At 62.0% G+C, this 91,778-nt stretch carries 78 protein-coding genes; 25 read left to right on the forward strand and 53 right to left on the reverse strand.

Annotated features, from left to right (window positions below; translation table 11 throughout):
• Nucleotides 1-88 precede the first annotated feature (88 nt).
• The 15 genes from ASN89_RS01280 to leuS all read right to left on the reverse strand — a co-directional run bounded on the left by ASN89_RS01280 (nt 89) and on the right by leuS (nt 23,470).
• Nucleotides 89-1,246: a GumC family protein gene (locus tag ASN89_RS01280; RefSeq protein ID WP_046684460.1), complete on the reverse strand. Its 1,158-nt coding sequence runs from the start codon at nt 1,244-1,246 to the stop codon at nt 89-91.
• Nucleotides 1,247-1,411: 165 nt separating this feature from the next.
• Complete coding sequence (locus ASN89_RS01285; RefSeq protein ID WP_152988403.1) at nt 1,412-3,334, reverse strand: SLBB domain-containing protein; 1,923 nt, start codon at nt 3,332-3,334, stop codon at nt 1,412-1,414.
• A 56-nt stretch (nt 3,335-3,390) separates the two neighbouring features.
• Nucleotides 3,391-6,408: a YjbH domain-containing protein gene (locus ASN89_RS01290; protein WP_235501821.1), complete on the reverse strand. Its 3,018-nt coding sequence runs from the start codon at nt 6,406-6,408 to the stop codon at nt 3,391-3,393.
• 313 nt (nt 6,409-6,721) lie between these two features.
• Complete coding sequence (locus tag ASN89_RS01295; protein ID WP_058048015.1) at nt 6,722-7,423, reverse strand: DUF4197 domain-containing protein; 702 nt, start codon at nt 7,421-7,423, stop codon at nt 6,722-6,724.
• 217 nt (nt 7,424-7,640) lie between these two features.
• Nucleotides 7,641-9,230 (reverse strand): SEL1-like repeat protein, encoded by a 1,590-nt coding sequence (locus tag ASN89_RS01300; protein WP_058048047.1) that lies wholly within the window; start codon nt 9,228-9,230, stop codon nt 7,641-7,643.
• Nucleotides 9,231-9,232: 2 nt separating this feature from the next.
• A complete protein-coding gene (locus ASN89_RS01305) occupies nt 9,233-11,437 on the reverse strand; it encodes an EAL domain-containing protein (RefSeq protein WP_046684464.1) in 2,205 nt (734 codons plus the stop codon).
• A gap of 5 nt (nt 11,438-11,442) precedes the next feature.
• Entirely contained in the window at nt 11,443-13,605 is a 2,163-nt protein-coding gene (locus ASN89_RS01310; RefSeq protein WP_058048016.1) for an HDOD domain-containing protein, read from the reverse strand.
• A 203-nt stretch (nt 13,606-13,808) separates the two neighbouring features.
• The gene (locus tag ASN89_RS01315; RefSeq protein ID WP_200968936.1) at nt 13,809-15,089 is read right to left on the reverse strand and encodes a multidrug effflux MFS transporter; all 1,281 of its coding nucleotides are present in this window, start codon (nt 15,087-15,089) and stop codon (nt 13,809-13,811) included.
• A gap of 76 nt (nt 15,090-15,165) precedes the next feature.
• A complete protein-coding gene (locus ASN89_RS01320) occupies nt 15,166-16,371 on the reverse strand; it encodes a THUMP domain-containing class I SAM-dependent RNA methyltransferase (RefSeq protein ID WP_374106838.1) in 1,206 nt (401 codons plus the stop codon).
• Nucleotides 16,372-16,778: 407 nt separating this feature from the next.
• Nucleotides 16,779-17,396, reverse strand: coding sequence for a 2-hydroxychromene-2-carboxylate isomerase (locus ASN89_RS01325; RefSeq protein ID WP_046684467.1), 618 nt, complete (start codon nt 17,394-17,396; stop codon nt 16,779-16,781).
• Nucleotides 17,397-17,406: 10 nt separating this feature from the next.
• Entirely contained in the window at nt 17,407-17,844 is a 438-nt protein-coding gene (locus ASN89_RS01330; RefSeq protein ID WP_034745744.1) for a CopD family protein, read from the reverse strand.
• Nucleotides 17,845-17,912: 68 nt separating this feature from the next.
• Nucleotides 17,913-19,184 (reverse strand): glutamate-5-semialdehyde dehydrogenase, encoded by a 1,272-nt coding sequence (locus tag ASN89_RS01335; protein WP_046684468.1) that lies wholly within the window; start codon nt 19,182-19,184, stop codon nt 17,913-17,915.
• Nucleotides 19,185-19,201: 17 nt separating this feature from the next.
• Nucleotides 19,202-20,218: a DNA polymerase III subunit delta gene (gene holA, locus ASN89_RS01340; RefSeq protein WP_058048018.1), complete on the reverse strand. Its 1,017-nt coding sequence runs from the start codon at nt 20,216-20,218 to the stop codon at nt 19,202-19,204.
• Nucleotides 20,219-20,228: 10 nt separating this feature from the next.
• On the reverse strand, nt 20,229-20,828 hold the full coding sequence (gene lptE / locus ASN89_RS01345) for an LPS assembly lipoprotein LptE (protein WP_046684470.1): 600 nt from the start codon (nt 20,826-20,828) through the stop codon (nt 20,229-20,231).
• Nucleotides 20,829-20,830: 2 nt separating this feature from the next.
• Nucleotides 20,831-23,470, reverse strand: coding sequence for a leucine--tRNA ligase (gene leuS, locus ASN89_RS01350; RefSeq protein WP_058048048.1), 2,640 nt, complete (start codon nt 23,468-23,470; stop codon nt 20,831-20,833).
• A 149-nt stretch (nt 23,471-23,619) separates the two neighbouring features.
• On the opposite strand from leuS, the gene ASN89_RS01355 reads away from it, so the two are divergent.
• Complete coding sequence (locus ASN89_RS01355) at nt 23,620-24,408, forward strand: helix-turn-helix domain-containing protein (RefSeq protein WP_235432930.1); 789 nt, start codon at nt 23,620-23,622, stop codon at nt 24,406-24,408.
• A gap of 76 nt (nt 24,409-24,484) precedes the next feature.
• Nucleotides 24,485-24,850: a VOC family protein gene (locus ASN89_RS01360; RefSeq protein WP_046684471.1), complete on the forward strand. Its 366-nt coding sequence runs from the start codon at nt 24,485-24,487 to the stop codon at nt 24,848-24,850.
• Here ASN89_RS01360 and ASN89_RS01365 read toward each other — a convergent pair.
• The gene (locus ASN89_RS01365; RefSeq protein WP_046684472.1) at nt 24,847-25,743 is read right to left on the reverse strand and encodes a LysR substrate-binding domain-containing protein; all 897 of its coding nucleotides are present in this window, start codon (nt 25,741-25,743) and stop codon (nt 24,847-24,849) included. The two genes, ASN89_RS01360 and ASN89_RS01365, sit on opposite strands and share 4 nt — an antisense overlap.
• 160 nt (nt 25,744-25,903) lie before the next feature.
• Between ASN89_RS01365 and ASN89_RS01370 the strand changes: the two genes are divergently transcribed.
• Both ASN89_RS01370 and ASN89_RS01375 read left to right on the forward strand, forming a co-directional pair.
• Nucleotides 25,904-27,082 (forward strand): acyl-CoA dehydrogenase, encoded by a 1,179-nt coding sequence (locus ASN89_RS01370; protein WP_034745726.1) that lies wholly within the window; start codon nt 25,904-25,906, stop codon nt 27,080-27,082.
• Entirely contained in the window at nt 27,082-28,329 is a 1,248-nt protein-coding gene (locus ASN89_RS01375; protein ID WP_058048019.1) for a CaiB/BaiF CoA transferase family protein, read from the forward strand. Before ASN89_RS01370 ends, ASN89_RS01375 begins: the two co-directional genes overlap by 1 nt.
• A gap of 113 nt (nt 28,330-28,442) precedes the next feature.
• On the opposite strand, the gene ASN89_RS01380 is transcribed toward ASN89_RS01375, so the two are convergent.
• Genes ASN89_RS01380 through ASN89_RS01390 form a run of 3 tightly spaced genes read right to left on the reverse strand, consistent with a single transcriptional unit; the run spans nt 28,443 to nt 30,242 of the window.
• Nucleotides 28,443-28,769, reverse strand: a complete 327-nt coding sequence (locus ASN89_RS01380) for a barstar family protein (RefSeq protein ID WP_046684474.1) — start codon at nt 28,767-28,769, stop codon at nt 28,443-28,445.
• Between the two features lie 8 nt (nt 28,770-28,777).
• Nucleotides 28,778-29,587: a 4-hydroxy-tetrahydrodipicolinate reductase gene (gene dapB / locus ASN89_RS01385; protein ID WP_046684475.1), complete on the reverse strand. Its 810-nt coding sequence runs from the start codon at nt 29,585-29,587 to the stop codon at nt 28,778-28,780.
• Between the two features lie 19 nt (nt 29,588-29,606).
• Entirely contained in the window at nt 29,607-30,242 is a 636-nt protein-coding gene (locus tag ASN89_RS01390; RefSeq protein ID WP_235432943.1) for an outer membrane protein assembly factor BamE, read from the reverse strand.
• 196 nt (nt 30,243-30,438) lie between these two features.
• Between ASN89_RS01390 and fur the strand changes: the two genes are divergently transcribed.
• On the forward strand, nt 30,439-30,870 hold the full coding sequence (gene fur, locus ASN89_RS01395; RefSeq protein ID WP_034745717.1) for a ferric iron uptake transcriptional regulator: 432 nt from the start codon (nt 30,439-30,441) through the stop codon (nt 30,868-30,870).
• Between the two features lie 51 nt (nt 30,871-30,921).
• Here fur and hrcA read toward each other — a convergent pair whose 3' ends face one another.
• Both hrcA and ASN89_RS01405 read right to left on the reverse strand, forming a co-directional pair.
• Entirely contained in the window at nt 30,922-31,938 is a 1,017-nt protein-coding gene (hrcA, locus tag ASN89_RS01400) for a heat-inducible transcriptional repressor HrcA (RefSeq protein WP_034745713.1), read from the reverse strand.
• A gap of 101 nt (nt 31,939-32,039) precedes the next feature.
• Entirely contained in the window at nt 32,040-32,765 is a 726-nt protein-coding gene (locus tag ASN89_RS01405; protein WP_058048049.1) for an HAD family hydrolase, read from the reverse strand.
• Between the two features lie 244 nt (nt 32,766-33,009).
• On the opposite strand from ASN89_RS01405, the gene ASN89_RS01410 reads away from it, so the two are divergent.
• Nucleotides 33,010-33,609: a hypothetical protein gene (locus tag ASN89_RS01410; RefSeq protein ID WP_046684477.1), complete on the forward strand. Its 600-nt coding sequence runs from the start codon at nt 33,010-33,012 to the stop codon at nt 33,607-33,609.
• Nucleotides 33,610-33,650: 41 nt separating this feature from the next.
• Complete coding sequence (locus ASN89_RS01415; protein WP_046684478.1) at nt 33,651-34,232, forward strand: hypothetical protein; 582 nt, start codon at nt 33,651-33,653, stop codon at nt 34,230-34,232.
• A gap of 185 nt (nt 34,233-34,417) precedes the next feature.
• On the opposite strand, the gene mmsB is transcribed toward ASN89_RS01415, so the two are convergent.
• The 5 genes from mmsB to ASN89_RS01440 are packed head-to-tail and all read right to left on the reverse strand — an operon-like array spanning nt 34,418 to nt 39,939.
• Nucleotides 34,418-35,320 (reverse strand): 3-hydroxyisobutyrate dehydrogenase, encoded by a 903-nt coding sequence (mmsB, locus tag ASN89_RS01420; RefSeq protein ID WP_034778800.1) that lies wholly within the window; start codon nt 35,318-35,320, stop codon nt 34,418-34,420.
• Between the two features lie 23 nt (nt 35,321-35,343).
• Nucleotides 35,344-36,486 carry an enoyl-CoA hydratase/isomerase family protein gene (locus ASN89_RS01425; RefSeq protein WP_082654349.1) on the reverse strand — a complete coding sequence of 381 codons (1,143 nt, stop codon included), beginning with the start codon at nt 36,484-36,486 and terminating at the stop codon, nt 35,344-35,346.
• Nucleotides 36,479-37,264 (reverse strand): enoyl-CoA hydratase, encoded by a 786-nt coding sequence (locus tag ASN89_RS01430; RefSeq protein WP_058048020.1) that lies wholly within the window; start codon nt 37,262-37,264, stop codon nt 36,479-36,481. Before ASN89_RS01430 ends, ASN89_RS01425 begins: the two co-directional genes overlap by 8 nt.
• The gene (locus ASN89_RS01435) at nt 37,261-38,421 is read right to left on the reverse strand and encodes an acyl-CoA dehydrogenase family protein (RefSeq protein WP_046684481.1); all 1,161 of its coding nucleotides are present in this window, start codon (nt 38,419-38,421) and stop codon (nt 37,261-37,263) included. The genes ASN89_RS01430 and ASN89_RS01435 overlap by 4 nt, the downstream gene beginning before the upstream one ends.
• 9 nt (nt 38,422-38,430) lie before the next feature.
• Nucleotides 38,431-39,939 carry a CoA-acylating methylmalonate-semialdehyde dehydrogenase gene (locus ASN89_RS01440; RefSeq protein ID WP_058048021.1) on the reverse strand — a complete coding sequence of 503 codons (1,509 nt, stop codon included), beginning with the start codon at nt 39,937-39,939 and terminating at the stop codon, nt 38,431-38,433.
• 157 nt (nt 39,940-40,096) lie between these two features.
• Here ASN89_RS01440 and ASN89_RS01445 point away from each other — a divergent pair, with 157 nt between their 5' ends.
• Nucleotides 40,097-41,479, forward strand: coding sequence for a short-chain fatty acyl-CoA regulator family protein (locus ASN89_RS01445; RefSeq protein ID WP_046684483.1), 1,383 nt, complete (start codon nt 40,097-40,099; stop codon nt 41,477-41,479).
• 1 nt (nt 41,480) lies between these two features.
• Here ASN89_RS01445 and ASN89_RS01450 read toward each other — a convergent pair whose 3' ends face one another.
• The 7 genes from ASN89_RS01450 to ASN89_RS01480 are packed head-to-tail and all read right to left on the reverse strand — an operon-like array spanning nt 41,481 to nt 48,399.
• Nucleotides 41,481-42,536: an adenosine deaminase family protein gene (locus ASN89_RS01450; protein ID WP_058048022.1), complete on the reverse strand. Its 1,056-nt coding sequence runs from the start codon at nt 42,534-42,536 to the stop codon at nt 41,481-41,483.
• Between the two features lie 25 nt (nt 42,537-42,561).
• On the reverse strand, nt 42,562-43,506 hold the full coding sequence (locus ASN89_RS01455; RefSeq protein ID WP_235501822.1) for a nucleoside hydrolase: 945 nt from the start codon (nt 43,504-43,506) through the stop codon (nt 42,562-42,564).
• A 17-nt stretch (nt 43,507-43,523) separates the two neighbouring features.
• Nucleotides 43,524-44,555: an ABC transporter ATP-binding protein gene (locus tag ASN89_RS01460; protein WP_058048023.1), complete on the reverse strand. Its 1,032-nt coding sequence runs from the start codon at nt 44,553-44,555 to the stop codon at nt 43,524-43,526.
• A gap of 13 nt (nt 44,556-44,568) precedes the next feature.
• Nucleotides 44,569-45,348 (reverse strand): ABC transporter permease, encoded by a 780-nt coding sequence (locus ASN89_RS01465; protein ID WP_058048024.1) that lies wholly within the window; start codon nt 45,346-45,348, stop codon nt 44,569-44,571.
• Complete coding sequence (locus ASN89_RS01470; RefSeq protein WP_046684486.1) at nt 45,345-46,184, reverse strand: ABC transporter permease; 840 nt, start codon at nt 46,182-46,184, stop codon at nt 45,345-45,347. Before ASN89_RS01470 ends, ASN89_RS01465 begins: the two co-directional genes overlap by 4 nt.
• 21 nt (nt 46,185-46,205) lie before the next feature.
• Nucleotides 46,206-47,228, reverse strand: coding sequence for an ABC transporter substrate-binding protein (locus ASN89_RS01475; RefSeq protein WP_235501823.1), 1,023 nt, complete (start codon nt 47,226-47,228; stop codon nt 46,206-46,208).
• A gap of 55 nt (nt 47,229-47,283) precedes the next feature.
• Entirely contained in the window at nt 47,284-48,399 is a 1,116-nt protein-coding gene (locus ASN89_RS01480) for a porin (protein ID WP_235432932.1), read from the reverse strand.
• A gap of 226 nt (nt 48,400-48,625) precedes the next feature.
• Here ASN89_RS01480 and ASN89_RS01485 point away from each other — a divergent pair, with 226 nt between their 5' ends.
• The gene (locus ASN89_RS01485) at nt 48,626-49,543 is read left to right on the forward strand and encodes a LysR family transcriptional regulator (RefSeq protein WP_034745670.1); all 918 of its coding nucleotides are present in this window, start codon (nt 48,626-48,628) and stop codon (nt 49,541-49,543) included.
• Nucleotides 49,544-49,629: 86 nt separating this feature from the next.
• Here the strand turns inward: ASN89_RS01485 and rsmA are convergent, their stop codons facing one another.
• From rsmA to ASN89_RS01505, 4 genes are all read right to left on the reverse strand, one after another.
• Nucleotides 49,630-50,409, reverse strand: a complete 780-nt coding sequence (gene rsmA, locus ASN89_RS01490; protein WP_046684488.1) for a 16S rRNA (adenine(1518)-N(6)/adenine(1519)-N(6))-dimethyltransferase RsmA — start codon at nt 50,407-50,409, stop codon at nt 49,630-49,632.
• A 100-nt stretch (nt 50,410-50,509) separates the two neighbouring features.
• The gene (pdxA, locus tag ASN89_RS01495; protein ID WP_058048026.1) at nt 50,510-51,565 is read right to left on the reverse strand and encodes a 4-hydroxythreonine-4-phosphate dehydrogenase PdxA; all 1,056 of its coding nucleotides are present in this window, start codon (nt 51,563-51,565) and stop codon (nt 50,510-50,512) included.
• Nucleotides 51,566-51,584: 19 nt separating this feature from the next.
• Nucleotides 51,585-52,979 (reverse strand): peptidylprolyl isomerase, encoded by a 1,395-nt coding sequence (locus ASN89_RS01500; RefSeq protein ID WP_235501824.1) that lies wholly within the window; start codon nt 52,977-52,979, stop codon nt 51,585-51,587.
• 103 nt (nt 52,980-53,082) lie between these two features.
• Complete coding sequence (locus tag ASN89_RS01505; protein WP_058048028.1) at nt 53,083-55,320, reverse strand: LPS-assembly protein LptD; 2,238 nt, start codon at nt 55,318-55,320, stop codon at nt 53,083-53,085.
• Between the two features lie 1,144 nt (nt 55,321-56,464).
• Here ASN89_RS01505 and ltrA point away from each other — a divergent pair.
• From ltrA to ASN89_RS01535, 6 genes are all read left to right on the forward strand, one after another.
• Nucleotides 56,465-58,168: a group II intron reverse transcriptase/maturase gene (gene ltrA, locus ASN89_RS01510; RefSeq protein WP_058048052.1), complete on the forward strand. Its 1,704-nt coding sequence runs from the start codon at nt 56,465-56,467 to the stop codon at nt 58,166-58,168.
• A 124-nt stretch (nt 58,169-58,292) separates the two neighbouring features.
• Entirely contained in the window at nt 58,293-59,360 is a 1,068-nt protein-coding gene (locus tag ASN89_RS01515; RefSeq protein ID WP_058048029.1) for an aminoglycoside phosphotransferase family protein, read from the forward strand.
• A 62-nt stretch (nt 59,361-59,422) separates the two neighbouring features.
• Nucleotides 59,423-60,142, forward strand: a complete 720-nt coding sequence (gene murU / locus ASN89_RS01520; RefSeq protein WP_058048030.1) for an N-acetylmuramate alpha-1-phosphate uridylyltransferase MurU — start codon at nt 59,423-59,425, stop codon at nt 60,140-60,142.
• Nucleotides 60,142-61,464 carry an aminopeptidase P N-terminal domain-containing protein gene (locus ASN89_RS01525; protein WP_058048053.1) on the forward strand — a complete coding sequence of 441 codons (1,323 nt, stop codon included), beginning with the start codon at nt 60,142-60,144 and terminating at the stop codon, nt 61,462-61,464. The genes murU and ASN89_RS01525 overlap by 1 nt, the downstream gene beginning before the upstream one ends.
• Before the next feature lie 9 nt (nt 61,465-61,473).
• A complete protein-coding gene (locus tag ASN89_RS01530) occupies nt 61,474-62,616 on the forward strand; it encodes a UbiH/UbiF/VisC/COQ6 family ubiquinone biosynthesis hydroxylase (RefSeq protein ID WP_058048031.1) in 1,143 nt (380 codons plus the stop codon).
• A gap of 115 nt (nt 62,617-62,731) precedes the next feature.
• On the forward strand, nt 62,732-63,685 hold the full coding sequence (locus ASN89_RS01535; protein WP_082654352.1) for a GGDEF domain-containing protein: 954 nt from the start codon (nt 62,732-62,734) through the stop codon (nt 63,683-63,685).
• Nucleotides 63,686-63,730: 45 nt separating this feature from the next.
• On the opposite strand, the gene ASN89_RS01540 is transcribed toward ASN89_RS01535, so the two are convergent.
• From ASN89_RS01540 to ASN89_RS01550, 3 genes are read right to left on the reverse strand one after another with little or no spacing between them, the layout of a single operon-like run.
• The gene (locus ASN89_RS01540; RefSeq protein ID WP_058048033.1) at nt 63,731-65,185 is read right to left on the reverse strand and encodes an NAD(P)(+) transhydrogenase (Re/Si-specific) subunit beta; all 1,455 of its coding nucleotides are present in this window, start codon (nt 65,183-65,185) and stop codon (nt 63,731-63,733) included.
• 8 nt (nt 65,186-65,193) lie between these two features.
• Nucleotides 65,194-65,508 (reverse strand): NAD(P) transhydrogenase subunit alpha, encoded by a 315-nt coding sequence (locus ASN89_RS01545; RefSeq protein ID WP_034745644.1) that lies wholly within the window; start codon nt 65,506-65,508, stop codon nt 65,194-65,196.
• 24 nt (nt 65,509-65,532) lie between these two features.
• Nucleotides 65,533-66,645, reverse strand: coding sequence for a Re/Si-specific NAD(P)(+) transhydrogenase subunit alpha (locus ASN89_RS01550; RefSeq protein ID WP_058048034.1), 1,113 nt, complete (start codon nt 66,643-66,645; stop codon nt 65,533-65,535).
• A 412-nt stretch (nt 66,646-67,057) separates the two neighbouring features.
• On the opposite strand from ASN89_RS01550, the gene ASN89_RS01555 reads away from it, so the two are divergent.
• Together ASN89_RS01555 and mnmA are read left to right on the forward strand one after the other, a co-directional pair.
• Entirely contained in the window at nt 67,058-67,537 is a 480-nt protein-coding gene (locus ASN89_RS01555; protein ID WP_034745637.1) for an NUDIX hydrolase, read from the forward strand.
• A 42-nt stretch (nt 67,538-67,579) separates the two neighbouring features.
• Entirely contained in the window at nt 67,580-68,695 is a 1,116-nt protein-coding gene (gene mnmA / locus ASN89_RS01560) for a tRNA 2-thiouridine(34) synthase MnmA (protein ID WP_058048035.1), read from the forward strand.
• A gap of 155 nt (nt 68,696-68,850) precedes the next feature.
• On the opposite strand, the gene ASN89_RS01565 is transcribed toward mnmA, so the two are convergent.
• The 3 genes from ASN89_RS01565 to ASN89_RS01575 form a co-directional block, all read right to left on the reverse strand.
• Nucleotides 68,851-69,258 (reverse strand): response regulator, encoded by a 408-nt coding sequence (locus tag ASN89_RS01565; protein WP_046684671.1) that lies wholly within the window; start codon nt 69,256-69,258, stop codon nt 68,851-68,853.
• A gap of 41 nt (nt 69,259-69,299) precedes the next feature.
• Nucleotides 69,300-70,073: a 5'-3' exonuclease gene (locus ASN89_RS01570; protein WP_034778849.1), complete on the reverse strand. Its 774-nt coding sequence runs from the start codon at nt 70,071-70,073 to the stop codon at nt 69,300-69,302.
• 216 nt (nt 70,074-70,289) lie between these two features.
• On the reverse strand, nt 70,290-70,961 hold the full coding sequence (locus ASN89_RS01575; protein WP_058048036.1) for a glutathione S-transferase: 672 nt from the start codon (nt 70,959-70,961) through the stop codon (nt 70,290-70,292).
• A 165-nt stretch (nt 70,962-71,126) separates the two neighbouring features.
• Between ASN89_RS01575 and ASN89_RS01580 the strand changes: the two genes are divergently transcribed.
• From ASN89_RS01580 to nagZ, 4 genes are all read left to right on the forward strand, one after another.
• Nucleotides 71,127-72,179 (forward strand): YjgN family protein, encoded by a 1,053-nt coding sequence (locus ASN89_RS01580; protein WP_046684499.1) that lies wholly within the window; start codon nt 71,127-71,129, stop codon nt 72,177-72,179.
• 1 nt (nt 72,180) lies between these two features.
• Nucleotides 72,181-73,194 (forward strand): M48 family metallopeptidase, encoded by a 1,014-nt coding sequence (locus tag ASN89_RS01585; RefSeq protein WP_058048037.1) that lies wholly within the window; start codon nt 72,181-72,183, stop codon nt 73,192-73,194.
• Between the two features lie 102 nt (nt 73,195-73,296).
• Nucleotides 73,297-74,907, forward strand: a complete 1,611-nt coding sequence (locus tag ASN89_RS01590) for an FMN-binding glutamate synthase family protein (protein ID WP_046684501.1) — start codon at nt 73,297-73,299, stop codon at nt 74,905-74,907.
• A 182-nt stretch (nt 74,908-75,089) separates the two neighbouring features.
• Nucleotides 75,090-76,631: a beta-N-acetylhexosaminidase gene (nagZ, locus tag ASN89_RS01595; protein WP_058048038.1), complete on the forward strand. Its 1,542-nt coding sequence runs from the start codon at nt 75,090-75,092 to the stop codon at nt 76,629-76,631.
• A gap of 49 nt (nt 76,632-76,680) precedes the next feature.
• Here nagZ and ASN89_RS28890 read toward each other — a convergent pair whose 3' ends face one another.
• From ASN89_RS28890 to ASN89_RS01610, 4 genes are all read right to left on the reverse strand, one after another.
• Entirely contained in the window at nt 76,681-76,842 is a 162-nt protein-coding gene (locus tag ASN89_RS28890) for a hypothetical protein (RefSeq protein WP_157814699.1), read from the reverse strand.
• 64 nt (nt 76,843-76,906) lie between these two features.
• Nucleotides 76,907-77,182, reverse strand: coding sequence for a hypothetical protein (locus ASN89_RS01600; RefSeq protein ID WP_046684503.1), 276 nt, complete (start codon nt 77,180-77,182; stop codon nt 76,907-76,909).
• Between the two features lie 9 nt (nt 77,183-77,191).
• The gene (feoB, locus tag ASN89_RS01605; RefSeq protein ID WP_058048039.1) at nt 77,192-79,093 is read right to left on the reverse strand and encodes a ferrous iron transporter B; all 1,902 of its coding nucleotides are present in this window, start codon (nt 79,091-79,093) and stop codon (nt 77,192-77,194) included.
• A 2-nt stretch (nt 79,094-79,095) separates the two neighbouring features.
• Nucleotides 79,096-79,380 (reverse strand): FeoA family protein, encoded by a 285-nt coding sequence (locus ASN89_RS01610; RefSeq protein ID WP_046684504.1) that lies wholly within the window; start codon nt 79,378-79,380, stop codon nt 79,096-79,098.
• Nucleotides 79,381-79,793: 413 nt separating this feature from the next.
• On the opposite strand from ASN89_RS01610, the gene ASN89_RS01615 reads away from it, so the two are divergent.
• Together ASN89_RS01615 and ASN89_RS01620 are read left to right on the forward strand one after the other, a co-directional pair.
• Nucleotides 79,794-80,009 carry a bacterioferritin-associated ferredoxin gene (locus ASN89_RS01615; protein ID WP_034745611.1) on the forward strand — a complete coding sequence of 72 codons (216 nt, stop codon included), beginning with the start codon at nt 79,794-79,796 and terminating at the stop codon, nt 80,007-80,009.
• Between the two features lie 17 nt (nt 80,010-80,026).
• Nucleotides 80,027-80,728 (forward strand): energy transducer TonB, encoded by a 702-nt coding sequence (locus tag ASN89_RS01620; RefSeq protein WP_058048054.1) that lies wholly within the window; start codon nt 80,027-80,029, stop codon nt 80,726-80,728.
• A 219-nt stretch (nt 80,729-80,947) separates the two neighbouring features.
• On the opposite strand, the gene ASN89_RS01625 is transcribed toward ASN89_RS01620, so the two are convergent.
• The gene (locus ASN89_RS01625; RefSeq protein WP_058048040.1) at nt 80,948-81,628 is read right to left on the reverse strand and encodes a Fe2+-dependent dioxygenase; all 681 of its coding nucleotides are present in this window, start codon (nt 81,626-81,628) and stop codon (nt 80,948-80,950) included.
• A gap of 422 nt (nt 81,629-82,050) precedes the next feature.
• On the opposite strand from ASN89_RS01625, the gene bfr reads away from it, so the two are divergent.
• Nucleotides 82,051-82,527 carry a bacterioferritin gene (bfr, locus tag ASN89_RS01630; protein ID WP_010401839.1) on the forward strand — a complete coding sequence of 159 codons (477 nt, stop codon included), beginning with the start codon at nt 82,051-82,053 and terminating at the stop codon, nt 82,525-82,527.
• A 54-nt stretch (nt 82,528-82,581) separates the two neighbouring features.
• On the opposite strand, the gene ASN89_RS01635 is transcribed toward bfr, so the two are convergent.
• The 5 genes from ASN89_RS01635 to ASN89_RS01655 form a co-directional block, all read right to left on the reverse strand.
• On the reverse strand, nt 82,582-83,910 hold the full coding sequence (locus ASN89_RS01635; protein WP_058048041.1) for an MFS transporter: 1,329 nt from the start codon (nt 83,908-83,910) through the stop codon (nt 82,582-82,584).
• Nucleotides 83,907-85,787 (reverse strand): alpha-amylase family glycosyl hydrolase, encoded by a 1,881-nt coding sequence (locus ASN89_RS01640; protein WP_058048042.1) that lies wholly within the window; start codon nt 85,785-85,787, stop codon nt 83,907-83,909. The genes ASN89_RS01635 and ASN89_RS01640 overlap by 4 nt, the downstream gene beginning before the upstream one ends.
• 15 nt (nt 85,788-85,802) lie before the next feature.
• A complete protein-coding gene (locus tag ASN89_RS01645; protein ID WP_058048043.1) occupies nt 85,803-88,097 on the reverse strand; it encodes a TonB-dependent receptor in 2,295 nt (764 codons plus the stop codon).
• 310 nt (nt 88,098-88,407) lie between these two features.
• The gene (locus ASN89_RS01650; RefSeq protein WP_058048044.1) at nt 88,408-89,436 is read right to left on the reverse strand and encodes a LacI family DNA-binding transcriptional regulator; all 1,029 of its coding nucleotides are present in this window, start codon (nt 89,434-89,436) and stop codon (nt 88,408-88,410) included.
• 7 nt (nt 89,437-89,443) lie between these two features.
• On the reverse strand, nt 89,444-90,058 hold the full coding sequence (locus ASN89_RS01655; protein ID WP_058048045.1) for a glutathione S-transferase N-terminal domain-containing protein: 615 nt from the start codon (nt 90,056-90,058) through the stop codon (nt 89,444-89,446).
• Nucleotides 90,059-90,335: 277 nt separating this feature from the next.
• Here ASN89_RS01655 and purB point away from each other — a divergent pair, with 277 nt between their 5' ends.
• A complete protein-coding gene (purB, locus tag ASN89_RS01660; protein ID WP_058048046.1) occupies nt 90,336-91,715 on the forward strand; it encodes an adenylosuccinate lyase in 1,380 nt (459 codons plus the stop codon).
• The last annotated feature ends 63 nt before the right edge of the window (nt 91,716-91,778 follow it).

Consider the following 91,778-nt stretch of genomic DNA (forward strand, 5'->3'; position numbering starts at 1 on the left):
CTCGAACAGGTTTTAGCGGTACAGAAGGGGGAATATCAATTGAAAAAAGTAGATATGTCATATATCTACTTTTAGTCGTTGAACTTGTTTACTTGCTTACAACAGAAACATTTCTGCGTGGGAGATACTTTTCATAGAAAATCGCCATCATGATTCCCAATAACAGTCCTCCAGCAAGCCCTGCCAAAGCAATCATCAAACGTTTTGGTCCAGAATTCTTATCCGCTGGAATGGCTTTATCCAGTTGCTGAATGGTCGAGGTATCCTTGGCTTCGTCAATTTTGGCCATTTCAAATTGTTTCGCCAGCAATTCGAATACTGTTTCGTAATACTTAACGTCTCTTAATTTACGTACATATTCCAAGCCCACTTCCGGAATGTTGCCCGTCGAAGTAAGCAAGCCACCGTCCTTCCCATCCTGCTTAGCCTGTAATTTCTCAAGCTGGCCTCTCAGGGATCTCAACTCCTCGTTGACACGCACCAGCGCCGGATTCTGGCCTGTAGCAAAAGTCCGCATGGAGGCCGCCTCAACTTCTTTCGAGGCAATGACGCCTTTCAGTTGGGCCATGCTGGCGATAATACCCTGCACCTGTCCACTTAATTGCAGCATGCCGGTATTTTCCTGCGTCTTGCGCAAGGCCAACTCCGCATTGGCCAATTCCTCTTTTGCCAATTTAAGCTGCTTCTCGAAAAACAATCTCCGTTGAGATGCTTCGGTAATGGCAAACGTCTTGGTCAACACCATTAACTCATCAACATGTGCGTTAGCAATGTCAGCGGCAACCTTGGGATCCTTGTCATCCACTTCAATCGAAATCATGCCATCTTTACCACTGGTGATCCGGCGTTTCTTCTCAAACGCTTTTCTTGTGTCCTGCATTGAATCTTGTTTGTAACGCTCTTCCAGCTTATACCGCGCGATGATGTTATCTGCGACGGTACGGCTTTGCAGCATCCCGACATACAGGTCGTTGGGATTTTTCAGGCCAGCCAGACTGCCGGCAGCCCCGGCCAAGCCACCGAGTTGCCCCATCAGTGCAGACACACTCGAACTTTGCTGCTGTGGTGGAAGTAATGTGGCTTTCGAAGAATAAGTCGGGGGTAACAACAGACTGGTTGCCAGCGCAGCGATCGCAACGACGCTGAACACACCCAATATCATTTTCTTTCGACGCATTACTATAGAGATATATTCTTGAATATTCACACCGTCGTCGATATCTTTTGTGGCAGTAGGGATGGACATTGTTTTCTTTTTTCTATTGAAAGAAATTCTTAAAAATAAGCTGAATATTTTTCTCGCCATGCATTGACTCTCGCGATGCATGGCTGTGCGCGACGGGCATCTCCGCAACGTGTTCGACCGCCCACAACGGGCGATGATCGGAGCGGGATGGCCGTGAATAAACCATTAATCCTTCAGCACCTTCAGTCCTGCAGCACCCAGGCCGAATTGATAGAAGATCGCCGTCCATTCTTTCAGATTCTGTACAAAGGAATTACGGTCAATTTTTTCCGGTATCACAATCGCATCGCCAGGGTTGATTGCGGTACTGCCGACACTGGCGAACAATCCGCTATTACGTCCACTGCGTGCCGTTCCGTCCGCACGGATCACGTACATTTCCGATTTATCCGCATTGGCAGTCAAACCACCGGCCTGCTCCAGATAGTCTGCGGCCGTACGCTGAGGACGATAAACAAAGGCGTTTTGTTGAAATACAGAACCCAGTACATCGACCGTACCTGGGCGGCGCGGAATATAGATGCTATCGCCATTCTGCAGGGGAACGTCGGGCAGATTTTTCACTTCCGTCTCCAGACCGGGCAGATCGAGAACAATACGTCCTTCCGCCTTGACCGAACGCATCCGCTGCACGATACGACGCTGCTGTTCCACTTCGGCGGCCGTTTTCGCCGCATTTTCCTTATCTGTCGTCGCCGCCATTTTCTGGGTCGCGTTCGACTCCATATCACGCTCGAAGCGGTCTGCCACTTCATTGAGTTTCGCTTGCTGATTGCGGCGTACCGATTCGCGGTTTAATTGCAGTGCATACAGATAGCCATTCTCATTGGCGCCGCCCACGCGCACGATGAATTCGCGCAGAGTTTCACCTTTTTTCAGCAGGAAAATACCGCTTTTTCTGGCCTCACCAGCGATCCGCACGTATTCACTCTGAACCTGTGCCTCAACGGGTACCGCGCCTGGAGAGAATACACGCAAGATATCGGTGGGATTGACGACAACATTGGCCAGTTGCGCATTGTTCAGCGTTTTATCCGCGATCAAATCCGCCACTGCGGTGTACTGATTATCGACATTCTTCTCAACGACGACTTGCTTGGTTTCCGCGGCTGAATCAAAGCCACCGGCCCATGAAAGGACCTCGGACAGGTTGGACTTGCCCTTCAATTCAAAGATACCCGCTTGCTTCACATTACCAGTAAGCGCGACCAATGGTCCTACTTCCGGAATATAGATGACATCGCCATCTTGCAAGGTTACGTCACGAGTCTTATCCCCCTTGGCCACGATATCGTATAAGTCAAAGGTGCTGACCGTTTGCGAACCGCGCTTCAGTTGGATATTACGCATGCTACCGGTGCTGTCCGGACCACCCGAGGTAAACAAGGCATTCAGCAGGGTACTCATCGCGCTCAAGGTATAGGTACCTGGACGAACCGCATGACCCACCACATACACTTGCACTGCGCGCGTCTGAGCGATACTGGCCGTCAGGTCGAAATTTGTGAAAAGCTTGCCGACAGCCTTTTTCAGATAGCCTTGCAAATCCTTGTATTTGACGCCGGAAACCTTGACTGACCCCACTCGCGGGATATAGACAGCACCACCGCGGTCCACCGTTGCATTGACATCGATGTCGACCATCCCCCAGCCGCGGATCTGCAATTCGTCGCCTGTGCCGATCACATATTCCTGATTGACCTGTACGCTATCGAATGGCGCAAACGTCGATGGCACGTCACTAAACAGATCCTTGCCAAACACAGACAACTTTTGTCCCGTTACCCCTTCCGCATAGGACTCGAACGCGCCAACTTCCGCAGCGACCCGCTTGGCCGGACGGCTGGTGGGTGGCGTCGGTGCCTGACGTTGCTCGCCATTGCGACTATTGCGGATGGATGGCAAGCCGAGTCTTGTCTCGGAAGCTGGCTGTCGCATCGCATCGCCCGCGGCCAAGGCTTGATTGCCATCGCTGCCTGGCGTTGCAACCTCCTGTGCTCCAGCAAAGGAGGTACTCATTCCCAGCAGGCAAGCCGAAACAATCAGTTGCTTCACATAAGACTGAGGGGTAAGAAATTGCTTTTTCATGTGTATCTTTATCTGAATAAATGATGTTTGAGAAATAAACGGCGCTGCATGGGTGCTTAGTATTTGGTCTGCCAAGTCACGCTAATTTCCTTCGGCCCCGGAGTGATCGACAGGCCCGATTTACTCTGATCACGCTGAGCGTGCCAGAGCCAGCTCCCCATCGCATAACCGAGAATACCGCCAGCAACCGTATCGGAAACCCAGTGCTTACGGCCAAACACTCTGCCTGCCGAGCCAACTGCCGCAACGCTGTATAACCATGGCGCGTCGTATTCTTTGGCAAATGGAGTTACCGCAGCGAAAACAATCGCCGAATGGCCAGAAGGGAAAGATGCGTCCGATCGAGATTTGCCGTCTCCAACACTGGACCATGGACCGCGATCTTCCTCAGGACGAGCACGCCCGAATGCATATTTCCCTGCCACAGCCAAGCCAGTTGCCGCCGCGACCGATTGCAAGGAAATCAGGCCCGTATTCTGCATGCGGTCATCCCCCAGTGCAAAAGCGGCACCGGCGGCCCCCACCAGAGCGAAAGGCATGGCCTTGCCCAATTTGTCCCAATTCCGGAACGAGGCGGAATCCTGATGTTTCTTGACGAAGCGATCAACCGGCTTGTCGCTCAGTGCCGAAGCCACCACGACACCACCGATAAGAGCGGTAGCCTTGACCCATTCGGCCGGCTCTGGCAAGGCAGACGAGGATTGCTCCAGCCGCGCCCGCATTGCCGGCCATGGACTGACAAACGGCCGGTCCGGTGGATTCACGGCGGGTAAGTTCCGCTCGTCAGGACGCTCGGCAAAATTGCCCAGGCCATCATAGCTGTGCATGTCGGCACGGGGACGTTCCAACATATCGTACAGGTCGCCAGGCGAACCCACCATTTGGCCCACATCGCGCGTCCATGGCGAAATCGCGAATCCGGCTGTCGATTGCGTGTCCATCGGCAACATACTGTTGAGCGGGACGGACAAAAAGACACCACGGTCCTGATACGGTTTGGCAGGCGTACCCGGGGTGGTGATATCGTTGCCATTCGTATGGGTATACCAGGCGCCCACTTCGATGCCGGATTGAAAGCGGCGCTTGAATTCCATGCGAACTCCCGTGTCCTTTGCCAGGAAGCGGCCAGCGCGGGCTGTCACCGTAATATCATGCGGCAAGCGATAATGCAGGGAACCAATCGCAGTGACCGTTTTATAGTCGCGTGAATCCAGCAGTCCTTTGAAACCGCGCTGTTGCAAGGCATCAACGGCCAAATCGGCCGCCCAGCGGCTGTCCTTCGGCAAGTAGAGCACCTGACCGCCCACACCCCGGAACATATCCTCGTACAGCCCGGCCGACATGCGCGTATATACGCGCTCGGCCGGATTATCATACTTATTCAGCAGGATGCGGCTGAGAGAGAAACGGCCGCCGCGCAGGTATTCGGCCACATCGCTGCGCACATGCGGCAAGCTGCTGTTGGACGGTTGCTTTACACCCGAGACTGTTTCCAGCAATTGCAGGCTGGCAGCACCATTCAGGTACAGCCCGTCACCGAGTCGGCGATCATAATTGGCGACGGCGGAAATCGAATAGCGGAAGGCACCGCTAGGATCATTGAAGAAGAAACCGACTTTCGGAGCAACCTTGAAACGGTTGGCTTCACGATCCACCGATTTCACCTGGATCACATCGCCATCGACACCCACGCCTACCGCCAGCTTACCGTCGCTCTTGACGGCATTGGCAGCTTTCACCACGGCAGGAACAGGTTCCGCAACCACGGTGTCGGCAGGCACCGCTGTCATGGCTGCATTGGCGGGCATTACCGTAGCGACAACAGGCTGGGCTGGCACAGGGACGGCACCGGCTTTGGCTGACGCTGGCTGATCCAGGAACTCCTGCAACCAGCCTTGCTGCTCATCACGAATGACGTCGCGCTTTTCCGGATAACGCAGCAAGACCCCCTCAAGGAATGCCTTACGATCAATCTTGCCAGTCAAATAGTCGTTCAGCTTGGGCAGATCAAAAAACTCATACGTGGCGATCGGCTGATCCAGCTTGGTATAGGTAATGCGAATGGTCGTTACATCTTTCGGCATGAAAGCCAGCGCCGTGCGCGTCGCCCGGCCAACAGCCCGTCCCATATTTGAGATTCGGCTATTCGTCAAACTCAGACTGAGGGTATTTCCTTCCTGCCCTACGCGAACATTCTTATAGTCCTGTTTCACGAGTGCTTTCACCAGATCGGCACCATAGCCAGCATCGCGATGCCACTCTTCCTTGGTTGGCAAGGGTGGAGGATTCTTGTCGTCCACAAAATACGCGGGTTCGTAGACTTTAGGTATGAACTCGCGTTCGCCAAACGGGATGCTGATAAAGGCATTGACACTGAACTGCTCACGATTGCGGGCCGCCTGCAGGGCAAGCCAGCCCCAGCGATATTCCAGACCGACAGACGCGCCCTTGCGGCGCTTTCCTGCCTGAGTACGATCTGCGGCAAAATCACGCTGATAGTTGGTGGTATCGTACTCGGCCACCACAGACCAGCGTGGCAAACTGGCCGGCGTCCAGCGCGCGCCAGCAAATACGCCGTCCGGACGCCGATGGGCGTAACCCAGGCTCGCTTCAATATTTTTATTGGCGCCGAAGGTCTTGGTCGCCACGAGATACTGTCCTTTGAACAGTTCGGTACCAAAAAGATCGGTCATACCTACAGCCACCGAAGGAATCCAGGCCGTTTCCGACCAAAGACGCAATTTGCTGTCGACCACTTTATCTTTGTATCGACCATATTCGCTGCCATACTCTCCCGGCACGCCACTAAATCCGGGTATGCCGGTAATCGACACGTAGCGCCCCGTCATTTGCAGGAAAGGCAGAATATTCGCCGTGGCCCATAACTGGCCATACGGGCTGTCGTAGCTATAGCCGACGCTGAAGGTGCCGTCCGTTTCCACCACTGCGCTGGGCATATTGATATAGCCGGATTGACCACCATGATTCGGCGTGGCGGCAATCGCCGAAGGCGCGCCAAGCACCAGACAGCCACACCAGGTATATTTAATTGATTTTCTGAGTACGCTTAACAAATCCGGCTACCTAAAATATCCTGCACCTGGAATTCCTGACAATGTGTTCAGAAAATCAATGAGCTTGGGGAAACGTGAATAAAACGAAAAAAGGCCAACCGACGGGCATCTTGCAATGCCGCGCATCAGTTCGCCACTAAAACTGGGCACTCCCGGGCAATTGATCGTTGCTTAATCATGCCTCAGGAATGTATGTCGCAGAATTTTAACACTGTTTTCTTGTAGCAAATGCTTAACTTGTTTCCCTAACACCACAGTAGCCTATCCAGCATAGGCGCTAGATGGGAAAACCATGTCTTTTCCATATTTCAACTTACTTCAAACTGCCAAATACCTTGCCGATAATCTTGCTCCCATACCCAAGCGGATTGCTGCGGATGGCTTTTTCTTCCTCGCCGATCATCAGGTACAGGCCGTCAAGCGCACGGTCCGTGACGTAGCCTTCCACCGTCGATTGCTGCTGCGGCACGAGTCCCGTCTTGCCGATCTGGCTCATGGTGCTGTTGTATTTGCTGGCCAGGCCGGAACGGTCGGTGACGGATTTCACGATGGGCAGGAATTTGACGGCCAGGGGAGCAGAAGTCTTCTGGCGGAAGAAGTCCGTCACCGACGTGTCGCCACCGGACAGGATATTTTTCGCATCGCTCACGCTCATCGACTTGACCGCGTCGAGCAGCAAGGGCTTGGCCATGGGTACGGCCGACTCGGCGGCACGGTTCATCGACACCACCAGATCGTCCAACTGCTGGCCGCGGCCCGTCATTTTCAGCAAGGGCTTGGCTTGCTCCAGGATGCCGGGCAGCTTGATCTTGACCTTGTCGTTGTTCAGGAAACCATTCTCGATACCGAGTTTCGATACGGCGGCGGCGGAACCGGCTTCCAGCGCCGCTTTCAAGCCATTGCTGGCATCCTGGTTGCTGAGAGCATCCAGGGGACCGGCGGCGGCGCCAAACGACAGCAGCGCGAGCGCACACAAGATGGCGGCCGGACGGCCAGGGAAAGGGTTCAGGCGCATGGTTTTCCTTTTCTAAAGAATAGACAGACCACCTTCTGCTGGAACCTTAGCACATCAAAACTGCCAATACCGCAGCATTTTTTTGCGCCTGGGAAAAACAAGGGGGCCACAGATGGCGGAGGAAGGGGACTATACAGCACCTGCTGTTGTATTCGCGCACGCTAATGCGGGCAGTGCAGCTTAGAGCCTACGCCAGTAGATGAATACCGGGATAGGCTCAGCCTGCTATCGCCGCCAGCTGTTCACGCACCCGCGCCAGATCCGTCTCGCGCATGCGCGCCGCCGTCTGGCGCAAGGATTTCTCCGCGCCGGCCACGCCTGCCGCCACGGCCATCGACAGCCAGATATACGCCTGCTGCAAATCGAGCGGGCTGCCCTGGCCGCTGGCCGCCATCAAGCCCAGATTCATCTGCGCCCGCGCATGGCCCTGGCGCGCGGCCAGCGCGTACCAGTCCCAGGCGGCGGCATAGTCCTGCGGCACGTCCTGGCCATTGTCATGCCGCAGGCCCAGGGCAAACTGGGCCAGGCTGTGCCCCTGCGCGGCGGCGCGGCAGTAACAGGCGCAGGCCTGCTGGCTGTCGGGTGCCGGGCCATCGTCGCGGTCGTGCAAGACACCCTGCATGTATTGCGCCGGCGCGTAATCCTGATCCGCGGCGCGGCGGTACCATTCCAGCGCCAGCGACAGATCCTGCGGCACGCCCTGGCCATGTTCGTAACGCAGGCCCAGGTCGAACTGCGCCCGCACGTGCCCCTGGTCGGCCGCCTTGCGGTACCAGAAGATGGCTTCCTGTGCATCGGCGGGCATGCCCTGTCCGTGCTCATGCAACAGTCCCAGCTGATACTGCGCGGCGGGAAAGCCCTGCCCGGCCGCCTGGCGGTAGAACGCCTGCGCCTGCGTGTAATCGTGCGCGGCGTGTTCATGGTGCAGACCCAGGTTGTGCTGGGCCGCCGCGTGCCCCTGGCCGGCCGCCTTCACGTACCACTCAAGGGCCGCCTGTTTATCGCAGGGCACGCCCTGGCCATTGTCGTAGATCAGGCCCAGGTTGAACTGCGAGCTAGCGTGCCCCTGCTCGGCCGCGCGCCGGTACCAGGCGATTGCCTGCCGGCTGTCCTGCGGCAGCACGTCGCCATTTTCATAGCGCAGCGCCAGGTTGAACTGGGCCGGCGCATAGCCTTGCTCGGCCGCCTTGCGCATCCAGGCCGTCGCCTGCTGGCGGTCCTGGCGCACGCCCTGGCCATTGTCGTAGCGCAGGCCCAGGTTGAACTGCGCGCGCGCATAGCCCTGTTCGGCGGCCTTGCGGTACCAGGCGATGGCTTGCACGAAATCCTGCGGCACGCCCTTGCCATTGTCATACATCATGCCCAGATTATTCTGCGCGCCCGCGTCGCCCTGTTCGGCCGCGCGGCTGAACCACAGCATGGCTTGCCCGCTATCTTGCGCGAGTCCCTGGCCCTTGGCATACAGCCAGCCCAGGTTGTACTGCGCCGCCGCGTAGCCTTGCTCGGCCGCCTGCTGGTACCAATGCGCCGCTTGCGCAAAATCCTGTGGCACGCCCTGGCCCTTCTGGCACATCACGCCCAGGTTGTATTGCGCGTGCTCGAGCCCCTGCGCGGCAGCCAGGCCGTGCCAGTGCAGCGCCAGCGCATAGCTTTGTTCGATGCCCTGGCCATTGAAATACATGAAGCCCAGGCTGTGCTGGGCGTTCGCATTGCCCTTCTCGGCCAGTCCTTTCAGGCGCAGGTAATCAGCTGTGTAATGAGCAGCCGTGGAATGAGCAGCCGTGGAGCGGGGATCGGCAAGCGACACGGTCAAGCCTCGATGGCCAGCGTCTGGGACGGCGCGGGGGCGGCATTGGCGATCAGACGGTTCTGCTCCTGCAGCACGCCAATAAAGCTGCCCAGCGAAATGGGCCGATGGTACAGATAGCCTTGCATCGTGGTGCAACCCTTGTCCTGCAGATAGCGCGCTTGCCCTTCCGTCTCCACGCCTTCGGCGATCAGGTGCAGGCCCAGGCCGCGCGCGATCGAGATGATGGCCAGGATGACGGGATAGTGCCCGTGCTCGTCGTGGATTTCCTTCACAAACGACTGGTCGATCTTGATGGTGTGGATGGGGAAGCGGTGCAGGTACGAGAGCGAGGAATAGCCTGTGCCGAAATCGTCGATGGCGACCGACACGCCCAGCTGGCACAGCTTGTTCAACTGCTCGATCGCATACTGCGGATTGCGGATGCAGATGTTTTCCGTGATCTCCACTTCGATCTTTTCCGGCGCGATGCCGTAGCGCGTCAGCGCGCCGCGCATCTTCTCGAAAAAGTCGCCACGGTCCAGGTATTGCGGCGACAAATTGAGCGACAGGCGCACGGCTTCGCCGCCGGCCGCGTTCCACTGCACCAGGTCGCGGCACAGGGCGCCCAGCATCCAGTCCGAGATCGGCAGCATCAAGCCGTTTTCCTCGGCAAACGGCAGGAATTCACCGGCCGTCAGCAAGCCCCGCTGCGGGTGGTTCCAGCGCATCAGGCCTTCGGCGCCGACGATGCGGCCCGTCATCACGTCCACCTGCGGCTGGTAATACATCTCCAGCTGGTTCAGTTCCAGCGCCTTGCGCAAGCTTTGCTCGAGCGCGATCTTCTGGTGCGACACGTCGAGCATGGACTCGTGATAAAAACTGTGGCCATTCTTGCCCAGCGCCTTGACCTGGTACATGGCGATGTCGGCGTGGCGCAGCAGCTCGTCGATGGTCTCGCCGTCGCCCGGATAGATGGCGATGCCGATCGAGGCCGAGATATGCACCTGGTTGCCATCGAGGTCGAAGGGCTGGTGCAGGCATTCGAGGAACTTGTCGGCGATCAGGCGCGCATCCTGGCGGTCGCGCAATTCCGGCAGCACGATGGTGAATTCGTCGCCGCCCTGGCGCGCCAACGTATCGCCGCGGCGCAAACAATCCTTCAGGCGCAGCGCCACCTGCTGCAGCAACTCGTCGCCCTTCACGTGGCCCAGGGTATCGTTGACCAGCTTGAAGCGATCGAGGTCGATGAACATCACGGCCAGTTCCGTCAGCTTGCGCCGCGCCTGGATCACGGCCAGTCCCAGGCGGTCCTTGAACAGCATGCGGTTCGGCAGGTCCGTCAGGATGTCGTGGTAAGCCTGGTAAGAGATGACTTCCTCGGCGCGCTTGCGGTCGGTGATGTCGCGCGCCACGCCGTAGGTGCCGAAGTACTCCTGCTTTTTCGCTTCGTGATCGTGGCTGTGCATGCCGATCGAATTGAGCGGGATCGTCATCAAGGTGTTGTTGAAGGTGCGGTCGCTGCCAGTGCCGCTATGGCACTTCAGGCGCAATTCCACATTGCGCGAGGCGCGCTCGTCGAGGCGGCGCTCATTGAAGGCATAGCGCGCCCGCTCCTGGTCTTCATCGTGCACGAGGATGGAATAATGGCTGCCAATCAGCTCTTCGCGGCTAAAGCCCAGCAACTGGTGCACCCTGTCGTTGATGAAGGTGATGCGGCCTTCGTGGTTCAGCGTATAGATGATGTCGGGCGAGCTGTCGACCAGGTAGCGGTACATCTTTTCCGAGTTTTCCAGCTGCAGCGCGATGCGCTCGTTCTCCAGCGCCAGCTTGCGCTTTTGCAGCGCGTTCTCCACCGTCTTGAGCAGTTCTTCCCGGCTGTAGGGCTTGCGCAGATAATCGTAGGCGCCACGCTTCAGGGCGCCGATGGCCGCCTCGATGCCGACGTCGCCACTCATGACGATCACGTCGCCCTCGATGCCGCGCCGGTTGATGTGGTCCATGATTTCATGGCCGCTCATGTCGGGCAGGCGCAAGTCGAGCAGGATCAGGTCGAAGCGCAGCTTCGACAACTGCGCCAGCGCCTCGCTGCCGCAAGTGGCCGTGTGCAGCTGGTAGCCGCGGTCCTTCAGCAGTTCGTGGAGGGAGGCGAGCAGACGAGGCTCGTCGTCGACCAGCAGGATGCGCGGGCTGTTTTCCAGGTCAAACGGAATGGCGGAGGAGTTCATGGACGTTACGAGGACAAGGCGGTATTGCCGGGTGCGGGCAGCACGGCTGCAGCGCTCGTCGGCAAGGGAATGGGCAGTAAAATTTCAAACGAGGTGCCGGACTTGCTGCTGCGGCAGCCGATCACGCCATGCAGGCGCGTGACCAGGTCATGCACGATGGACAGGCCCAGGCCGTGATGCGCGCCTTCCTTGCTACTGCGCACAGGGGAAAACAGATTGGCCAGCACTTCCGGCGCCAGGCCCGCGCCATTGTCGCTGACGCACAGTTCAAGGTACAGGCGGCGGTCGCGGTTGACGTGGCCACGGTTCGCCACTTCGATGCGCCCGCCATCGGGCAAGGCTTCGACGGCGTTCTTCAGCAGGTTGAGCAGGATTTGCTTGAGCATGTCGGCATCGGCCTCCACCTCGCATGGCGCATCCTGCATGCGCGTGACGACCTCGATCTTCGGCGGCAGGAAGTCGGTGGCGCGGAACAGGCGCAGCACATCGTCGACGACGCGCGCGCAATCGGTCACGCCATTGGCCGCTGCCGGCTGCAGATCGGCCAGGCCGCCGATCAACTGGCCGACCCTGTCGATTTCCTCATTGAGAATCGCCATTTCGCCGGACACCGGTTCCTGCTTCTCCAGCTTGTGATCGAGCACGCTCAGGTAGTTCTTGATGATGGACAGTGGATTATTCACTTCATGCACGACGCGGCGCGACGCGGCGCGGTATTCCTCGGTCACGTGATCGAGCTGGCGCCGCGCCAGGCCGCGCGCGCTGATGGCCGTTTCCAGCGCCGTGGCGGCCTGGTTGGCATACGCGCGCAGGAAACCTTCGCGCTTCTGGCAAGCGGGAATCTGCCACGCCGCCACGCCGCCAATGAGCACACCGAGGCTGCGCTGGCCCGACGCCAAAGGCACGCAGACCAGGCTGTCCGTGCCAAGAATGCGGAACAGCTGCTCCTCGACGATGCCCAGCGCCGGCATGTCGCGTTTCAGGAACGCCAGCTGGGACTCGAGCGCGGAGGCGGCCAAGGGGCCGCCCTTGGCCAGCGGGATCGAGAAGCCGGCCAGGCGCTGCTGATGTTCGCCCGCCGCCACGCCGACGAGCGCATGGCCGGTGGCGTTTTGCAGCAGGATGACGGCGGTGTCGAAATCGAACAGGATGCGCGCCGAGCGCGTGATGGCTTCGAGCAGGCTGCTCTCGCCCTGCTGGCGGGCGAAGGTCTGACCCACTTCGGACACCAGCACCATGTTGCGCACTTCGTCGGACAGGCGCTGCTGCACCGGATCGGGGGCGGGCGGCGCATACGCGGGCGGCGTGGCGATATCGTCCGCGCCGGCCAGGTCGATGCCCAGGTGCTGCGCTGCCTGCTCCACCTGGCGCGCGACGCTACCGGCCAGGTCTTCCAGTGTCTTGACGTCCAGCGCGCACAGGCTTGCCGCCTGCGCGACGGACTCGGCTTCGTCCGCATCGTCGGCATGGCAGCACAGCAGGTGCGCCAGGCGCACGATGCGGATCAGGGGATGGCTCGCTTCCAGGCGCGCCAGCGGTTCATGGTGATACAGCACGCTGTCGGCCAGGAAGGAATCGAGGTGCCAGCGCTCGATCAGCCAGGCGCCCGCTTCGGCATGCGTGATCTGCAAGGTGCGCTGCTCCACCGCGCACAGGGCGGCATCGTCGCGCGCCGTGAAATTGAAGGCGTATTCCTTCGGCGCCGTGGCCAGCAAGGCCAGGCGGCCCACGTTGTGCAGCAAGCCTGCCAGATACGCTTCCTCGGCGTGCGGATAGCCCATGGCCTTGGCCAGCGCGCGCGCCATGACGGCGGCCGACAGCGAACTTTTCCAGAAGGCGCGCAAATCCGTGCTGCCGGAATGGGGGAAGCTGTTGAAGGTCTGGAACACGGATTCGCTGATAACCAGGGTCTTGATCATGTCCGTGCCCAGCGAGACGAGCGATTGCTCCAGGCTGACCACCTTGCTCTGGCGATGGTAAGCCGAGCTGTTGGCCACGCCGAGTATCTTGCTGGTCATGCCCGCATCCTTGGCGATCAGGGCGGCCAGCTCCGGCATGCCGGCGTCGTCCGCCTGCAGGTGGGCGATCAGCTTGAGGAGGATCTGCGGCATGGCCGGCAGGCGGGCAATCAGCAGGCGATTGCGAATATCTTGATCAGATTGATGCATCGTATCAGGCATTGCCGGTTCGAAAAGGATGAGCGCTCAGCAGCGAAGCGCGGCCACGTTCAGAGGAATCCTCCACTCCTTTGAGCAAAAAATGTGTTGCCTGAGAGGATGCCGGGAAAGCAGTCATCTTATCATAAGCGCCGGATATTACTTGCAATATAGAAAATTAAGTTGAAATAAATCCAGCGTTCTACAGTGGAAACTTATGCCTTGAAGGAACCCAGCAAACGGTGGCGGAAGCGCCGCGATATCAGCCACAGCGCCAGCGCCAGGCCCGTAAACGCCAGCTGGCCCGAGGCCAGCCACAGCACGGAACCGGACAGCAGCGGCGAGATCACGCCGGCCACCACGGCGCCCAGCAAGGTGCTGGCAAACGACTGGCACGAGGCCACCGTGCCGCGGATATGCGGGAACAGGTCGAGCGCCAGCAGGGTCGCGCCCGGCCCCACCAGCGACATGCCGAAGGTGTAGAAGAACAGGGGCAGCACCGACCAGGGCAACGATGGCGGCAGGAACTGGTGATACACGACATTGACGCTGGCGGCGCACAGCAGGAAGGCGAAGCCGATGCCGATCTGGCGCGCGAACGTGACCTTGCCCGCGATGCGGTTGGCCGCCGCGGCGCCCATGAAGATGCCGCTCACGCAGGGAATGAACAGCCAGGCGAATTGCGATGGCCCCAGGCCCAGCTGCTTGGGCAGCATTTCCGGCGCGGCCGTGATGAACAGGAACAGGCCCGCAAAATTGAGGGCGACGATGCCCGCCTTGATGTGGAACAGGGGCGAACGCAGGATCTGGCCATAGCTCGACGCGAGGAAACGGGGATTGAACGGCTGGCGCTTGGCCAAAGGCAGGGTTTCGGGCAGGCGCCAGTAGCAGAACGCCAGCAACACCACCGTGTAAAAGGCAAGGAACAGGAAGATCGAGCGCCAGTCGAACCAGATGACGATCCAGCCGCCGAGAATCGGCGCCACGGCCGGAGCGATGGAAAAGATCATCGTCACCAGCGACAGCAGCCGCGCCGCCGCCGCATCGGCATACAGGTCGCGGATGATGGCGCGGCTGATCACCACGCCGGCGCCGGCCGAGACGCCCTGCATGATGCGGAAGAACCACAGATAGTGCACCGTGTGCGCCGAAGCGCAACCGAGCGAGCCGATGGCAAACATCAGCAGGGACACGAGGATGACATTGCGCCGGCCGAAAGTATCCGAAATCGCGCCATGCCACAGCACCATGCCGGCAAAGGCCAGCATGTAGAACGTCAGCGACTGCTGCACTTCCAGCGGCGAGGCCTGCAGCGAACCCTGGATCGCGCCAAACGCGGGCAGATACGTGTCGATCGACAAAGGGCCCAGCATCGACAGCCCGGCCAGCATCATCGCCAGCGCACCGCGGCTCAGCGGCGCCATGTGGCTCGGCGTGGGAGGCGGAACGGGAGTAACCGGGTCGGGCGGCACGTCGGCCGGAGGAGTGGGAAACATGGCGGATCCAAAGTGGCGCGCGGACCTGCATTGGTCCGCGCGGGGTTACTGCGGGTGTATTACTTACGGTGAACGCTTACTGCTGTGGCTTGGGCTTGGCTTCTTCGCGGCGGTTATAGCCTGCGACCATATCGAAGCGGAACAGACGGCATTCCAGCGCGCCGTTGAAGAATGGCGTCTTGCGCGCTTCTTTCAGGCGCAGCAGCTTGGGCAAGCCCAGGTCGGCCGTGAACAGGAACACTGTCCAGCCGGCGAAACGCTGCTTCAGGGTCGTGCCCATGGCCGAGTAGAAGGACGTCGACAGCTCGTCTTCCGGGATGGTGCTGTCGCCGCGCACGCCGATACGTTCGCCGTACGGCGGATTGGTCAGCATGATGCCCGGCACGTCGCTTGGCGGCTTGACTTCCTGCGCCTCGATCTGTTTCAGCGGCACGTCGAAGCGCACGCCGGCGCAACGCAGGTTATGGCGCGTCATGGCCACCATGTCGCCCGAGATGTCGCTGCCGAAAATCGTCGGTTCGGCCGGCAGCGGATTGACCTTGATGGCATTTTTCATGGCATTCCACGGCGCCGGATCGAAATCGTGGAAGTTTTCAAACGCAAACTGGCGCGACGCGCCCGGTGGAATCCCCTGCAGCATCTGCGCCGCTTCGGCCAGGATGGTGCCGGAACCGCACATCGGGTCGAACAGCACCATGCCGGGCTTCCAGCCCGACACGCGCAGCAGGCCGGCGGCCAGGTTTTCGCGCAGCGGCGCGTCGCCCGTCTCTTCGCGCCAGCCGCGCTTGAACAGGGCTTCGCCCGAGGTGTCGAGGTAGACGGTGAACGTGTGCGCGTCGAGGAAGCCGACGATGCGCATGTCCGGCGTCTTGGTGTTGACCGATGGACGCTCGTTGAACTGGTCGCGGAAGCGGTCGCAGATCGCATCCTTGATTTTCAATGTCGTGAATTCCAGGCTGCGCAACGGCGACTTGACTGCCGTGACGTCGACGCGGATCGTGTGGTGTACGCCGAACCAGTCTTCCCAGGATTGCGCCAGGGTCAGGTCATAAATATCGTTTTCCGTCTTGTAGCCGGAATGGGCCATGCGCATCAGCACGCGCGAAGCGATGCGCGAATGCAGGTTGATGCGGTAGGAATCGAGCAGGTCGCCCGAGCAGTGTACGCCGCCCGGCACCTGGTTGTGGACCTTCATGGTCGCACTATCCTGGGCGATCTCGCCCAGTTCCTCGGCCAGCGCCGCTTCCATGCCGCGCGGGCATGGGCAAAAATATGAAGCCATAATGAGGATACCTTTTATCCGTTGTAGTGAACACCCGCAGGCACCTGCTGCGCGGTACGGCGCTCGCCCGGCGATGCTCGCCGTACCTTCGTACGGCTGCGCTTCTCGGACAAGCGGCGATCCGCTCGCGACGGTGCCTGCGGGTATCGTTACTGTTACTGCATTAAAAAAACCACTTTGTTAACACTGCTTTTAATTTGCCACCTCGCCAGCCGACATGTGCTGCTGGCTGAGCTTGTCGGATTACGCGCGGCCTTGCCCCGCTAATCCGACCTACATCCTCATACCATGAGGCAAAACCGCGCCTGTCCCGTAGGTCGGCTTAGCCCGCCAGGGTGTAAGCCGACGTACGCTGCCGACCGAGCTTGTCGGATCACGCGCGGGGCGCTAATCCGACCTACATCTAATTACTTTACTAACAGCGCCCGCTCGACGAAATCGAGGCGGTCCTGGCCCCAGTACCCTTCGCCATCGACGATGTACCACGGCGAGCCAAAGATATTGGCGGCGGTGGCTGCCTCCGTATTGGCGTCGTATTCCGCCTGCACGCTGGCCGTTTCCGACGTTTTCAGCAACTGGCGGCCATCGAAACCCGCGTCAACGGCGATCTGCACCAGCGTCTCTTCGTCTCCGATGTTGCGCTCTTCGGCCCACAGGCCGCGCATGATGGCGTGCGCAAGGTTCAACGAGGCTTCCACGCCGTGCGCCAAGCGCGTGGCGATGATCAGCTTGGCCGACGCTTCCGGCGACACGGGGAAAAACTTCGGCTGCAAGGTCAATGGCACTTGCAGAAAGGCCGACCAGCGCGCCAGTTCGGCCAGGCGGTACGCCTGGCGCTGCGGTGCGCGCTTGGCCAGCGGCAAGCCGCCCGAGACGCTGAAGACCTTGCCCAGGTCGAAGGGACGCACGTCGATCTGTGCGCCCGTCTTTGCGGCGATGGCCATCAGGCGCGCGTGACCGAGGTAGGTCCATGGCGAGTGAGGCGCGAAGAAATACTGCACGACTTTGCTCTGGCTTGCACTCATCTCGACTCCCTTAGAAAGGCTTGACCACGACCAGCACGACGACGGCCAGCAGCATCACCACCGGCACCTCGTTAAACCAGCGGAACCAGGTGTGGCTGCGCTTGTTGAGACCTTTTTCAAACTTGCGCAGGATGGAGCCGCAGGCGTGGTGATAGCCGAGCAGCAGCACCACGAACGTCAACTTGGCATGCATCCAGCCAGGCATCTTCATGCGGCCTTCGCCCCCGCCGTACAGCATCCACATCAGCGCCAGCCCCAGCACCATGGCCGGCAGCGCCAGCAGCGACATGAAGCGGTACAGCTTGCGCGCCATCAGCAGCAGGCGCTCGGTGGCCACCGTTTCCGTCTCCATCGCCAGGTTCACGAAGATGCGCGGCAAATAAAACAGGCCGGCGAACCACGACATGACGAAGATGATGTGGAAGGCTTTGGTCCAGAGAAAGAGCATGGGGTTCCCAGTGTCGGAGGTGGAGAAAAACAAAGCGCGGGCCGCCTTGTGGGCCGCCCGCGAAGAGACTACTTGCGGACTTCGCCGTGGCCAAAGACCACGTACTTGAGCGAGGTCAGGCCTTCCAGGCCCACCGGACCGCGCGCGTGCAGCTTGTCGTTCGAGATGCCGATCTCGGCGCCCAGGCCATATTCAAAGCCGTCGGCGAAACGCGTCGACGCGTTCACCATCACCGAGGCGGAATCGACTTCGCGCAGGAAGCGCAGCGCATCGCTGTAGTCTTCCGTGATGATCGATTCCGTGTGCTTCGATGAATACTGGTTGATGTGATCCATCGCTTCGTCGATGCCGTCGACCACTTTCACCGACAGAATGGCCGCCAGGTATTCGGTGGACCAGTCTTCTTCGGTGGCGGGCACCAGGTGGGGATACGCGGCGGCGGCCAGGATCGCATGGCTTTCCGGATCGGCGCGCAGTTCCACCTGCTTGGTCAGGTACAGTTCGGCCAGCTGCGGCAGCACGGTGGCGGCGATGGCGCGCGACACCAGCAGGGTTTCCATGGTGTTGCAGGTGCCGTAGCGGTGGCACTTCGCGTTGAAGCCGATATCGATCGCCTTCCTGATATCGGCCTTGGCGTCGATATAGACGTGGCAGATGCCGTCGAGGTGCTTGATCATCGGCACGGTGGCCTCTTCCATCAGGCGCGCGATCAGGCCCTTGCCGCCACGCGGCACGATGACGTCCACGTACTGCGGCATGGTGATCAGGGCGCCGACGGCGGCGCGGTCGGTGGTGTCGATCACTTGCACGGCATCGGCCGGCAGGCCTGCTCCCTGCAAGCCCTCGGCCACCAGCTTGGCCAGCGCGCGGTTGCAGTGTATCGCTTCCGAGCCGCCGCGCAGAATCGTCGCGTTGCCGCTCTTGATGCACAGGCCGGCCGCGTCCACCGTCACGTTCGGACGCGCTTCATAGATGATGCCGATGACGCCCAGCGGCACGCGCATCTGGCCCACCTGGATGCCTGTCGGGCGGAACTTCATGTTCGAGATTTCACCGATCGGATCGGCCAGCGAAACGATCTGCGTCAAGCCTTCGACCATGGTGGCAATCGCCGCATCGGACAGGGTGAGGCGGTCGAGCATGGCCGGCGCCAGGCCGGCGGCGGCAGCCGCATCGAGGTCGCGCTGGTTGGCGGCCCGCAGCAGATCGGCATCGCGCACGATGGCGGCGGCGATCAGGCTCAAGGCGCGGTTGCGCGTGGCGCTGTCGGCACGCGCCATGGCGCGCGAAGCGGCGCGCGCGCGCGTGCCCACGTCCTGCATATATTCTGTGATGTCCATGCTCGTATCCATAAAAGTTAACCTCGGGCGATCTTCAGGCCCAGCTGCAGCATGGCGTCCCAGGCGTCGCCCGCGTAGCCCTTGGCGCGCAAGCCCTTGATCATCTTGTCCACCTGCGCCGCCTGCTGCAGCGCCGCTTCCAGCACGGGCAGCGAAATGCGCCGCAGGGCCGGTTCCATCATCCGCTCGCGCGGACCCCAGATGCGGTACTCCTTCAGCAGCGCGCCCAATGGACGCCCTTGCGCCATGCCGGCCTTCAATTTTAACAGCGTGCGGATTTCCTCGGAGACGGCCCACAAGACCAGCGGCAGCGCCTCGCCCTCGCCTTTCAAGCCTTCGAGCATGCGCACCAGGCGCGCCGGATCGCCGGCCAGCATGGCTTCGGACAGCTTGAAGACATCGTAGCGGGCCACGTTCAGCACCGCGTCCTGCACTTGTTCATACGTCAGCTTGCCCGCAGCATGCAACAAGCCCAGTTTCTGGATTTCCTGGTGCGCCGCCAGCAAGTTGCCTTCCACCCGCTCGGCGATGAAGTCGATGCTGGCCCGTTCGGCGCTTTGCCCCTGCGCGGCCAGGCGCTGCGATATCCAGGCCGGCAACTGCGCCCGTTCCACATTCGGAATGTCGATATATACGGCCGCCTGCTGCAAGCTGGCGACCCAGGCCGCCTTTTGCGTGGCCCAGTCCAGCTTGGGCAAGGTAATCAGGGTCAGGTTATCGGGACTGAGGTTTTTGGCGTAGCTTTGCAGCGCCGCACCGCCATCCTTGCCCGGCTTGCCAGTGGGGATGCGCAGTTCGATCAGTTTTTTATCGCCGAACAGCGACAGCTCCTGGTTCGCCGCCAGCAGCTCGCCCCACTTGAAACTGCGTTCCACCGTCAGCACGTCGCGCTCGGAGTAGCCCTGCGCGCGCGCCGCGCGGCGGATCTTGTCGGCCGCTTCCAGCGCCAGCAGGTGTTCGTCGCTGGTGATCACATACAGCTGCGCCAGCGGCTTGGCCACATGCCCATCGAGCGCGTCTATCCGCAATTGCATGGCGTCCCCGTTACTGCTGCGGGGCTGCCGGCGCGACCGGCGTCACGGGCGCCACTGGCGCCACCGACATGGCCGGCAGCACCGGCTTGATGGCGGCCAGGCGGCGCATGATCTGCTGCACCAGGTCATTGCGCATGTCGCGGTACAGCGCCGCTTCCTCGGTTTCCTTGGCCAGTACCTGCCTGTCGTCGAAGGTGATAGGACGCACCAGGCTGATGGTCGTCGGCGCCAGCAACTGGTTACCGGCCTTGTCCAATACGCGGAAATTGATCGCATAGCCAAGTTGGTACTCTTGTACGCGGCCGCTGGTATTCAGGGACAAAATGGTCTTGGTACGATTCCTCTCCGGATCGGTGAGCACCTCGAGGACGGCGTCGGCACCATCCTTGGTATTGACCACCTCCGTGCTGCCAATGGCGCGGATATAGCGTTTCAGGCCGATCGCCAGCGGCGACGAATCGGGCAAGCCGATGTACATCGTCGCGAACGGCAGCATGAAACTGCCGTTCGAGCCGCGCAAATGAAAGCCGCAGGCCGACAGCAGGACGGTCAGGCCCAACGCCAGCACGGCGCGGCGGCCCAACAGCGATACTTGAGAGGAAGTCGTCATGATTACACCACGATGCTGATTAACTTGCCTGGCACGACGATGATCTTCTTCGGCGTGGTCTCGACGTACTTCTGCACACTTTCGCACGCCAGCGCGGCCGCTTCGATGCTGGCCTTGTCCGCATCCTTGGCCACCGTGATCGAGCCGCGCAGCTTGCCGTTCACCTGGATCATCATCTCGATCTCGGACTGTTCCAATGCGGCCGGATCGACTTGCGGCCATGCCACGTTGAGCAGGTCGCCGTGCACGCCAGCGTAACCGAGTTCCTGCCACAGCACGTGGGTGATGTGCGGCGCGACAGGATTCAGCAGGCGCAGGAAGATGGAGAAGCCTTCGGCGATCAGTGCCTTCGACTGCGCGCTAACGTCCAGCTTGGCCGATTCCAGGGTGTTGAGCATCTTCATGCAGGCCGACACGACGGTGTTGTACTGGATGCGCTTCAAGTCGTAATCGGCTTGCTGCAGCAGCTTGTGCAATTCGCGGCGCAGGTTTTTCTGCGCGTCGCCCGTGGCGGGAGCCGCGCCGCCAGCCAGCGCGGCCTGGATCGTCGCCGACTGCGCATAGCCGAAGTTCCACACGCGGCGCAGGAAACGGTTCGCGCCTTCGACGCCGCTGCCCGACCATTCCAGGGTCTGTTCCGGCGGCGAGGCGAACATGGTGAACAGGCGGGCCGTGTCGGCGCCGTACTGCTCGATCTGCGCTTGCGGGTCGATGCCGTTGTTCTTCGACTTCGACATTTTTTCCGTGCCGCCGATTTCCACCGGCTGGCCGTCGGCCACCAGGACGGCGCTTTGCGGACGGCCCTTGTCATCGAGCGACAGGCGCACGTCGTCCGGGTTGAACCAGGTGGTCTTGCCCACCGCGTCCTTGCGGAAGTAGGTTTCGTTGAGCACCATGCCTTGCGTCAGCAGGTTGACGAATGGCTCGTCGAACTTGACCAGGCCGAAGTCGCGCATGATCTTGGTCCAGAAGCGCGCGTACAGCAAGTGCATGACGGCGTGTTCGATGCCGCCGATGTACTGGTCCATCGGCATCCAGTAATCGTTGCGCGCGTCGACCATGGCGTCGTTCGAGCCTGGCGAGGTATAGCGCATGTAGTACCACGACGAATCGACGAAAGTATCCATGGTGTCCGTCTCGCGACGCGCCGGCTTGCCGCACTGCGGGCAGTCGCACTGCAAAAAGGCTTCGTATTTGTTCAGCGGATTGCCCGTGCCGTCCGGCACGCAATCTTCCGGCAGCACCACCGGCAGATCTTTTTCCGGCACTGGCACCACGCCGCAATCGGCGCAGTGAATCATCGGGATCGGCGTGCCCCAGTAGCGCTGGCGCGAAATGCCCCAGTCGCGCAGGCGGAACGTGGTTTTCTTTTCGCCCAGGCCCAGTTCCGCCAGGTCGGCCGCCACCGCATCGACGGCGGACGCGAAATGCAGGCCGTCGTATTTGCCGGAGGCGACGCAGACGCCATCCTTGCTGCCATACGATTCCTGCCAGGCGTCCGTCGAAAATTCCTGGCCCTTGACTTCGATCACTTGCTTGATCGGCAGATCGTATTTCTTGGCAAAGCCGAAATCGCGCTCGTCGTGCGCCGGCACGCCCATCACGGCGCCATCGCCGTAGGTGATCAGCACGTAGTTGCCGACCCAGACTTCCACTTGCGCGCCCGTCAACGGATGGGTGACGAACAGGCCGGTCGGCATGCCCTTCTTCTCCATCGTTGCCATGTCCGCTTCGATCACGGAACCGAGCTTGCATTCGGCGTTGAACGCCGCCAGCGCAGGATTGCTTTGCGCGGCATGGATGGCCAGCGGATGCTCGGCGGCCACGGCGCAGAAAGTCACGCCCATGACGGTGTCAGGACGCGTGGTAAACACATACAGCTTGCCGTCGCCGATCAGGGCGCCTTCGGCATCCGCGATTGTGTGCGGGAAGGCGAAACGCACGCCCGTCGACTTGCCGATCCAGTTGGTCTGCATGATGCGCACGCGCTCGGGCCAGCCCGGCAGCTTGTCATCCACATAGGCCAGCAATTCTTCCGCGTAATCGGTGATGCGCGCGTAATACATGGGGATTTCGCGCTTTTCGATCAGCGCGCCCGAACGCCAGCCCTTGCCATCGACGACTTGTTCGTTGGCCAACACGGTCTGGTCGATCGGATCCCAGTTCACGGTACCGGTCTTTTTGTAGATGATGCCTTTTTCCAGCATCTTGAGGAACATCCACTGGTTCCATTTGTAGTATTCGGGCTTGCAGGCGGTCATTTCGCGCGACCAGTCGATGGCCAGGCCCATCGATTCCATCTGCTGCTTCATGTGGGCGATGTTCGAATACGTCCACTGTGCAGGCGGCACGTTGTTGGCCATGGCCGCGTTTTCCGCCGGCATGCCGAACGCATCCCAGCCCATCGGCATGAGCACGTTGTAGCCGTTCATGCGCAGGTAGCGGTACATCACGTCATTGATCGTATAGTTGCGCACGTGACCCATGTGCAGCTTGCCCGAAGGGTAAGGCAGCATCGAGCAGGCAAAATACTTGCCTTTTGGGAAACGCGGGTCGTGTTCGACGGCTTTATAGGCGTCGATCGCCTTCCAGTGCGATTGGGCGGCTTGTTCGACGTCGGCGGGACTATATTTATCTTGCATGATGATGTGCGACCAGCGTGGCCCGGCCAATAGTGGATATGAACCGAGCATTATACTGGTTGTCGCCGCCCGATAGCGCGGCGCGCTGGCGGCCCGGACTCGCATATTTTGGCCGGCGCACAATTATGCTGTGTAATATATGCACAATCTTGTTCTTTGCATCAAAGCCGGCCATGATCGTCTACCAGGAATATCCGCCCCTCCCCGCCCTGCGGCCCTGGCTGGACTGCGTCTGGACGTGCCGCGTGCAGACGGGCGCCACGCCCTTCACGCACCAGGTCTTGCCCGACAATTGCATCGACATCCTGTGCCAGGACCAGCAGGACGCCAGCTTTGCCGTCGGCATGATGACAGCGCCCATTGCCGTCGTCAGCCAGGGCCTCGTGCAGACGGTGGCGGCCCGCTTCAAGCCGGGCGCAGCCGCCCGCTTCTTCCAGTTGCCCTTGTGCGAACTCAACGATGGCCGCACGGGATTGCAACAGCTGTGGGGCCGCGAGCTGGCGGCGCGCCTCGGTGATGCGCTATGGAGCGAGCCCTTGAGCAATACGCAACGAGTTTCTATTTTGCAAGAATATCTGCTGCTGCGCCTGCGCGCCGCGCCGCCACGGCGCCAGGCCGGCGCGGCCGAACATGCCATCGCGGCCATCGAGGCGGCATCGGGCCAGGTGCGCGTGGATGGCCTGGCGCGGCAGCTGGGCGTGTCGCGCCAGCACTTGGCGCTGCAATTTCGCCAGCAAGTGGGCATCAGCCCGAAGCTGTTTGCCCGCATCTGCCGCTTTCGCGCGGCCAGCCAGGGGCTGACAAGCCTGGCGGGACAACAGGATTGGGCGCAAGTGGCCTTGCAATATGGCTATTTCGACCAGTCGCACTTGATCCACGACTTCCAGGATTTCGCCCGCAGTTCGCCCGAAGCGTGGCTGGCGGGCCGGCGCACTTGAATACCTTCCATTTTTCCAATCACGCGCCGCGCGCCGGTGGCATGATGACCTTCTCTTCATTCATCAGGAGTAGCACATGATCAAGGGTTTGCGCACCGTCACCTATCCCGTCCCCGACCTGGACAAGGCCAAGGCCTGGTACAGCCAGGTATTCGGCACGGCGCCGTATTTCGACCAGCCCTTCTACGTCGGCTTTGCCATCGGCGGCTTCGAGCTGGGCTTGCTGCCGGACGGCCAGCCTGGCACGCAGGGCAGCGTGACGTACTGGGGCGTGGACGGCATCGAGCAGGAAGTCGAGCGCATCGTTGCGCTGGGCGGCAGCCTGCACCATCCGATCACGGACGTGGGCGACGGCATCCGCACGGTGGAGTTGCTCGACCCGTTCGGCAACCAGATCGGCCTCATCGACAATCCCCACTTCGATACCAGCAAAGTCGTCTAAGCGGCTTCACCCTGCAGCCAGACGCGGAACTGCTGCAAGGCCAGTTTTTCATGCGCCGCTTCGGGCGTGATCAGGTAATACGCGCGCTGGCCACGCAGTGGGCGCTCGCACACGATGCGCAACTCGCCCCGCGCCAGTTCCGCCTCGACCAGCATACGGGGCAGCAAGACCACGCCCTGCCCCTGCACGGCCGCCATGGCCAGCATGGAAAACAGTTCATAGCGGGCGCCGTAGCGCGCCAGCTCCCCATCGACCTGCATGGCGTCGAACCACTGGCGCCAGGCGCCCGGGCGCGTACTTTGCTGCAACAAAGTCAGTTCCAATAAATCCTGCGGCTGCCAGGCGCTGCGCGCGGCCAGCAGGCGCGGACTGGCGACGGGCACGATTTCTTCATGCATGAGCAAGGTGGCGCGCGTGCCGGGCCAGCGCGCCAGCTGCTCGGGCGTGCCCGCGTACAGGGCGCCGTCGTATTCCGTATCGGCAAACATGAACGGCTTTGTATACGCATCGATATGCACGACGATGTCGGGATGCAAGCCCGCCAGCGACGACAGCCGCGGCATCAGCCAGCGCGTGGCAAACGTGGGGACCGAAGCCAGCTGCAAGGCCCCGCCACCACCCTGGCGAGCCATGGTGTCGAGCGTGTCGCGTTCCAGGCCGTCGAGGCGGGCCGCGATCTGCCGCGCATACGCGGCGCCGGCGCTGGTCAGCAGCACACCATGGCGCGTGCGCTGGAACAGTTGCACGCCGAGAAAGCTTTCCAGCGAGGATATCTGGCGCGACACGGCGCTTTGCGTCAGCGACAGCTCGCGCGCCGCATGCGTGTAGCTCTGGTGCCGCGCTGCCGCTTCGAAGCAGTTCAAGGCTTGCAGCATGGGGATTTTGCGTGACATGGGGGTATCCGGCCGGTGAAAGGCTCCTAGTATGCCGCAAGATATGCGCAGTACGCATGTCTGGGTGCGAAAAAATCGTTTGCGCAAGGCTAGGCAAAAACCTACCATGAGCCATATTCAATCTTGCGCCGATCACCGGCGCTCACCTGCGAGGCCTGTGATGAGCAAAACCGTATTCGACTGGAATTCCCCCCTGCTGCTGGAAGAACAACTGACGGGCGACGAACGCGCCGTGCTGGAAGCGGCCCGCGACTATTGCCAGGGCAGCCTGGTGCCACGCGTACTCGAATCGTTCCGCCATGGCCGCACGGATGCGGCCATCTTCCGCGAAATGGGCGAGCTGGGCTTGCTGGGCACCACCATTCCCGAAGAATACGGCGGCGCCGGCCTGAACTATGTCTGCTACGGCCTGGCCGCGCGCGAAGTCGAGCGCGTCGATTCGGGCTACCGTTCGATGATGAGCGTGCAATCATCGTTGGTGATGGTGCCGATCAACGCCTTCGGCAATGAAGAAACGAAACAGAAATACCTGCCGAAACTGGCGACGGGCGAATACATCGGCTGCTTCGGCCTGACGGAACCGAACCACGGTTCCGACCCTGGCAGCATGGTCACGCGCGCCCGTAAAGTGCCGGGCGGCTATAGCTTGTCGGGCGCGAAGATGTGGATCACCAACAGCCCGATTGCCGACGTGTTCGTCGTCTGGGCCAAGGACGATGAAGGCGCGATCCGCGGCTTCGTGCTGGAAAAAGGCTGGAAAGGCCTGTCGGCGCCGGAAATCCACGGCAAGGTCGGCTTGCGCACCAGCATCACCGGTGAAATCGTCATGGATGAAGTATTTTGCCCGGAAGAAAACGCCTTCCCCGACGTGCGCGGCTTGAAGGGCCCGTTCACTTGCCTGAACAGCGCCCGCTACGGCATCGCCTGGGGCGCGCTGGGCGCGGCCGAAGACTGCTACCTGAAAGCACGCCAGTACACGATGGACCGCCAGCAATTCGGCCGCCCATTGGCAGCCAACCAGCTGGTGCAAAAGAAACTGGCCGACATGTTGACGGAAATCACCATGGGCTTGCAAGGCTGCTTGCGCCTGGGCCGCATGAAGGATGAAGGTTCGCCGGCCGTGGAAATCACCTCCATCATGAAACGCAACAGCTGCGGCAAGGCGCTCGATATTGCCCGCGTGGCGCGCGACATGATGGGTGGCAACGGCATTTCCGACGAGTTCGGCGTTATCCGCCACCTGGTCAACCTGGAAGTGGTCAACACCTACGAAGGCACGCACGACGTGCACGCGCTGATCATCGGCCGCGCCATCACCGGCATCGCCGCCTTCAACTAATGGACGCCTTGGCTTCCACCCTGCGGCCCGCGCCGCTGACCGGCTTGCGCGTGCTGGACCTGTCGCGCGTGCTGGCCGGCCCGTGGGCCGGGCAAATGCTGGCCGACTTGGGCGCCGACGTCGTCAAGGTTGAACAGCCTGGCCGCGGCGACGACACGCGCTCCTGGGGCCCGCCGTATCTGAAGGATGAAGACGGCCGCGACACGGCCGAGGCCGCCTATTTCCAGTGCGCCAACCGCAACAAGCGCTCCTTGTGCATCGACCTGGCCGCGCCGGAAGGGCAAGCGCTGGTGCGCAAGCTGGCTGCCGAATCGGACGTGTTGCTGGAAAATTTCAAGCTGGACGGTTTGAAGCAATATGGCCTCGATGCGGCCAGCTTGCTGTCGCTCAATCCTCGCCTCGTCTACTGCTCCATCACGGGCTTCGGCCAGGATGGGCCGTATGCGGCGCGCGCCGGCTATGACTTCCTGATCCAGGGCATGGGCGGCTTGATGAGCATCACGGGCGTGCCCGATGGCCAGCCGGGCGCCGGACCGCAAAAAGTAGGCGTGGCGCAGACGGACATCCTGACGGGCCTGTACGCCACCATCGCCGTGCAGGCGGCGCTGGCCGAACGGGAACGCTCGGGCCTGGGCCAGCATATCGACTTGGCCTTGCTCGACGTGCAAGTGGCGGCGCTGGGCAACCAGGCCGCCAACTACCTATGCGGCGGCAAGGTGCCCCAGCGCATGGGCAATGCGCATCCGAACATTGTTCCATATCAAGACTTTCCCACGGCCGATGGCGACATGATTCTGGCCATCGGCAACGATGGCCAGTTTTCGCGCTTCTGCGCCGTCGCCGGCCACCCGGAATGGGCGCAGGATGAACGCTTCGCCACCAATCCGCAGCGCGTGACGCACCGGGCGATCCTGATTCCCTTGATGCGCCAGACCACGGTCATGCGCACGACGGCCGAGTGGATCAGCGCGTTCGAGGCGCAAGCCGTGCCCTGCGGTCCCGTCAACCGCATCGACCAGGTCTTTGCCGACCCGCAAGTGGTGGCGCGTGGCTTGAAAGTGGAGATGCCGCATCCGACGGCGGGCACGGTGGCGCTGGTGGCCAATCCCGTGCGCCTCTCAAGCTCGCCAGTGCAGTACCGCTTGCCGCCGCCATTGCTGGGGCAGCATACGCAGGAAGTGCTGCAGCAGTGGCTGGGATTGGACAGTGCGGAAATTGACGGCTTGCGCGAGCGCAAGGTGGTGTAAATGTTGGTCGTCCGGACGTAGGTCGGATTAGCGCTTGCGCGTAATCCGACTTGCACAGCCAACAATGTTGTCGGATTACGGCCCGCAGGGCCTAATCCGACCTACGATGCTATTCACTTGAGTACCAGCTTCAACGCCGGCTTTTCGCCATAATCGTCATAGCGCTCATTGATGCCGGCGATACAGAAGGTGATTTCTTCCAGTAAATCAGGCACTTGCGCCTTCATGCTTTCCGCGTCCTGCACGACGATTTCCAGCACTTCGTTCGGTTTCAAACGGAACTGCGTCATGTTTTCGTCGTCGCGCAAATAGCTGAGGCAATCGACCCAGGCATCCATGCTGTTGCCGTAGAACTCGGGGAAACCGAAGGCTTGCACGCATTGCGCGTGAAAGCTCGCTTCGTCGGTGATGTCTTTTCCATTCAGGATGGCAGTGGCCATGGTCTTCCTCAGTTCTTCAGCGACAGCACATCCTGCATGTCGAACAGGCCGGTCGGCTTGTCGGCCAGGAAACGCGCGGCGCGCAGGGCGCCGTGGGCGTAGGTGACGCGGCTGCTCGACTTGTGGCTGATCTCGATGCGCTCGCCGATGCCGGCAAACAGCACCGTATGGTCGCCGACGATATCGCCGCCGCGGATGGTGGCAAAGCCGATGGTCGACGGGTCGCGTTCGCCCGTCACGCCTTCGCGGCCGTACACGGCGCATTCCTTCAAGTCGCGGCCCAGGGCACCGGCCACCACTTCACCCATTTGCAGGGCCGTGCCCGATGGCGCATCGACCTTGAAGCGGTGATGGGCTTCGATGATCTCGATATCGTAGCCTTCGGACAGGCTTTTCGCGGCCAGTTCCAGCAGCTTCATGGTGACATTCACACCCACGCTCATGTTCGGCGCGAACATGATGGCCGTCTTTTCGGCAGCGGCGGCAATGGCTGCCTTGCCCGCGTCATCGAAACCGGTGGTGCCGATGATCATCTTGACGCCGTGCTCGGCGCAATACGCCAGGTGCTGCAAAGTGCCTTCCGGGCGCGTGAAGTCGATCAGGTAATCGGCGCCGGCCAGGCCGGCGGCCAGGTCGGACTCGATCAGCACGCCGGCAGGCTTGCCGAGGAAAGCGGCGGCATCCTGGCCGACAGACGGCGAGCCTGCGCGGTCGAGCGCGCCAGCGAGCACGGCGTCGGGAGCGTTGCTGACGGCTTCGATCAGGATATGGCCCATGCGGCCGCTGGCGCCAGCGATGGCAATTTTCAGTTCAGTCATTTTATTCTCTTACAACAGCTTATTTGGTGGGTTCGGCAGCAGGTGCAGGCTCGGCGGCAGGCGCCGTTGCGGGTGCAGGTGCAACGTCAGGCTTGCTCACAGGAATGGCAGGGGCGGCATCGGCCGGCACCGGCACGGCGCTTGGCGCCACGGGCGATGGGACGACGGCGGCAGGCACGTCGGCCTTGGCGACCTTGGCGAACGGCGACGGACCAGCGATGCGGTCAATGTATTCTTTCTCCGTCGGCAAGTTGCCGCCTTCGAAACGTTCAACCTTGCCATCCTTGCCGAAGTACACGACCACGCGGCTGCTGGTGGTTTCGCCACTGCCCCGGGCCAGGCGGAATGGATAATCCCAGCGGTCGGCATGGAAGATATCGGTCAGCAGCGAGGTCCCAAGGACGAAACGCACCTGGTCGCGCGTCATGCCCACTTTCAACTGGGCCAGCATCTCTTCCGAGACAAAGTTGCCTTGTTGAATGTCAGGACGGTAGGGCGAGAAAAACCACATGAATTTTTGCAGCGGCGTAATGGTCGTCGTTTGTGCGCCCTGTTCCGGGACTACTTCCTTGCCTTCTTTTTGAGCAGCTGCCGGCTTTTCGCCCAGGATGCCACGGCTGGCGCAGCCGGACATGGCCAGCGCGACACAGACCATGCCTGCCACGACTGGTGCTCGAAATGAAATACGGTGCCAGAGAGATGGCAATACAGCCGGTGTTACGCGCATAAATGACCTCAATTGGATGAACAAAACGCCAGGAGTGACCGGCCCGCCAAAAAAAAGCATATTTTGGCACTCCCCGACAAAACGCTATATGATAAAGCACCTGACCCACATACGAGCAACAAACATGAGTAACAATCCTAGTGATCTCAAGGCAAGCGGCCTGAAAGCCACCCTGCCACGGCTGAAGATACTCGATATCTTCCAGAGTAGCCCGGTACGCCACCTGACCGCGGAAGACGTGTATAAAATTCTGCTGGCCGATAATATGGATGTCGGCTTGGCAACTGTCTACCGCGTCCTGACCCAATTCGAACAGGCAGGCTTGCTCAACCGCAACCATTTTGAAACCGGCAAGGCGATTTTCGAACTCAACGAAGGCTCCCACCACGATCATCTGGTGTGCCTCGACTGTGGCCGGGTCGAAGAATTCTTCGACGAAGAAATCGAAATCCGCCAGCAAAAAGTGGCCGAAGAGCGCGGCTTCAAGATCGCCGAACACGCCCTGGCCATCTACGGCAACTGCACCAAGACAGCTTGCCCGCACAAAACAGCCTGACCCACGCCGGCCATTCCCGCAAGGGGCCGGCCGGCGCAGCATTGAACCGCATCAATGATGGCTGAGTGCGCTTGACAGCAACTTGGCCGTGATATCGACAATCGGGATGACGCGCTCGTAAGCCATGCGCGTCGGTCCGATCACTCCCAACGTTCCCACGATCTTGCCGTTGACTTCATACGGCGCCGTCACCACGCTCATTTCATCCATCGGCACCAGGTTCGATTCGCCGCCGATGAAAATCTGCACGCCCGTCGCCTTGCTCGACACGTCGAGCAGCTGCATCAAGCCCGTCTTTTGCTCGAACATATCGAACATCTGGCGCAGCGAATGCATGTTCGATGACAGATCGCTCACGCTGAGCAAGTTGCGCTCGCCGGAAATCACCATGTCGTCGCTATGGTCGGCCATCGCCTCGCTGCCCGCCTCCACGGCCGCCTGCATCAGGCTGCCCATGTCGTCGCGCAACTGGCGCAATTCGCCTTGCAGGCGCACACGCACGGCGTCGAAGGACAAGCCGCCATAATTCTGATTGATGTAATTGGCCGATTGCACCAGTTGCGCCGGCGTATAGTCGGCCTCCGTCAACAGCAGGCGGTTCTGCACGTCGCCGCCGGGCGCGACGATGACGAGCAGGATGCGTTTTTCGGACAGGCGCAGGAATTCGATTTGCTGGAACACGGATTCGCGGCGCGGGCTGAGCACGACGCCGGCAAACTGCGACAGCGACGACAACATCTGCGCCGCGTTGGCGATGGTTTTTTGCGGCTGCGGCGTCTGCAGGCGCATGCGCGACTCCACCAGATGCTCGTCCAGATGCCGGACGGTCAGCAAGGTGTCGACAAAGATGCGGTAGCCGCGCGGCGTGGGGATGCGTCCGGCCGAGGTATGCGGACTGGACACATAACCGAGCTCTTCCAGATCGGCCATGATGTTGCGGATCGTGGCCGGCGACAGGTCGAGGCCGGAAATTTTCGACAAGGCGCGCGAACCGACCGGCAGGCCGTCGGCGATATATCGCTCGACCAGGGCTTTCAGCAGTGTTTGGGCACGTGTATCGAGTTGCATGGTGTTCTATTTAGAAAGTATTTTGTTAAGCAAGCGGCAACGAAAGCGGCCGAACGTGCAGCAACAGCGCCTATTATGCACGTTCGCCCGTCCCGCGGCGATCAATCTTCCAGTTGCCCCTGCAGCCACAGCAGCAATTCATCAAAGTTGGCGCAGATGGCGTCGGGCTGCACGCCGGCGGCCAGGTGGGCGTCGCTGCCCTTGCGGTTCATCCACACGGCACGCATGCCCGCCCCTTGCGCCCCCGTCACATCGAAATACAGGTCATCGCCGACATACACGGCCTCGTGGGGCGCCACGCCCAGCGCGGCGCAACCGGCCAGGAAGATGCTGGCGTCGGGCTTGGCCACGCCAAAGTCGCTGGCGGCGATCGACACTTTAAAATGCTGCGCCAGGCCGATAATTTCAAGGTCCGCATTGCCATTCGAGATGGAGCCGACCAGCATGCGCTGGCCCATCCAGGCCAGGCCCGGCAAGACATCGTCATACGGCTGGACGCGATGACGGGCAGCCAGGAACTGCGCGATGGCACCGTCTACGAGGGCGGGATCCTCGCCGGCAGCTTCGAAAGCGGTCAGCAGGCCAGCGCGGCGCAACTCGATCAGGTTGCCATGGAAACGCGGTTGATCATTGAGCATGGCCAGGCGGTGCTGGCGCAGCACCTCGATGGAAAACTGCTGCGCCACCTTGGGCGCATGCGTGGCCAGCCAGTCGTGCAGCAAGGTTTCGGCGACGGCAATCACGGGCGCGATGGGCCACAGGGTATCGTCGAGATCGAACAGGATGGCCTTGGGCGGCACGGCGGGTTTTACAGGGGCAAGGGACATGGGATTCACGGTAGATGCCGCGCCACAGTGCGCAGCCTGCATCTATTGTCGCATTGATCGCCGCCGCCGGCATGGCTGCGCCCCCGTGAAATGGGGCCGGGCCAGCGCTTCCCGGCGAAAAATTGTTACAGGGTGATACAAGGCAAGATCATTCAGCTTGCCAGATAGACTAAAATAGGCGCCATTCCAATGCGGCGCCAGCGTCCGCGTTGCGCTACCCAACCTAATTCGTTTTGGAGAATGTATGAAAAATTTGTACCTGCGCTCGATGCTGGCGGCGGCTTGCGCCGTCACATTGGCAGCCTGCGGCGGCAGCGGCGGCAACCTGTATCTGAGTGGCCAAGTGTCCAATCTGGCAAAAGATGGCCTGATTCTCCTGAATGATGGCGAACGCTTGCCGGTCTCCGCAGGCCAGACCTCCTTTGTTTTCACCAAGCTGGTCAATACCGATGACCGCTACGACATCAGCATCGCGCAGCAGCCAAAAGGCGCCGTTTGCAAGATTACCAATGGCGCAGGCAAGGCATCGAGCTATTCCGTGACCACGGCTTTCGTCAGCTGCGAAACCAATACCTACCCGCTGAGCGGCACGATCACGGGCCTGACCGCGGACGGTTTGACCCTGGCCATTGGCAGCACCACCACCAGCCCGCTGAAAGGCAGCACGAGCTATACGTTCCCGAATGTCAATGACGGCATTGCCTACAATATTTCCATCGCGACGTATCCAACGGGCCAGACGTGCAAGTTCGTAGGCTCTGCCAGCGCCAACGGCCGCGATGTCGTCGGCACCATGGGTTCAGCCGCCACGACTGGCGCCGCACTGAACTGCACGGCGCTGTAAGCCACGCGATTCGTCACCACTATATTGGATTGGAGAAATACATGAAGTTATCCTGCCTGCGCCCACTCGCCGCGCTGCTGTTGACCCTGGGACTGGCTGCTTGCGGCGGCAAGGCCTCGTATGATGTCAGTGGCACCATCAGCAATTTGAACACCGACGGCCTGGTCCTGGCCAACGGCGGCGTCAATCTCCCGATTAAATCGGGCCAGACCTCGTTTACCTTTGCCAAGCGCATCGACTATGGCACCGACTACAACATCACCGTGCAGAGCCAGCCAGCCCACATGACTTGCGCCGTCAGCGGCGGCACCGGTTCGGCCGGTCACTACCTGAGCATCCAGGCAGCGGTCTCATGCACGCAAAATAGTTATACGGTAGGCGGCACGGTGACTGGCCTGACAGCCGACGGCCTGATCCTGATCTACGGCAATGCGCAAACCGCCGTGGCCAAGGACAGCACGACCTTCACCATGGGAACGCGTGTCCCCTATGGCGACACTTATGGCATCAGCGTATTTGCCCAGCCAACTGGCTTGAAATGCAACGTGGTAGGAGACACCGGCGTCGGCGTCATGGGCGAAGCGAACGTCACCACCGTGCAGATCGCCTGCACTCCGGGCTAACGCTGTAGCGCTGGCAGCCGCCACGCGGCTGCCAGGAAGAGATATCACAGAAATCTATAGTTGATATTCTAAAGATAAATTGGAGTTATATGTGGCGATGCAGCATAATGCATCTGTCTCCTCCAACTCTTCCAAGAATTGGATTTAGCCCGCTTTTACCAGCGGGCTTTTTTTTGCCCAGTTCCTCAGGCGGGTTTATTCAAGCCGGGCTGCAGCATCTGCACGATGCTGGAGAAATCCTGCTGCGCATACCCCGCTTGCGCATGCATCTGGTACAACTGGCGCACCAAGCCTCCCAAGGGCGTGGGCGCGTTCGCCGACAGGGCCGACTGCTGCGCCAAACCCAGGTCTTTCAGCATCAGCGCCGTGCCGAAGCCGCCCGTGTAATTGCGCGAAGCGGGCGTACCGTCCATGACGCCGGGCCACGGGTTGTACACTTCCAGGGTCCAGTTGCGGCCCGAACTCTTGGCCATGATGTCGGACAGGACTTTCGGATCGAGGCCATGCGCCACGCCCAGGTTCAAGGCCTCGGCCGTGCCCGCCATCAAGATACCCAGCAGCATGTTGTTGCAAATCTTCGCCACCTGGCCCGCACCCGCCTCGCCCGCATGGAAAATGTTCTTGCCCATCTTTTCCAGCAGAGGACGCGCCTGCTGCAAGGCCGCTTCGCTGCCGCCAACGATGAAAGTCAGGGTGCCGGCTGCCGCGCCCGCCGTTCCGCCCGAGACGGGCGCATCGATCATGGCAAAGCCGCGCTCGCTGGCCGCCTGCGCCACTTGCCGCGCCACATCGGCGGCGATGGTGCTGCAATCGATGAACAGGGCACCGGGCTTGGCCGAGTCGAGCACGCCGCCGGCCGCCAAGTACAGTTCCTGCACGTGCTTGTTGGCTGGCAGCATCGTGATGACGGCGTCGGCCGTCTGCACGGCCGCGCTGGCGGAAGCAGCCGCCGTGGCGCCCGCCTCGACCAGCGACGCCACGGCCGCTGGCGCCAGGTCGAACACTGACACGTGGAAGCCGGCGGCCACCAGATTGCGGGCCATCGGCGCGCCCATGTTGCCCAGGCCGATGAAAGCGATATGTTGCATGGTAAAAATCTCCTGTTGTTCTTTTAATGCAGGTCGCGCAAAGGATGGCTATCCCATGGCGCCGCGAAATATTCATTCAGATACGCATCGCTGACGTCGACCAGGCTGGCTGGCTGCCACTGCGGCGCGTTGTCCTTGTCGATCAGCAAGGCGCGTACGCCTTCGCTGAAGTCCGCGTGGGCGCAGCATTGCACGGCAACGATCAGTTCCAGCTGGAACACTTGGGCCAAACTCATGTGCCGCGTGCGGTCGCGCATGGCCCAGACCAGCGCGGCCGAAGTGGGCGCGCCCTTGTCCAGCGAGTGGGCCGCCTTTTGCAGCCACGCCGAATCGCCGTCGTACGCGGCAATGGCGGCCACCACTTCGGGCAAGGTGGGCGCTTGCGTCAGCGCGGTGATGGCGTCGAAGTTGGCGCGCACTTCAGAGACGGGCAGCACGGAGGCCGGCGCCGAGAAACCGCGCAGCAAGCGGTCCAGCTGCTCGCTGTTCGCCTGCGGGCTGGCTTGCCATTGCGCCAGCGCCAGCGCGTCGAGCACCATGGCGCGCTCTTCCTGGCGCAGGAAATAGTCGCCCAGGCCCGCGAACAGGGCGTCGGCTGCGTTCATCGGCGCGCCCGTCAAACCCAGGAACAGGCCGCTGCGCCCCGGCATGCGGCCCAGGAACCAGCTGCCGCCCACGTCAGGGAACAGGCCGATGGTGATTTCCGGCATGGCGATGCGCGTGCTTTCCGTCACGATCCGGTGGCTGGCACCGGCCATCAGGCCCAGGCCGCCGCCCATGACGATGCCGCCGCCCCACACCAGCAGCGGCTTTGCATACGTATGGATGCGGTGGTCGAGCCGGTATTCCTCGGCAAAGAAGGCCAGCGCCTGCGGATTGGGCACGACACCTGGCTGCTCGGCAACGGCCGAGCGCAGGCTGCGCACGTCGCCGCCCGCGCAAAAGGCCTTGTCGGTCGACGATTGCAGCACCACGCAGGCGATGGCAGCGTCGCTGGACCAGCGCACGAGGGCGCCATCGATGGCACGTATCATGTCCAGGGTCAGCGCATGCAGGGATTTCGGCGCATCGAGCGTGATGACGCCCAGCTTCATGCCGCCAGGACAGTCGCGCTCTTCCAGTTTCACTGTTTCAAGCAAGGTTTCAGCCACAGTAGTTTCAGCCATTCTTCCACTCCGCCGGACGTTTTTCCAGGAACGCTTGCACGCCCTCTTTCTGGTCTTGCGTATCGAACAGGCCCAGGAACAGGGTGCGTTCATCGGGCAAGGAATTGACGAGTGGATGACTGCGCGCGCCCTGGATCAGGGTCTTGCACGCCGTCACGCTGCTGGGGCTCTGGCGCGCCACCTTGGCGGCCAGGGCCAGCGCCGTGGCGGCAGCCTTGCCGGTTGGCACGACCTCCTCGACGAGGCCGATGGCCAGGGCCTTGGCCGCATCGACCCGCTCGCCGCATAAAATCATGCGCTTGGCCCAGCCTTCGCCCACCAGCCACGGCAAGTGCTGCGTGCCGCCCGCGCACGGCAGCAAACCGACGGACGCTTCCGGCAAGGCCATCTGCGCATGTTCTTCCGCGATGCGTATGTCGCAGGCCAGCGCGCACTCAAGTCCGCCGCCCATGGCATAGCCATTGATGGCGGCGATGCTGACGCCGCGAAACGCGGACAGCGCCTCGAACGCCTCGCCAAACGCGGCGGCCATGCCGAAAGCCGTGTCCTTGTTGCCGTCGGCGAACACGTTCAGGTCGGCGCCGGCCGAGAAGAACTTGGCGCCGCCGCCCGTGATCACGAGCGCATACACGTCGGGATCCGCGTTCAGGTCGGCCACCAGCTGCGTCAGCCCGTTCAGGCTGGCCAGGGTCCACGTGTGGGCGGGCGGGTTGTCGAGGGTCACCAGGGCCGTATGGCCACGGCGTTCCAGCAGTAAATTTGTATACACTTTGCTCATCGTAAGGTCTCCGTGGCGCCGTCTTTCAGAATCGCTCGCGCGACGATCAGGCGCATGATTTCATTCGTCCCTTCCAGGATTTGATGCACCCGCGTGTCGCGCACATGGCGCTCGAGCGGATACTCGCGGATGTAGCCGTAGCCGCCATGCAATTGCAGCGCATCGTTGGCCACGTTAAAACCAACATCCGTGGCGAAACGTTTTGCCATCGCGCAATACGCCGTGGCGTCCGGGCTTTCCTGGTCCAGTTTCCAGGCAGCCAGGCGCACCATCTGGCGCGCCGCCACCAGTTCCGTCAGCATGTCGGCCAGCTTGAATTGCAGGGCCTGGAATTGCGCCAACTCGCGGCCAAACTGCGTGCGCTCCTTCATGTACGCTTGCGCGCGCGTCAAGGCAGCCTGCGCCGTGCCCACCGAGCACACGGCGATATTGATGCGCCCGCCATCGATGCCCTTCATGGCAATGGTAAAGCCTTCACCTTCCGCGCCCAGCAAGTTACCGACAGGAACTTTCACCTGGTCGAAACTGATGATGCGCGTAGGCTGGCTGTTCCAGCCCATCTTTTCTTCCTTCTTGCCATACACGATGCCGGGCAAGTTGGCCGGCACGGCAAAGGCGGAAATACCGGCCGCGCCCTCGCCGCCGGTTCTCGCCATGACGATCAGCATGTCCGTCTGGCCCGCGCCCGAAATGAAGGCCTTGGTTCCATCCAGCACATAAAAGTCGCCATCCCTGACGGCCTTGGTGCGCAAGGACGCCGCGTCGGAACCCGATTGCGGTTCCGTCAGGCAATAGCTGGCCAGCTTCTGGCCTGCGGCCAAGGCCGGCACCCATTCGTCGCACAGGGCTTCCGATCCCCAGCGCGACAGCATCCAGGTGGCCATATTGTGGATGGTGATGTAAGCCGTGGTCGAGGTGCAACCACCGGCCAGCTCCTCGAAGACGATGGCCGCGTCCTGGCGGCTGAGGCCCAGGCCGCCCCAGCGCTGCGGCGTGTACAGGCCGCAAAAGCCCATCTCGCCCGCCTTGGCGATGGTTTCCACGGGGAAGATCGATTCCGCGTCCCAATGGGCTGCGTGCGGCGCCAGTTCGCCTTCGGCAAACGCGCGCGCCGCCTGCTGGAACTCGCGCTGCTCGTCGCTCAGTTCAAAGTCCATGCCAGCTCCTTATTTGAGGCTGATGGTGGTGTTGACCTTGCCCACCGAGGCCGCGTCCGTGAACCAGCGCTGGGTAATCGTTTGCGTCTGCGTGTAGAACAGCACGACTTGCTTGCCGAACGGACCCAGGTCGCCCAGTTTCGAACCGCGCGAACCCGTAAAGCTGAACAGGGGAACGGGCACGGGAATGGGCACGTTGATGCCGACCTGGCCCACGTCGATTTCTTCCTGGAAGTAGCGAGCGGCAGCGCCGCTTTGCGTGAACAGCGCCGTGCCGTTGCCGTTCGGATTCGCGTTGACCAGGGCAATCGCTTCGTCGAGCGTGTCGACTTCGACGACGATCAGCACGGGGCCAAAGATTTCCTGGTCATACACGACCATGCCGGGCTTCACGCCGGAGAGAATCGTCGGTCCCACGAAGTTGCCGTTCGGATAGCCATCGACCTTGACGTCGCGGCCATCGAGGGTCAGCACGGCGCCCTGCTCGATGCCCTTGGCGACCAGGCTGTGCACGCGCTCTTTTGCGGCGCAGGAAATGACGGGGCCCAGGTCCGGATTGTCCTTGCCGGCACCGACGCTCAAGCCTTGCGCCTTGACGGCCAATTCCGGCAGCCATTCGCGCGCTTCGCCCACCAGCACGGCGACCGAGGCGGCCATGCAACGCTGGCCGGCCGCGCCGAAACCCGCACCCAGCAACTGGTTCAAGGTCTGTTCTTTATTTGCATCCGGCAAGACGACGGCGTGGTTCTTGGCGCCCATCATGCATTGCGCGCGCTTGCCGTTCAGGCTGGCGCGCTGGTACACATGCGTACCCACCTTGCTCGAGCCCACGAACGAAATCGCCTTGATGTCCGGGTGGTCACACAGGGCGTTGACCACGTCTTCGCCGCCGTGAATGACGTTCAGCACGCCAGCCGGGATGCCCGCCTGCAAGGCCAGGCGCACGAGTTTTTCCGTCACGAGCGGATCTTGTTCCGATGGTTTCAAGACAAACGTATTGCCGCAGGCAATCGCCATCGGGAACATCCACAGGGGAATCATGGCGGGGAAATTGAACGGAGTAATGCCGGCGCACACGCCCAGCGGCTGCATCACGCTGTAGGTATCGACGCCGCCGGCCACGTTTTGCGCATATTCGCCCATTTGCAGCGTGCCGATATTGGCCGCATGCTCCACCACTTCCAGGCCGCGGAAGACGTCGCCTTCCGCGTCGAGCAGGGTCTTGCCCTGTTCCATCGTCAAGGTGGCGGCCAGGTCGGCCATGTTTTCGCGGATCAACTGCTGCAATTTGAGGAAAATGCGGGCACGCGCGCCGATCGGCGTCTTGCGCCAGGTTTTGAAGGCGCGCTGGGCCGAGGCGATGGCCGCATTGACTTCATCCGGCGTGGCGAACGGTACCTTGGCCAGGACTTCCTGCGTGGCAGGGTTGACGACGTCGCGCCAGATGGTGGTTTGGGATTCAACCCACTCGCCGTTGATCAAGAGGGGAACGGTCGGAATTGTTGTTTGCGTGGTCACTCGGTGTCTCCTTGTGTGGGTATAAGTCTCTTTGCATTATTCGCACAATCGCCGCCGCGAACAAGGCGTGAAAATGCGAGATAATGCAAAGCTGAATCTGTTAATCTGCAAATATTGTAAATTTGCAGATTCCACAAACCGGGGAAGAGGAAACGCGATGGCAAAGGTTTTCATGGGCGTGCGCCTGCAGCGGCTGCGCGAGGAACGGCGCATGACGCAGGTGGCGCTGGCCAAGTCCCTGGGCATTTCGCCCAGCTACCTGAACCAGATGGAGCGCAATCAGCGCCCGCTGACCGTGCCGATTTTGCTGCGCATCGGCACGGTGCTGGGGGTCGATCCGCAAATCTTTTCCGAACACGACAGCGCCAGCCTCGTGGCCGACGTGCGCGACGTGTTCGGCGAATTGCCCGACGCGCCGCCCACCTCGATGGCGGAATTGAAAATGCTGGTGGAAAACATGCCGGAACTGGCCCGCTCGATCTTGCTGCTGCAGCGGCGCTACCGGGTGATGGCGGAACGGGCGGATACCCTGGCCGCGCGCCTCGACGATGGCAGCCGCGGCGCCAGCTCGGCGGCCCCGTCCACGGACGAGGAAGTGCGCGAATACCTGAACCGGCGGCAAAACTATATCGACGAACTGGACCGGGCGGCGGAACTGGTGGCGGGCGAACTCGATCCCGCCCTGCGCACGCTCGACGCGCTGCAAGGACGGCTGCTGGAACGCCACGGCATCGAAGTGCGCCTGTCCGATGGCGACGCGGGCATGGTGCGCAAGCACCGCTACGACGCCCAGCAACAGATATTGTGGCTACCCGACACCCTGACGGGCGGCCAGCGCGCCTTCCAGATGGCGGCGCAAATCAGCCTGCTCGAGCACAGCGAGTTAATCGACGCTCTCGTGCTGGCGGCAGGATTGTCCGGCGCGGCCGCGCAAACGGGCGCGCGCCTGGCATTTTCCAATTATTTTGCGGGCGCCCTGCTGATGCCCTACCAGCGCTTCCTGCAGGCGGCGGAAACGCGCGCCTACGATATCGAGCGCCTGGCGCACCAGTTCGGCGTGGGCTTCGAAGCCGTGTGCCACCGCCTGAGCACCATGCAGCGCCCCGATGCGGCCGGTTTGCCGTTTTTCTTCGTGCGCGTGGACCGCGCAGGCAATGTCTCGAAGCGCCAGTCGGCCACGGACTTTCATTTCTCAAGAGTGGGTGGCACCTGCCCGCTGTGGATCGTCTACGACGCCTTCAGCCATCCGGGACAGGTGCTCACGCAAGTGGCCAGCATGCCGGACGGCTGCACCTATCTGTGGATCGCGCGCCAGGTCAGCACGGCGTCGCCGGGCTTTCGCGCGCCGGGCAAGACCTTTGCCGTGGCGCTGGGCTGCGACATCTCGCAGGCGCACCGGCTAATCTACTCGAAGGGACTCGATCTGCACGACCCGAGCAGCGCCACACCCATCGGAACAGGCTGCAAGGTGTGCGAGCGCCAAAGCTGCCCGCAGCGGGCGTTTCCATCGCTGCTGGCACCGCCACCAGCATCAGCCTGATTTATTCGGCGACCCGGGCGCGCAGCGCATCGAATTCGCGCGTAAATTCCACGCGCCAGTCGCGCCGCGTGCTCTCGTCGATCCAGGCCGCGTCGAGGCCATTCAACATGAAGCCGCGCATGTCATCGAGGTCGAAGCCGAATTCGCGCATCAGCATCCAGGCGCCCGTCGGCGTCACGTGGTGCAGGGTCGGATCGTCCGTGTTCGGATGCAGTTTCAGGCCCAGCTTGGCCATGGCGCGGATCGGGTGATCGAGCGCCCAGCGCTCGGGCGCCAGGGTGCGCAAGTAATACGAATTGGTGGGCACCACGGTGAAGACAAGTCCTCGCTCCACGCAGCGCTGCGCCAGTTCCGGATTGTCGACGATCGTATAGCCATGGTCGATCCGATCCACCTTCAATTCGTCTATCGCCGTCTCCACGTTCATCCACGGCATGCCGAATTCGCCCGCATGCGCCGTGCATTTGAAACCGGCGGCGCGCGCGGCGCGGTAGGCTTCGATGAACAGTTCCGGCGGGCGATCGTTTTCGCGGTAGTCGATGCCGATGCCGATGACTTCCGGCGCGCGATAGGCCTTCATCCATTCCACCATCTGCACGGCTTCGGCGGGAGCCGCTTCACGGTCGATGCTGGGGATCAAGCGGCCTATCACGCCAAAGTCGCGCTGCGCGTCGCGGATGGCGGCCACGATGGCGTCTTGCGCCGACTCGTAGCGGATGCCCGACACGCGCACCGTGCCCGTCGGGTTCCAGAAGAACTCCGCATAGCTCACGCCATGGCCATGCGCGTCTTCCAGGTATTCATACGCCAGGCAATACAGGTCCGTCGGCGAGACGATCAGGTGCGCATCGAGCGCGCGCAGCACGCGCAGCACGCCGACGGGCTTGTCGCCGCGCGTGTAGAAAGAGTCGATTTCCTCGGGGGTGACGGCATTGCCCGTCTTGGCGGCCAGCGCGCGGAAGGTTGCCTGGCGCACCGTGCCGAACAAATGGCAATGCAGCTCCACTTTCGGCATGGCGCGTAAAAACTGTTCGATGCTCAGGGGGGAATTAGACATGAAGCTCGTTTCGTAAGGGAGTGGATCAGGCGAGAATGCCGGCCAGGCGCTGCATCAGCAACGCGATGGCGGCCGGGCCATCGGCCAGCATCGCCACCTGCGTGTTGATGGGTGCGCGGCGCGGCACGCGGAACTCGCACACCGTCATGCCGCGCGTCAGTTCGCCCGTCAATTCGATGGCCACGTGGGCGCTCTGGAACTGGAACAGCTGCGGCGCTTCCAGGTACAGGGCCACCACGGGGTCGTACATGGGCATGGGCACGGAACCGTCGGCGCTGCGGATACGCACGTACGCTTCCAGGTAGCCGGCCAGACGCTGCGCGCGCGGCGTGCCGATGGCGCGCAGCTGCCGCACTTCCCCATTCGTCACCAGCAGCTGGCGGCACAGGTTCAAGCCGAACATGCGCAGCGGGATACCGGCCTGGAACACCTGGGCGGCCGCTTCCGGGTCCGCATAGATATTGAATTCGGCCGCCGCCGTGTGGTTGCCCTGGTCGGTGGAACCGCCCATCAAAATGATTTCGACGATTTTCTCGGCGATGTCAGGCGCGCGGCTCAAGGCGGTTGCCAGGTTCGTCATGGGCGCAATCGCCATGATGGTGATCTGGCCAGGATACTTGCGCACCGCGGCGATCAGCGCATCGACGGCGTGGCCGGCAGCGTCCGTGGCCGCGCCGGGCGGCAGGATCTCGCCTGTCGTCGGCATGCCGCTGTCGCCGAGGATGCGCTGCGCCGTTTCAATGACGCCCGCCAGCGGCTCTTCGCAGCCGCGGTAAATCGGCACCGTCAAGCCATCATGGGCCTTGATGCGCAAGGCGTTGTCATAGGTGATGGCGACGGGCGCATTGCCCGCCACCACGCTCACGCCCAGCCACTCGATGTCCGGATTGCTGCCCAAGAGCAGCATCGTCAGCCAGTCATCGAAACCGGGATCGGTATCGAGCCAGATCTTTTTCAAGGGTTTGTCCATGATGATTCCAAACGAGGTTACGCAGCCAAACACAGGGCGCTGTCGGCAGGCAGCACGAACGAGACGGCCGTGCCTTCGCGCCAGGCGGCGCCACCGGCCGCGCAGATGCCCTTGACCTGGCCCAGCGGTGTTTGCAGCAGATATTCGACGGTGTCGCCGAGGAAGCCGCGCGCCAGCACGGTGCCGGGGTAGTTACCTGCCGCGTCGTCGGCGGCGCAGACGCGCACCTTGTCCGGACGCCAGCCCAGCACCGTGGTGCCGGCAGCGACGGGAGACGTGTACGGCAGGCTGGCGCCCGCGTGGTGCAGCGCGCCGTCGCGGTAGTCGAACAGGTTTTCAAAGCCCATGAAGTTGGCAACGAAACGCGTCGACGGCGTATTGAAGACGGCTTCCGGCGCGGCCAGCTGCTCGATGCGCCCGCCATTCATGACGACGATGCGGTCGGACAGGGCCAGCGCCTCTTCCTGGTCATGCGTCACGTACAGCATGGTGATGCCCAGTTCGCGCTGGATGCGGCGCAGTTCGGCGCGCATCTGCACGCGCAGCTTGGCGTCCAGGTTCGACAGCGGCTCGTCCAGCAGCAGCAGGGCCGGCTCGACGACGATGGCGCGCGCCAGCGCCACGCGCTGCTGCTGGCCGCCGGACATCTGCGCCGGCAAGCGGGTTTCAAAACCCGTCAGTCCCACGGCGGCGATCACGGCTTCCACTTTGGTTTTCAGCAGGGCCGGCGCCACCTTGCGCAGGCGCAGGCCAAAGGCGATGTTGTCGTACACGTTCAAGTGCGGGAACAGCGCATACGATTGGAACACCATGCCGATATTGCGCTTGTTCGGCGCCAGCTTGCCGATCTCGCGGCCGTCGAGCACGATACGGCCCGACTGCAGCGGCATCAGGCCGGCGATGGCGCGCATGGTGGTCGTTTTGCCGCAGCCGCTGGGGCCCAGCAGGGAAATCAGTTCGCCCTGCTCGACGTGCAGGTCCAGGTCTTTCACGGACGTCGTGTTCTTGGCGTAGCCGAGGTTCAGCTTGTGCAGTTCCAGATAACTCATGGTGTGTTGCCTCTTACATGTATTTAGAAATGCCCAGCACCTTCTCGGTCACCATCACGAAGGCCATGGTGAACAAGACCAGCAAGGTCGACAGGGCAGCGATCGACGGGTCGAAGCTGTTTTCCATGTGGCCCAGCATCTCGATCGGCAAGGTGCTGATGCCGGGGCCCGTCAGGAACAGCGAGACGGGCACCTGGTTGAACGAGGTGACGAAGGCGAGGAAGAAGGCGGCGATCACGGCGTTGCGGATATTCGGCAGCACGATCATGAAAAACGCCCGCAGGCGCGACGCGCCCAGGGTGATGGCGGCATCTTCGATATCCACGCGCAGGTTGACCAGGCTGGCGTACACGACGCGCACCGAATACGGAATCAACAGCGCGATATGGCCGATCAACAGGCCCATATACACGGGCGCATTGATGGTCAGGACCAGGTGGTGCAGCAAGCCCAGGCCGACCAGGATGGCGGGAATGATCAGCGGCGACGTCAGGATTTGCCGGATGGCGCCGATGCCCGGTGGTGGCATGCGCGAAAACGCATACGCGACGGGGATGCCCAGCAGCAGCGCGATGACGGTAGCGATCAGGCCGATTTCCAGGCTGGTCTGGAAGGCGCGACGGAACTCGGGCGCCGACCATACTTCGATGATCCAACGCAGCGAGTACGACTCGGGCGGGAAGGCCAGGGTTTCGCCGCCGGAAAAGCCCGCCAGTACGACGATGGCGAAAGGCCCCAGCAGGAACAGGAACACCAGCCATAAAACGGCACGTGAAAACAAGCTTTCTTTCATACGGAACTCCGGCTCGAGGAAATACGTTTAAGGCCGGCGTTGACCAGCAGGGTCATGCAGACGAGGATGACGGCGATGACATTCGCGGCGCCGAAATCGCTCTCCACGCTGACCTTCTGGTACAGCAGCGTTTCCAGCATCAGCACCTTGGTGCCGCCCAGGAGGGCCGGCGTCACGTAAGCCGTCACGCAGCCCGTAAAGACGAGCGTGCCGCCGACGACCAGGCCTTCCTGCGTTAGCGGCAGGGTGACCTTGCAAAACACTTGCCAAGGATTGGCGCCCAGGGTGGCGGCAGCCGGTTCCACGTCGCGCGGCAGGTTTTCCAGCGCGCCCGCCAAGGACATCAGCATCAATGGCAGCAGCAGTTGCAGCAGGCCGACAAAGACGGCAAATTCACTGAACAGCAAGCGCAGCGGCTCTTCCGTGAAGCCCATGTTGACGAGCGCCGCGTTGAGGGCGCCGTTACGGCCCAGCAGCACGATCCAGGCGTAGGTGCGCGCGATCGGCGAGACCATCAGCGGCAGGATCATCATGCCCACCACCAGGCCGCGCCATTTCGGCGACACGCGCGCCACGGCTTGCGCGGCTGGGTAGCCGAGGATGATGGACGCCAGGGTCACCAGCGCGGCGATGCGCAAGGTGCGCCAGAAGATGGTGCGGTTGAATTCCTGCGAGAAGAAGTCGACGAAGCGGTCCACGCCCCACTGCATGCCGTCGCCGACGCGGAAGGCGTCGACCAGCAAGGCCAGCACGGGCAGCAGGAAGCAGACGACGATAAAGATCAGCGCCGGCAGGACCAGCAACAGTCCCAGACGCTTTTTTGGATCAGCAAACATGGTGTTCTCTCCTCGTCACCACTATTTGCTCATGGCCTTGTTCCACTGCGTCATCCAGTTGCTGCGCTGTTTGATGATGGTTTCCGGCTTGACGAATTTCAGCGAATTGATCTGGTCTGCGCCATAGGTATTGAATTGCGCGGCCGCCACCGACAGGCGCACGTCCTTGTTGACGGGCGAGTCGACCAGGTTGGTCGCCAGCTGCGTCTGCACTTCCTTGGACAGCCAGAAATCCATCAGCTGGTAGGCCAGGTCCGCGTTCTTCGAGCCGGCGACGATACCCATCACGTTCATGCCGGCCGCCTGGCCTTCGGCCGGGATGCTCCACTTCAGGGGCAGGCCCGTCTTGAGCATTTGCGACCACGTAAAGCGCGCCACGGGCGCGGCCCAGATTTCATCCTGGGCGAACAATGCCGCCAGCTGCGCGCTGTTTTTCGAGAACGTGACGACGTTGCCCTTCATGCCGACGATCTTGGCAAAGCCGGTCGCGTAGTCGTCCGTCTTGCCGCCCCAGGCCGCATCGGCCATGCGCAGCATCAACGGCCCCTGCGTGGTGCTCACGTCGGGGAAGGCCACACGGCCCTTCAGTTCAGGGCGCCACAGGTCCTTCCAGGACGTCAGCGGGGCGATCTTGTCGCTGCGGTAGACCAGGCCCACGGAATACAGGGTGTAGCCGACGGCGAAATTGCCGCCGATGGGGTTTTTCGCCACGTCGTACAAGGCTTTGTAATTGCTCAGCTTGGAGTAATCCATGGGCTGGATGACGCCTTTTTGCGCCGCTTCCAGCATGCCGGAATCGGACAGCAGCACCAGGTCGATCACCGGGTTCTTGGCGTGCACCACCAGCTTGGCGATACGGTCCGCGTTATTCCCCGTTTCCACCTTGATATCGCAACCGCATTTGGCCTTGAACGGCTCGTACACATACTTCATGAACAAGGGCTGGGCAATCGGGTAGGCCGAAATGACCAGCTCGCGTTTTTCCGCGTGGGCGGCGTTGGCCAGCAAGCCTAGGCTCAACGCCAACATGAGGTGCTTTTTCAAGATGCTTCCTTTCAGGAACGGCGCTGGGGACAGCGCCTGTAAAGATGAATCAGTGTCAGAAATAATGGCGCATGCCAGCGATCAGGACGCTCTGCGTCTTGCCGCCCGAGGCGCCAAAGCCGAACACGCGGGCGAACGTCGCATCGCCGGCCGCTTTCTGGTAGCTCCAGGTGATGGCGACATCGGTGCGCTTGGACAGGAAGTAATCGGCCTGGAAGTTGACCTGATGCCATTTCGGCGTCTTGTTGATCACGTCATATTTACCGGTGGTATAGAAATACGAGGCGCCCAGGTTCAGCGCTTCCGTCAGCTTGTGGTTCACGTTCAAGTCCACGTTTTGCAAGGTCAGATTGCTTTGATCCAGGTAGTGGTAGCGCACGTTGGTGTACAGCGCGCCGAACTTGGTCTTGCCCACATTATAAAAGCCTCCCGTGCCGGCGATGGCCTGGCTGTCCACGCCCGCGCCCTTGACGGCGCTCTTGTTGAAGATCAACAGGGAGCTGCCGTAGTCATTGCCGATGGCGCCATTCGGCGCGTCCGGACTGTTCGGGCGATCCATCTTGGTGTAGGCGACGGCCCAGCTGAAGGCATCGACCTTGTAGCCGGCGCCCATGCTGTAGACGCGGTTGCGGTTCGAGTCTTCCGGGTTTTCGCTGAAGCCGTACAAGCCCGTAAACGACAGGTTGCTGATGTTCGGGCTCACATACTTGACGGCGTTTTGCACGCGCAGGTTGTTGTAGCCATTGTCGTTATCGCCGATGTGCACGCCGTTACTGGCGATGACCACGGGACCCAGCAGATCCTTGACGGCTTCGTACTGGCGCCCCAAGGTCAAGGTGCCCTTGTCGTTGCTGGACAAACCCACATACGACTGGCGGCCGAACAGGCGGCCGCTTTGCGAGGCCGTGCCCGTCATGACGTTAAAACCGTTTTCCAGCACGAAGACAGCCTTGGTGCCGTTGCCCAGGTCTTCCTGGCCGCGGAAACCGATGCGGGGATTCTGGTTCGTGCCGCTCAGCGCATGCGTGCGGCTGCCGTTACCCTCATCCGATACATAGCCGATACCGGCCGACAGCAAGCCATACACTTGCACGCTGCTTTGCGCCTGCGCCACGCCGTGCGCCGCCAGCAAGCCCCCCACTACCATCGTTCCCGTCATCCATTTGTTCATCGCCGCCACCCTAAAAAGAATAAACCCTGAGTTTTTTTTGGAATTATTTTATTGATGCGTCCCTTGCATGGCCCGCTGCCGCGAGTACCGGCGCCGCCTGGCAAGCGCTTCTCCGAAGATTGTTGCCTTCAAGACAAGTTAAGACCAGTCCAGAATATGGTAAATTGCAGGATAAGAAAATTTGTTTATTTTTATAAATCCATTACTTTTTCTAATAAGCAAACCCATGCATGAACTGAGCAAGAAGATTTCCTTACGACATTTGCAAGCGTTTGCCACCCTCGCCCGGGTAAACAGCTTCAGCAAGGCTGCACAGGAATTGTGCGTGACCCAGCCGGCCCTCAGCGCATCGATCAAGCTGCTGGAAAATCAGCTGGGAAAAAAGTTGTTTAACCGCACAACCCACCAGCTGGAATTGACGCGCGAAGGCAAGCTGGCGCTCGACTACGCCACGCATTTATTGAATACGGCAAGCAACACTTTTGCCGATATCCAGCGCGCCATCGGCAGCGGCCGGCACCGCATCCGCATCGGCGCCATCCCGTCGGCCATGGCGATGACGGCCGTCGTGGTGGCGCGCTACTGCGAGCAGCATGGCGATGAAGTGGAAATCGTTCTGTCGGACATGCCCAACGACGGCTTGCTGCACGCCCTGCATTCGGGCCAGCTGGACTTTTGCGTGGGCATCGAAGTGCCCGGTTCCGTGTCGCTGGAAAGCGTGGGCCTGTTCGAAGACGAGCTGGTGCTGGTGACGGCGGGACGCCATGCGCTGGCGCCGCTGAAGGAAGTGCGCTGGGACCAGCTGGCAGGCCAGGAAATCGTCGTGTTCACCAAGGGCAGCATCTGGGAGTTCGCCTCCAGCGCGCTGCGCCAGCATGGCTTGAGCCCGTCGAGCCTGTACCAGATGATACACAGCGAGTCGCTGTACGGCGTGGTGCGCGCCGGCATCGCCGTGGGCATCATGCCCAGCCTGTACACGACCTTCCTCAACGACGAGGACCTGCACGTGGCGCCGCTGCGCCAGCCCACATGCAAGCGCAAGATTGCCCTGATGCGGCGCAATGAAATCAGCCGCAACCACCACGTGGACGACTGTTTTTCAGCGCTGCGGCAGGATTTGCAGCAGGTCGACCAGTGGTTTTGATTGCCACTGCCGGGGTCAGACCCCCGCTCGCGTCGACGCCTGCTCAGACGCTGGTGGTGGAGAGGGTCTGACCCCAGCCTTTGCGATTACTGCGCTGCTTTGAGCAAATTCGCCAAGGCCACATACTGTTCCAGGCCCACGGTTTCCGGACGCAGGGTCGGGTCGATGCCTGCCGCCTTGATCTGCTCTTCCGTAAACATGCCGGCCAGGCAGTTGCGGATCACCTTGCGGCGCTGCGAGAAGGCCTTCATGACGACGGCTTCCAGGGTCGCCTGGTCGCATGCCAGGCGCTCGGCCACGGGGATCATGCGCACGATGGCCGATTCCACTTTCGGCGGCGGATCGAAGGCCGTCGGCGGCACGATGAACAGCAGCGACATCTTGTAGCGCCACTGCAGCATCACGGACAGGCGGCCATACGCCTTGCTGCCCGGCTCGGCCACCATGCGCTCGACCACTTCCTTTTGCAGCATGAAATGCTGGTCCTGCACCAGCGGCGCGAAGTCCGCCAAGTGGAACAGCAGGGGGCTGGAAATGTTGTATGGCAAGTTGCCCACGATGCGCAGCTTCTGGCCGGCCGGCACGGGGATTTGCGCGAAATCGAATTTCAGCGCATCGCCCGAGTGGATCGTCAGCTTGGCCGGATTGAAGGTCTTTTCCAGGCGCACGATCAGGTCGCGGTCCAGCTCGACCACGTGCATCTGCTTCAGGTGGCGCAGCAATTGCTCCGTCATGGCGCCCAGGCCGGGGCCGATCTCGACCATGGCATCGTCCGGCTGCGGCCCGATGGCGGCCGTGATGTCGTCGAGGACGAAGCGGTCATGCAGGAAGTTCTGGCCAAAGCGTTTGCGGGCAACGTGTTTCATAATGTGTTTTCTATCAATGCGGTAAAGCCGGCACAGGCCGGCGGGATCGGTTGGGCAAGCAGTGTCGGGTTACGCCGTGCCGGCTAACCCGACCTACGCGCTATGCTATGGTCGGAGTGCTGGCGCGCAACATGTCGAGCGCCGTTTGCAGCGCCTGCTCCATGCTGTGGCCATCGGCCAGCCCCAGCCCTTGCGCGGCCAGGTCCAGCGCCGTGCCGTGGTCGACCGAGGTGCGGATCAGCGGCAAGCCCAGGGTAATATTGATGCCGCGCCCGAAGGTCGCATATTTCAGCACGGGCAAGCCCTGGTCGTGGTACATGGCCAGCACGCAGTCGGCGTCTGCCAGGTATTTGTGCTGGAACAGGGTGTCGGCAGGGTACGGTCCGCGCGCATCGATGCCGCGCGCTTGCGCCGCGGCAATCGCCGGGGTGATGACATCGATTTCCTCGCGTCCCAGATAGCCGCCCTCGCCCGCGTGCGGGTTCAGGCCGGTGACGAGGATGCGCGGCGCGGCGATGCCGAATTTCTGTTGCAGGTCCGTCTGGAGGATATCAAGGGTGACGGCCAGGCTGTCCATGGTGATGGCGGCCGACACGTCCTTCAAAGGCAGATGCGTGGTAGCCAGCGCCACACGCAGGGTCGGTTCGCCATGGCCGGGTTCGCCGGCCAGCATCATCACCACTTGCGGCGTGCCGGTTTTTTCTGCCAGGTATTCCGTGTGGCCGGAAAAGGCCACGCCGGCGTCGTTGATCGTGCTCTTTTGCAAGGGCGCCGTGACCATGGCGCCAAACCAGCCCGCTTCGATGCCTTCCACGGCCGCGTCCAGGGTGGCGAGCACGGAACGCCCGTTTTCCTTGTCCAGCACGCCGGGAATGACATTGTTCACGGTGGGAATATCGATCACGGCCAGGCGGCCGGGACCGAACTGGGGCAGGCCGCTGTTGCGCACGGCTTGCAGCGACAGCGCCGCCAGGCGAATCTCCGGGTCGATCAGGCTGGCCGTCAGCGCCAGGAAGGCGGCGTCGCCCAGCAGGATGCAGTTGACCTCATGCCGCATGGCCCAGGCGGCGCGGATGGAAATTTCCGGGCCGACACCGGCCGGTTCGCCACAGGTAATGGCGATGGCCGGGCGGCGTGCAAGGGGCAAGTTACTCATGCGCAATCAGTCAGCCGCATTACTGGTCTTCCGCGCGGAATTCGACGTAAGCACGGTCGCGTACTTCGCGCGCCCAGTTTTCCGTCGCTTCTTCCAGCTTGCGTTCGCGCAAGGCGTTGCGTGCCGCAGCGCGCTGCTTCTCTTTCGATACGTCGTCGCTCTTGCGTTCCAGCACTTCGATCAGGTGGAAGCCAAAGCTCGATTCAATCGGCTCGCTCACTTCGCCCGGCTTCAGCGCATTCATCGCCGTCTCGAATTCCGGCACGGTGTCGCCTGGATACAGCCAGCCCAGGTCGCCGCCCTTGGCCGCGGAACCGTCGTTCGAGAACAAACGGGCCAGGTCTTCGAACTTGGCGGCCTTGTTGTCGAGGCGCTCTTTCAATTCCAGCAATTTACGCTTGGCTTCGGCCGCCGACAGGGTCGGCGTCACTTTCAGCAGGATGTGGCGGGCATGCGTCTGCTGCACGGCGGCGACGGCTTGCGCCTCGGCAGCGCTGCGGCGGTCCACCAGCTTCAGGATATGGAAGCCCGTGTTGCTCTTGATGATAGGCGTGATCTGGCCCGGCTTCAATTTCAGCAACTGTTCCGTGAACAATGGCGGCAGACGGTCGCTATGGCGCCAGCCGATATCGCCGCCGCTCAGCGCATCGCTGGCGTCGGAATAGGTGGCTGCCATCTTGGCGAAATCGGCGCCCGTGCGCAGCTGGCGGCTGACTTCTTCGGCGCGCGCGCGGCGTGCGGCGATCTGTTCGGGGCTCGAGTTTTCCGGGATGCGCACGAGAATCTGCGCCAGGTTCAGCTCGACCTGTTCGCTGGCCGCCGCTTTTTCCGCCTCCAGGAAGTTATCCACTTCGGAATCGGAAATCTGGATCTTCGCGTCGACTTCATGTTCGCGCAGGCGCTGCATGATGATTTCATCGCGGATTTCTTCGCGGAAGGTTGCAAACGGCGTGCCTTCCTTTTCCATCTGGTTGCGCAGCTCTTGCACCGTCATCTTTTGCTGTTCCGCAATACGGCCAATCGCGCGGTCCAGGGTCAGGTCATCCACGCGGACGCCCATTTCCTTGGCCAGCTGCATTTGTGCGCGCTCGACAATCATGCGCTCAAGCAATTGACGACGCAGGTCGGCCGGATCGGGCAAGGGCACGTTCTGCGCTTTCATGCGCTGCTCCACGCTCTTGATACGGGCCGCCACTTCATTGCGCGTAATCACATCGTCATTGACGACGACGGCGATGGAGTCGATGGTCTGGCCACTGCTCGAGGCGGGGGGCGTGAATCCCTTGACCGGCGCTGGGGCCGCGGCAGCGGGCTTGGCCACAGGAGCTGGCGCAGCCTGTTGCGCCCAGACACTACTGGTCGTGGCGCCGGAAATGGCGCACAACAAAACCGTTGCAATTTTGAGTTGGTGCATACTGGCATTACGCATAATGTGTAGAGCGCTCATGAGTTCAGGTGAATAAAAAAACCGGTTTGTGCCGGCGCCGGGAACACCGGCGGCGGCAACGGTGCCTATCTTAACGGAGTGGCTGGCTCAGTGTCTGGTAACCAGGGATGGTTTTTGTAAAAGTTTCCAAGCCATTCGCGCCTAGGCCCAGGCCATTCGACAAGCCCGTCAATTCCAGCTGGAAGAAGATCGGCGTCGAGACAGTCTTGGTCGTCGTCACGAAACGCTGCGCACCCATGCGGAACACCCAGCAGTCGCCCTTGTATTCCAGGCCGACCAGGCTTTCCAGCATGCTGCGATCCTTGATGGAGTAGCTGATGCGCCCCACGCCATACAGGCGGTCCGTCAACGGCCATTGCGTCGACACTTCCGCGTTGCGCAGCACATCACGCTGAAAACGGTTACTGAAATTCAATACCTTCTTCGGCCCTGGCTGATATTGCAAGGTGTAGTTGTAGCTCATCAGGCGGCGATCGCTGGGATTGTACTGCACCAGGCTGTCGGCGGTCCAAGTCTCGGACACGCGGCCCGTCGCGGCCAGCAGGATATCCGAGCGCGACTGGTTAACGGGCGTCGTCGAATTGAGCTGCACGCGCTGGTCGGCAAAATAGAAACGCTGGCCGAAGGTCAGGCGCATGCGCTCCGTGCCGTCCGACTGCAGGAAGCGCGAGACGACGGCGGCCGTGACCTGGTTGGCGTCGCCGATGCGGTCGCTGCCGACAAAACGGTTTTCAGTGAAAATCTGCGTCAGGTTGAATGTGCCCTCGGCCGTATCGAAGTTCGGAAACTGCGACTGGTCGCGGTACGGCGTGTAGACATAGAACAGGCGCGGCTCCAGGGTTTGCGTGCCGCCCTTGGCGCCGAACAGATTCGTGTCGCGTTCAAACACCAGGCCGCTGTCGACCGAGAACGTCGGCACGGCGCGCGTAAACGAGGTGGTTTTAAACAGCGCCTTGGTCCTGGCGTCATTGTCGAGCTGATACGCGCTCGCATTGAGCATCAGCTTGGGCGTGACGAAGTAACCAGGGCGCATGATGGGGAAACTCACCTGCGGCACGGCTACAAAGCGCGAGCCTTGCACCTGGGTCGGATGCGCGAAGCGCGTCGCTTCCGCATCGAAGCTCCAGTCGAAGCCGCCCCAGACGTCGTATTTGCCAGCGTGGAAGTTTACCGCTGGCAAACGGTCATACGGGCGCGGCACGACCACGTTGGGATCGGGATCCTGCAGCACCTGGTAATTCTGCACGCGCGCCGTCAGGTTCCAGTCCTCGGTGCGGTAATCGGTGCGCAATTCGCGCAGCAACTGGCGCTCGGTGGCGGTGGCGACGGTTTTCGAGAAATCGTTCGGGTAATTATTGTCGGACGCCTCGCGCAGATCCCAGCTGTAACTCCAGCCCTTGGCCAGCGCCTGCTCATGCTTGGACTTGATCATGTAGCGGTTGGTCTTGGTTTGCTTGTCGTTAGGCAAGAACTCGAACGACGTTTCGCCCTGGTACAGGCCGGCATCCGTCTCGCCCATGTAGCGGCCCGTCGCACCGAGCTGGATACCGCGTCGCTGGATATAGCGCGGGAACAGGGTCAGGTCGCGGTTCGGCGCGATGTTCACGTAATACGGCATCAGCAGCTCGAAACCGTTCTTCGAGGCAAAGCCCGGCGTGGGCGCCAGCCAGCCCGAGCGGCGCGCACCCGACAGCGAAAACGAAATGCCCGGCGTGCCCAGGATCGGCACGTCCTTGAAATAGATGATGGTCTTGCTGCCGGTGCCCACGTCGCGGCCCGTGTCGAGGTTCAAGGTGCTCGATTTCAAGTACCAGTCCGGATTCGGCCCTTCGCAGGTACTGTACGTGCCGTCGATGACAGTGGCTTCGTCGGGATTGATGAAATCGACGCGTTCGGCCTTGCCCTGGCCGCCGCCCACTTCAAAGCGGTACGTCGGGTTGAGCAGGAAACCCTTGCCGGTCTCCATGTTCAGTTTCAAGACGTCGCCCGTATAGTAATCGCCGAAACGCCACATCTTGATATGGCCCTCGGCATCGAACTGATCTTCAACTTGTTTGTAACAAGCTGTATCGGCCGTCATTTTTGTGGTTTTTCCGCGCTCAATCACGACATTCTGGTCGAGATTGACCTCCCTTTCGGGACGACCGTTCATGCTGTTCGCCGTCATGACGGTGGGCGCGTCGGGATCTTCCACATGCACCGGACGCGGTGCTTTCTGGGCGTGGACAGGCACCGTCGTGGCGGCGACGAGCGCGCTGATGGCGAAAGCCCAGCGCTGCGAAGGGGGGGAGGCCGAAAACCAGCTCATGAATTGGAAGGGGCAAGCACCATGACAGGCGATTTTTTGATTTGAATCCCTTATTATATGGGAATCTGTGCGACACGCCTTAAAGCTCGGGTAGCTGGCCCCGGTCGCAACGTAGCAGTAACGACTAGCAGCGCAGGAACTGCGCAGGCAATCACTGGTTTACCAGTGATAAAACAGTGAGGGGCTCCCCGGAATACCCATTCTTGGCAAAACAAGACACGCTGCGAGAACGTGGCTTGTCAGTCTTATACGCCCGCCGCATCACCGGCGAGTAGCTATCCCTTTGCCTGTTTTTGTTTACAAAAAACATTGAAACTGTAGTTTATTTGCAAAGCTTGTGGATATTTTACATTTGCTTACAATTTTCTATATTTCAACAGTTTTCTGCAAGACTCGGTTTTCTCTCAGCCGAGTCATACCCGAGTGAAACTCTTCGATATCTTGTCATGCTTCAGTGTTGCAACTGCTGCCATGACCGGATGTACGACCATCTGTCACCTACTTGAGTGTGCGTCGCCGGTAACGGCGGGGTGCAAAGCCTCAGGGACAACGTACCCCCATTCTTTTTCGGCAGCCCGGCGTGCGAACGCTTGGCTGGAGACTGCGAGCAGCGATGCGGTCCAGGGGCTAGGTGAGTGCTGCAAGGGCAATGTTATGTGAACCATCGTCTGAACCCTCGTAAATATTAATAGGCCAAAGCTGCTGGCAGGCCTAAACCAAACGGTACGTGGCTGGTTACCTCCGTGGATTCTGGGGATACGTCGTCATTCAGCCACCGGGGGAAAGATGGGCCCTAAACAGCCAGTCGCGATGTAGCTGTCGCGTCGATATCGTTGGGAACGTGGTAAGCCCGATTCCCTGCCGCTCGATCAAAGAACCGAGATAGCGGCAAGCAAACCGCAAGGCACGCCCTTGGGGGAGCGGGTAGAGGAGGATGGAGAAAGCGAATGCCGGGCTGTAATGGTCCGGATAGGGATTCAAGATTTGTCCCGGCTTGAAAGGGTGCCCACTTCCATCTGGTGTAATAGTCGTCATACGACTGTACTGGCTCCAGGCAGTCATCATTTTCAACCACCCCGAAGGGATGCAGCTCACCCTTCGGGGATGCGCTGTGTCTCGTCGGAGCAACTACACGAGGTTCAGCATGAAAGTAACCGCCAGCAGTCTTGCCGGTTCTGCGTCCTCGCACGTGCCAACCGAATGGGTCGCCATCAACTGGCGGCTCGTACAACGCAACGTGAGAGCCATGCAGCATCGATTAACGAAGGCTACACAGGAAGGCGACTGGCGCAAGGCGAAAGCGCTGCAAAGGTGGCTAACCCACTCGTTCAGCGCGAAGGCGCTGGCAGTCAAACGAGTGACAGAGAATCAAGGCAAACGAACCGCAGGCGTGGACCAGCAGTTGTGGGACTCAGCAACGCAGAAGTTCGCTGCCATTGCGCAGTTGAAGAAACAAGGCTATCGGCCCCTGCCATTACGGAGGGTCTTTATTCCCAAGTCAAATGGAAAGATGCGCCCACTGGGCATCCCTACCATGCGGGACCGGGCGATGCAGGCGCTTCACCTGCTGGCCTTTGATCCGGTCTTGGAAACGCTGAGTGATCCCAACTCATACGGGTTTCGCAGAAATCGCTCAACGGCCGATGCGATGTCGCAAATTTTTCTCCAGACCTGCCGGAAAGTCTCGGCAACCTGGGTGTTGGATGCGGATATCAAAGGTTTTTTCGACAATATCAACCATCAATGGCTGGTCGACAATGTCTTCATGGATAAGTCGATCCTGTCTAAATGGCTGAAATCCGGGGTAATTGACCGGAAGCAATTGATGGCAACCACAGCTGGAACGCCACAGGGCGGCATCATCAGCCCTGCCCTTGCGAATTGGACGTTGAACGGGCTGGAGACTGAACTGATTGCGCACCTCGGTGCGAAATTCGGCAAGTCAAAGGCAGGCAAGCTTAAAGTCGGTGTCGTGCGATATGCGGACGATTTTGTCGTTACCAGTGGATCGAAGGAATTGCTGGAAACGGAAATCAGGCCATGGATCGAAGCATTTCTTGCAGTCAGGGGATTGCGACTGTCCAGTGCCAAAACCAAGCTCGTGCACATCGATGAGGGCTTCGACTTCCTGGGGTGGAACTTCCGAAAATATTCCGGGACACTACTCATCAAGCCAAGCAAGAAGAACATGAAAACGTTCTATGAAAAGCTGAGGAAGACGATTAGCGAAAACATCGGGGCGAAGCAGGAGAATCTCATTCGATTGCTAAACCCCATGCTGCGGGGCTGGGCGCAATATCACAGCCCTGTAGTCGCCAAGGAGGCGTTTTCGACGATGGAGTCGCTGCTGTACTGGCGGCTTCGTCGCTGGGCCATGCGCAGGCATCCGAAGAAAACCGACAGTTGGATACGCGACCGATATTGGCGCCCAACCGAGAGTGGAAATCGGGTGTTTGCAGCGGACGTTGTCACAAAGAATGGCAATAAGACCATGAAGGAACTGTACTCGTTACCAGGTACGGCGATTCTGCGTCACACGAAAATCAAGGGCGGCTATCACCCCTACGATCCGCAATGGGAACTGTACGGCGAAACCCTTCGGCAGGAACGCATGTTGAAAAACATGTCTTACCGGCGTGAGTGGGCCAAGCTCTACCTCGACCAACGTGGCTTGTGCGCTCTGTGTGGATACGAGATGAACATGGAAACCGGATGGCATGACCACCACATGGAATACCGTGTGGCAGGTGGTTCCGAGGCCCTTGGAAATCGCGTATTATTGCACCCAAATTGCCATATAAATGTGCACGCAAACGATTTACACGTTGCGAAGCCGGTCCCTGCATAGGGACTTTTATTATGCTTGAGCCGTGTGCGGTGAAAGTCGCACGCACGGTTCTTAGGGGGGAGAGCTTTCAGCAATGGGGTTCTCCTACCCTCCGCACCATCAACCCGATTCCACAGGCCGCTTAATGTCATTCTCCCCCAATTTCTCCATCGCGCCGGCCTCCGCCGACGCTCGCCTGACCCTGTTGAAAGCCTGGTTGACCTCGCTTAACCTCGTCGCGCCCGAATCCGCCCGCCCCGCTTCCAGCGATGCCAGCTTCCGCCGCTACTATCGTCTCGATGTTCTGCCAGGCAATACAACATTGCCAGGAAGTACACTCATCGCCATGGATGCGCCGCCCGAGCGCGAAAACGTGCCTGCCTATATCAAGGTGGCCGGCTTGCTGAAAGGCGCCGGCGTGTCCGTGCCCGACATCATTGCGCAAGACCTGGAGCAGGGCTTCCTGCTGCTGTCCGACCTGGGCACGACCACCTATCTCGACGCCCTGAACCACGACAACGCCAGCGTGCTGTACGCCGAAGCGCTGGAATCGTTGATGAAAATCCAACTGGCCAGCCAGCCCGACGTCTTGCCCGAATTCGACCGCGCCTTCATCCTGCGCGAAATGAATCTGTTCCCGGAATGGTTTATCGGCAAGCATCTGGGCGCCACCTTGACGGATGTGCAACAAACCCAGCTGGACAAGGTCTTCGAAGCCATCACGGCGAACATCTTGTCGCAGCAACAAGTATTCATGCACCGCGACTACCATTCGCGCAATTTGATGCACATCAACGATGGCTCCATCCCGAATCCCGGTATCCTCGACTTCCAGGACGCCGTCTTCGGCCCCGTCACCTACGACATCGCCTCGCTGCTGCGCGACGCGTATATCCAGTGGGATGAAGAACTGGTGCTCGACTGGGTGATCCGCTACTGGCAGCGCGCCAAGCAGCTGGGCTTGCCAGTCAATCCCGACATCGACGCCTTCTACCGCGATTTCGAATTCACGGCCCTGCAGCGCCACCTGAAAATCCTCGGCCTGTTCGCGCGCCTGAATTACCGCGACGGCAAGGATCTGTACATGGGCGACCTGCCAACCGTGCTCGACTACGTGCGCAAGACAGCCAACCGCTATACGGAACTCAAGCCGCTGGTGCGCTTATTGGACGCACTCGAAAACAAGACGCCGCAAGTTGGCTATACATTCTAGGCACTTTTCCGCTGCGCGGCCTGTCCGCGCAGCCGACTTACCGATACTGAAAACGAATCCCCATGAAAGCCATGATCTTTGCCGCAGGCCGCGGTGAACGGATGCGTCCGCTTACCGATACCTGTCCCAAACCGCTGCTGAAAGTGCGCGGCCGTCCGCTGATCGTCTGGCATGTGCTGAACCTGGTGCGCGCCGGCATCACGGACATCGTCATCAACCATTCGCACCTGGGCCATTTGATCGAGGAAACCCTGGGCGACGGCAGCGCATACGGCGCGCGCATCGCCTATTCGCCCGAGACCACGCCGCTGGAAACGGCGGGCGGCATCGCCCAGGCGCGCCACTTGCTGGGCGAGGAACCGTTCCTCGCCATTTCCGGCGACATCTATTGCCCTTATTTCGACTTCAAGCAGGTGCTCGACGTGCTGGCCGACAAGGATGTGCTGGGCACGCCGTACCCGGCCGACCAGCGCGATATCGCCTGGGCCTATCTGGTGCCCAACCCCGACTTCCACCCGAAGGGCGACTTCGGCCTGACCTTGTTCGCGATCAACAATACGGACGACACCAAGTGGACCTTCGCCAATATCGGCGTGTACCGTCCTGAAATGTTCGACGGCATCGCGCCCGGCAGCCACGCCAAACTCGGCGATTTGCTGCGCCGGTACGCGGACCAGGGCCGCGTGGGCGGCGAAGTCTATCCGGGCGAGTGGACGAATGTGGGTACGCCAGCGCAGCTCGACGTGCTCAATGGCGTCAGGGCCAAGGCAAGCACGACATGATGGCCAATTACGCGGCACGGCGCGCGGCGCTGCTGGCGCAGATGCTGCCGGGCAGCGTGGCCATCCTCGCCACAGCGCCCGAAGTGCCGCGCAACAGCGATTGCGATTATCCATATCGCCACGACAGCTATTTCTATTACCTGAGCGGTTTCACGGAACCCGACAGCGCAGTGGCCCTCGTGGCCGCCAGCGCCACGGCGCCCGCGCGCGCCATCCTGTTTTGCCGCGCCAAGAACACGGAACGCGAAATCTGGGATGGCTTCCGCCACGGCCCCGAGGCGGCGCGCGCGAGCTTCGGTTTTGACAGCGCCTTCCCCATCGAGGAACTCGACGTGGAAATGACGCGCCTGCTGGCCGACTCGCCCGCCATTTATTATGCGCTGGGCGGCAGCCTCGATGCGCAAGTGAAGCTCTGGCGGCACAACGTGCGGCAAAAGGCCCGCAGCGGCGTCACGGCGCCCGCCATCGCGCATGATATCCATGGCATGCTCGACGCCATGCGCCTGCTGAAAGACACGCAGGAACAGCAGCTGATGCGCCGCGCGGCCGCCATTTCCAGCGCCGCCCACGTGCGCGCCATGCGCGCCACGCGTCCCGGCATGCACGAATATGCGCTCGAAGCGGAGCTGCTGTACGAATTCCGGCGCAGCGGCGCGCAGTTCCCCGCCTATTCCTCCATCGTGGCGGGCGGCGGCAACGCCTGCATCCTGCACTACAGCGCCAACAACGCGGTCCTGCAAGACGGCCAGTTAGTGCTGATCGACGCCGGCTGCGAACTCGATGGCTACGCCTCGGACATCACGCGCACCTGGCCCGTCAACGGCCGTTTCAGCGGCCCCCAGCGGGCGCTGTATGAACTGGTGCTGGCGGCGCAGCAGGCGTCGCTGGACATGGTGCGCCCCGGCTTGCCGCACAGCGCCATCCACGAAGCGGCCGTGCAAGTGCTGGCGCAGGGCATGCTGGACCTGGGTTTGCTGGACCGGCAAAAAAGCGGCAGCGCGCAGGACGTCATCGCCGACAAGGCCTACATGCCCTTCTACATGCACGGCACCAGCCACTGGCTGGGCATGGACGTGCACGACGTGGGCGCCTACCGCGACACGGGCGCGCCCGGCAAGCCGTGGCGCGCTTTGGCGCCGGGCATGGTGCTGACGGTGGAACCGGGCATCTACGTGCGCCCCGGCGCGGGCGTGCCGGAGCAGTTCTGGCACACGGGCATCCGCATCGAGGACGATGTGCTGGTCACGCCGCAAGGCCATGAAGTCTTCAGCACGGCGCCCAAGAGCGTCGCTGAAATCGAACAACTGATGTCACAGGATTAACGCCGCCGCATGCATACACCGCCCCCTTTCGATCTCGCCATCTGCGGCGCCGGCCCCGTCGGCATGGCGCTGGCCGCCCTGCTGGTGCAGCGCGGCAGACGCGCCGCCGGCATCGTCCTGCTCGACGCCAAATCCATCGAACAAGCGAGGCGCGATCCGCGCACCATCGCCCTGTCGCACGGCAGCCGCCAGATTCTCGAGGAAGCGGGCGCCTGGCCCGTGGCAGCGACCCCGATTCACCAGATCCACGTGTCGCGCCGCGGCCAGTTCGGGCGCAGCCTGATGGACCGCAGCGAGCATGGCGTCGAAGCGCTCGGTTATGTGGCCCGTTACGGCGCCGTCGTCAGCGCGCTGGCCGACGTGTGCGGGCGCCTGGGCGTGGCCAGCCTGCGCCCGGCCCTGGTGACGGGCAGCGTGGAAGACGCCGAGGGCGTCAGCGTGCAGATCGACCAGGCGGGCGCCGCGTCGAGCTTGCGCGCCAGCCTGCTGGTGCAGGCCGAGGGCGGCCTGTTCGGCCAGCAGCCGGAACGCGCCGTCAGCCGCGACTATGGCCAGAGCGCCATCATCGCCCATGTGCGCGTCAGCAGCCCCATCGCGCACCGCGCGTATGAGCGCTTCACCGACGAAGGCCCGCTGGCCCTGCTGCCGCAGGACGATGGCTACGCGCTCGTGTGGTGCGTGCCGCCCACGCGCGCCGAGCAATTGCTGGCACTGGACGACGCTGCCTTCCTGGCCCGCCTGGGCGCCGCCTTCGGCAGCCGCCTGGGACGTTTTACCCACACGACGCCGCGCCTGGCCTATCCGCTGGGCCTGAACGCACAGGCGAACGGCACGGCGCGCACGATCGCCATCGGCAATGCGGCGCAAACCCTGCACCCGGTGGCGGGACAGGGCTTGAACCTGGGCTTGCGCGACGCCGCCGTGCTGGCCCGCGTGCTGGCGCAGGACAGCAGCCCGGCCGGACTGGCACGCTACGCCAGTCTGCGCCAGGCCGACCGGGGGCTGACCGTGCGCGTCACCGACACCATGGCGCGCATCTTCACGGGCAGCGCCCCCACGCAAGGCTTGCTGGGCCTGTCGCTGGGTTTGCTGGACGCATTTTCCCCAGCACGCAAGGCATTGGCTGGACTGATGATGTACGGCCGCCGATAAGGCTTGACAATAAGGAAAGGGAACGGGCGAAAAAGAAACAAGCGGGCGATCCGGCATGGAATAAACGGCCCGCGGATGCGACAATGGCTGTCACCTGGTTTCTGGCGACCGTTCCATGACAGATGCATTGCCCGCAGCACCGCCTGCCGCTCTTCCCGAAGTGCTTTTTTCCCGCCTGCTGGAAGACGCCCTCGACGCCGTCATCATCATCGATGAGCATTGCCGCATCCGCTATATCAATGGCGCCATGCAGGCATTGTCGGGCTATGCCAGCGGGGAATTGCTGGGCCAGACTTTGAACGGCCTGCTGCCCGACGCCGTCGGCGCGCAGCATGACAGCCACGTGATCAATTACATCCGCAGCTCGCGCACCTCCAGCGTGCTGGGCAAGATACGCGAATTCGCCATCCGCCACCGCGACACGCAAATGATCCCCATCGAAATGAAGGCCATGGACTTGGGCGTCGTCGACGGCATCCGCTATTTCGGCGCCTTCCTGCTCGACGTGCGCGAACGGCGCGAACTGGCGGCAAAAAACGCCAGCCTGCTGGCGCAGCTGGAACAGCAGGCGCTGCACGATGCGCTGACGTCGCTGCCGAACCGGCGCGCCTATGAAGCGCAAGCCGCGCAGGCGATGGCGCGCGCGGCGCGCAGCGGCGCCGCCCTGACCGTGGGCGTGGCCGACCTCGACCATTTCAAGAAGATCAACGACCGCTACGGCCATGCCGTGGGCGACGCCGTGCTGCGCACGGTGGCGCAGGCGCTGCGCGACACGGGACGCATCACCGACGTGGCCGCGCGCCTCGGCGGCGAAGAATTCGGCCTGCTGTTCCCCGACGCCAGCCTGCAGCAGGCGCACGTGGTGGCCGAACGCATCCGCGCCGCCGTGGCCGCCGCCATCACCCCGTTGCCCGATGGCGGACAGCTGCAGGTGACGATCAGCATCGGCGTGGCCTCCCTGACGGCCGGCGCCACGCTGGACGCGGCCATGTCCGATGCCGACAAGGCCCTGTACGCGGCCAAGCACCAGGGGCGCAATAAAGTCGTAGCGGCAGCGGCAGCCGAATAAAAACGGCCCGCGCAAGGCGGGCCATCCGGTCGCTGCAAGCCGTCCTTATTCGACGGCTTTGAGCATATCCTCGATCACCTTCTTCGCATCGCCAAACACCATCATCGTGTTCGGCTGGTAGAACAGGTCGTTGTCCAGGCCCGCATAGCCGGACGCCATCGAACGCTTGTTGACGATGATGCTCTTGGCTTTATAGGCTTCCAGAATCGGCATGCCGGCGATCGGCGATTTCGGATCTTTCGCCGCCGGGTTGACGACGTCGTTCGCGCCCAGCACCAGCACCACGTCCGTCTGGCCGAATTCGCCGTTGATGTCTTCCATCTCGAAGACCTGATCGTACGGCACTTCCGCCTCGGCCAGCAACACGTTCATGTGGCCCGGCATGCGCCCCGCCACGGGGTGGATCGCATACTTGACGGTGATGCCCTTGTGCGTGAGCTTTTCCACCAGTTCCTTCAGCGAGTGCTGCGCGCGCGCCACGGCCAGGCCGTAGCCGGGCACGATGATGACGGTTTCCGCATTGCTCATGATGAAGGCGGCGTCGTCGGCCGAACCTGATTTCACGGGGCGCTGTTCCTGCGCACCGGCCACGCCGGCCGCCGGCGCATCGCCGCCGAAGCCGCCGAGGATGACGTTGAAGAACGAGCGGTTCATCGCCTTGCACATGATGTACGACAGGATCGCGCCGGACGAACCGACCAATGACCCGGCGATGATCAGCATCGAGTTATTCAGCGAAAAACCGATGCCGGCCGCGGCCCAGCCCGAGTAACTGTTGAGCATCGACACCACCACCGGCATGTCGGCGCCGCCGATGGGGATGATGATCAGCACGCCCAGCGCAAAGGCGATCAGGGTCATGACGATGAACGGCGTCCACGCCGGTTCGACGCCATCGGCGAAGCAAAACGCCAGGCCCAGGCCCACCATCACCAGCGCCAGCACCAGGTTGAGCATGTGCTGGCCCTTGAAGCTGACGGGCGCGCCCTGGAACAAACGGAACTTGTATTTGCCCGACAGCTTGCCGAAGGCGATCACCGAACCGGAGAAGGTGATGGCGCCGACGAAGGTACCGATGAACAGCTCGAAGCGGTTACCGATGGGCAGCGCCTCGCCATGCTTGGCAATGTTAAAAGCCCACGGTTCCGACACGGCCGCCACGGCGATGCAGACGGCCGCCAGGCCGATCAGCGAGTGCATGGCCGCCACCAGTTCCGGCATCTTCGTCATTTCCACGGTTTTCGCCAGGTAGGCGCCGATGGCGCCGCCCGTGACGATGCCGATGATGACGAGGGTCAGACCCATGCCGCCCGTCTGCTGTTCCTTCAGTTTCAGGATCAGCGCCACGGTGGTGACGGCGGCAATGGCCATGCCGCTCATGCCGAAGGCATTGCCGCGGCGCGCCGTCGATGGCGACGACAGGCCTTTCAGGGCCTGGATGAAGCACACCGAGGCGATCAGGTACATCATCGTCACCAGGTTCATGGTGACGAAGCTCATGGCGTGACTCATTCTTTTGCTCCTTGCTTGGCCTTCGGTTCTTTTTTACGGAACATCTCGAGCATGCGCTGCGTGACGAGGAAGCCGCCGAACACGTTGACGGCGGCCAGCGCCACGGCCAGGGTGCCGGCCACTTGCGCAAGCGGGCCATCGGTCAGGCCGGCCGCCAGCATGGCGCCGACGATGATGATGGCGGAAATGGCGTTGGTGACGGCCATCAGCGGCGTATGCAGCGCCGGCGTGACGGTCCAGACGACGTGGTAGCCGACATAAATGGCCAGCACGAAGATGATCAGGTTGGTGATGGTGTGACTGATTTCCATGATGTTGTTCTCTCCGGCGCCGCGTTATTTACGTAAGATTTCGCTGCCTGCGCAAACCAGGCTGGCCTTGATGATTTCATCCTCGCGGTCGATCAGCAATTGATCGTCCTTGTCGATGATGAGCTTCAAGAAGTCCAGCACGTTGCGCGCATACAGGGCCGAAGCGTCGGCCGCCACCAGGGTCGCCAGGTTCGGCTCGCCCACGATGTAGACGCCGTGCTTGACCACCGTCTTGCCCAGCTCCGACAGCGGGCAATTGCCGCCCTGCTCCACGGCCAGGTCGACGATGACGGAGCCCGGTTTCATGGCTTTCACCGTTTCTTCGGAAATGAGCACGGGCGCGGCGCGGCCGGGAATCAGCGCGGTGGTGATGATGATGTCGGCCAGTTTCGCCCGTTCGTGCACGAGTTCGGCCTGGCGGCGCATCCAGTCGGCCGGCATGGCGCGCGCATAGCCGCCCGAGCCCTTGGCGATCTCTTTTTCTTCATCGGTGAGGAAAGGCACGTCGAGGAACTTGGCGCCCAGCGACTCCACTTGTTCCTTCACGGGCGGGCGCACGTCGGACGCCTCGATGACGGCGCCCAGGCGCTTGGCCGTGGCGATCGCCTGCAGCCCTGCCACGCCCACGCCCATGATCAGCACGCGGGCGGCCTTGACGGTGCCGGCCGCCGTCATCAGCATCGGCATGAAGCGCTGGTAGGTATTCGCGGCCACCAGCACGGCCTTGTAGCCGGCGATATTTGCCTGCGAGGACAGCACGTCCATCGACTGCGCGCGCGTGATGCGCGGCACGGCTTCCAGCGCGAAGGCGGACAGGCCGGCCGTGGCCATGGCGGCGATATTGTCGGCATCAAACGGGTTCAACATGCCGATCAGCACGGTGCCGCTGGCCATCAGGGCTCGTTCACCGGCATCGGGCGCGCGCACCTTGAGCACGATGGCGCAGCCATAGGCTTCCTGGGCGGTGCCGATCTGCGCGCCGGCGGCGGCATAGGCATCGTCGGGAATCGACGCTTGCAAGCCCGCTCCCGACTGCACGACGACTTGATGCTTGGCTGCCAGCTTCTTGACTGTCTCGGGCGTTGCCGCCACCCGCGTTTCACCAGGCCGTGTTTCGGCCGGTATGCCTATCCTCATGATGCCTCCGCTAATTGATAAACTGACTAGAATCTAACACGGAAAGCAGCGCGTTAAACGTTTGTGAACCAGCAACTTTTAGTCGTACGACACTAATTTCATCAGCATCCCATGATTTGTTTCACCATGCGGCGCGGCGACCATATTGTGGGAAAGGTGTGTCAATCTCACCACAGTCGAGCACGTGTGCGCGCTTGTTTTGACCACAGGGAAAGCCTATATTAGCGGGCGCTTCCTGCCATCTTGCTGACTAAGCCCCCATGCTAGTGCGCTCCCCGGGAAAGACGTAAGTACCTCCCACCGCTATTTGCTAAAACGTTGTCATTTATCAATATGTCCGCGCAACAAAAGGCCGGCTTCAAACCGCGCGCGCAGAACAAGATAAAATGTCGGCTCTTTCAAGGATGGAATCATGCCGAGAATCTGGAAACCCTCTGTCACCGTTGCCGCCATCGTCGAGCGCGATGGCCTGTTTTTACTGATTGAAGAAGAGACCAGCGAAGGCATCAAAATCAATCAACCGGCCGGCCACCTCGACCCGTTCGAGTCGCTGGAACAGGCGGTGATCCGCGAAACGCTGGAAGAAGCGGCCTACGATTTCATCCCCACGGCACTGGTCGGCATGTACATGTCGCGCTATCAGTCGTTGCGCACGGGCGAGGACGTGACCTATTTGCGCTTCACCTTTTGCGGCACGGCCGGCGCCGAGCATGACCGTCCGCTGGACGAGGGCATCATCCGCACCCTGTGGATGACGCGCGACGAGCTGGCCGCGTGCCAGGAGCGCCACCGCAGCCCGCTGGTGCTGCAGTGCGTGGACGAATACCTGGCTGGCCGGCGTGCGCCGCTGGCCCTGCTACACACGCATGCGTCCGTTTTCAATAGCGCATAGCAATACGCATTGCCATATTATTAAAGTACACTGGAAAGCAAGATGAGCAAGAAGAAAGTCGTTATCGGCATGTCCGGCGGGGTCGATTCCTCGGTCGCGGCATGGATGCTGAAGGAACAAGGCTATGAAGTCATCGGCCTGTTCATGAAAAACTGGGAAGATGACGACGATTCGGAATACTGCTCCACGCGCCAGGACTGGATCGATGCGGCCAGCGTGGCCGATGTCATCGGCGTCGACATCGAAGCCGTCAATTTCGCCTCCGAATACAAGGACCGCGTGTTCGCCGATTTCCTGCGCGAATACCAGGCCGGCCGCACGCCGAACCCGGACGTGCTGTGCAACGCCGAAATCAAGTTCAAGGCCTTTCTTGACCACGCCATGACCCTGGGCGCCGACCTGATCGCCACCGGCCACTATGCGCGCGTGCGCCAGGCGCCCACCGATGCGGGCCGCTATGAACTGCTCAAAGCCGTCGACGCCAGCAAGGATCAAAGCTATTTCCTGCACCGATTGAACCAGGCGCAGTTGTCCAAGACTTTGTTCCCCTTGGGTGAAATCCCGAAAACGGAAGTGCGCAAGATCGCCGAAAAACTGGCGCTGCCGAACGCGCAAAAGAAGGATTCGACGGGCATCTGTTTTATCGGCGAGCGCCCGTTCCGCGAATTCTTGAACCGCTACCTGTCGTACAAGCCGGGGCCGATGAAAACGGCCGACGGCAAGACGGTGGGCGAACACGTGGGACTGAGTTTTTATACCCTGGGCCAGCGCAAGGGCATCGGCATCGGCGGCGTGAAGTCGTACCAGAACGCGGACGGCAGCAGCGACGCCTGGTATGTGGCGCGCAAGGATATCGCCAACAATACCCTGTGGGTGGTGCAGGGCCATGACCACCCGTGGCTGTTGTCGCCCGCCTTGAGCGCCGACCAGGCCAGCTGGGTCGCGGGTGTGGCGCCGCAGACGGGCGCCTTGAGCGCCAAGACGCGCTACCGTCAGGCGGACGTGGCTTGCCAGCTGCTGCCGGATGGGAATGAACACTTCGGCCTAGCCTTCGACCAGGCGCAATGGGCCGTCACACCAGGCCAGTCGGCCGTGCTGTACGACGGCGACGTGTGCCTCGGCGGCGGCATCATCGCCAGCGCGACGGGCCTGGCTTAAAGTTAGCTTGGTTAAGTTGATTTTTACTAATCCAACTCAATAACAACACCTGAGAAAATCGTAGCGAGCGGCAGTGAGTTGTGGCCGAGAAGCGCAACTGTACTTTAGTACAGTGAGCATCGCCGGCCGCAAATCGCGACGCACAGTAGATTTTATCAGGTGTCTTTCGCGGCGGCGGCAAGCGCCTGCTGCTGCTTGCGCACCATGGCAATCACCGTATTGCGCACGGTTTTCAGGACCGTGTCGGCCATGAACGGTTTCACGATGAAGCCCGACACGCCCATGGCGAGGGCTGCCTGCAGCGAGGCGGCGTCGATGCCGCCCGAGACCATGAAAATGAGCGTCTTCGGATACTGGGCGCGGATGGTTTGCACCACATTGGTCCCGTCTTCCACCTGCTCGCGCGCGATGCAGACGAAATGCGGATGGTGCTTGACCAGCAGCGCCAGCCCCAGCGCGCTCGTATGCGTCTGCCCGCAGACATCGTAGCCGCCATCGGTCAGGACCGTGTTCAGCAGGCCGCGCGCCACGGCGCTGCTATCGATCAGGACTGTCTTTAACATCATGATTTACTTCCCTTGCTTGATTGTTCTTGCCTGGCGCTCTACTTTTCCCACACCAGCTTGTTCCAGGTGACGCCCAACGTGACATCCGTTTTCAGCGCAACTAACTTTCTTGAAAGATACAGTATTTCCCGCTCTTTTCGCAGGCTTTCGCCCAGCGCACCGGGCAAAATGCCCGCGCCGGCCATCACGGCGTCGATATTGCCGTAGGCGCGCAACAGTTTCGCCCCCGTCTTCAGGCCGATCTTCGATACGCCGGGGATGCTGTCGGTGACGTCGCCCATCAGCGCCAAGAGGTCGGGCAGCAGTTCCGGCGGCACGCCGAACTTTTTCTCGACCCAGGCGTGGTCGTGCCAGACGCCCTTGAAGTGGTCCCATACCAGCGCGCCGTGGGCGATCAAGCCATGCAAATCCTTGTCGGTGGTGGCGATGACGGCCGCGCCGCGCCCCTCGTGCAGCCAGCGCATGACGGCCGTGCCGATCACGTCGTCGGCCTCGACCTCGGGAATGCTGACCACGTGCATGCCGAAGCTGGCCAACGTGGCATAGAAGCCCGGCAAGGCGTCGCGCAGCACCTGCGGCATCGGCTGGCGCCCCTCGCGGTAACCGGCATACAGGGCGTGGCGCCAGGTGGGGCCGCCAAAGTCGAAGGCCGGCAGGATGTGCGTCGGCTCGTGGTCGTTGATGAGGGTGCGGAACGACGACAGCGCATGGCGCAGCGCGATCTCCGCCTTCAGGTCGGAATCGGGTTCAGGACTGGCTTCGTAGACGCGGCGTACGATATTCAAGCCGTCGATAGCGAGGAGTCTGGCCATGCGGTAAATGGATACTGATTGAATTGATCATTTTACCGTATGGAGCAAGCACTATTCCCCGCGAATTCCGCTTGGCAGGTTTTACGCGGCGTAACAACGCCTAACAAAACCGTAGCGAGCGGAAGTGAATTGTGGCTAAGAAGCGCAACCGTACTCAAGTACGGTGAGCATCGCAGGCCGCAAGTCGCGACGCGCAGTAGGTTTGGTTAGGCGTTCTCATTTGGCGAAATCGTAGGGCCCGCCCCGCTCCAGCGCCCGCTGATAGGCAGGCCGCGCATGGATGCGCTGCAGGAACGCCGTCAGCTTTGGCAGGCGCTCGTCGAGTCCGCCGCGCATGGCGGCCGCTTCCAGCGGAAAGCTCATCTGGATGTCCGCCGCCGTGAATTCATTGCCGGCAAACCATTTGCTGTTCTCCAGTTCCGCTTCCATATAGGCCAGCTGGCTTTTGATATTGGGCAGGATGAAGCTGCTCTTGACCTTGCTGGCGATGCCGCGCGCGATCGGTTTGACGAAAAACGGCATCGGCGACGATTCGACCTTGTCGAACACCAGCTTCATCAGCAGCGGCGGCATGGCCGAGCCTTCCGCGAAATGCAGCCAGTAGGTCCAGCGCAGCTTCTCCGGCGTACCCGCCGCCGGGATCAAGCGGCCATTGCCGTAACGCTCGACCAGGTACTCGATGATGGCGCCCGATTCGGCGATGGTGTTGGCGCCATCCGTGATCACGGGCGACTTGCCCAGCGGATGGACGGCCTTCAGCGAGGCGGGCGCCAGCATGGTTTTCGGGTCACGCTGATAGCGCTTGACCTCGTAGTCGAGGCCCAGTTCCTCGAGCAGCCAGAGTACGCGCTGCGAGCGCGAATTGTTCAGATGGTGGACGACGATCATGGTTTTCCCGTTAGGCGATGGTTGAGTTCCAGTATAGCCGGGACGGCCGGATCGGGGCGGCGCAAGGGAATCGGCAAAAATAATTGCGAAAAACAGTATTTTCAATTGATAACTTTTCAGTATTCCCTTATCTTGTTTTGTTTCCAATAAGTAAGGAAACCCCCTGTGGATTTCGACACCAACAACACCACGCCCCAGCGCGAAGCCATTACCTTCAGCGCCACGGGCAGCGAATACTTCCGTATCTGGATCGTCAATCTGCTGCTGAGCATCGTCACCCTGGGCATTTATTCCGCCTGGGCCAAGGTGCGCCGCAACCGCTATTTCTATTCCAGCACCCACCTGGCTGGCAGCAGCTTCGAATACCACGGCAATGCCGTCGCCATCCTGAAGGGCCGCATCGCGGCCGTGGTATTGATCGGCGGCTACAACATCGCCTTCCAGGTCTCGCCCATCGTCGGCCTGGTCATGCTCGTGCTGATGATGGCCGTGCTGCCATGGCTGGTCTGGAAAAGCCTGCAATTCAAACTGTACAACACCAGCTACCGCGGCATCCGCTTCGGCTTTGACGGCAGCGCCAAGCAAGCCTACAAATACTTCCTGTGGCTGCCCATCCTGAACACCTTCACGGCTGGCCTGATGACGCCGTTCCTGCACCAGCGCCTGAAGCGCTTCCAGCACACGCAAAGCCGCTTCGGCAGCAGCAACTTCAGCTTCGACGCCTCGGTCGGCAGCTTCTACAAAACCTATTTGCTGTTCTTCGCCCTGCTGCTGGCCGGTTTCCTCGTCCTGATCTTTGTCGTCTTCGCCAGCGTCTTCGCCACGTTTGCCACCGATGCCAACGATGTCACCAAGGCCGGCAGCATCTTCGGCGCCGTGGCCGCCCTGTATGCCTGGGCCTTTATCGTGCTGCCGCTGTTCCTGACCATGATCCAGAACCTGATCTGGAATCACACGCGCTTGCAGCAGCACCAGTTCCAGTCGCAGCTGACGTGGGGCCGCACCACCTTCATCATGCTGACCAACCTGCTGGGCATCGTCGTCACCCTGGGCCTGTTTTCGCCATTCGCCCAAGTGCGCTGGCTGAAGTACCGCCTGGAAGCGACGTCGATGCTGGTGCATGGCAGCCTGGATGCCTTTGTCGCCGCCACCGGAGAGCAAGTGTCTGCCACGGGCGAAGGCATGGTCGACCTGCTGGACTTCGACCTGTCGCTGTAGCATGACGCTCGACCATCAAGCGCCGGGCGCGGCCCCCGTGCCCGCGCGCTATTTCGACGGCCAGACCTCGCGCCTGTACCACGTCACGCTCAGCGTGCGCGATGGCGTGGCCGTGCTGGCCGGCGATATCGAGCGCAGCTGCCCGCTGGGCGAGCTGCACGTGTCCGAACGCAGCAGCCACGCCGTGCGCAAGGTCAGTTTTACTGATGGCGCCTATCTGGAAATCGCCGACCAGGCGGCCTTCAACAGCCTGCTGCACGACACGGGCCACCGCGACGGCTGGGTGGTGCGGCTGCAGCAAAGCTGGCGCGGCGCCCTGCTGGCCACGGTCGCCACCGTGCTGGCCCTGTGGCTCAGCTATCAGTACCTGCTGCCCGTGGTGGCAAAGGGCGTCGCGTATGCGATTCCCCAGTCCGTCGAGCGCCAGCTGGGCCAGGGCGTGCTCGATTTCCTCGACAAGCACGTGTTTGAAGCAAGCAAGCTCGCTGGCGCGCGCCAGCAAGCCTTGCGCGCCCGGTTCGCGCGCCTGGCCACGCCCGGCGACAGCACGCCCGAGCACCGCATCGTTTTCCGCAAGAGCAAGATCGGTCCGAACGCGTTCGCCCTGCCGTCCGGCGACATCGTGCTGACCGATGAAATGGTGGCACTCATGCCGGACGACGACGCCATCATGGGCGTGCTGGCACATGAACTGGGCCATTTGCAGCAGCGCCACCTGACGCGCCGCCTGATCCAGACTTCAGCCGTGGGTGCCGGCGCGGCGCTGCTGTTCGGCGACGTGTCGACCGTGGTGGCGACCCTGCCGCCGCTGCTGCTGGACTTGAAGTATTCGCGCGACGTCGAGCGCGAAGCGGACGACTATGCGATCGCCATGCTGCGCCAGAACGGCATCGCGCTGGAACACCTGGCGCAAGTGTTTGTCGCCTTGGGCAAGCTGGACCACGGCACGCCCTACCTGTCGAGCCATCCGGCCAGCGCCGAACGGGTCGAGCGCATCCGCGCAGCGCAGCGATAACCCTCACGCGGCGTCCAGCGGGCGCCGCGTTCTTTCCCTCCAGCACGTTCCGCGAATCGAAGGTAGACTCAGCTGTATCAGTCTGACTTCACCGGAGTGCCCATGCACCTAGTACCATTTCGCTACCTGACCTTCATTGCGACGGCAGCCATCTTTGTCCTGTCCCTGTTTTACTACGATCATTACTGGCTGCCCGTGCTGGCCGGTGCGCTGACCCTGGTCGGCATCAGCGACCTGCTGCAAACGAAGCGCGCCCTGCGCCGCAACTACCCCATCCTCGCGCATTTCCGCTTTTTCTTCGAGAGCATCCGCCCCGAAATCCGCCAGTATTTCCTGGAAAGCGACAGCGAAGCGACGCCGTTTTCGCGCAGCCAGCGCAGCATCGTCTACCAGCGCGCCAAGGAACAGACGGACAAGCGCCCGTTCGGCACCCAGCTCGACGTGTATGAAGCAGGCTATGAATGGATCAACCATTCCATCGCTCCCGCCAAGGTCACGGGCCACGACTTCCGCATAGAGATCGGCAACCATCCGGACTGCCCGCGCACAAAACCGTATTCGGCCAGCGTCTTCAATATTTCGGCGATGAGCTTTGGCGCCCTGTCGGCCAACGCCATCCTGGCCCTGAACGGCGGCGCGCGCAGCGGCGGCTTCATGCACGACACGGGCGAAGGCAGCATCAGTCCCTACCACCGCGAAAACGGCGGCGACTTGGTATGGGAAATCGGTTCCGGCTACTTCGGCTGCCGCAACCAGGACGGCACGTTTTCGGAAGAACGCTTCATCGCCAACGCCAGCTCGGAGCAGGTAAAAATGATCGAGCTGAAGATGTCGCAGGGCGCGAAACCAGGCCACGGCGGCGTGCTGCCGGGCCCGAAAGTGACGATCGAGATCGCCACCACGCGCGGCGTGATGGTAGGCGAGGATTGCGTCTCGCCGGCTGCGCACAGCGCCTTTTCCACGCCACTGGAAATGCTGCACTTTATCGACCGCCTGCGCACGCTCTCCGGCGGCAAGCCGACGGGCTTCAAGCTGGCCATCGGCCATCCGTGGGAATTCTTCGCCATCGTGAAAGCCATGCTGGAAACGGGCATCACGCCCGACTTCATCGTCGTCGACGGCAGCGAAGGGGGCACGGGCGCCGCGCCTCTGGAATTCACGGACCATGTCGGCACGCCGCTGCAGGAAGCGCTGGTGCTCGTGCATAACACGCTGGTGGGCGCCAATCTGCGCGCGAAAATCAAGATCGGCTGCTCGGGCAAGATCATCACGGCCTTCGACATCGCCCGCCTGCTGGCGCTGGGCGCCGACTGGTGCAATTCGGCGCGCGGCTTCATGTTCGCGCTGGGCTGTATCCAGTCGCAAAGCTGCCATACGGACCGCTGCCCCACGGGCGTGGCCACGCAAGACCCGCAGCGCCAGCGCGCGCTGGTGGTGCCCGACAAGATCGCCCGCGTGGCGCACTTCCACCAGAACACCATGAAAGCGCTGGCAGAACTGATCGCCGCCGCCGGCCTGGCGCATCCGCAGGAACTGCGCCCGCACCATCTGGTGCGCAGAATCTCGCCGAACCAGGTGAAACTGGCCTCGGCCCTGCTGCCCTTCCTGGAAGCGGGCCAGCTGCTCGACCCGAGCCAGCTGCCGCAACTGCCGCCCGTGTTCGGCCTGTACTGGCCGAAGGCGCAATCGGCCTCGTTCCAGCGCCTGGATTGATGCGGGCATTGCGCAAGTGGAGCAATACCACTTAATAACCACTTGCGCAAATATCTGAATCCAATACAATACCAAAATAAGTATAAAACCAAGGCAGCTTTTCCGGTGATTGTCCAGACGCGTCACCAGGGGCCAGAATACGGACTTGTCGTCATCAGAATGAATACCGGAGGAGTTGCAGCATGGAGCAGGGTTTGCGCGAAAAAGTAGGACAGCTATTCATGGTGGGCTTCGATGCCCTGCAGGCGGACGAGCATATCAAGACCTTGATACGCGAAAAGAAGGTGGGCGGCGTGATCCTGTTCCGCCGCAACGTGCACACGCCCGCGCAAGTGTCGGCGCTGTGCCGCGAACTGCAGGAAATCAATGCGGAAGTATCCGACATTCCACTGCTGATCTCCATCGACCAGGAAGGCGGCATGGTGATGCGCATCGAACAGGGGGTCACCCCGATTCCCGCAGCGATGGCCTTCCAGGCGGCCGGCTCCATCGACGACTGCGAGCGCATGAACCAGATCAGCGGCGATGAAATGCGCCAGGTGGGCATCAATATGCTGCTCGCGCCCGTGCTGGACGTAAACAACAACCGCAACAATCCCGTCATCGGCGTGCGCGCGTATGGCGAGGATGCCGCCACCGTCATCGACTACGGCATGGCGGCCATGCGCGGCCAGCGCGCCAGCGGCGTGGCCGTCACCGCCAAGCACTTCCCCGGCCACGGCGACACGGCCACCGACACGCATTACGCCATGGCCCTGGTCCCGCACGACAAGGAACGTCTGCGCGCCGTGGAACTGGCGCCGTTTCGCGCGGCCATTGCCGGCGGCGTGGATGCCATCATGACGGCGCATGTGGTTTTCCCCGCCTTCGAGGCCGATACCAGTGTGCCGGCCACCCTGTCGAAAGGCGTGCTGACGGACCTGCTGCGCGGCGAGTTGAAATACCAGGGCGTCGTCATTACCGATTGCCTGGAAATGGCGGCCATTGCCGACGGCGTCGGCATCGCCCAGGGCGCCATCGCCACCTTGCAGGCGGGCGCCGACATCGTCCTCATCTCGCACCGCGAAGCGCAGCAGACGGCCGCCATCGACGCCGTCATTGCCGCCGTGGAGCGCGGCGACATTGCGGTCTCGCGCATCGACGCGGCTTGTGCGCGCGTGGCTGAACTCAAACGCAACCGCGCCGTGCGCGACTGGCGCGAGCGCCCGGTCAATCCGCCGGCACTGATGCAGCCGGCCGCCATGGCCCTGTCGCAGCTGCTGCAAAAAGCGGCCTTGCGCGTGCAGGGAGACTACCGCCCGCTCGACGCCAGCCTGCCCGTGGTCCTGCTGACGGTGGAAGTGCGCTCGCGCAGCGAAATCGACGAAGTGGCGCTGGGCCGCAACAAGGAAGCGCGCAGTTCGATGCTGCCGGCGCTGCTCGAAGCGGGCCTGGACGTGCGCGAGTACGCCTTGTCGGCCGAGGCGCTGGACGACGAAGTCAACGAGGCCATCGCCTTTGCGCAAGGCGCGCGGCAGATCGTGCTGCAAACGTATAACGCCATGTTCGTCGACGGCCAGCGCCGCCTGGTGGACGCCCTGCCACAGGATAAACTGTGGCTGGTGGCGGGCCGTCTGCCCTACGACCTGGATCTGGCGCCCGACGCGCAAGGCCGCCTGGCCGCCTTCGGCTGCCGCCCGGCCGCGCTGGTGCCGGTGGTCGACAAGCTGGCCGGCAAAGCGTAAGCGCAGCGCTACAGACGTAAAAAAACCCGCATGCGCGGGTTTTTTTCATTCAGCTTGGTGCAACGGGCGGCAACGCCGCCACCGCCAGCAAGGCAAACGGTCCGAGGAACAGGCCGATGCCGAACCAGAGTCCCCCGTGGCGGCCGCGCCGGCTGGCCAGCAGCCAGGTGGCGACCGCAAACAGAAACATGAAGATCAACAGTATCGCCATTGCCACTCCTTGCCATGCGGAAAGCCCAGTGTAGCCCACGGGCGCGCCCGTGACTACACTGAAATCAGCGCTGCACCTGCATCAGGATCACGCGCTTGCTGCTGCCGTCGGCCGGCGGCGTGGCGGACGGGGGCGGCGGGCTGTCGCAGGAGCCGCAGGAACCGCAGCCGCTGCCGCAACCGGGCGCCACCTTGAAGAAGGTCGACATCTTCGCCTCATCGAGGCCGCAGCGCACGAGGCCACGCACGATGGCGCGGCGCAGGCCGGCCGGCAGGTACTTGGTCGAAAAATGCAGCAGCGCGGCTGCGACGATCAGGGCGACGATGAGGGTTTGCCACATGATTTTCTCCTAAGCGCCCAGCATCAGGGCGACGCGGTATGTGATGAACGAGGCGGCATACGCCAGGGCGAACATGTAGCCGGCCATCAGCAACGGATAGCGCCAGCCGCCCGTCTCGCGTTTCACGACGGAGAGGGTCGACAGGCACTGCGGCGCGAACACATACCAGGCCAGCAGGGACAGCGCCGTGGCCATCGACCACGAATGGGCGATCAGCGGCTCCAGGGTGGAAGCGAGCGCATCGCCCGTTTGCGACAGCGCGTACACGGTGCCCAGGGCGCCGACGGCCACTTCGCGCGCCGCCATGCCCGGCACCAGCGCGATGCAGATCTGCCAGTTGAAACCGATCGGCGCGAAGATCACTTCCAGGCCGCGGCCCAGGATGCCGGCCAGGCTGTAATAAATCGGCGGATGGATCGCGTTGTCCGGCGGGCCGGGGAAGGTGCTGAGGAACCACAGGATGATCATCAGGCTCAGGATGATGGTACCGACGCGCGTGAGGAAGATCTTCGCGCGCTCCCACAGGCTGACGGCCAGGTTGCGCAGGTGCGGCCAGTGATAGGCAGGCAGTTCCAGCAGCAGCGGCTGGTTGCCGCGCACGCCCATGCTGCGCTTCATGACCCAGGCCACGGCCATGGCCGAGATGATGCCGGCAAAGTACAGGACGAACAGCACCAGGCCTTGCAGGCTCAGGTAGCCCCACACCTGGCGTTCGGGGATGAAGGCGGCGATGATCAGCGCATACACGGGCAGGCGCGCCGAACACGTCATCAGCGGCGCGATCATGATGGTGACGAGGCGGTCGCGCGGATTCTGGATGGTGCGCGCCGCCATCACGCCGGGAATGGCGCAGGCAAAGCTCGACAGCAGCGGAATGAAGGCACGACCCGACAGGCCCACGCCGCCCATCAGGCGGTCCAGCAAAAAGGCCGCGCGCGGCAGGTAGCCGCAGTCTTCCAGGCTCAGAATGAAGAAAAACAGGATCAGGATCTGCGGCAGGAAGACCAGCACGCTGCCGACCCCGCCGATGATGCCTTCCACCAGCAAGCTTTTCAGGTGACCGTCGGGCATGTTCGCCGTCAGCACGGCGCCCAGGTGGCCCACGCCATCGGTGATCATTTCCATCGGCGTGGCGGCCCAGGCAAACACGGCCTGGAAAATCAGGAACATCAGCACGGCCAGGATGATGGGGCCGAAGACGGGATGCAGCACCACGTCGTCGATCTTTTCCGTCAGGTTGCCGCTGTCGCGCGTGTCGTTGCTGACGGCGGCCAGGATGCGGCGCACTTCGCGCTGCGTTTCTTCGACGCTGACGGCGTCGATGGCCGCCAGCGGTTTCGCTTCCACCACCGGCAGCGGCAGCATGGCGTCGATGGCGTCAAGCAGGGCTTTTTCGCCATCGTGCTGCACCGCGATGGTTTCCACCACGGGCATGCCCAGTTCGGCCGACAGCCTGGCCGTGTCGATCAGCATGCCGCGCTTGCGCGCCACGTCCGTCATGTTCAGCGCCAGCAGCATGGGCAGGCCCAGGCGCTTGACTTCCAGCACCAGGCGCAGGTTCAGGCGCAAATTGGTGGCGTCGACGACGCAGATGATGGCGTCCGGGCGCGGGTCGCCCTTGCGCAGCCCGCCCACCACGTCGCGCGTGATGGCTTCATCGGGCGTGGTGGCCGACAGGCTGTAGGCGCCCGGCAGGTCGAGCACGCGCACGGGCTTGCCGGCGGGCGACGTGAAATGGCCTTCCTTGCGCTCGATGGTCACGCCAGCGTAGTTCGCCACTTTCTGGCGCGCGCCCGTCAAACGGTTGAACAGGGCGGTCTTGCCGCAGTTCGGATTGCCCAGCAAGGCAATTTGTGGCTGATGCGGCGGCTTGTGCACGCCCGCATCGACGATTGTTTCGACAGCACCCATGGTCATTCCGGTTGAAGCAGCGGTTGAATCGTAATCAGCGCCGCTTCGAAGCGGCGCAGCGCGAAGGTGGCATTGCCCACCTTGACGGCCAGCGGATCGCCGCCGGGAATGCCGCGCTTGAGCATGCGGATGCGTTCGCCGGGAACGAATCCCAGCTCCATCAATCGGCGGACGAGGTCAACGCCGTCCTCCGTCTGTCCTGCCGCGTGGGGCGTGATATGCAACACCGTGCCGCTCTGGCCGACTGCCAGCGCGTCGAGCGTCATCATGGGTGGAACTAGAGTCATGAGCAAATTCCGTTCAAATTAAGAACACCGGGGACAGACTGCTGCGCGTGGCGCATCGCCTTTGACCTGGATGTTGTGAGGTAAAACGCAACTGTTGCGCATTACCGACAAGCGGCCTTTCAAACTGTCCGGACGGTGACCGTCCGAGACAATACCAGCATTATAAACATGAATGCGAATAGTTTTTATTTAGCCCGGAGAGCCGCCCCCGTCAAGGGCTGCGCGATCCGAAAAAACGGCATATCGAGGCGCCGCGCCATGCCGCCAACTGCCGCACACTTGATCAAAATCGCTTGCATTGTCCCGCACTTTGCGCGACAATGAAACGTAATGATAATGATTCTCATTAAAACACTAGCAACAATGCTTCCAAGCACTAGTGTCTGTTCATCCTCCAGCCAGAAGGTGTATCAATGATTGTATGTGTCTGCAACAACATATCTGATCGTGAAATCCGTCAAGCCGTCGATCTTGGCCTGTCCAGCATGGCCGAACTGCGCCGCGACCTGGGCGTGGCCACCTGCTGCGGCAAATGCCACACCTGCGCACGGGAAGTGCTGAACGATCACCTGAACGCCACCGTGGCGCTGCAAGAAACCGTATTGATGCGAGCTGTACTGACAAACTAAAGAAAGCGATGAATGCCATGACGATGATGCCCCCGCCCGTAACGGTGCAGGCCGTGCAGCAATTTGCCGACTTCGACAAGAAGCGCAGCAAATTCGCGCCGCTGATGGCCATCGTCGTCCTGCATATCGCCGGCTTTTACGCCATCCAGAGCGGCCTGCTGAGCCGCGTCGTCACGGCGGCCATGCCGACCATCACAACCATCAGCATCATCGCCCCGCCGGCGCCGCCGAAACCGCCGGCACCGTCCGTACCGAAAACCGTGGAACTGAGCGCGCCCGTGCCGCGCGCCGTGATCCCGCCGCTGCCGATGATCGCCGTCGCGCCGAGCGAACCGACGATCACGCCGCCGCAGCCGACGCGCGCCGAAGCGGCGCCTGTCGCCACCGCCGCGCCAACGGCGCCAGCAGCACCGTCGCCGACGCCACCGGCACCGTCGACGCCGCGCACCGTCAGCAGCGTCGAATACATCAAGGCGCCGCAACTGATCTACCCGAATCTGTCGCGCCGCCTGGGCGAAAGCGGCACCGTCGTGTTGCGCATCCTGATCAATGAAAAGGGTTTGCCCGAGCAAATCCTGATTCAGAAATCGACCGGCTACACCAACCTCGATGAAGCGGGCCGCCAAGCCGCGCAGCGCGCGCTGTTCAAGCCGATGATCGAAAACGGCAAGCCTGTCCCCGTGTACGTTTTAGTACCGCTGACCTTCCAACTGAGCTAGCCTTCCGGCGGCACTTTCGCCGCTGCCAGCCCGCAAGCACCGCACCATGTGCCCTGCTTGCTTTTTTGCGCCCGTTTTAGTCAAGCGATTTGCTTGTTTCAGTCTGCCAGCCTACATCCCCGGGCCAGGCAGACTTTTTTTTGCCTGCTATGGGATCAGACCCTCAACACCGCCAACGCCCAGTTCAGCGCCAACGTCGCCGGGGGTCTGACCCCAGCCTTACATCTCCGCCCACATTCTGAGAAGGTTGTGATAATGCCCCGTCAGCCCCACCGTCGCCGGTGAATCGCCATGCGCCGCGCGCACGCTCTGGATGTTCTGATCGAGCTCGAACAGCATGCTGCGTTTCCAGTCCTCGCGCACCATGCTTTGCGTCCACAGGAAGGAGCAGATACGCTCGCCGCTGGTGACGGGCAGCACCTGATGCACGCTGCTCGACGGATACACGATCACGTCGCCGGCCGGCAGTTTCACTTCATGCGTGCCGTAGGAGTCCACCACCACCAGCTCGCCGCCTTCGTATTCGTCCGGCTCGCTGAGGAAGACGGTCGACGAGACGTCGGCGCGCATCGACTGCATGCCGTTTTTCGGCGTGCGGATGGCGCCGTCGATGTGCAGGCCATAGTGCTCGCCGCCCGCATAGCTGTTGAAGAATGGCGGCAGGATGCGCAGCGGCAGCACGGCGGCAAAGAACAGCGGATTGGCCATCAGCGCGCGGCTGACGATTTCGCCCAGCTCCAGCGCCAGCGGCGAACCTTCGGCCAGCTGGCGGTTGCGCTTGACTTGCGCGCCTTGCGCCCCGACGCTGGCGCGTCCGTCGACCCAGTCCGTCTGCGCCAGGCGCTGGCGAAACTGCGTCACCTGTTCCGGCGTCAGCACGCCGGGTATATGCAGCATCATCTTGCTATCCTTTTTTCAGTAAATATCGCTGCCCGATTATCGCATCGCGGGCAGCGGCCAAGAAGATACAAAAGCAAGAACGACCAAACATTTCCGGCCTTTTCAGCGCGGCCATGCACGCGTGCCAGCGGCGGCAAAACAGCGCCGGAAACGCGAATGAGAATGGCCTTCATTTTCCTTAACAAATAAAAAACGGCGCAAGTGGGCAATCCACTTGAGAATGGGTTTTATTCGCACGATATTTACGTTAAAAAGACGGAAAAAAGCCGTTTAGCACCGGAAATCGCCGGCATTTTGCGCTATCATGCGGGCATAGCGAAACCGGCAACCTGCGCGCCACCAGGCAGCCAACGCCACCCGGCAGTGAACGCCAGCAGCCTGCGGTTTCATCATCGAACGCGACACAGAACAAAGGAAATCCCATGAAGGGCGATAAAGAAGTCATCCGCATGCTCAACGCACAGCTCACCAACGAACTGTCGGCCATCAACCAGTACTTCCTGCATGCGCGCATGTACAAGCACTGGGGCCTGGAAAAGCTGGGCAAGAAGGAATACGAAGAATCGATCGGCGAAATGAAACACGCCGACAAGCTGATCGACCGCATCCTGATGCTCGACGGCCTGCCGAACCTGCAAGCACTGCACAAGCTGCTGATCGGCGAGAACACGCCGGAAATGCTGGAATGCGACTTGAAGCTGGAACGCGCCGCGCACGCCACCGTCAAGGAAGGCATCGCCATCAGCGAAAAAGCGGGCGACTACGTCTCGCGCGACCTGTTCCTGATGATCCTGGAAGACACGGAAGAGCATATCGACTGGCTCGAAACGCAGATCGACCTGATCGCCAAAGTCGGCATCCAGAACTACCTGCAAAGTCAAATGGCCGTGGAAGAATAATCTGCAGCACCCAACAAAAAACCGGCAGGCTTGCCGGTTTTTTTACGCCTGCCGTCAAGCCTTGCCGGTCTGCGGCGGGCGCAGCTTGACGAACAGCACGGCCACCGCCGCGCACAGCAGCAGGGCGCCGGCCAGGCGGATGACGTTCTCCGGATTGCCGCCCAGCCAGCTGCGGTAATACAGGGGCAAGGTGAAGATCTGGATGATCATCGGGATGACGATGAACATGTTAAAAATGCCCATGTAGACGCCCGTGCGCTCGGGCGGAATGCAGCCGGCCAGCATGATGTAGGGATTGCCCATGATGCTGGCCCAGGCCAGGCCCACGCCCAGCATGGGCAGCAACAGCAGCGCCGGGCTGTGGATCAGCGGGATGCTCAGCATGCCCACGCCGGCCGCGCACAGGCACAGGCTGTGCATGCGCTTGGGGCCGAAGCGGCGCGTGAACGGCACCAGTGCAAAGGCGGCGACAAAGGCGACGAAATTGTAGAAGGCGCCCACCTGCCCGTTCAGCAGGCCCGCGTCGCGAAAGCCTTGCGACGCGGGGTCCGTCGTGTGAAACAGGGTTGCCGCCAGCGACAGCGCGATGTATTGCCAGTAGCAGAACAGGGCGTACCACTGGAACAGGTTGACGAGGGCCAGCTGCTTCATGGTCGCCGGCATGTCGCGCAGGGCCGCGCCGATATCGGCCAGCGTGTGGCGCCAGCCCGGCGGACGGCTGCGGATGGCCGCCAGTTCGGCCGCCGTGAGCGGGTTTTCCGGCGTCGTCTTCAGGGTCCACAGCACCGAGGCGAGCGAGAACACGGCGCCGATCAGGAAGGCGGCGATGACGATGTGCGGGATATGACTGCCATTGACGGCATCCTTGTTCATGCCCAGCATGACCAGCAGCGACGGCGTCAGATAGGCCAGCGTCTGCCCCAACCCCGTAAACGCGCTTTGCGTGAGAAAACCCAGCGAGTGCTGTTTCTTGTCGAGCTTGTCGCTGACAAAGGCGCGGTACGGCTCCATCGTCACGTTGTTGGCCGCGTCGAGTATCCACAGCAGGCTGGCCGCCATCCACAGGGTGGGACTGAACGGCATGGCCAGCAGGCCCAGGCTGCACAGGATGGCGCCGATCAGGAAGTACGGCGTGCGGCGGCCCCAGCGCGTCACCGTGCGGTCGCTCATGGCGCCGATCAAGGGTTGCACGAGCAGGCCCGTCATGGGACCGGCCAGCCACAGGTAGGGCAGGCTCGCCTCGTCGGCGCCCAGGTATTTGTAGATGGGGCTCATGCTGCTTTGCTGCAGCCCAAAGCTGAACTGGATGCCGAAAAAGCCGACATTCATGTTGACGATCTGCCAGAACGACAGATGCGGACGGTGCGCGGTGGCTTCGCTCATGCTGCTTCCCGTTTTTGCTCTTGCTCCCGCTCCAGCCACAGCATGTGCCAGGGCTGCAAGCCCACCGTGCCGGACAGCACGCTGCCATCGAGGCTGTTGCGCCATTCACCCGCAGGCAAAGTGTAGCGCTGGCTGGCGCCGCTGAAGTTGCTCAAGCTGAGAAACGCGTCGCCGCGCAACAGCGCCAGCACGGCCGGCGTGTCGGAGGGCAGCACGCTGCGCGGCGCGGCGGCGGCCAGGGCCGGCAAGCGCCGGCGCACATCGATCAGCTGGCGCAGCGCCGGGTACAGCCGGCCGCTGGCGCTCACGCCATCATGGCGCCATGCCAGCAGGCTGTCGTCGAACGCGGGACGCTGCAGCCAGCGGCTGTCCATCGCCCGGTCGGCGCGCTGCGTGTAGCTGTGATCATTGGTCATGCCCAGTTCATCGCCCATGTACAGCACCGGCAAGGCGCCAAAGCTCAAGGCCAGGCCATGCAGCAGCAGCAGACGACGCAACGCGTATTCCTGCTCCTGCACCGTGGTGGCGCTTTCCAGGCCCGCCAGCGAGGCGGCCATGCCGTTGCTGCCATGCGCCTTGTCGGCGCTGCTGCTCTGGAAGGCGGCGCCGCGCGCATAGCTGCCGGGGGCGCCGGCAAAGAACCGCGCGATGCGCGCCAGGCGCGCCGGCCCGTTCGCGCCCGCTTCATTGAGCAGCACGTTCCAGCCGATGTCGTCGTGGCAGCGCACGTAACTGAGCCAGCTGGCGGCCGGCGGCAGCGGCGGCGTGGCGGCGATCACCTGCTGCAGCAAGTCCGTGCTTTCCTCGGCCAGCGCGCCCCAGCCGGCGGCCATCAGGCTGCTGTGATAGGCGATATGGCATTCGGGCGCGGCATCGCTGCCAAAGTAGGCGGGCAACTTGGGCGTGGGCACGATGGCTTCGGCCTTGAGCAGCACACCCGGCGCGACGATGGCGGCGATCGCGCGCAACGCTTGCAGCAGGCTGTGGGCTTCGGGCTGGTTCATGCAATCGCTGCCTTCGCGCTTCCACAGGAAGGCCGTCGAATCGAGGCGAAACACCTCGATACCCTTGTTGGCCAGGCCCAGCATGGCGCCGGCCATGGCCGCGAAGACGGCCGGATTGGCGTAGTTCAAATCCCATTGATACGGATAGAACGTGGTCCAGACCCAGCGTTCGAGCTCCGGCACGAAGGTGAAATTGCCGGGCGCCGCCTGCGGGAAAACCTGGCCTACGGTGCGCTCGTAGCGATCCGGCTGCACGCGGTCGGGATAGGTGTGGAAAAAATCGCGCAGCAGCGGATCGCCGGCCTTGGCACCCAGCGCCCACGTATGATCGTCGGCCACGTGGTTGAGGATCAGGTCCGAGCACAGGCTGATGCCGGCCGCGCGCAGCTGCGCCGTCAACGCCAGCAAGTCGGCGTTGCTGCCCAGTGCGGGATCGACTTCCTCGAAGCTGGCGACGGCAAAACCGCCATCGCTTTCACCGGCGCGCGGACGCAAGAACGGCAGCAGATGCAAATACGTCACGCCCAGTTCGCGCAGGTGGGCAATGCGCGCCGCCACGCCCTGCAGGTTGCCGCCAAAGCGCTGCACGTAGGCGCTGTAACCGAGCATGGACTGGCTGGCAAACCAGTCCGGCTGCGTTTCGCGCTGCGCATCCTGCTGCCGCAGTTCGGGGGCGCGCGCCGCGTACAGCCGCCCCACGCTTTCCATCAGGTCGCCCAGCCAGGGCAGGAAGTCCGGCCGCTGGCCATACAGGCTGCCCAGGCGGTCGAGCAAGACCGCCTCCTGGCGCGCATAGCGGCGCGCCGCATCGTCGCGCAAGTGCGTGGGGAGCGGCGCCAGCAAGCGCGCCAGGGGGCTGCGTATCGAGATCATGAATCCTATCCTTGCTTAAAATGCGTATTTCAGGCTGACCTTGACGGCGCGCCCCGTGATCGAGCGGGCCGCATGGCCATCGCCCTCGACTTCCGTATAGCCGATCTTGTCGAGCAGATTGTTCGCCGTCAGCGCTACCTGCAATTGCGGCGTGAGCTGGTAATTGACGAAGGCGTTGAGCACCTGGTAGGCGGGCAAGGTGATCGTGTGCGCGTCGTCGCCCCACGATTTTCCCGTGCCGACCAGGCTCGCGCCCAGGGTAGCCTGCCCCCACTCATAGGTGGGCGCGATCTGGTACACGACACGCGCTTGGCGCCGCGGCGTATTGCCGATCAGCGCCACGTCGGCCGCCGCCGTGCCCGTGATCTCGGCATCCGTGAACGTCAGGCCGCCATTGATGCGGAAGTCGCCGGCGCTGTAGGCCGCTTCCAGCTCCACGCCCTTCGCTTCATAGCTGTTGGCCGTGCGCAGCTGGGTGGTCGCTTCGTAATTGCTTTCCTTGGTCTTGGCCTGGAACACGGTGACGAAGGTGCTCAGGGGGCCGCGCCGCCATTTCACGCCGCCTTCGAGCTGGCGCACGGTGTTGATCGCCACGGGCACGCTGCCATCGAGCGGCGTGCCGAACAGGATGCGGTCGGCATTGAAGGCCACGCCTTCGCTGACGCGGGCAAACACGGCCAGGTTGGCTTGCAGCTTGTAGTTCGCGCCCAGCGAGTACGACGTGTGGCCCAAGGTATAGTCGACCCGCTGCACCGTCGACGGCAGATAGACCTGCGCGCCGGTAGCCTGGTTGGCCGTGCCGCTGGCGTGCTGGCGGTCGCGCCGCAAGCCGCCGTCGAGGTTCAGCGCACCGCTTTCCCAGGCCAGGTTCAGGTAGGGCGACGTCGTGCGGTATTCCATGTCGACGGCGCGCGAGCAGCAGGCGCCGAAGGCCGGGCCGATGTAGCCTGGCGTGCCGCTGGCCGTTTGCAGCAGCGCCGGCTGGTCGCCCATGGCCTGCATCAGGTATTCGTTGAAATTCCAGGTCAGGCCCAGCTTTTGCTGCGACAGGTACAAGCCGGCCGTGGTGGTCAGCTTGCCGCTGTCGAGCACAAACGTCTTGGCCAGCTTGGTGTCGCTCAGGGTATTGCTGGCGTCGTCGATGGACGTGTTGAACACCACGGCGGAAAACGCGCGGCCCGTGTAGGGCTTGCCCTGGTTCGGGCCGCTGGCAAACACATAGCTGCCGTCGCTGCCGTTATTCGACGGGAACACGCCGATGAAGCGCCCCGAGTTGTCGGCATAGCGGAAGTTTTCGCTCACGCTCCAGCCCTGCCCCAGCTTGAACGATGCTTCCACACCCACGGTATCGCTCTTGACGTGCAAGCCGTCGTTGACGCGGGTGGCCACGCGCTGGTTATCCTTGTTCAGCACCATGTCGGGCACCCAGTACGGCGAATAGAAACTGGCCTTGCGCGGGTCGATGCCGGCGATTTCCCCGATGCGGCCATTGCGCACGCTGACGGGCACGGGCAAGGCCGTGGGCGACTGGTCGTCGAGGTGCTTGAACGACAGGCGCACGAAGCCGCTGTCGAATTCATGCGTGACATTGCCGCGGATCTGGCCGCCCTTTTCGCTGTTGACGCCACTGTGGCGGATGCCTTCGCCCGTACGCCAGGAGCCGCCGATGAAGAAGCGCGTGCGCTCCGAAATCGGTGCGCCATAATCAAAATCGACCCTCGTCTGGTCGTAGCCCAGGCCGCGGCTGATGGCCACGCTGCCGCCCTTCTCCTTGCCATTCTTGCTGATGAAATTAATGATGCCGCCCGGCGAATTGGTGGCCAGGGTGGAGGCCGAACCGCCGCGCACCACTTCCAGGTGATCGAGCGTGGAATCGATCTTGACGAAGCTGTCGGGCGTGGTGAAATTGAAGTCGCCGAACTGCAGCACGGGCAAGCCGTCTTCCTGGATCTGTACATAGCGCGCGCCGCCGGCGGAAATGGGCAGGCCGCGCACGGTGATGTTGGCATTGCCTTCGCCGCCCGAGGACTCGGCGCGCAAGCCCGGCACCGAGCGCAGGACTTCGGCGGCGCTGGTCGGCGCGTTGTGCAGGATGGTGTCGAGCTCCATGCTGCTGACGGAATTGCTCGATTTCATTTTGGACGTGCCGCCGGTGGTGCCCGTGACCACGATGCGTTCCAGGTTCAGGCCATCGGCAGGAGCGGCGCTGGCGGTGTCGGCGGCCGATTGCGCCTGGGCGGCGCCCAGTTGCAGCATGGCCAGGGCGACGGCTGCGGCCATGCAGCCGCGTTGAGCAGTACGTGTCTTCATCTTGTCTCCAGTGTTGTATGCCGATACATCGAGGTATCCGCTTGTTATGAGTACTGGCCGCCGCATGCCGTGGCGCGCTGGCTGAGCCGGTACGCCATTATTCAACGAATAAGAATTTATTGCAATCGATTGCAATAGAGCGCTGCAACATGGAAATATTGTTGTTTTTAAGAGAATATTACGGGCGATACAGAGGAGATCAGGCGGAGATTAAGGCGATTTCAGCGTTTTTCATGCTGCTATGCAGCATGAAAATAAACGGGGAAATCTGAAATTATTGCAATCGGTTGCAATCGCTTGCCAACACGCTTCAGCGGCCCGAGGCGCGTACGATCAGCTCGGTTGGCAATTGCTGCGATGGCGCAGGCGCGCCGTCGACCAGCGCCAGCAGCGATGCCACCAGCGCGCGTCCGGCGGCGCGGATCGGCTGGCGCACGGTAGTGAGCGGCGGATGGAAATACGCGGCCAGTTCGATATCGTCGTAGCCGACCACGGCCACCTGTTCCGGCACGGCCACGCCGCGCGCACGTAGGGCGTTGATGGCGCTCATGGCCAGCAAGTCGCTGCAGGCAAAGATGGCGTCGAACGGCAACTGGCGGTCCAGCAGTTCCTGCACGTCCGTCGCACCGCCCTGCGGCAGGAAGGAGCCAGCCACGTACAGTTGCGGGTCGGGCGTCAGTCCCTGCGCGGCCAGCGCCTGCGCATAGCCCTGGTGTCGCTGCGCCACTTCGGGCAGCTTGGCGTCGCCAAAGAAGGCGATGCGCCGGCGCCCCGCCGCCAGCAAGTGTTCCGTGGCCAGCCTGCCACCGGCGACGTTATCGCCGCCGACGGTGCAATACAGCTGCTGCGGCAATTGCGCGCCCCACACGACGATGGGCACCTGGCGCGCGGCCAGCTGGTTCAGTTGTTCATGGTGGCGCCACTGGCCGATCAGGATGATGCCGATCACGCGGCCGCTGTCGAAGGACAGGGCGGCCGCATCGAGCGTTTCCGCATCCACGCGCGAAATGAGCATGTCGAAGCCCTGCTCCGTCAACGCATCGGCCAGGCTGCCCAGCATGCTCAGAAAGAAAGGATCGGACAGGTGCTGGCGCGTGGCCGCGTCATACGGCACCACCACGCCCACCGTGCGGTTCTGTTTCAGGCGCAGGTTTTGCGCGCCGATATTGATGGAATACTTGAGTGAACGGGCCAGCGCGATGACGCGCGCGCGCGTCTCTTCATTGACCAGCGAACTGCCGCTCAGCGCGCGCGACACGGTGGACGTGGACACGCCGGCCAGGCGCGCGATATCGGCCATCTGCAAGCGTTGCTGCGCCTTCGACTCGGAACCGGTCATCGTGCGCTCACTGCGGCGCGGTGTCCTTGAACGATGGGCGCTCGGACAGTTTGTCGAACAGGCGCGCCAGCGCCGGGTGATCCGCGCGCCAGTCGATTTCGGGGAAGCGGAAGCTGAGCCAGCCCAGGGTGCAGCCCACGGCCACGTCGGCCAGGGTGTAGTTCTTGCCGGCGCAATAGGCGCTTTCGCCCAGGCGCGATGCCAGCGCCGCCAGGCCCAGGGTGACTTTGTCCAGCTGGCGCGCGATCCAGGCCGCGCTTTGCTGTTCGGGCGGACGCTGCGTGCGCTCCAGGCGCACCAGCACGCCCGCGTCGAGGATGCCGTCGGCCAGCGCTTCCCAGTTCTTGATATCGGCCCGCTCGCGGCCATTGCCGCCGGCCGGCAGCAGCTTGCACACGGGCGTGAGCGTATCGAGGTATTCGACGATGACTTTCGAGTCGATCAGCGTGCTGCCATCCTCCATCACCAGGCAAGGCACCTTGCCCAGCGGGTTGGCCTGGGCGATGCGGGTTTCCGGCGCCCACACGTTTTCCAGCTCGAAGACATAGTCGAGCTTTTTTTCCGCCAGCACGATACGGGCTTTGCGGACATACGGGCTGGCGAGGGAACCGATCAGTTTCATAGGTACTTTAAGGTAAAGGAGCAACAAGCAGTATAGCATCGGCGGCAGCGGTGTTTGGCAGCACGCGCCCGGCAGCCTCCAGTGTGTGGCAGGCACGCCGCATCGGCGCCGGATTCGGCCAAAATGGGGGCCATCCGCAGCCGACGGACGGCTGGCCAGCGGCCAGCGGTGGTAAAATCGCCCTTTACTGTGGCGCCGTCAGTGTTGCTGTATTGCAATAACCCTGCCCTCCCCGCGCGCCACACGCCAACCGTTTCTTTAACTTGCGTCCGCTCTCATGACTTCTACTACTCCGTATTCCACGCTGTCGGCCCTGTCTCCGCTCGATGGCCGCTACGCCAGCAAGACCGATCTGCTGCGCCCGATCCTGTCCGAAGCCGGTTTCATGCACCACCGCGTGAAAGTGGAAATCTCCTGGCTGCAAGCGCTGTCGCAAGCCGGTTTCGCTGAAATCAAGCCTTTCTCGGCAGAAGCGAGCGCCCTGCTCGACAAGATGGCGGCCGATTTCTCGGAAGCCGACGCGGCCCGCATCAAGGCCATCGAAGCGGTCACCAACCACGACGTCAAGGCGGTCGAGTACTGGCTGAAGGAACAAGTGGCGGATGTGCCGGAACTGGTGGCGGCGTCGGAATTCATCCATTTCGCCTGCACCTCGGAAGACATCAACAACACCTCGCACGGCATGATGCTCAAAGCCGCGCGCGATGGCGTGATGCTGCCGGCATTGAACGGCCTGGTGGCCAAGCTGACGCAGATCGCGCACGACAATGCCGACGTGCCGATGCTGTCGCGCACGCACGGCCAGACGGCCAGCCCGACCACCCTGGGCAAGGAATTTGCCAACGTCGTGGCCCGCTTGCAGCGCGCCGTGAAACGCATCGAGCAAGTGGAAATCCTCGGCAAGATGAATGGCGCCGTCGGCAACTACAATGCCCACCTGTCGGCCTACCCCGGCTTCGACTGGCCGTCATTCTCGCAGGCCGTCATCGAACAGCGCCTGGGCCTGGTCTTCAATCCGTACACCATCCAGATCGAGCCGCACGACTACATGGCCGAACTGTTCGACGCCTTCGCGCGCGCCAACACGATCCTGCTGGACCTGAACCGCGACATCTGGACGTACGTCTCGCTGGGCTACTTCAAGCAGAAACTGAAAGCGGGCGAAATCGGTTCGTCGACCATGCCGCACAAGGTCAACCCGATCGACTTCGAAAACTCGGAAGGCAACCTGGGCCTGGCCAACGCCGTGCTGAAACACCTGTCGGAAAAACTGCCCGTCTCGCGCATGCAGCGCGACCTGACCGATTCGACCGTGCTGCGCAATATCGGCGTGGGCCTGGGCTACACCCTGCTGGCCTATGACAGCTGCCTGCGCGGCTTGAACAAGCTGGAAGTGAACCACGCGCGCCTGGCGCAAGACCTGGACGCTACCTGGGAAGTGCTGGCCGAGCCAGTACAAACCGTGATGCGCCGCTATGGCATCGAAAACCCGTACGAACAGCTGAAAGAGCTGACGCGCGGCAAGGGCATCTCGAAAGAAGCGCTGCAAACCTTCGTCAACGGCCTGGCCATTCCGCAAGATGCCAAGGACGTGCTGCTGACCATGACGCCGGGCAACTACATCGGTATCGCCGCGCAATTGGCCAAAGCCATCTAAGCAGTTTCCACATGGGGATCCTGCAATCCCACTCCCGCGGGGCGGACAGCATAAAAATGCTGG

The sequence above is a fragment of the Janthinobacterium sp. Ant5-2-1 genome (assembly GCF_001445815.1).
In the GTDB taxonomy this organism is placed as follows: domain Bacteria; phylum Pseudomonadota; class Gammaproteobacteria; order Burkholderiales; family Burkholderiaceae_D; genus Janthinobacterium; species Janthinobacterium lividum_E.

Bases quoted from the DNA above. Each gene is read 5' to 3' on its own strand.
- ASN89_RS01280 (WP_046684460.1), bottom strand. From the start codon at position 1,246: ATGTCCATCCCTACTGCCACAAAAGATATCGACGACGGTGTGAATATT.
- ASN89_RS01285 (WP_152988403.1), bottom strand. From the start codon at position 3,334: ATGAAAAAGCAATTTCTTACCCCTCAGTCTTATGTGAAGCAACTGATT.
- ASN89_RS01295 (WP_058048015.1), bottom strand. From the start codon at position 7,423: ATGCGCCTGAACCCTTTCCCTGGCCGTCCGGCCGCCATCTTGTGTGCG.
- ASN89_RS01305 (WP_046684464.1), bottom strand. From the start codon at position 11,437: ATGAACTCCTCCGCCATTCCGTTTGACCTGGAAAACAGCCCGCGCATC.
- ASN89_RS01310 (WP_058048016.1), bottom strand. From the start codon at position 13,605: ATGCATCAATCTGATCAAGATATTCGCAATCGCCTGCTGATTGCCCGC.
- ASN89_RS01315 (WP_200968936.1), bottom strand. From the start codon at position 15,089: ATGTTTCCCACTCCTCCGGCCGACGTGCCGCCCGACCCGGTTACTCCC.
- ASN89_RS01320 (WP_374106838.1), bottom strand. From the start codon at position 16,371: ATGGCTTCATATTTTTGCCCATGCCCGCGCGGCATGGAAGCGGCGCTG.
- ASN89_RS01325 (WP_046684467.1), bottom strand. From the start codon at position 17,396: ATGAGTGCAAGCCAGAGCAAAGTCGTGCAGTATTTCTTCGCGCCTCAC.
- ASN89_RS01330 (WP_034745744.1), bottom strand. From the start codon at position 17,844: ATGCTCTTTCTCTGGACCAAAGCCTTCCACATCATCTTCGTCATGTCG.
- ASN89_RS01335 (WP_046684468.1), bottom strand. From the start codon at position 19,184: ATGGACATCACAGAATATATGCAGGACGTGGGCACGCGCGCGCGCGCC.
- holA (WP_058048018.1), bottom strand. From the start codon at position 20,218: ATGCAATTGCGGATAGACGCGCTCGATGGGCATGTGGCCAAGCCGCTG.
- lptE (WP_046684470.1), bottom strand. From the start codon at position 20,828: ATGACGACTTCCTCTCAAGTATCGCTGTTGGGCCGCCGCGCCGTGCTG.
- leuS (WP_058048048.1), bottom strand. From the start codon at position 23,470: ATGCAAGATAAATATAGTCCCGCCGACGTCGAACAAGCCGCCCAATCG.
- ASN89_RS01360 (WP_046684471.1), top strand. From the start codon at position 24,485: ATGATCAAGGGTTTGCGCACCGTCACCTATCCCGTCCCCGACCTGGAC.
- ASN89_RS01365 (WP_046684472.1), bottom strand. From the start codon at position 25,743: ATGTCACGCAAAATCCCCATGCTGCAAGCCTTGAACTGCTTCGAAGCG.
- ASN89_RS01370 (WP_034745726.1), top strand. From the start codon at position 25,904: ATGAGCAAAACCGTATTCGACTGGAATTCCCCCCTGCTGCTGGAAGAA.
- ASN89_RS01375 (WP_058048019.1), top strand. From the start codon at position 27,082: ATGGACGCCTTGGCTTCCACCCTGCGGCCCGCGCCGCTGACCGGCTTG.
- ASN89_RS01380 (WP_046684474.1), bottom strand. From the start codon at position 28,769: ATGGCCACTGCCATCCTGAATGGAAAAGACATCACCGACGAAGCGAGC.
- dapB (WP_046684475.1), bottom strand. From the start codon at position 29,587: ATGACTGAACTGAAAATTGCCATCGCTGGCGCCAGCGGCCGCATGGGC.
- ASN89_RS01390 (WP_235432943.1), bottom strand. From the start codon at position 30,242: ATGGTCTGTGTCGCGCTGGCCATGTCCGGCTGCGCCAGCCGTGGCATC.
- fur (WP_034745717.1), top strand. From the start codon at position 30,439: ATGAGTAACAATCCTAGTGATCTCAAGGCAAGCGGCCTGAAAGCCACC.
- hrcA (WP_034745713.1), bottom strand. From the start codon at position 31,938: ATGCAACTCGATACACGTGCCCAAACACTGCTGAAAGCCCTGGTCGAG.
- ASN89_RS01405 (WP_058048049.1), bottom strand. From the start codon at position 32,765: ATGTCCCTTGCCCCTGTAAAACCCGCCGTGCCGCCCAAGGCCATCCTG.
- ASN89_RS01410 (WP_046684477.1), top strand. From the start codon at position 33,010: ATGAAAAATTTGTACCTGCGCTCGATGCTGGCGGCGGCTTGCGCCGTC.
- ASN89_RS01415 (WP_046684478.1), top strand. From the start codon at position 33,651: ATGAAGTTATCCTGCCTGCGCCCACTCGCCGCGCTGCTGTTGACCCTG.
- mmsB (WP_034778800.1), bottom strand. From the start codon at position 35,320: ATGCAACATATCGCTTTCATCGGCCTGGGCAACATGGGCGCGCCGATG.
- ASN89_RS01425 (WP_082654349.1), bottom strand. From the start codon at position 36,486: ATGGCTGAAACTACTGTGGCTGAAACCTTGCTTGAAACAGTGAAACTG.
- ASN89_RS01430 (WP_058048020.1), bottom strand. From the start codon at position 37,264: ATGAGCAAAGTGTATACAAATTTACTGCTGGAACGCCGTGGCCATACG.
- ASN89_RS01435 (WP_046684481.1), bottom strand. From the start codon at position 38,421: ATGGACTTTGAACTGAGCGACGAGCAGCGCGAGTTCCAGCAGGCGGCG.
- ASN89_RS01445 (WP_046684483.1), top strand. From the start codon at position 40,097: ATGGCAAAGGTTTTCATGGGCGTGCGCCTGCAGCGGCTGCGCGAGGAA.
- ASN89_RS01450 (WP_058048022.1), bottom strand. From the start codon at position 42,536: ATGTCTAATTCCCCCCTGAGCATCGAACAGTTTTTACGCGCCATGCCG.
- ASN89_RS01455 (WP_235501822.1), bottom strand. From the start codon at position 43,506: ATGGACAAACCCTTGAAAAAGATCTGGCTCGATACCGATCCCGGTTTC.
- ASN89_RS01460 (WP_058048023.1), bottom strand. From the start codon at position 44,555: ATGAGTTATCTGGAACTGCACAAGCTGAACCTCGGCTACGCCAAGAAC.
- ASN89_RS01465 (WP_058048024.1), bottom strand. From the start codon at position 45,348: ATGAAAGAAAGCTTGTTTTCACGTGCCGTTTTATGGCTGGTGTTCCTG.
- ASN89_RS01470 (WP_046684486.1), bottom strand. From the start codon at position 46,184: ATGTTTGCTGATCCAAAAAAGCGTCTGGGACTGTTGCTGGTCCTGCCG.
- ASN89_RS01480 (WP_235432932.1), bottom strand. From the start codon at position 48,399: ATGAACAAATGGATGACGGGAACGATGGTAGTGGGGGGCTTGCTGGCG.
- ASN89_RS01485 (WP_034745670.1), top strand. From the start codon at position 48,626: ATGCATGAACTGAGCAAGAAGATTTCCTTACGACATTTGCAAGCGTTT.
- rsmA (WP_046684488.1), bottom strand. From the start codon at position 50,409: ATGAAACACGTTGCCCGCAAACGCTTTGGCCAGAACTTCCTGCATGAC.
- pdxA (WP_058048026.1), bottom strand. From the start codon at position 51,565: ATGAGTAACTTGCCCCTTGCACGCCGCCCGGCCATCGCCATTACCTGT.
- ASN89_RS01500 (WP_235501824.1), bottom strand. From the start codon at position 52,979: ATGCACCAACTCAAAATTGCAACGGTTTTGTTGTGCGCCATTTCCGGC.
- ASN89_RS01505 (WP_058048028.1), bottom strand. From the start codon at position 55,320: ATGAGCTGGTTTTCGGCCTCCCCCCCTTCGCAGCGCTGGGCTTTCGCC.
- ltrA (WP_058048052.1), top strand. From the start codon at position 56,465: ATGAAAGTAACCGCCAGCAGTCTTGCCGGTTCTGCGTCCTCGCACGTG.
- ASN89_RS01515 (WP_058048029.1), top strand. From the start codon at position 58,293: ATGTCATTCTCCCCCAATTTCTCCATCGCGCCGGCCTCCGCCGACGCT.
- murU (WP_058048030.1), top strand. From the start codon at position 59,423: ATGAAAGCCATGATCTTTGCCGCAGGCCGCGGTGAACGGATGCGTCCG.
- ASN89_RS01525 (WP_058048053.1), top strand. From the start codon at position 60,142: ATGGCCAATTACGCGGCACGGCGCGCGGCGCTGCTGGCGCAGATGCTG.
- ASN89_RS01530 (WP_058048031.1), top strand. From the start codon at position 61,474: ATGCATACACCGCCCCCTTTCGATCTCGCCATCTGCGGCGCCGGCCCC.
- ASN89_RS01535 (WP_082654352.1), top strand. From the start codon at position 62,732: ATGACAGATGCATTGCCCGCAGCACCGCCTGCCGCTCTTCCCGAAGTG.
- ASN89_RS01540 (WP_058048033.1), bottom strand. From the start codon at position 65,185: ATGAGCTTCGTCACCATGAACCTGGTGACGATGATGTACCTGATCGCC.
- ASN89_RS01545 (WP_034745644.1), bottom strand. From the start codon at position 65,508: ATGGAAATCAGTCACACCATCACCAACCTGATCATCTTCGTGCTGGCC.
- ASN89_RS01550 (WP_058048034.1), bottom strand. From the start codon at position 66,645: ATGAGGATAGGCATACCGGCCGAAACACGGCCTGGTGAAACGCGGGTG.
- ASN89_RS01555 (WP_034745637.1), top strand. From the start codon at position 67,058: ATGCCGAGAATCTGGAAACCCTCTGTCACCGTTGCCGCCATCGTCGAG.
- mnmA (WP_058048035.1), top strand. From the start codon at position 67,580: ATGAGCAAGAAGAAAGTCGTTATCGGCATGTCCGGCGGGGTCGATTCC.
- ASN89_RS01565 (WP_046684671.1), bottom strand. From the start codon at position 69,258: ATGTTAAAGACAGTCCTGATCGATAGCAGCGCCGTGGCGCGCGGCCTG.
- ASN89_RS01570 (WP_034778849.1), bottom strand. From the start codon at position 70,073: ATGGCCAGACTCCTCGCTATCGACGGCTTGAATATCGTACGCCGCGTC.
- ASN89_RS01575 (WP_058048036.1), bottom strand. From the start codon at position 70,961: ATGATCGTCGTCCACCATCTGAACAATTCGCGCTCGCAGCGCGTACTC.
- ASN89_RS01585 (WP_058048037.1), top strand. From the start codon at position 72,181: ATGACGCTCGACCATCAAGCGCCGGGCGCGGCCCCCGTGCCCGCGCGC.
- ASN89_RS01590 (WP_046684501.1), top strand. From the start codon at position 73,297: ATGCACCTAGTACCATTTCGCTACCTGACCTTCATTGCGACGGCAGCC.
- nagZ (WP_058048038.1), top strand. From the start codon at position 75,090: ATGGAGCAGGGTTTGCGCGAAAAAGTAGGACAGCTATTCATGGTGGGC.
- ASN89_RS28890 (WP_157814699.1), bottom strand. From the start codon at position 76,842: ATGGCGATACTGTTGATCTTCATGTTTCTGTTTGCGGTCGCCACCTGG.
- ASN89_RS01600 (WP_046684503.1), bottom strand. From the start codon at position 77,182: ATGTGGCAAACCCTCATCGTCGCCCTGATCGTCGCAGCCGCGCTGCTG.
- feoB (WP_058048039.1), bottom strand. From the start codon at position 79,093: ATGGGTGCTGTCGAAACAATCGTCGATGCGGGCGTGCACAAGCCGCCG.
- ASN89_RS01610 (WP_046684504.1), bottom strand. From the start codon at position 79,380: ATGACTCTAGTTCCACCCATGATGACGCTCGACGCGCTGGCAGTCGGC.
- ASN89_RS01615 (WP_034745611.1), top strand. From the start codon at position 79,794: ATGATTGTATGTGTCTGCAACAACATATCTGATCGTGAAATCCGTCAA.
- ASN89_RS01620 (WP_058048054.1), top strand. From the start codon at position 80,027: ATGACGATGATGCCCCCGCCCGTAACGGTGCAGGCCGTGCAGCAATTT.
- ASN89_RS01625 (WP_058048040.1), bottom strand. From the start codon at position 81,628: ATGATGCTGCATATACCCGGCGTGCTGACGCCGGAACAGGTGACGCAG.
- bfr (WP_010401839.1), top strand. From the start codon at position 82,051: ATGAAGGGCGATAAAGAAGTCATCCGCATGCTCAACGCACAGCTCACC.
- ASN89_RS01635 (WP_058048041.1), bottom strand. From the start codon at position 83,910: ATGAGCGAAGCCACCGCGCACCGTCCGCATCTGTCGTTCTGGCAGATC.
- ASN89_RS01640 (WP_058048042.1), bottom strand. From the start codon at position 85,787: ATGATCTCGATACGCAGCCCCCTGGCGCGCTTGCTGGCGCCGCTCCCC.
- ASN89_RS01645 (WP_058048043.1), bottom strand. From the start codon at position 88,097: ATGAAGACACGTACTGCTCAACGCGGCTGCATGGCCGCAGCCGTCGCC.
- ASN89_RS01650 (WP_058048044.1), bottom strand. From the start codon at position 89,436: ATGACCGGTTCCGAGTCGAAGGCGCAGCAACGCTTGCAGATGGCCGAT.
- ASN89_RS01655 (WP_058048045.1), bottom strand. From the start codon at position 90,058: ATGAAACTGATCGGTTCCCTCGCCAGCCCGTATGTCCGCAAAGCCCGT.
- purB (WP_058048046.1), top strand. From the start codon at position 90,336: ATGACTTCTACTACTCCGTATTCCACGCTGTCGGCCCTGTCTCCGCTC.